Origin of the sequence: Acinetobacter sp. GFQ9D191M, from assembly GCF_011174875.1 — a bacterium.
Taxonomy (GTDB): Bacteria; Pseudomonadota; Gammaproteobacteria; order Pseudomonadales; family Moraxellaceae; genus Acinetobacter.
On sequence record NZ_JAALGV010000022.1, the window covers coordinates 57,672 to 145,701 of the forward strand.

Here is an 88,030-nt window from a genome sequence, read left to right on the forward strand (position 1 = left end):
TGCGCAGCCAGTCGTCCGGTCAGATCTACACCGCTGAGATTAATAATTTGCTGATTCGGGCGTGCATAACCACTGGCTTTTACCCGACCATTCAAGCGGTCAATTGGTGAAGCTGCAGCCAGAGTTTGAGTATTCAGGTTCTGGGCATTTAATACTGCGGACCATTTGAGCTGACGTTTTTCTTCTGGCAGTTCAATTCGTGCATTACCTGTTAGACTGCCGGCCTGTCCATTTCCACTATATTTAAAACTTGGAACATTCAGGATGTTATTTTTCAGGTTCAATTGTGCCTGATACATTCCTGTCGGCAACAGCCCTTCTTCATGCTGAGCAACCTGGGTAGCGACATGAATATTTTGCTGGCCTTCGACCAGTACCAGATCAACATCGCCTGATTCACTTTTTAACCAGCCGATATAAGGCACAGCACGGTCAATATTTTTCCAGGCTACATCCAGTAACATCGGTTGAGCTTTATTGTCTTTAACCGGCTTCTGATCCAGCTTGATATTCCAGGTTTCATAGCGGTCAAAATCCACCAGTCCTGTTAGATGCAGGCCATTTTCCAGATTACCAGTAGAGGCAATATTGCCATCTAGACTCGGTGGCAGAAAGTCCTGCACTACTTGAGGAATTCGCCGATGTTTCGGATCTATCCCATTCATGCGACCTGTCAGATCCCAATCCACCCGATCAGCCCAGCCTACAGTACCTGCCAGACTTACCGAACCTTTCATTAGCTGACCATTTAAATCAGTAATATTGAGCTGATTGACCAGATCGGTATACATCACTGCGGTATATTGCCCATCCGGGATATTTTCACCTTCAATATCAGTGCGAACATTCAAATCCAGGCGCTTGGTATTCCCATTAAACTCAGCCACACCATCTTTCGTAAACAGTTTCTGCTCTGTCAGGATTGGCCAGTGATATTGCTTGAACTGGAGTTCACCACGCATGGGTACATTAGGACGCATCGGGTGCAGGACCGCCCAGCCTGTCAGCAAATCTGGAGTGTTGGTCGCGACCCCGGCCTGAATAGTATCCAGTGTACCTCTAGCACGTACTTGAATATCATGAATATTCAGGCTTTCTCTGAGTGAAGGCAGATTTAAAATCCCGCGTGCATCTAGTGGATATTTACCTTCAAACTGCATTTTCCCAGTAGCTTCACGTACCGACAGATAGCCCATATCCATGCGGGAATCTTCGAAATTCAGCTCGGTACCTGACCATAATGCTTCATTCAGTTCGATATTATAAAAATCGACTGCATTGGTCTGGGTTTTAATTACTAGGTGATCGAGAAGTAAATGATCAACCCGCAATACAAACGGTAAACGAATAGCATTGAACTTGAATGGCTCATCACTTGGCGGATTTTTATTAATAATCTGTAAATTCAGTACATCTGCTTCAGTCAGATGAATTTCTTTTTTGATAATCGCCCGCCAACCCAGCTTGACATCAGCACGGTCAATTTTGACATCGACCGGTTTCAGGGTAACCAGAACATTTTTCAGGATAATCCCGCGCCACAGGTTCCCACCTTCATATTCATAATGAATGATTTCCTGGCGCTGCATCACCTGATCGAGCAGGAATTTACTGCCTTTATCGGTAGAAAACAGGATCGCCAATACAGACAGCAGAAAAATAAGAGAAAAAAGGACCGACAATAGAATACTTCTAAATATACGGCGCTTTTTCGGCACAACTTCAGGTTGTTGCTCTTGTTCTGGCTGTGGTTGGTTTTCGACCATGATCTACCCAAATAACTATTTTTTAATTAATAAATGTTTTATAACTGCGAGCCAATAAAGAAATGCAAACGAATCGGATAATTGTCATCCGACAGTCCGGTCGCCACATCTAAACGAATTGGGCCAATCGGTGAAGCCCAACGAATCCCCAGCCCCGCACCATATTCTGTCGGATTACTAAAATCCTCATTATAGGCATTTCCGGCATCCGCAAATACTGCAGCGCGCCAGCCCTCCCTGAACTGATAATTATACTCCAGTGAAGCCACACCCAAAGCCTGTCCGCCCACTTTAAAGCCTTCAATTTCCGGAGAAAGACTCTTATAGTCGAAACCACGGATACTTTGATCACCGCCACTAAAATAGCGCAGGTTATAAGGTACTTTGGCAAAATCTTCAGTAAAGATATAACCCAGATCCGCACGTCCAACAAACTGGTGATCGGCATTTTCACCCAGTGAATAGATAAAACGCCAGCCTGCATTCACAATCGCCATATCGGCATCAGACAATAGAGCTTCACTGCCCAATTCGACTTTATAGGTTTGCTTAAAGCCCTTGGTCGGGTTCACGCGGCGATCACTATCAGTACGGGAAACTTCATACCCCACCAGTAAAGACTGCTGTTCATCTTCAGTATTGAATCTGAATGCTTCCGGAATCTGGCTAAAATCAACCGAACCATCCTGCGTCAGACGATCCAGACGGTAACGTAGACCGTAGGTTTGTTGCCAATTAGCACGCGGATTTTTAATAATCCGGTCAGCACCAAGTACCGCGGATTCAATTAACAGGCCATCACCTTGGGCCACACCATCACGTTCTTCACGCTCATAACCACCCACGATACTGATATAGTCATTAAGTGGATGGTTGTATGGAATATTATAACGGCCATCAATTGACTGACGGATTTGTGACAATTCAAGGTTGGCATCAAATGAGTGACCACGCTTGTTTACGATCGCGCGGCGATATTGTCCACGTAAGCGTGTTCCGGTATCCGTACCATAACCCAGACCAACTTCGGCACTGTTAAGACGGTCTGCATTCAGTGTCACGATCACCGGAATTTTTTTCTCTTCACGAGCCTGAGCCTTTAAACGTTCTTCTTCGTCTTCTTTGGTCTGCTGCTGAACCCGCAAAGTTCTTAAATTTGGATTCTCTGCATCACGACTACCAGCAAACTGATCTTCATCCACCACATCCTGTGTAACTTCCTGATCGGATGCCGGTGCAGCTTTCTTGGCTACACCTATTTCATCTTCTGAAAACTTCTGTTCTTCTATCAGACTCTGAATATCCGGTGCCAGTTCCAGCTCTCGATCAATAGGATCAGGACGAATTGTATCCACCAGCGTATAGTTAAAATAACGTGAGTTCGTCAGGTTGTTGGCCAAGCTATTCACACGCCAGAAGGTGTAGTCAGCACCATCTTCCCAGGTGACCAGACTTTCCAGTACATCACGATTCAGTGGAAATTCTTTTTCAGGATCACTCATCCTGAACTCTACATTACCCAGTTTATAACGCTCACCTGTTTCAAAGCGCAGATTCACATCGGCTGTATTTTCGGGTTGAGCGATGCGCACATCATGCAAGCGCCAGTAAGCATCAAAATAACCATTGTCGCTGGCTGCGGTATTAATCCGGTCCTTGGTTTTTTCATAATCCCCATGGTTAAAGATATCACCTTCTTCCTGTTCAGGTAGAAGACTAATAACCTGGAACTGCGGCTGTTCACCACCTGGCCCACTAAACTCAATATTATGGGTATTGATAATGACCGGCTCATTCGGGGTTACATAAACTCTGACCCGGCTATCTGATAATTTTTCAAATCTGAACTGGGCATTGTAATAACCTACAGCTTGGGCAGCCTGATTGGACAGATTACGGAGTTGCGGTAATGCAGATGAAAAATCTTCAAAGGATTCCTGGGTAAAGCTAGAAAGTTTAGCTTTTACATTATTTCTAAGATTCGTATAACCTTCTGACTGGGCTTTACGATTCAATCCGCCATTGCTTTGTGCAGTGCCATTTCCATTCACAATGACCACATCTGCACTGATCCGAGGCAAACTGGCGGTCATAATCTGGCGAGGTGGACGTATTTTATAAAACAGTCGCTTGAAAATATTAGGGCGTTTATCATTTTCAGGCGTCGTTGGTGCAGGCAACTCGGATAAGGTCGCACCCGACTCATTTCTTTGGACAATAATCTGGCTATCGGCCTGAATGGACTGCATAAGCTGATCAACATTCACAGGTGCCTGATTGATTTCAACCAGTTCCTGCTGACTCATATCATTGACTACCGTTTCAGTTTGCGCTGATTGGCGATAGGCTTGCGCCTCGCGTTTCGCTTCTTCTGCAACCTGATAAATCTCATTGGCCATACTCTGGTCAATCGTTTGCACCGGCAGGCGTTCTAAATCATCAAACTCAATTGGCTGAAATTCACCCAGAGACGTTCCCATAGTCTGCTGTTCTTGCAGCATTTGCATACTATCTACAGTGGAAGTTTCAGGTTCTAAAGCTTCTTCAACTTTTTCTGTTGCTTCAGCTTCGGTCGTAGCTACCCCTTGTCGAACGGCTTCTTGGGATAACTCTTCGATCATTTCTGCCCGAGATAGTGCTACCGGAGTTTCGGTCTGCTCGGTTTGTGCCATGCCCTGATGCGATAACATCATGAAAAATATACTCATACATAGCCTGGCTCGGCCATGATACGGTACGAGAGACCCCATACTACGATTCAGCATCGTTTGTTTAAATTTTCTCTTTGCGGGCATAGCAAACTCTAAACGAATACATTCTTTAATTGATTATTTGACCGAAAAAGATAAGCTAAAGAACTTAAATTATTGGGTTTTGCCTTTACATGGACGAAAGTATCTTACATGATTTTTCTCAATGTTTACGTATATCTCACATTTCTTAATAAATCTTAATGTAGCACGTCTTATATGAACAACAATGAACATTTGTTAGCGAGCCGCCGCTTTTTACCCATGTTCCTGACCCAGTTTTTTGGTGCACTGAATGATAATGTTTTTAAACAGGCATTATTACTGGTGATTACCTATGGTTGGATTCAGCAACAATCAGCCAGTATTAGCACACTAAATAACCTTGCCGCACTATTGTTCATTTTGCCTTATTTTATTTTCTCTGCGACGGCAGGCCAGATTGCAGACAAATATGAACGTTCCCAGCTGATTCGCTATCTAAAGATTTTTGAAATTGTGATCATGATTCTGGGGACTGTTGGTTTCCTACTCGGTCATTTATGGATGCTATTGTTCGCCCTGTTTTTAATGGGCACTCAATCCACTTTTTTCGGCCCGATTAAATATGCCATTTTGCCTGAAGTATTAAAACCGGATGAATTGATGTCAGGTAACGCACTATTTCAGTCAGGCACTTCATTAGCGATTTTATTCGGTATGATTCTGGGTGGTGCAGTCATTGCTGCTTCTACAGGCAATCTGATCTGGATCAGCCTGACGGTGTTAAGTATTGCCGTGGTTGGCTATCTCTCCAGTCGTTATATTCTGAAGCAGAGCATTCCAGCGCCTGAAATCAACATTGACTGGAACTTTTTCCGGACCAGCTTTCAGACCATTAAATATGCCAAAAGCTTACCGCTGGTTTTTTTAATTCTGCTGGGTAACTCCTGGTACTGGTTTTATGGTGCAACTTATTTGACCCAGATTCCACAGCTTACCTTACAAAACCTGCATGCTTCTGAAAATGTTGCCAGTCTGCTTTTAACCTTTTTCTCTGTCGGGATCGGTTTAGGTTCTTATCTATGCCGTAGATTAGGTGGTACTGAGGTCAATATTAAAATGGTTCCTATTGGCGCTATTGGTCTTGTAGTTTTTGCATTGTATCTGGCAGCAAGTCTTGCCTTTGTCCCGGAACGTACTGGTGCTCTACTTGGCTTGGCAGATGTATTCCAGCAAGGCTGGAGCTATTATCATGTGATGCTGGCGGTAACTTTACTGGGCATTAGTGGCGGTTTTTATATCGTGCCGCTGTATGCAATGATGCAAGCGCATTCTCCCCGCTCACATCGTGCACGTGTGGTTGCAGCAAATAACATCCTGAATGCCGTTTTCATGGTATCTTCTGCTATATTCTCAATTATTATTTTAAGCATTTTAGAGTTTGATCTTAAAATACTTTTCTGTATTACTGCTGTGTTGAGTGGTCTATTTACCTTATGGCTGCTCTATAGATTGAAACCGATGATCAAAACCGCAAAAGCCCCTTTGGAGGATTAATTCATGCGTCAATATACAGGTGTCGATAAGCTTATTCATTCTTTTGACCAGGCATTACGCAGTCTTGTTCCAGGAACAACTTCCTCACAACGGGAAAATCCAGCAAAACCGGTTGAAACCCAGCTTACTGTAAGTGATGCCCGTCATGTAGCTGGTTTAATGCGCGTAAATCATAGTGGTGAGGTCTGTGCTCAAGCGCTTTATCATGGACAGGCATTAACCGCGAAATTACCAAATGTACGTCGGGAAATGGAACAGGCGGCAATTGAGGAACAGGATCATCTGGCCTGGTGTGAAGACCGCTTACAAGAACTAGATAGCCATACCAGTTTACTCAATCCGGTCTGGTACGGCCTTTCCTTTGGGATGGGTGCAATTGCCGGCATTGCGGGGGACAAATACAGTCTGGGTTTTGTTGCAGAAACCGAACGCCAAGTGAGTATGCATTTACAGCATCATATTAATCAACTGCCCGCACAGGATGAACGCTCACGTCGCATTCTGGAACAAATGAATGAAGATGAACTGCATCACCGTGATACAGCTTTGGCTGCAGGCGGTGTAGATTTACCCCTTCCAGTCAAGATTGCTATGACCGGTATTTCCAAGTTAATGACCAAAACCAGTTATTATATTTAAGTATCAAATGAAGCCCTCTTTTTTGAGGGCTTTTTTTATTCTCATGAATTCTTAAACAAGATGACTCATTGATTTTTTTGAGTGCAGATCAATCAATTTAACCATCTATCCAACAGAATATCGGTTCACATTTTAATCAAACTCTATTCTTTTATTCAGCTGTTATAATCGAACCGGTTTCATCTCGTATTTATTAAAATTCTAGAACGATTGAGACAGGTATAACTATTAAATAGCTATGACCTATTTATCAAAAAAATAATGCTTTAAAGGTGACGTATGGAAACAGGTATTATTCTTGGCATTCTATTCGCAATTATTGTGTTGTTAGTTATTTTTTATAAAAAGAAAAAGTAAATAATAGTTTTTTGGCAAATACAGATCCCCTACTTAGATAAAACTGAAAAATTCATTAGATTAATTTCAGATACAGATTAAATTTTGACTTGTGGATATTGAAGACGGCGATCATATCCAAATGCAGGATGAGACCAGATGTCATGCATCGGGATTTTTACGTCTAGTGCAAGCGGTAATTTTTTGGGATTAAATTCCATCTGGCTTAAATCATTTCCCCATGCAATCAGGTCGACATCCAGGCTGATCTGATGCGATGGTCGAACCCGCCCTGAATCCGTTTCCATTTGCTTTAATAAATCTGTCATATCTTGAACAGAAACTTCACTGTATAGGAGGCAGGCCGCATTCCAGTAATCTGCTCCGATACTATCCCGACATGGAATGAGGTAAATTGGAGAAAACCGGACTTCCCCCAACTCACTGATCCGTTGCTGGGCAGCCTGAAAATGTTGCTGTGGATGACAATTACTCGCCAGTGCTAGGGCGAATATCGTTGCGGTGGCGTTCAAGACGTATCCCTACAGAATTGGCTTGCGCGATAATGGCAGGCTTACGGATCGTAATCATAATCGATTCTACACTTTCAAAGGTAGCAAAAAGCGCGTCTAGTACCAGTTTTGCTGCATGTTCGATCAATTTTGGCTGAGCTTCCTGAATCACCCGCGCTGAAATCTCGCAGATTTCGGCATAATTCAAAGTATCTTCCAGTTCATCTGACTGTGCCGCTTGTTCTAAGTTGGTACGAATGTTTAGATCCAGCATTAAAGGCTGAATGATTTGACGCTCCCAATTAAAGCAGCCGACTACTGTATCGACCTTTAAGCCTTCAATAATAATTGCGTCCATTTTAAAACTCGGAATTTAATATTTACCAATAATCTCCCTAAATCCCTCTTTAATACAGAGGGACTTTCATCACTTCTATTTATTTTGTAATGAAAGCCTCCCTTTCTTAAAGGGAGGACGGGAGGGATTAAATTAGTGCTTTAACAGCAAATTTGGATCCATAGTCTGAACCATCTGCAAACGCTGATCTGCATAGATATCTGTATACGGCGCCAGAATTCTCATGAAACGGTCGAAATACAGCATTTGCTTGAACAATAAAGCAAAGTCACGTGGGAAACGAATGCCATGACGTTCACCGACTGCTACCATATCCATCATGATATCGTTGAGATCGGCTGGGCTTGAAGTTAATAGATCCTGAGGATCAGCTAACATCACACCACTAAATAAACGTTCAAGATCAGCCGCAAGCACTTTGGTATCAATCTCAACTGCAGTCATACCCATTTTCAGCATATTCTCTGCCATCAGGGTATAATTGGTATGCTGCAAGGCATCCATAAAGGCCATACAGGCTGTCCAGACTTCTGGTTTAAGCTGGCCGACAATACCAAAATCAATAAAGCCCACACGACCATCTTCAAGCAGCATCAGATTACCCGCGTGTAAATCAGCATGGAAACTGTTACACATCATCAGGCTGCCAAACCAGGTGTTCATTGCAGTGATGAGAACCTGTGACGGGTCTTTAGCGACCTTTTTCACCACTTCAAAATCAGTCAGTGGCACGCCATATAAACGTTGCATGGTCAGCACACGACGTGTTGAATATTGATGATAAACCTTAGGAGCAGTTGCTGCCTTATTATTGGTGATATTCAGATAATTGACGAAATCATCCAGATTTTGTGCTTCTTCAATAAAATCAACTTCACGCACCATCCGGGTTTTGATTTCTTCGACAATATCTGCCAATGACGCAAATTTTACTTTCGGCACTGCTTTTTCCAGCAGTTTGGTCGCCCAATGCAATACATTTAAATCGGTATATAGAATTGTTTCCACACCCGGCTTTTGTACTTTAATAACTACATCTTCACCAGAAACCAGCTTGGCCGCATGTACCTGTGCAATAGAAGCAGAAGCCAGTGGTGTTTCTTCAATTGAGGCAAAGATTTCATCCAAGTTTCGGCTAGAAAACTCTGATGCTAGCACTTCCTGGATATAGCTGAATGGCAAGGTCGGTGTTTGATCCAGACAGCCCTGAAACTCTTCCACATATTCACGCGGAAACAGCGACGGCGTACTGGCAATAAACTGACCGAGCTTGATATAGGTTGAGCCTAAAGACTCAAATGTTTCACGCATGAGTTTGGCATTACTTGGCTTTTCAGTGGCATATTTAATGCCGGCCTTCGCCGCAACTACTGCGGTTTCACCCATACGGGCAACCGAACGTATTCCATCTAACCAGATATTTTTTTTCATAATGTCTTAGGAAAAATTAATTACATGCAGTGTAGCAAAAAAATTAAATTTTGCAGGCCTATCTTGCCTGACAGACCGGGCAATCTGTATCTTTTTCGAAACTTAAAATGCGCTGTTTGAAACTCAGACCATCCCAGAGTAGAAGTTTCTGTCTAAGTGGCATTTTACCCAGGCCTAAATAAAGCAATGCATGATGAGCTTGCAAACTCGCCATCACATTTGGCGTAGTCGCCAAGACGCCTGAGTCTGCACAACGCAAACTGGTATCAGCCTGATGTTCAGGTGGAAACAGGCAGGCATAGCAAGCTGAATCCCCTTCCATCATGAACAGTTGCCCTTGCAAACCAATCGCAGAAGCACTGATTAAAGGTACATTCAGTTTTACACAGCTTTGATTGATCAGATAACGTGTCTCGAACTGATCACATCCATCCAGCACCAGATCTTGATGTTCAATGATACTTTCTGCATTTTCAGTTGTTAAAGCCTGATTAATATATTCAACCTGAACATTCGGATTAATCTGAGCCAGCCTTTTCGCGAGTATTTCTGCCTTATAAAAGCCTAAATCATTTGGCGTAAATGCCAGTTGTCGTTGTAGATTACTCATCTCGATGGTATCAGGATCAATCAGAGTAATTTTGCCTACACCCGCTCGTGCCAGAAGTTCTGCCAAGGCACAACCAATCCCGCCACACCCCACGATACAGATATTAGAAAATTTCAGCTTTTCCTGTGCTTCAATATCCCAACCATCCAGAAGAATCTGACGACTATATAAGTGCAATTCAGCATCGGTGAGTTCAAACTCTGGGGATATGGCATCCATAGTCGATATAGACAACGTCGTTCCTTGTTTCGAAGATTTTTAAGAAGCATGTGCCACAAAAAGTGCATTTACCGAAATTTCAATATGCGGATAAATCTCGAGCAAATTAACTTCTCTGCGCATAAACAGCAAATCAATAAATGGCTTGGCAATACTAGCGCCAAATAGCATATCAGTTAAATGCTCCGTATCAAGCTGATAGTGTCCTAATAAATATGTAATAGTCATATTATGAATGCACTTAACTTGATCTATATGCCACTTAATTTATTCACGTATTACATCTTCCTGGAACCTCGTTCTTCTATTCTTTTATCACCCTGTAACTGAATTTCGATTGTTTAGCACTTCTGTAGCTGCTACCTGCAATTCAGTAGGAAAATGTATCAGTTCAGTGAGACTCTCTGTATCCATTCCCAAATATGATTAAGCTGCTTAAGGAATAGCAATTATCCTCGCTTTCAATAAATAGTATGGAGCATATAGATGAACGAACAAAATCAGCATAATAATCGTGAAAAATTATGGGAACTAATTAAAGATGTGCGTTACACCATGATCAGCCATGTGACCGAAAGTCAGGAAATTCATTCTCAGCCGATGACCATGCTCAATTCTGAGCAAATGAATGAGGATCAGAATTTGTATTTCATCATGCGTGATACTAATGATCTGGTGAAAGCTGCCAATACTGGTCGTACTCAGATCGGCCTGTCTTTCGCTAAACCTTCTGATGGTATTTATGTATCAATCAGCGCAAATGCACAGATCAGTACTGACCGTATTCTGATTGAAAAATTATGGAATCCATGGGCAGAAAACTGGTTTGAAGGTAAAGATGATCCTAGCGTGCGTGTACTGATTGCTGAAGCTGAAAGTGCAGAATACTGGAATGTCACCGATAACAAAGTAACGCAGCTATTTAAGGCATTAAAAGGTGGTGTGATTGGCGAAGCTGGGGAACCAGATGCTGAGCACAAAAAAGTTGATCTATAAGTAAATAAGAATTCCACCTTCAATTTAGCCTCTTAATAAGAGGCTAAATTTTTGATTTATTTTATTTAAAAGATGAAATGTATTATATTGTAATGACAATTATTTTCTCTGATAAATTCGAACATAAACAAATTAATCGTATAAAAAAGGCCGCAATTGCGACCTTTTCACTATATTTAAATGAATATATTAACTGACCTGTTTGATACCCTGAATCTTGGCAATTTCCTGTTGTTTAAGCAGATTACGCTGAATTTTTCCACTAGAGGTTTTAGGCAAATCACTTACAAACTCAATCTCTTTCGGATAGGCATGTTTAGATAAACGGGAACGCACATAGTTTTGCAATTTCAGCATCAGTTCTTCACTAGCGGCATATTGTGATTTAAGCACTACAAAGGCTTTCACAATTTCGGTACGTTCCGGATCTGGTTTTCCAACCACAGCGGACTCGAGCACCTCTTCACACTCCAGCAAGGTACTCTCTACATCAAAAGGTCCAACTCGATAACCCGAAGTCGTAATGACATCATCCGCACGACCAATGAAATCTATTCCACCATGTTCATTCAGTTTTACGGTATCTCCTGTTAAATAGTACTGTCCCACAAAGGCTTTCCGATTATTACCGCCATAGCCTTCAAACCACATCAAAGGTGAGGCTGAGCAGTCCATGGCCAAAGTACCAATACCGCCTTTTTCGACTTCTTGATGCTCTTTATTTAAAACTGCAAAACGATGTCCTGGAATAGCAAAGCCAGCAGAACCGATTTTCTTGTGATGCTCTAATGCATGATGATTGGCAATCACCATTCCCAGTTCCGTCTGTCCATACTGGTCATAGATATTGACGTCCATTTCATGATTAAACCATTGAATGACTTCAGGTGTTAATGGCTCACCTGCACTACTAACCACACGTAAACATGAGCTAATCTCAGCATCAAATTTTTCCTTAAAGCCATAGAACATCCGGAACGCGGTTGGAGAACCGGTCAGGTTATTTACCCGATATTTTTTAATGACTTCAACAGCATTGTCTACGCTAAAGGCACGTTCATCCAGAATGATGCTATGCCCCAAACTTAATGGACCTGCAATTCCATAATACAGACCATAAGCCCAACCCGGATCTGCCAGATTCCAGAAAGTATCTTCGTCACGTAAATCTACGGCGTGCAGCATATAGCCTTTAAATGCCAGTAAAGCTTTAAGGGGAACAGGCACTGATTTTGCCAGCCCCGTTGTACCCGAAGTAAACATCATCAGGAAAATGTCACTAAAATGACCTTGAACCGGCTCAAGCTCAGTTGGATATTGCTTCAGTTCAGTCCAGAAATCTGCATCCTGATTGATACTTTCAGGCGTTTGATGGACGGTTAAAATATGTGGAATATCCAGATCATTCAGTTTCGCACGCTGTTCCTGATTGGTAATAATGAGTCGGGTATGTGCGGTATTAATACGATGCTCGATTGCCTTGCTTTCAAAAGCGGTAAATAAAGGCTGATAAATCGCACCAATACGCCAGGTGGCTAGAATGGTAATTAATAATTCTGGGGTTCGTGGGAGCAGTCCGGCAATACAGTCTCCTGCTTGTAAACCCAGTGAGGTCATATAATGAGCCAATTGTCCTGAAGCCTCAGCCAATTGTTCAAAAGTCCAATATTGGGTCTTGCCATTTTTACCTTCCCAGATTAACGCGATCCGGTTTTGTCCCAGAAAACGTCCACAGCATTCTGTATAGGCATTGAGTGAATCTGGCGTTCCTGCCAGATGTTGTTGAACCATAGTGTCAAAATCAAATTCACGATACGCTTGTTCTAGTGTCTTCATCACGACAACCTCTATTCCGTTTATAAACAGACTTTATGTCTGTGTCCGTTGTATTTGTTGTTCTGTCTACCGTCTGCGAATTCCATTGCAATGCCGGTTTTATATAACATGCCCTAATGCTAGGACATGTTAGGTGTCACTCTACTGAGTCACTTTTCGCTTTATCAATAATTGACCATGTTTTATAGACCATCACAATTTCCATCTCCCTCAAATGAGCTGCAGGATTTGAACAGTCGGCTATTTCATGACTTTTAAACTTTGCTCACTTCCCGAGCAATGACCAGACGCTGAATATCTGATGCACCTTCATAAATCTGGCTCACTCTGACATCACGGTAAATACGTTCAACCGGGAAATCTGAGACATAGCCATAACCGCCATGAATCTGAATCGCATCCGAGCAGACTCGCTCTGCTATAGTCGAAGCAAACAGTTTAGCCATGGACGCTTCTTTTAAGCATGGTAATCCTGCATCTTTAAGCGTTGCTGCATGTAAGACGAGTTGTCTTGCTGCCTCAATCTGGGTGGCCATATCTGCGAGACGGAATGCTACTGCCTGATGCTGCACCAGCTCTACACCAAAAGATTTACGTTCATTGGCATATTCAACAGCAGCATCCAGTGCAGCTCGTGCCATACCTACAGATTGTGCTGCGATCCCGATCCGGCCAGATTCCAGATTAGACAAGGCAATCTTGTAGCCGTCACCTTCTTGACCTAACAGGTTCTCAGCCGGAATCCGGCATTGATCAAAAATAATGGTCGCGGTATCGGAACAATGCTGCCCCATTTTTTCTTCCAGATTCGAGACGATATATCCTGGACTATCGGTAGGTACCAAGAAACATGAGATTCCTTTCTTGCCCGCAGATTTATCTGTCACTGCAAATACCAGTGCAATCTGGGCATGCTTACCGGTAGTAATAAACTGCTTGGTGCCATTTAATACCCATTCATCGCCATCACGTTCTGCCTTACATTCTAGTGCGCTGGCATCGGAACCGGCTTGAGGTTCCGTCAGGCAGAAACACCCCAACCATTCACCGGTCGCCAGTTTGGTCAGGTATTTCTGCTTTTGTTCCTCGGTACCATAACGCTGGGTAATCCCGCAAGGCAGTGAATTCTGCACACTGACAATGGTCGAGATGGCTCCATCTCCAGCAGCGATTTCCTCAAGAGCCAGTACCAGCGACACATAGTCCAGGCCTGCTCCACCCCATTGTTCAGACACGGTCATACCGAGTGCACCGAGTTCACCGAGTTCTTTCAATTCTTGTGCTGGAAATTGAGCCGTTTTATCCCTTAGACCAGCGGTAGGTTTCAGTTTTTGCTGCGAATAGTTTCGCATCATCTCCTGAATCATTTTCTGTTCGTCATTTAAAAGCACTGCGTATATCCCTTACTTATCTTTTAATTTTCCATATAGAGTGAATAAACCTATCTACTCTGACTTTTGTATTTTGCTTCGTTGGCTCGAACTTATTTTGGAGCCATACGGATGGCGCCATCCAGACGAATCACTTCACCGTTCAGATAGCTATTTTCGAAGATATGACCTACTAACTGGGCAAACTCCTGAGGTTTGGCCAGACGTGGTGGAAATGGAACCATCTGCCCCAGAGCATCCTGTACATTTTGCGGCATGCCTTTCAGCATTGGGGTTTCCATAATGCCGGGTGCAATGGTCATGACACGAATCGCTTCACGTGCCAGCTCACGCGCGAGTGGCAGCGTCATCGCAACGACTGCACCTTTAGACGCAGAATAAGCTGTCTGACCAATCTGACCATCAAAGGCTGCAACTGAAGCCGTATTCACGATTACACCGCGCTCCTCTTCATCGGTTTGCAGCTCATACTTCGCGATTAAAGCCGCTGCAAAACGAAGCATATTGAATGTGCCACTTACATTGATATTCAACACTTTCTGGAACATCGCCAGTTCATGGATTCCATTGCGGCCCAGTACCTTGGCAGAAGGTGCAATACCAGCACAGTTCACCAAGCCATTGAGTTGGCCATACTGATTTTCAACATGATTAAAGAAAGCTTCAACCGCCTGCTCATCCGTTACATCCAGTTGTACAAATTCAGCCTGCTCACCCAGTTGCTGTTGTAAGGCATTGCCCTGCTCCTGGTTCATATCCACCAGAATCACTTTTGCATCCTGTTCCACCAGATGAGTCGCTGTGGCTGCACCCAGACCTGATGCACCACCAGTTACCACAATCACTTTTCCCTGAATTTTCATGTTAATGTCCTGTTCCTATTTTTATGACAAGCTACGACTTAATAGGCAGAGTAAACAGAGATTTTATTCTGTACAATTTCCAAATGTTGCATCTTCACTGATGGATTTGGACAATAAAGAAGGGATATCTGACTGGCTATGCATTTACCAGCCTTGGAATATAGTAAGGGAACCATTTCGATTGATCTGGTTCATGAAGCACTGCTGAATGCCAAAGCACAGCATTATGATATTGCTGCGATTTTAACTAAGGCTGCCATTCCATTAGAGATTCTTCATTCCGCTAAAGCACGGGTGTCAGTGGCGCAGTATGCCGCGCTATGGACTGCACTTGCCGATAGCATGAATGACGAATTTTTTGGCATGGACAGCCATCCAATGCGCCGTGGCAGTTTCAAACTCTTGTCAAAAATGCTGTTACAGACCGATACGCTGGAAAAAGCTCTGCAGCAAATCCTGCAATTTTTTAATCTGATTCTGGATGATCTGCACAGCACACTGATGGTCGAAGAAAACTTTGCCTATATCGTGATCTATGACCAGAACCAGACCAAGCGCATGTTTAGTTATGCAACCTATCTAATGCTGATTCATACCCTGCTATGCTGGTTAAGCGGACAGCGGGTTTTACTTAATCAGATTCAACTGAAATGTGCCGCACCACTCGATGATTTTGATTATAAAGTCCGTTTTTGTGAGCAGATTGAATATCAGGCCAGTGAAAACTATATCCAGTTTGATGCAGCCTATTTGCAGCTCCCAGTAAAACAGGATCAAACCTCCTGGTATCAGTTTATTCAACAGACTCCGCATAACCTGCTAGTTCGCTTTAAAAATCCTTATGCGCTAAGTGCACAGATCCGCAAACAGCTTTTAAAAGTACCTCCGGCTGAATGGCTTGAACTGAATGAGCTTGCTTTGAAAATGAATATGTCTGAAGCCACCATGCAACGGCGTCTTAAAAATGAAGGTGTGACTTATCAACAGCTCAAAAATGAAATTCGTCGTGATACAGCCATTGAACTATTAACCCGTACGGATCAAAGTTTGCAGGACATCAGTGATCAGCTTAACTTCCAGGAAGTCAGTGCTTTTCATCGTGCCTTTAAAAAATGGACAGGGGTTAGTCCAGGTGCCTATAGACAAAATATTACTAGATAATTTATATTTAATAAGACTTAAAAACGATTAAAATTTAGCATATAAATTTAAATTTATATTTTCTCAACAGTTATATTTTTCAAGGCTTACAGCCCAAAAATAGAGGACTGAACGGTCATCCATAATGCTTTGCATTCCCTATTAATATAATTTATTTTTCAATCAATTTTTAGTGCTTCACTTTTGGCTGTACTCCCTTTCCCTCTTTCCTTGTTGAAGGTATTTTCCATGTTAAAGATGACTGATGTTCTTGGACAAAATCTTGTTCAAAACTTCGCCCAGGCTTTAGTTTCTTCGACCGATCTTAATGCAGAGCAATTGAATCAAGGCATCTTGAATGCGTCTGATTCTGCCCTCAAAGATGCTATTGTGCACTTCTTTAACCAGATTGATGCCACTGAAGCTGCGAAATCGCTTGAAATTCCGGCTGAGCGCATCGTTGCATTACAACAAGGTATTGCACTGAAAGATGAACAATATCTTGCTGATACTGCCAAAGTCGTGGCTCTTTGCCTGGCAATGGAAACTGGTAGCCTAGATCAAGTCGAGGTTTATGACTGTCTGCAAGACTACCCAATGTAAGCTATCCAGATTGATAAAATAGTGACTCAAAAAGCGATGCTAATGCATCGCTTTTTTTATGGCACTCGTTATTTATAAAACTTCCTACTGCAAAGACGAATGATTAAAAAAACAGCTTATCAATTTACGCCATACCATTTTTAAAATTTTATCTAAGCAAAACCTTTCTATTCTTTATTTAATAAATTTAAATAAAAACAAATACCTATATTTAAAACTGTTAATTATTTCATTTTTTGATTTGATTATCTTTTTTTCTTTTTTGTGTGCTTATCAATTTACCGCTATGAATGTCAAAAATTTAATTCAAGATTGAGATATTCATGAAAAAAACATTAAGAACTTCGGGTCTGACTTTACTCGGTCTTTCTATTTCTCTCTTTACCGGCTTGGCTAACGCAGCGATTCCATCTGAATTAAAATTGGATTATGCCTATTACGCACCGACCAGTCTGGTGGTTAAAGAACAGAAACTGCTAGAAAAAGCTTTGCCAAAAACCAAGATTAAATGGGTATTTAGCCAAGGCAGTAACCGCTCACTCGAATATCTAAATAGCGGTAGCACAGATTTTGCTTCTACTGCAGGTTTAGCGGCAGTGCTTAGCCGCGCCAATGGTAGCCCGATTAAAACAGTTTATATCCAGAGCCAGCCTGAATGGACAGCACTGGTCGTTAATAAAGATTCAAATATCAAATCTCTGAAAGATTTGAAAGGTAAAAAGATTGCTGCCACTAAAGGTACAGATCCTTTCTTATTTACTTTACAAGCCTTAGATACGATTGGTTTGGGCAAACGCGATGTAGAGCTCGTTCATTTACAGCATCCGGATGGTAAGACTGCGTTAGAGCGTAAAAAGGTCGATGCCTGGGCAGGCCTTGATCCTTTAATGGCATCTGCGCAGGCACAGTCAGGTGCCAAATTACTGTATCGCAATGTCAGTTTTAATTCTTATAGCGTACTGAGCGTAAAAGACCAGTTTGCCAAATCCAGTCCGGAAGCGATTGAAGCAGTGATTAAAGCTTATGAACAGGCACGTCAATGGGCGAAAGCCAATCCCGACAAATTGGCTGAATTACTGGCACGTGAAGCCAAGCTTCCGATTGAAGTCGCCAAGCTTCAACTCAGCCGTACTAATCTGGATCAGAATATTCCAACCACCAAACATACCGGGGCATTACAAAAAGCTGGTCGTATCCTGACGGAAGAAGAACTGGTTCGTAAAGGAACCAATGTCAATCAGGTCGTGACTCAATTATTTGATGCCCGCTATGCTAAAAAGGTTGCAACTAAGTAATGGCTATACCGAAAAGCATCTCGGAACAGTTGAGCGTGGAAGAACAGTCAAAATCCGCTGTGTTACCACGCAGCATTTCGCTGATCAAAGCCCTCACCCTGCCTGTTATTTTTATCGTATTGGTAGAAATACTGGTCCGTAATGGCGTAATCGAACCTTATCTGTTGCCTGCACCGAGTAGCCTGTTTCAGTCCTTTACTGAACTGGCTGAGGGCGATTTATGGCAACACATCTGGACCAGTAGCTGGCGGGTTTTTCTTGGCTTTGGGATTGGTAGTGGATTGGGACTGATCTTTGCGATCCTGGTTGGGCTAAACAGACATGCAGAAGATTTTCTGGAACCAACGTTTTCTGCAATTAAATCCATTCCGAGTCTGGCTTGGATTCCGTTACTTTTACTTTGGTTAGGGATTGATGAATCTTCTAAAATCACCTTGATCGCAATTGGTGCCTTCTTCCCAACCTATACCAATACTGTGGCAGCGATTCAGGGTGTGGATCGTAAGCTGCTTGAAGTCGCGAAAGTCTATCGCCTGAAATACTGGCAACAGGTTCAGCAGATTGTATTGCCTGCTGCCTCACCGGGAATATTGACTGGCTTAAGGAATAGCCTGAGTTTATCCTGGATGTTTATGATTGCAGCTGAATTGATTGCTGCCACTCAAGGGATTGGTTATCTGCTCAGTGATGGTCGTGAAACTTCACGTCCGGATATTGTGATTATTGCGATTATCCTGTTAGCAGTCCTAGGCAAAATCACCGACAGTATTATGAAATTGTTTGAAACCCGCTTACTGCGCTGGCGAGATGTGATTAAAAAGTCATAATTTATTGAATAAAAGAATTAAAAAAGCGACCTATCCAGGTCGCTTTTTTATTATATCAAGCTTTAAAAATTAATGTGGCCACTGACCTAAAGTTACCCGGTCATTTCCGCCATAATCTTTCACTGTACGGACCTGTTTATAGCCAGCTTGAGTAAACAGATGGCGGACCGCATCGCCCTGATCATAGCCGTGCTCAAGCACAACCCAGCCATTTACGGTTAGATGCTTTTTAGCTTGCTGAATAATCATCTCAATATCAGCCAGACCATTTTTGTCTGAAACCAGCGCACGTTCCGGCTCAGTCGCCAGATCAGGCATATGCTCATCGTCTGCATCAATATACGGTGGATTAGATACAATCGCATCAAAGAACTGCCGACCAAATGGTTTTAGCCAGGAACCAAGCACAAACTGCACCTGATCTAAATCATGCTGTTCCGCATTATATTTCGCAACTTCCAGTGTGGGTTCATAAATATCCGAAGCGGTAACAGACCAGTTAGGGCGCTCAGACGCCAGTGACAAGGCAATGGCACCGGTACCAGTTCCCAAGTCAACAATTCGTGCATCTTCCGGCAGGTCTAATTTCAGGACTGTTTCGACCAGCACTTCGGTATCCGGGCGTGGTACTAGCGTATCTTTAGTGACTTTTAGATCCAAAGTCCAGAACGGTTGTGAACCTGTCACATAGGCCAATGGCTCACCTGCAGCAATCCTCGCCAGGCTTTCGACATAGGCCTGTTCCTGTTCAGGCGTTAACTGCTGGTCTTTTTTCATTACCAGATCAAAAGCATCAATCTTGGTAATGTGTTCCAACAGCCAGGCATTTTCCTGACGTTCATAACTTTCAGGTTCACCACGTAAAGCCAGTGCTTCTTGAATGTTCATTAGCCACCATTCTGCTGTGCAAGCATGGCCAACTGATCGGCCTGATATTCACGATGCAGACTGTCTAATAGCTCAGTCAGATCACCTTCCATCACGGCATCCAGCTTATATAAAGTCAGGTTAATACGGTGATCGGTCATACGACCTTGTGGATAGTTATAGGTGCGAATACGTTCTGAACGGTCACCCGAACCGACCAGGTCACGGCGCATTTCAGAAGTCGCTGCATCTGCTGCGGCACGTTTGGCATTTTCCAGACGTGAAACCAATAAAGCCATCGCTTTGGCTTTGTTTTTATGCTGTGAACGTTCATCCTGACATTCCACCACAGTACCGGTTGGAATGTGCGTAATACGCACCGCAGAGTCAGTTTTGTTAATGTGCTGACCACCAGCACCTGATGCGCGGTAAGTGTCGATACGTAGGTCAGCCGGGTTAATGTCGACTGAAGTATCTACATCCACTTCTGGAAGAATAGCTACCGTACACGCTGAAGTATGTACACGACCTTGCGATTCTGTCGCAGGCACACGTTGTACACGGTGTGCTCCACTTTCAAATTTCAGGCGACCATATACCCCTTCACCATTCACCAGGCAGATGACTTCTTTATAACCACCATGCTCACCTTCATTTTCAGACAGGATTTCAATACGCCAACCTTGAGATTCCGCATATTTGCTATACATACGGAATAAATCACCCGAGAAGATTGCCGCTTCATCACCACCGGTTCCGGCACGGATTTCCAAATAAGCAGAGTTGGCATCATTCGGATCTTTTGGAATCATCAGGATATTCAAATCAGCCTCAAGCTGTTCGATCAGGGCTTTATTTTCCTTGATCTCTTCCTGCGCCATTTCCTTAAAGTCAGGATCAGACAGCATGGCTTGCGCAGTTTCAATATCTTCTTCAGCCTGTTTGTACTTGGTCCAAACGCTGGTAATCTCGGTTAAATCATTATGCTCACGTGATAACTGGCGAAAACGCTTGTTGTCCGAAATCACTTCAACATCTGCCAATAACGCAGTCAGTTCTTCATGACGGTCAGAGAGTTGGTCTAATCGTAAACGTAACGATTCTTTCATTTTCTAAAAAATCTCAAACATAAGGCTGTGACTAAACAGTGATTTAGCACAGCGAAATCAAAAAATTGCGCCTAGTTTAACGATTCTCTGGGTTAATGAACATCATTATTCAGTAAGTCATTGCTTAGATGCAGCGATGTCACCGCCATTTGTGAACAAATATAAATAAAATCTTCAGTTTTGGATTTTTTCTGCTCAATTCGATCCTTATTTATTTCTCATTTTACAAATTGGCAAATAAACACATTAAATATGGAGGTAGATCTTCACATTCTTTTGGGCATGATTTGTTACATTTTCTGCGTCGAAACACACTAACATATGAAAGTCCTATCAGGGACACGGAGTTACAACATGAAACTCAATGCAATTTTACTGAGTGCTGCAATGGCTGCTGGCTCAATGATGACAGTGAGTGCGCATGCAGACAGTACTGCACGTGTGGCAGCAGCAAGTGCTTTAGGTAGCGTTGCTGGTACTGCACTGGGCAAAAACATGGGGGGCAACACTGGCGCAACAATTGGTGCTGCATTAGGTGGTGCAGGTGGTGCTGCTGTTGCAAGTAACAAGAAAAACCGTACCTCATCTGCAATTGGTGGTGCTTTAGGTGGTGGTGCTGGTTATACCGTAGGTAAAAACATGGGTGGTTCTAATGGCGGTTACATCGGTTCAGCACTCGGTGCTGCGGGTGGTGCAGCCTTAGGTAATAAAATTTCTAAAGATAAAGCAGCCGATCGTGCCAAAGCGAATCGTGCTAAACACTGGAAAAAACGTCACCGTTAATTTCCTGCCCTTAGGCTCTTTAAATTCGACGCTACATTTAACATTAAAAGCACCTGTTTGGGTGCTTTTTTTATTATGCGTTCAACGTATTCAAATTCATGTAATACATCAACTTATTCGAACAAGATCATGAATAAATTAAGGAGATAAAAATCACAATTCGCCAACACTGCCTCCATGCTATTTGACGGTTGCTAGATTAAATTTATCTCATCAACAAATACAGCTAGATATATAAAAGGTGTACTCATGAATTACAAATCTCTAATGATCGCTGTCGTAGCAACCTCAGCCATGGGTATGACAGCCGCCAATGCCGGAAATACAACGAATACGGCTTTAGCTTCTGCTTTGGGTGGTGTCGTTGGTGCCGCAGTGGGCAATAAAATGGGTGGTACAACTGGTGCAACAATCGGTTCTGCGATTGGCGGTGGTGCTGGTGCCGCAGTAGCAGCGAATAAACGTGACCGTAATGGTGCGATTATCGGCGGTGCTTTAGGTGGTGGTGCTGGTTATGCCGTAGGTAAAAACATGGCGGGTTCTAATGGCGGCTTAATTGGTGCTGCATTAGGTTCTGCTGGTGGTTCTGCCCTTGGTAAAAAAGTCAGCGAAGACCGTCGTTATGATGACCGTTATGACCGTCGCTATAGTTCAAAAAACTATCGTACTAGCAACTACCGTTATAACCACCGTCGCTAAGATTTCCTCTAATCACTTTTCCTCCTTGAATAAGCATCTTCGGATGCTTATTTTTTTTGTCTGTTATTTTGGTTTACATATATATCGATTTTTTTCGATATACAAATACAATGCAAAGTCGTATGCTCTTAGTCATGTTTATTCAAGAGTAATATTATGCGTACGCTTACCGATATCCAGTTCTCTATTCTCGAACTGGTTCCAGTTCGTGACGATAAGACCATTCAATTCTCCCTGCAACATGCGTTGGAATTGGCCCAGACCGCAGAACATCTAGGTTATAGCCGGATGTGGCTGGCAGAGCATCATAATATGGATGGTATTGCCAGCTCAGCGACTGCCGTTCTCTTAGGCTATTTACTGGCAAATACCAATAGCATCAAACTTGGCTCTGGCGGCATTATGTTGCCAAACCATGCACCCTTGGTAGTAGCAGAACAGTTCGGTACATTAGCGACTTTATATCCAGATCGTATTGAGCTGGGTCTAGGCCGTGCTCCTGGTACCGATCAAATGACCATGCGTGCTTTACGTCGTGGCCGTCAGGAAACTGAAGATCAGTTCCCGCAGGATGTTTTAGAAATTCTGCAATACTTTAAAGATCCGATTCCAGGCCAACGCATTGTGGCAACTCCAGGCCAAAGCACACACGTACCTGTGTGGTTATTAGGTTCGAGCCTGTTTAGCGCACAACTGGCAGCAAAACTTGGTCTACCCTATTCTTTTGCATCTCACTTTGCTCCGCGTATGCTTGGTCAAGCGATTCAATTGTATCGGGACAATTTCGAACCGTCTGAATATCTGGATCGTCCTTATGTTTCTATGGGCGTACCGACTTGTGTCGCAGATACAGATGAAGAAGCTGAATATCTGGCAACAAGTGCTTACCAGCGTGTCCTTGCCCTGATTCGCGGTCAAAGCCTGAAATTGAAAGCGCCGATTGATTCTATGGAAGGACTCTGGTCACCACCTGAAAAAATGTCTGTCGACAATTTCTTTGCCATGGCGCAAGTGGGTTCCAAAGAAACTGTTAAAGCCGGTCTGGAAGCACTCCTAGCAAAATATGATGTAGATGAGTTTATCTTCACCTGTGACATTTATGACACAGAGAAACGTCTGCATAATTTTGAATTGCTGATGCAGATCAAAAACGGGCAATAATGCTATCTTGCTTTGCCTAATTTATTCTCATCTATATACCCATTCTTAGGAATGGGTATATTTTTTTAAAACTGTGTTTGAAGATTTTAAGTTTTTAAATGGATAAATTCATTTCTAAGATGGATCTCCTGCGCTTTAATACATCTATGTCTCATTAAAAATACAATAGAAAAAAGAATGACTGTCTAAGTTAAATTTTGATCTTTACCGCTCTAGGGCTTTTGCTAATATCTATAACAAAGCAAATAAGACCAATTATTAAATAATTTCAAGGAAAAACAATGTACACCAAGCAGGATGCACACGCGGGTATATTTGAGAATCGCCCCGAAAATTTTCAGCATTTTACTGGCATTAAAGTGCCCTCTTCCCAGCTCGCTGAACTTGACTGTGCCGGAAAAGATATTGCGATTATCGGTACGGATCAATTTACCGTAAGCCAGCTCAACAAGATTAGCCAGCAAGCTCGCTCAGTAAAAGTTTTTCAGATTAATCCGCAATTTGTATTGCCAGGTACTGAACGTGGTTTGCAGCGCCTTCTGAATCATCCCTTGATCATTAAAAATCGACGCCTATTTAATAACCGCATTAAAAGCATTTTATCATTACGTTATCTAGAAAATCAGGTACAAAATTTATGGCTCAGACGCCAGCTCATGCCAAATCTTGCAGCCGCATCCAAAGTTTATCTTAAATCAGATCACTATTATGCTGCTCTGCAACGTGAAAATTGCCAGCTGATTACCTGGCCTATTGCAAAAATTTCCGAAAATAGTATTCATTGTATTAATGGAGATGAACATCAGGTTGAGCTAATTGTGCATACTTTTCAATCAGCAAGTTAATCTGTTTTTAGCACATAAGATTAAAAATTCGGAGTGTATTTGGAAAAATTTAGCTCTGCAAAATTGAATTTTTGATTTCATTGAATAGCAAAAAAGTTTAAAAAATAATCACTACATTTTTTATTAAAATATTGAATATTTCAACAACTTATAATATTCATATTTTATTTCTATGAAAGCAGTATTTTTATTAATTTTTATCTATAAATCAGAGCCAAACTGAAGTCTGGCTCTGAATTCTTTTTAGCCAATTCGACGTTTTAGTCCTGTCATCTGTAAGACACGCGTTGAGATTTCTTCAATCGACATTTCCGAAACATTCAGGTACTTTATCCCTTCCGAAATATAGATGCCTTCAATTGCACGCAGTTCCATCTGACACTGGCTAAAGCTGGCATAACGGCTGTTGGCCTTACGTTCTGTACGAATTGCAACCAGACGTTCTGCATCAATCATCAAGCCAAAAAGCTTGTTTTTATGCGGTCTTAGCACTGCTGGCAGGCGGTTATCGTCCAGATCTTCTTCAGTTAGCGGATAGTTCGCTACACGAATTCCAAATTGCAGAGACAAATAAATTGAGGTTGGAGTCTTACCGGAACGCGATACGCCAATCAGGATCAGATCAGCCTTATCATAGTGACGCGTACGCGCACCATCATCATTGTCGAGCGCAAAATGTACGGCATCAATACGTGCCTTATAAGACTCAGAATCGGTCACCGCATGGGTCTGACCGACTAAAGTCGTAGGTTCAGTACCAAGCTCTTCTGATAATTTACTGATAAGCCCTTCAAAAACATCAAGATTTACTGCATTTGCAGTATTAATAATTTCACGCACATAGGGATCCACCAACGTATCGAAAACCAAAGGTTTTTGACCGTCTTTTTGGGCACGTTCATTGATCTCTGTGACCACATTCATGGCCGCTTCTTCAGAGCTAATATAAGGGATAATATGAATGTCAAAATCCACATGCGGAAACTGCGCTAACAGTGAGTGGCCAAGGGTTTCAGCAGTAATGGCAGTACCATCGGAAATAAAAAACACACTCCGCTGAATTTGTTTACCTTCTGACATTAAAATTCTCCTCAAACATTTGTCTTAGTACTATATAATCTTTATAGTAAACCGATCTTACATGACTGTCGCTTAGTAAAATCAAAAACCTAGAAGATTTGCTATACTCTCATGCCAAGATAGTGATTAATACTGCAAAAGTGGAGTAACAACTTTGGAAGCGCGCGTAATTGGTCTAGAAAAATTAGGGAAGCACGATGTTGAGCTTGTAGGTGGGAAAAACTCATCTCTGGGCGAAATGATCAGCCACTTATCTAATGCTGGTGTATCAGTACCAGGTGGCTTCGCAACAACAGCTGCTGCTTATCGTGAATTTCTCGAGCAAAGTGGCCTAAACGCTAAAATCAATGCAGAGCTTGCTGCACTTAACGTTGATGACGTCAATGCACTTGCTGAAACTGGTGCAAAGATTCGTCAATGGATTGTGGAAACTCCACTTACTGCTGAACTGGAAAAGGAAATTCGTGCAGCTTTTGCAGAACTTTCAAACGGCAACCCTGACATCGCGGTTGCCGTTCGTTCATCTGCGACTGCAGAAGACTTACCTGATGCTTCTTTCGCAGGTCAGCAAGAAACCTTCCTGAACATTCGTGGTATCGATAACGTTCTGATCGCGATCAAAGAAGTGTTTGCATCTTTGTACAATGACCGCGCGATCTCTTACCGTGTACACCAAAACTTTGCGCATGACGTGGTTGCTCTTTCTGCAGGCGTACAACGTATGGTTCGCTCAGAAACTGGTGCTGCTGGTGTAATGTTCACTCTAGATACTGAATCAGGCTTCCGTGATGCAGTATTCATTACAGCTTCTTATGGCTTGGGTGAAATGGTAGTTCAGGGTGCAGTAAACCCGGATGAATTCTATATTTCAAAACCGCTTCTAAATGCAGGCAAACACGCTGTACTGCGCCGTAACTTAGGTTCTAAACACCAGAAAATGATTTATGGTGAAGAAGCCGCTGCGGGTAAATCAGTTGTTGTAGTTGATGTAGAAAAAGCGGATCGTCAACAATTTGCATTGAACGATCATGAACTGCAAGAATTGGCTAAGCAAGCACTGATCATTGAAAACCACTACGGTTCTCCAATGGACATCGAGTGGGCGAAAGACGGTGATGACGGCAAAATCTACATCGTTCAGGCGCGTCCTGAAACTGTGAAGAGCCGTGAAAATGTCGGCACGATGGAACGCTACCTGTTAAAACAACGTGGTACTGTAATCTGTGAAGGCCGTTCAATTGGTCAACGTATCGGTTCTGGTAAAGTCCGCATCGTAACTTCAATTAAAGAAATGGACAAAGTACAAGACGGTGATGTACTTGTATCTGATATGACTGACCCGGATTGGGAACCAGTAATGAAACGTGCTGCTGCGATTGTAACTAACCGTGGTGGTCGTACTTGTCACGCTGCGATCATCGCACGTGAACTTGGGGTTCCAGCTATCGTAGGTTGTGGTAATGCAACCGAAGTCCTGGTTGACGGTCAGGAAGTGACTGTATCTTGTGCTGAAGGTGATACTGGTTTCATCTACGAAGGTGCGCTTGATTTCGAAATCCAAACCAACTCTATCGAATCTATGCCAAAACTTCCGTTCAAAATCATGATGAACGTAGGTAACCCGGATCGTGCATTTGACTTCGCGCAAATTCCGAACGAAGGTATTGGTCTTGCTCGGCTAGAGTTCATCATCAACCGTATGATCGGTGTGCATCCTAAAGCATTATTGAACATCGATAGTCTGCCACGTGAAACTCGTGCTGCTGTACTTGCTCGTACTGCAGGTTATGCATCTCCAATCGAATTCTATGTAGAAAAACTGGTTGAAGGTATCTCTACTCTTGCTGCTGCGTTCGCTGACAAACCAGTGATCGTACGTATGTCTGACTTCAAGTCAAACGAATACGCTAACCTGATCGGCGGTAAACTGTACGAACCTGAAGAAGAAAACCCAATGTTGGGCTTCCGTGGTGCAAGTCGTTATGTATCTGACAACTTCCGTGACTGCTTCGAACTTGAATGCCGTGCACTGAAAAAAGTTCGTGACGAAATGGGTCTGACTAACGTTCAAATCATGATCCCGTTCGTACGTACTGTTGCTGAAGCTAAACGTGTTATTGAGCTATTAGGTCAAAACGGTCTGAAACGTGGTGAAAATGGTCTTAAAGTGATCATGATGTGTGAATTGCCAACTAACGCTTTGTTAGCTGAACAGTTCCTTGAACACTTCGATGGTTTCTCTATCGGTTCAAATGACTTGACTCAGTTAACGCTTGGTCTTGACCGTGACTCTGGTATCGTTTCTCACCTATTTGATGAACGTGATCCAGCAGTAAAAGCGCTTCTTTCTATGGCCATCCATGCTTGCCGTAAAGCCGGTAAATATGTAGGTATCTGTGGCCAAGGTCCTTCTGACCACCCAGATCTTGCACAATGGCTGATGGAACAAGGTATTGAATCTGTATCTCTTAACCCAGACTCAGTATTGGATACCTGGTTCTTCCTATCTGAAGAGAAAGCTCAAAAAGCTTAATTAACTCTTTAAAAAAAGACCCTTTCATAGGGTCTTTTTTTATGTTCTCAATATTACCTAGATATTGTCTTAATCACATTTATAGTTAAGTGATCAATCATATATTTTTGATTTAACTGAAATCCAATCATCTACATAAGCATAAGCTTATTAGTGTAATGACAAACAAATACCAACAAACAGCATGAGAAAAAATTGCATAATTAAATTTAAGTGAATTTTCACATCTTGATAGCAAAATCATCAATCCTTGCTACACTGTCTCAATTATGGAGGAATTTGGTGATGAACATTCTTGAAAATCCTAAACTTATCCATATATTACACTTATATTCTTTTATTTGTTTTCAGCCTGAAAATACTTAAACTCCTAGTTCAATTTTTGTCTAAATTTATATTTTTGAGATTCAGTTTATATGCAGATTTACTTGGCACGAAATAATCAACAAGCTGGCCCATATACGCTCGAGCAATTAAATCAGATGCTTGCCAACCAACAGGTACTTCTGACTGATTTGGCTTGGCATCAAGGTATGACCGAATGGAAAGCTTTAGGTGAACTCACCCAAGGGAAACTGATCTATCAGCCTGAAGGCTATGTAGCACCAGAAACGCCAGCGACACCAGTCTATCAGGCTCCACAGAACACAAATGAGTCAAGTACAGACCATCTTCGTGCCCGCAGTTCTCAAAATGTTGCAGCAAAAAAAGAACTGGCGAGTATTCCAAGCCGTATTTTAGCCAAGATTGTGGATCTGCTTTTATGGCTGCCTGCGACGTTTATTTTGACCGCATTTTTTACTCCTGAACAGGAAACCCAGTTTGCACAACTGAACCAGGAGTTTATGAATGTGATGTTAAGTAGTGACGCTGACCCTGCTCTGGCACAGCAACTACAAACTCAGATGTTTGACATGTTTTCACAACAGGCATGGATTGCGACTGCAATTTACCTGGTGATCATGCTCGCTATTCAGGCCTTTCTGATTGCCAAATCGGGTCAAAGTATCGGTAAAAAACTGACTAAAATTAAGATCGTAGATGCCGAGACTGGTGAAAAAACCAGCTTGATGCGCGCCTTCACTATTCGCAGTGTATTCTTTATTTTCCTGAATATTATCTTCATGCCACTCAGCACAATCATTGACTGGGCGTTCGGTTTAGGGCAAAAACGTCAAACCGTGCACGATAAACTGGCAAAAACCCAAGTCGTTAAACAATAATTAGTTCTGCCATAAAATGGGATGTTTTGGTATCCCATTTTCCTACATAACTTTGAAATTACAATAAAATTCCTATAAATATTCTTGAAACCTGACCAACAAAATCGGTTTTTATTACAGTCATTTAAAGCACCTTTATATATAGCTTAGTTTGGCAATATCAGGCATAATGCCCTACAACGTAGCGGTGTATTATGATTAGAAGGGTGTTTTGTAAAAAAACGGCCTCTTTTATCATGCGACACTTTAATCGCTATCCCATATTAAATTAGGGAATGGGACTCTTCACCGAGGTTGTAAAATGAGACAAACGATTTTAGCTGTATTGTCTTTATCAACGATGGCTGCACTTTTAACAGGGTGTGGTGGTGATCTAGTACTTCTGAACTCTAAGGGTCCAGTTGCTGAAGGCCAAAGTAGCCTGATGATGACTGCGATTTACTTAATGCTATTGGTGGTAATTCCATCAATTATCATGGCATTATGGTTCGGTTGGAAATATCGCGCATCGAATAAAGACGCAGACTATAAACCTACATGGGCACACTCTACTGCGATTGAAATTGTAGTTTGGGGTATCCCTGTCATTATTATTGGTATTTTAGCTTGGTTAACTTGGTGGGGTTCCCACAAGTACGACCCATACCGCCCACTTGAGGCAGATAAAGCACCATTAACAGTTCAGGTTATTGCTGAACAGTTCAAATGGATCTTCATCTACCCAGAACAAAACATTGCGACTGTAAACGAAATTCGCTTCCCAGAGAAAACTCCGGTAAGTCTTCGTTTGACTTCTAACTTCACGATGAACTCATTCTTCATCCCTGCGTTAAGTGGTCAGATCTATGCAATGGCGGGTATGCAAACTCACCTGAACTTAATGGCAGACGAAACTAGCCCAGCTGAAGGCTACCGCGGTTTCTCTTCTAACTATTCAGGCTATGGCTTCTCACAAATGCGCTTCCGTGCACATGCTGTGACTGATGCTCAGTTTGCTGAATGGGTAGCTGCAGTTAAAGCAGGTAACGGTACTTCAGTAAATCCAGAAGCAGTTCAAAAAACTGTTTTAGACCAAGCTGAATTTGCAAGCTTGCGTGACGGTAACCGTGGTAAACACCAAATCGAAGCGATTATTGCAAAAGCTACGACTCCTGAAGAGAAGGCTGCTGCTGAAGCAATGAAGCCTTACCCAACTAAGCCACATCCAGTGACTTACTACTCTTCTGTTGAGCAAGGTTTGTTTGAATCTGTGATCAATAACTACATGAGTAACTATCACGGTGCTGATCACTCAGCGTCTTCTGTTGCTCACCAGGAAGCAGCTGCTTCTGAAGCACATGTAGATGTTGAACATGCGACTGCTTCTCAAGGAGAATAATTCATGAGCTTCTTAGGTAAGTTAGGTCCAGATGCAATTCCGTACGATCCAATCGTACTGGTAACTGTTGCAATGATGATCTTAGGTGGTATCGCAGTTGTTGCAGGTATTACCTACTTCAAAAAATGGGGCTACCTGTGGAACGAATGGTTCACATCTGTAGACCATAAAAAAATTGGTATCATGTATATCTTTGTATCAGTGATCATGCTGGTACGTGGTTTCGCCGATGCGATTATGATGCGTCTTCAGCAGTTCCTTGCAAAAGGTGGCGGCGAAGGCTACTTGCACCCAGAACACTATGACCAGATCTTCACCGCACACGGTGTGATCATGATCTTCTTCGTGGCAATGGGTCTTGTTGTTGGCTTAATGAACATCTCTGTACCGCTTCAAATCGGTGCACGTGACGTTGCATTCCCATTATTGAACTCTTTAAGCTTCTGGCTGTTCGCTGGTGCTGCGGGTCTGATGATGGCTTCACTTGCGATTGGTGAATTCGCTGCGACTGGTTGGATGGCTTATCCTCCACTATCAGGCATTGAATACTCTCCTGGCGTCGGTGTGGATTACTACATCTGGGCACTGCAGATTTCAGGTCTGGGTACGCTATTAACGGGTGTTAACTTCTTCGTTACCATCATCAAAATGCGTGCGCCTGGCATGAAACTGATGGAAATGCCAATCTTTACCTGGACATCTTTATGTACAGCAGTATTGATTATCGCAGCATTCCCAGTGTTGACTGCTACTATTGCAATGCTGTCTCTTGACCGTTACTTCGGCTTCCACTTCTTCACAAACGAGCTAGGCGGTAGCCCAATGCTTTATGTGAACTTGATTTGGACTTGGGGTCACCCAGAAGTATACATTCTGGTATTGCCAGCATTTGGTATTTACTCTGAAGTTGTATCGACTTTCGCTCGTAAAGCGTTGTTCGGTTACAAATCAATGGTGTATGCAACAGTTGCAATTACAGTATTGTCATTCGTTGTATGGGTTCACCACTTCTTTACCATGGGTGCAGGTGCCAACGTTAACGCGTTCTTCGGTATCATGACCATGATTATTGCGATTCCTACTGGTGTGAAAATCTTCTCTTGGTTGTTCACCATGTACAAGGGTCGTATCGTTTACACTACCCCAATGCTATGGACACTTGGCTTCCTTGTGACTTTTGGTATCGGTGGTTTAACAGGTGTATTGATGGCAGTTCCACCAGCGGACTTCCTGGTACACAACTCTTTATTCCTGATCGCTCACTTCCATAACGTAATTATTGGTGGTGTAGTATTCGCGATGTTCGCGGGTATCATCTTCTACTGGCCGAAAATGTTCGGTTGGAGATTGAATGAGACTTGGGGTAAAGCAGCATTCTGGTTCTGGTTCTTTGGTTTCTACTTTGCATTCATGCCACTTTATATCCTTGGTTTCATGGGTATGACTCGTCGTCTGAATACATTTGATAACCCAGACTGGGATCCGTATGTAAACATCGCAATGTTCGGTGCTGTTCTAGTTGCACTTGGTATTGTATGTTTCATCATGCAAATCGTTGTTGGTTTCCTACAACGCGATCAACGTCTAGATTTGACTGGCGATCCATGGGATGGTCGTACGCTTGAATGGGCTACATCTTCTCCTGCTCCGTTCTATAACTTTGCTCATCTTCCAAAGATCAATGGTATTGATACTTTCTGGATCGAGAAAGAAAACGGTGTTGCTTATGCAAAACCTACGAAGTACGAAGATATCCATATGCCGACTAACCGTGCTGCTGGTTTCATTATCGCAATGTTCATTACTGTTATGGGCTTCGCGTTAATCTGGCACATCTGGTGGTTAGTAGCGGTTACTTTCGTAGCAGCTATCATCAGCTTCATCGTGTCTTCTTTCACCAAGAAAGTGGATTACTATGTTCCTGCTGCTGAAGTTGAGCGTATTGAAGGTGAACGTTATGCGATCCTTGAAAAACACTTGAAGAAGGACTAAGACCATGGCTGAAGTACTTCATCACGATAACCACGGACACGATGAGCATCATCATCACGATGATACTGACATCACTGTCTTTGGTTTCTGGACTTACTTGATGAGTGACCTTATCCTTTTCGGTACACTCTTCATTGCATTCGCTGTTTTAAGTAGCCACGTTCCATTAGGCACTCCAAGCGCGCGTGATCTGTTTGGTGATTCATTAGGCTTCGTTTTAACTGAAACGTTTGCCCTCTTGATCTCTTCCGTAACTTTTGGTTTTGCCGTTCTAGCTGCCTACAAGAAAAACGTTAGTCAGGTTCTTACCTGGTTAGCGATCACTTGGTTATTTGGTGCTGCCTTCATCGGTATGGAACTTTATGAGTTCAATCATTTAGTTCATGCTGGTCATGGCCCTAGCACTTCTGCGTTCCTGTCTTCGTTCTTTACGCTGGTAGGTACGCACGGTATCCACGTGACTTCAGGTTTGGTATGGATGATCGTGTTAATGATTCAAATCAAGAAATATGGTTTGACTCTGCCTAACACTCGTCGTCTTGCGTGCCTAAGCTTGTTCTGGCACTTCCTTGACATCGTATGGATCTGTGTATTCAGCGTAGTTTACTTGATGGGAGTTCTATAATGAGTCATGATCATAACGCTGCTGGCGAATCACACGGTAACATGAAGCAATATACTGTTGGCTTCATCCTGTCTGTTGTCCTTACTGTAATTCCATTCGGTATGGTCATGGCAGGTGGTTTTAGCCGCGGTATCTTGATTACTGCTATTGCAATTACTGCAGTCGCTCAGATTCTTGTGCAATTAATTTACTTCTTGCACATGAACTCTTCTTCAGAGCAACGCTGGAACGTAATTGCATTTGTGTATACCATCTTAACCATCGCTATTCTTTTAGTGGGTTCTGTATGGATCATGAACTACCTACACTACAACATGATGATCTAAACTGGTTGTCATGCTGAAAAAGTATTTATTCCTGACTAAGCCAGGAATTCTCTTCGGTAACTTTGTTACCACTTTGGGTGGCTACTTCGTAGCCACTCAAGGTTCTGTAGATTTCCTTCTCCTGCTTCTTACTCTTATTGGTACTACTCTCGTAGTGGCATCAGGATGCGTGGTCAATAACGTTATTGATCAGGACATCGACCAAAAAATGCAGCGCACGCAAAATCGCGCACTTGTCAAAAAAACTATTTCTGTACCTGTTGCTCTCACCTTTGCTTTTGTACTGGGTGTGATCGGTTTTGGCATTTTATGGTTCTGGGTAAATGCATACGCTTTCCTATTCGCAGTTATTGGTTTTGTCGTATACGTTGGTTTTTACAGCTTATGGACAAAACGAACAACTATTCACCAAACACTGGTAGGCAGTATTTCTGGTGCAGCACCGCCTGTGATCGGTTATACCGCAGTTGCAAGCCAGTTTGACCTGGGTGCCCTTTTAATTTTTCTAGGGTATGCACTCTGGCAAATGCCCCATTCATGGGGAATTGCAGTCTATCGTTTTGAAGATTACAAAAATGCAGGCATTCCAATTCTGCCTGTCGCCCGTTCAATTCGACGTACCAAGATCGAATCTTTGATCTACGTGATATTGTTCGGAATTACCATGAATGCTTTATTTGTTTATGGTTATGCAAACTGGATCTATCTGGTGGTATTAAATCTGATGACGCTTTACTGGATCTATCTCAGTATTCAGGGCTTTAAAGCTGAAGATGATCAGGCATGGGCAAAACAGTATTTCATGTTCTCGGTCAAACTAATTACCGTGATCAGTATTATTTTCAGTTTTACTTCTACCGCCCCGCAGAATCCAATCATATTTTTTTAAGAAGATAGAGTTTTACTCTATCTTTTTTATTTCTTCTACTAAATACATAATCCCTTCCGAGCTTACTTAAAGTAACTTTGTTTCCTTTAGAAACTTAACTCTTGTAAATTTTTTATTTGTTTCCATACGTGCTCAAACATTCATCATCTGGCAAGATTTGCTTGTATTTCAGCCCCAAAACCACTAAACTTCACGCTTCGCATATTATGCGACACAACCAAGGTTGTGACTCCTTGCTTCAATTTCACTTAAATTGGGGCTGTTTAAACCGTAAGGAGCTGACAATGCGTCACTACGAAATCGTACTATTGGTACATCCAGACCAAAGCGATCAAGTTGTGGGTATGGTAGAACGTTACCTGACTCACATCAAAGAAGCTGAAGGTCAAATCCACCGTCTTGAAGACTGGGGCCGTCGTCAATTGGCTTACCCAATCAACAAGATCCACAAAGCTCACTACATTCTGATGAATGTTGAGTGTGGTCAAACTACTCTTGATGAGCTAGAAGAATTGTTCCGTTATAACGATGCAATCATTCGTAGCCTTATCATCCGTCGTGAAAACGCTATCACTGAAGAGTCATTATTGGCTAAGAGTGCTGAAGAAAAACGTGCGCGTAAAGCTCAACGTGAAGAAGCACAACAAGCTCAAGACTCTGCTGAAGCATAAGGAGAACCTAACATGGCACGTTTTTACCGTCGTCGCAAGTTCTGCCGCTTTACAGCTGAGAACGTTACGTACATCGACTACAAAGATATCGACACTTTAAAACAGTACATCACTGAAAACGGCAAGATTGTTCCTAGCCGTATTACAGGTACTAAAGCTCGTTACCAACGTCAGCTAGCACTTGCTATCAAACAAGCTCGCTACTTGTCTTTGATCCCTTACACTGACAATCATAAGTGAGGTTGAGCTGTGGATATTATCTTATTACAACGCATTAAAAACCTTGGTAAACTTGGTGATAAAGTTTCAGTTAAAGCTGGTTACGGCCGTAACTACTTGATCCCTCAAGGTAAAGCAGTTGCAGCTACTGAAGCTAACACTGCTGCTTTTGAAGCTCGTCGTGCTGAACTTGAGAAACAAGAAGCTGAAGTATTAGCTGCTGCTCAAGCACGTGCTGACCAATTGAACGAAGTTAACATCGTAATCACTGCGAAAGCTGGTGATGAAGGTAAACTGTTCGGTTCAATCGGTACTCGTGACATCGCTGACGCGTTGACAAATGCTGGTCTTACAGTTGACCGTGCTGAAGTTCGTCTTCCAAATGGCGCACTTCGCAACACTGGTGAATTCAACATCGCAATCCAATTGCACCATGATGTTGCTGCAGAAGTTCTGGTTACTATCGTAGCTGAGTAATTTCTCACCGAAAAAAGGGCATGCTTTGGCATGCTCTTTTTTTATCTCTAAAAAATATAATCTGCTCAACAGTAGAAAATTCAATTTATTCTTCGCGTTCACAAAAAATTGCACTTCGCATTTTGGATCAGACCGCGTATCATTTCATCTCGTAGTGAATAAACCTTATTCATCTCCGACAATATTTAACCATTGTATTTAAAATCAGGGATTTATATGTCACAGGCGAATGCCAGCAAAAAGGCACCTACCGCTAAACCAGAAATTGTTGCTGATACCCAACTTAAGGAGTTCCGTACTCCCCCGCACAATTTAGCGATTGAACAGGCTGTACTTGCTGCCCTTATGACTGTGGCTGAATCTTTTGAACAAGTCGGCGATGTACTTACCGAAAATGATTTTTATGCGACCCGGCATAAATATATCTTCCGTGCCATTGAACAGCTTTCTAAAGAAAACTCGCCTTATGATGCAGTACTGGTTCATGACTGGCTGATCAAGCAGAACTTACTCGATGCGGTCGGTGGTGAAGAATATTTGATGCAGCTAATGGCTGACTCGCCTTCAAGTTTCTATAACCTGGAAACCTATGCCGGAAAAATTAAAGAGTTCTCTACTTTACGTAGCATGATCAAGGTCAGCTCTGAAATTTTACAGAATGCCTATGACACTAAAGGCCGTCCGGTGAGTGAAATTCTGGATCTGGCTGAAACTAATATTTTCTCGATTGCCGAACAACATAATAACAATGCCAAGGCTCAAGGTCCAAAAGCGATTAATACCGTTGTAGCTGACGTGTTCGACAAGTTGAATGAACTGTCCCAATTAGAAGGTTCAATTACCGGTCTGACCACCGGTTTCGTGGAACTAGACAACAAAACTTCCGGTATGCAGGCTGGCGACCTGATTATTGTCGCAGCCCGTCCTTCTATGGGTAAAACCACCTTTGCCATGAACCTGGTCGAAAGCGTGCTGTTTAACAACAACCTCCCTGCACTGGTCTATTCGATGGAAATGCCAGCGGATTCGATTGCGATGCGTTTGATTTCCTCTTTCGGCCGGGTGCATCAAGGTCACTTACGTGCTGGTAAAATGGACAGCGATGAATGGTCAAAAGTGACTAGTACCATTGTGCATTTACAGGAAAAGCATCTTTATATCGATGATTCCTCTGCACTACCACCGACTGAGGTTCGTGCGCGTGCGCGTCGTATTGCCAAAATGCATGGCGGTAAGCTCGGTTGTATCATGGTCGATTATCTTCAATTGATGAAAGTACCGGGTATGGGTGATAACCGTGTAGGCGAGATCTCGGAAATTTCTCGAAGCTTAAAAGCCTTGGCCAAAGAGATGCAATGTCCAGTCATTGCCTTATCACAGTTGAACCGTTCTCTAGAAAACCGTCCCAACAAACGCCCGGTGATGTCTGACCTTCGTGAATCTGGTGCGATCGAACAGGATGCCGACTTGATCATGTTTATTTACCGTGACGAGGTTTATAACAAGGAATCTAAAGAAGCCGGCACTGCCGAGATTATTATCGGTAAACAGCGTAATGGTCCAATTGGTACCGTACGTCTGGCATTTGAAGGTCAATATACCCGTTTCAGTAACCTCTCTCCTGAGTTCTATGCCCAGTATGATGATGAAGAGTAAGTATTCAAGTTTGATCTGAGTGTAGAAAAGAGGCCGAAATGGTCTCTTTTTTATTTAGAATGCTTGCTGTGCATGAAATTATATAAATGAGCATGTCCATTTATAGTAGATAGGTCTACAATATTCACAATTTTGAAATGACCGCTTTTGTTTTCACAATCCTGTTATTTCTCTCCCTGTTTTGTGTGTTCCACACGATATTATTTTTGTCATCCCGCAGGAGTATCTAGGGTGCGCCAAGCTACAGTTTATATTGACAGTGAAGCACTGCAATATAATTTAAACCGTGTCAAACAACTTGCCCCAACCGCTAAAATCGTCAGCATGGTCAAAGCCAATGCTTACGGACATGGAATTAAAGACTGCTTAGCAGCCTTAAAAGATAGTGATGCCTTTGGTGTCGCCTGTCTGGAAGAAGCCCTGGAAATTCGTGAACTCGGCTACCAGCAACCCATTACCCTAATCGAAGGCATTTTCTCTGCAGATGAAATGCAGGTTGTGATCGATCAGAATATTGAAGTCATTGTGCATCATCAGCCACAACTGGACTGGTTACTGGCAAATAAAGAAGCCTATATTGCGAAAGGCCTAAAAGTTTGGGTAAAACTCAACAGCGGTATGAACCGTCTTGGTTTTAAAATTGATGTGATTAAAGATGTGATCAATCAATTAAAAGCAGAAGGTTTTACCTGCGTGCTGGCGATGCACTTTGCCAATGCTGATGCGGAACATCCTCTCAATGAACAGCAAATCCAGCAGTTCCTTGAAGTGAAAAATGACTGCGCACCTTTAATGGGTTCTTGCTGTAACTCAGCTGCGATCTATAAATATCCAGAATTGCATTTTGACTTTGTCCGCCCGGGCATCATGCTCTATGGCGCAACCCCATTTGCCGACAAAACCGTGCATGATCTGGACTTGAAACCAGTAATGACCTTCACTGCTGAAGTGATTGCACTGAACAATATCAAAGCTGGCGAACAGGTTGGCTATGGCTCTACTTTCACTGCTGACCAAGACATGACCTTGGCCATTGTTTCTATCGGTTATGGTGACGGTTATCCACGTGCTTTCCCAAAACAGAACCATGTAGCGATTAATGGTCAGCAAACCCGTGTGATTGGCCGTGTGGCAATGGACATGATTGCCATTGATGCAACTGGTCTCAATCTGGAATTAGGTACTGAAGTCGAACTATGGGGCAAATCCCGTCTGGTTGATGATGTAGCTGAAGCCAATGGCACCATTGGTTATGAATTACTTTGCCGTATGTCTGCCCGCCCGGTACGCAAACTGGTTTAAAGAAAAACTAGCCAAAAATAATGAAGCCCAATATAAATTGGGCTTTTTTATACGGTCAGTATTTAAGCTAATTTTTGCTCTTCATTTTCGATTAATGACAGTTCAAGTAATAAAGCATCTACTTGTTCCTGGTTAAAATCATTAGGCGTAAAAAATTCAAACCCCATCTCTTGGCAGAATTGTTGAATGGAACTGCGTTTAGAAATATATTTCATCGACCAGTCGCCAAAAGTACGCTGCTCAATCTCTTTGGTTTCAAATAGTTTAATATTTTTATGGCGTGGATCTTTAAACAGTCTCTCTGTCAGTAAAGCTTTTAAAACTAGACATTCCCCTTCCAGGCACTGGAAAAAATGTCCATCAGCAAAATGAAGCACCCCTGTTATTTGATTAGGATGATTAAAATCACGTGCTTCTTTAAGGATATCCGTTAAATCTTGAAGTAAGTCGGCTTTGGACGAGGTACTTTCACTGGCGTAACAAAATTGGTACATGCGGCTAACCTCTATTCTTATCTATGCAATATCGTATAGAAGTTAGCACTGTACACTAAGCAGTCAATTTTTACTAATTTTTATAAGAAATACTTATTTTTATTTCTATAAATCTTATAAGAAATAGTCATTCGATGGTGTGGGTAATTCCGCCAGGCCTTTCTTTAAAGTTTCTGACCATTGCCGGCTAATATCCGTAAAATACTCATCGTCTTCAGCAATACGTTTCCCTTTCGGCATCATCAAGCTGTCTTTTTTATAGACGAGTACATCTAGCGGCATACCGACAGATACATTTGAACGTAAGGTAGAAGCAAAAGAAATCAGAGAACAACGTAATGCCTCATCGAGTGGCATATCATAGGTCAGGGCACGATCCAGAATCGGCTTACCGTATTTACTTTCACCAATCTGGAAATATGGCGTATCTCGTGTCGCGCAAATAAAATTGCCTTGCGGGTAGATATGATAGAGCTGCATTTCCTGATTTTTAATCTGGCCGCCGACCAGGAAATTACAATAGTAAGTACTTTGTTCTAAACTATCATCAGTCACATTGGCAATTACTTTTTTAAGCGTATTGCCTACCAGTTCTGCAACATCAAACATGGTTGGCAAACTCAGGATATTCGGTTCCTGCTTGAGTTCTAACTGATTTCTGATATGTCCAATCACTGCCTGTGTTGTTGCCAGGTTTCCGGAGGCCTGGAGTACGATAACGCGTTCCCCATCTACCCCAAAGGTATATAATTTTCGAAATACCGAAATGTGATCCACACCAGCATTGGTACGTGTATCACTGATAAATAGCATACCTTGCTCTAAACGAAGGGCACAACAATACGTCATTTTTTGTCCTTATTAATGAATTAACATCCTAGTACCTGGACGATGGAATACATGGATTCCACACCGCCTTCTTCTCTTACACCACGTACTGGTGCAACATCCCAATAGTCGCGCCCCACCGCAACATAGACATGCGCACTAGGCGTAAATAACAGATTACTCACATCAAAACAGTACCATGCCTGTTCAATAAATACCTCAGCCCAAGCATGACTCGCCAGATGTGAGGCATTCTGTGCATAAAGATAACCTGATATATAACGTGATGGTAAACCTAAATGTTTACACATGGCGATAAAAATATGACTGTGATCCTGACAGACGCCCTGACGTGCTTCAAAAGCATCAATCGCAGAACCCTGTACCGTAGTACTATTTGATATATAAGGAACGTGTTCGAGTACGGCTTGGGCCAAGCTGATTAAATGTTTACGAGTTAGTGCTGGAACATGCTGCTCTGCAAAATCCTTCATCTCTGCATTGCATTTTGTTGCTTCAGTCGGCTGTAAAAATAGATATGGATTTAAGGAATCATTTAAGCCCTGCTCATGCGCGAGATTTAGCTCAACGATGCCTTGTGCCATGATCATCAGGCTATGATAGGATTCACGCTGTGTACTGGTCATCCAGAGATTCTGAAAGGCATCATGCCGAATCACTTTCTGACCCGGTACACTGACATCCCAATAATGCACTTTCTGATGTTCATTGGTGGAAGGCATCATTTTGATGTACTGAATACTGTTCCTCACCTCGGCTGTGTACGTGTATTGCGTTTGGTGATTCACCATCAATTTCATACATCAGCCTCGAACAAGCGATGAATATGATCACTAAACTGATAAAACTGCTTCAGATCAGGTGCAGCACGTAACTGTGTCCAGTATTGCTTTACACTGCCCCAGCCAATCTCACAGAGCGTATCCACAATATAATCAATTTTACATAAGGTACGGGTCGTATCCTCACCGAGACGTAACTGCTGATCAAGCTGTTCCAGACATTGGCCCAGACTGAAAAACAGAAATACATCTGATGATTCTGCTTCCAGAATTTCAGCACAATCTGTCACGACATCGCAGATATAACCGGCATTCTGATCCGCAGTTTTAATCAGTTTCAGCAATTCGGAATAGGCTTTGCCAGACAATACACCACGCAATTCCTGAATATTGTCTTTTGCCACCTGAAACTGCTGGGTAAATGAAGTCGGCTGGGTACTATCCAGAACCAGCTCATTTAATGAACTGGCATCAAACGCAGGCAAACAGAAAGCATGTGCATAAGCCACAGCGGCTTCATCATCTAAAAATGGAAAATGCGAACATAAAAACTGGGTACGAGATAAATAACGGCCTAACCAAAAAATATGTTGCGCATTGGTATTTAACAAAACCATGACGTTATCCTTCTTTGGAATGTTATGAATGTAAGTTGTCGACTACCCAGGTATCTTTGATCCCGCCACCTTGCGATGAGTTGACCACCAGTGAGCCTGCCTGCATGGCTACCCGGGTCAGACCACCTGGCACAATTTCAGTGCGGTAAGGTGAGCTCAAGACAAAAGGACGCAGATCAATATGTCGTTCAGCAATACCAAAATTGCTTAAAGTCGGACTGACCGACAAATCCAAAGTTGGCTGCGCAATGTATAAATGCGGCGCAGCTAAAATCTTATCTCTAAAAATATCAATATGCTGTTGAGAGGCTTGGGGTCCAATCAGCATGCCGTAACCGCCAGAACCTTGTGCTTCCTTGACGACCAGCTGATGCAAATTTGTCAACACATAGTCCAGATCTTCCGGATTACGGCATTGGTAGGTTGGAACATTATTTAAAATCGGTTTTTCACCCAAATAAAAATGAATCATTTTATCGACATAAGGATAAATCGATTTATCATCTGCCACACCTGTACCCGGGGCATTTGCAATTACAACATTGTGCTGTAAATATGCGGACATTAAGCCCGGAACACCCAAAGTACTGTCTGGTTTAAAGCACAGTGGATCAAGATAGGCGTCGTCGACCCTTCTATAAATAACATCAACCTGTTGACGCCCACGTATCGTTTTTACATAAACCTTCGAGTTTTCAACAAAAAGATCACGTGATGTCACTAAAGGCACATCCATCTCCCTTGCAAGACAAGCGTGTTCATAGTAAGCGTTATTGAAACGACCCGGGGTCAAAACCACAATGAATGGATTATCGGTATAAGCATTTTCCGCCAGAATTTCTCTTAAGAGTTTTGGATATTGCTCAATACCGGCAATATTGGATTGCTCAAAGACTTTTGGCATTAACTTCTGGCTGATCTTGCGGCATTCCAGCATATAGGACACACCAGACGGCGTTCTCAGGTTATCTTCCAGTACATAAAATTCGCCTTTGGAATCCCGGATAATATCAATCCCGCTAATCTGGCTATAGATACTGCCTTTCAAATGATGCTGATACATATGCGGCTGATACGCTTCATGGGTCAGTACCTGAAGTTCAGGAACAATATTGGCTTTGAGAATATCCTGCTGATGATAAATATCATGCAGAAACAGGTTTAAGGCACGAACACGCTGTGCTGAACCGAGTGCCACCATATTCCACTGTTTACGGGCAATCACCCGTGGAATTACATCAAACGGAATAGTCCTCTCAGTGCCCTGCTCATCGCCGTATACGGTAAACGTAATACCGTCATAAAGAAAATGTTCTTTTGCTACTTCATTTAGCTGATTCAATTCATCTAGTGTATGCTGTGACAGCCATTCTTCAATTCGTTGACCTGCCTGACTGTTTATTACCTGATGATCACGCATTTCATTGAAAAATTTCGAGGAAATCTCTTGGTATAAAAAATGCGGACTATGCTTAATTGAAATATTGAGTGCTGTAGTATCTGTAAAATTTTTGCTTAAATCTGCTGCAGTATGATTTTCTACTGTTGTAATAGTATTTGTATCCTGGCTTTCTTTTAGCATACAAACCTCGTCATTGTAATCTATTATAATAAAATCAGAGCAATATCCATGCCATGACATCCGTTTCGAAGTCTGTATTAACCCAGCAAAGTGCCTATTCACTCAATATCATTTTTCACCAAGATGTTTACGGATTGTAGGACAATTGTTGCGCAGAATAACTTGCGAAAAAAATCCAGATTTCTTATTGTGGTAAGCTCATATTTAATTTGTTTCCACTGATTGCCAGTAAAAATACATTATGTCAGCACAAGAAAAAGAAACCTCCAATAGCCTTTACCGCCAATGGCAAATCTTGTCGCGTCTTTCTACCGGCAAATGGATGGGAACCCGTGAACTCCAGGAAATCCTGAATCGCGAAGGGATCGAGATCAGTTTACGCACCATTCAGCGTGACCTGAATCAGATTGCCCAGCGTTTTCCGATTGAGAGCAGTAAAACCACGCCCCAGGGCTGGCGCTGGCGTTCAGATGCCCCTATTCAAAGCTTGCCGCATATGACCAGTTCACAGGCGGTGACTTTTATGATGGTGGAAGAACATCTCAAACACCTACTGCCACCTAGTCTGATTGAAGAAATGAATCCCTGGTTTGATCTGGCTCGACGCAGCCTGTCTTCACAAAATAACGTACGACAATGGATTAACCGGGTCAGAATCGTGCCAGCTACCCAACCGCTTATTCCGCCTGTCGTTGATAAAACGGCCCAACAGGCGATTTACGAAGGCCTGTTACAGGACAAACAGCTGGAATGTGTTTATCAGGGTCGTGGTCATAATGGCGAAGAGAAAACCTATATTTTAAATCCGCTGGCATTAGTGCAAAAAGGTTCAATTATCTATCTGGTCTGTACCCGTCATGATAAATCGGATATTCAGACCTTTGCCCTGCACCGTTTTAAATCAGCAGAGGTGCTGAATTCTCGTGCCCTACACCCGGTAAATTTTGATATTGATGAATATATTGAATCTGGCGCTTTAGGATTCCGGGTCGATTTTAACCAGCCAACGGAAAATGTATTGCTTCAACTGAGCATGCCTGAATCTGATGCGCACTATTTTGAAGAAAGTCAGCTCAGCAAAGATCAAAAAATTGAAAAAATTGAAAATGGCATAGCCCTGATTAGCGCAACTGTGCCTTTTACCTCACAACTGGTTTGGTGGTTACGAAGTTTTGGCAATAAAATCAAAAATATCGAACCAAAAATAGTGGCAGATGCTGTTTACCAAGTGAATGAAACTGATTCAGTCTCTTCCAAAGAATAAAAAAGTCCCCATTTTGGGGACCTGATCAATTTATCATTTTATTTTTATTATTGCTCTGGTGATCTGTTACTGAGCCGGTCTGCTTTCCTCTTGCCCCAGAAAACAGACCGGATGTGTCACATTAGAAATTAAAGAGTCTGATAACATGAGCAAGCCAGCTCTGCATTATTAAAACGGATCGATTTTTTTGTCATAATTTACACTCCTGCTGTGGGGATAAAAATCACTATAGAGCGCTTAAGCCTGTTTTTGAAATAAAAAGAATGTATGCCTTTTGCACAATTTTTCCATAGAAGATTATTTGGAAAATTTATTATCTATCTTAAAGTCAGGTATAACCACCATCATTCCATTTTCAGCAAGCTTATAAAATTAAAAAACAATTCTATGCTTGTATAAGCCAGGCAGCTCTGCACATTATTAAACGCTATCGTAGTGGAAATAGGGATTTAATTTCATAATGGCTAACCCTGCGCAATTAGTACGACACAAATTACTTAATACTTTCTTTTCACGGCATTCGGTCTGGTTTGCCTGCATCACCATCGCCGTTATTTTTACGATTTTTCATATCGGTTATGAACCGCGCTATATTTATTATTTTATGCCAGCAACTTTGGTGAATACCTTATGGATTGTCAGTATTCTGCTGAGCCTGCTAGGCCTATATGATGTCTTGCAAAACAGACATTCAATCTTAAAAAATTACCCGATTATGGGTCATTTCCGCTTTATCTTTGAAGAATTCCGTCCTGAAATTCGTCAGTATTTTATTGAAGCGGATCGGGATGCTTTGCCATTTTCACGTATGCAGCGCAGTCTGGTGTATCAACGGGCCAAAAATGAAAATTCAGATAAGCCTTTCGGCTCAATCATGAATGTCTATGAAGAAAATTATAAGTTTATTAGCCACTCTCTCACTCCTTGCCGACCTGCTGATCCAGAAACCTTCCGCATTCTGATCGGCAATGAGCAGTGTACGCAGCCTTATTCTTCTTCAATTTTGAATATCTCGGCTATGAGTTTCGGGAGTTTAAGTGCCAATGCGGTTCGGGCTTTGAATCTTGGTGCGCAAAAAGGCAAATTCTTTCATGATACAGGTGAAGGTAGTATCAGCCCTTATCATCTGGAACATGGCGGTGACATTGTCTGGGAAATTGGTAGCGGCTATTTTGGTTGTCGGACCTTAGAGGGTCAGTTTGATCCGGTGAAATTTGCTGAAAAAGCCAAACTTCCTCAGGTAAAGATGATTGAAATCAAGCTTTCACAAGGTGCCAAGCCTGGACATGGGGGGATTTTACCTAAAGCCAAGATTTCAGAAGAAATTGCTCAGATTCGCGGGATTAGCCGTGAACATGACTGTGTCTCACCTTCTGGACATCCGGCGTTTAAAACCCCGATTGAAATGATGAATTTCATTCAACAACTACGTGAGCTTTCTGAAGGTAAGCCAGTCGGATTCAAGCTTTGTCTGGGTCAACCTTGGCAATTTATGAGTATGGTGAAAGCCATGCTACATACCAAAATTTATCCTGATTTTATTGTGGTAGATGGATCTGAGGGCGGTACCGGTGCTGCACCAATTGAATTGATTGACTATATGGGTACTCCTTTAAGAGAAGGTCTTTTGTTTGTGCACAATACCTTGGTCGGTGCAGGATTGAGAGACAAGATTAAAATTGGTGCAAGCGGGAAAATTATCAGTGCCTTTGATATTGCTAGTACCATGGCACTTGGAGCTGACTGGGTTAATTCAGCGCGCGGATTCATGTTTGCAGTCGGATGTATTCAGGCTCAAAGTTGTCATACCAATCAATGCCCTGTGGGAGTCACTACTCAGGATAAAGAGCGTCAAAAAGCCCTGCATGTCCCGACTAAGGCCGAGCGAGTATTTTATTTCCATAAAAATACAATGCATGCCCTGTCTGAGCTAATCGCTTCAGCAGGTTTAAAACATCCTTCTGCTATTAAACCGCATCATCTGGCACAGCGAATCAGCAATCATGAAATCAAGAACTTTGCCCAGATTCATTTCTGGCTTAAAGAAGGTGAATTATTACATTGCGAAAATAAAGATGAGGAAAATTTCTATTTCCGTATGTGGAATATGGCCAAATTGGAAAGTTTTTAGACTTAGAATAAGTGAAATTTAATCGAGTTAGAAAAGAAAAAGGCGTTTACTAAAACGCCTTTTTTTAATTGAGAGTGTCACAGTCTAATAATAGGTCTTACTGCCATGCGCATGTAAAAAGGCTGGAATTAAACCTGTGAGTGCTGCACGGATATCCGCGCGTTCATTAATCAATTGATGTGAACCTTCTTCCAGCATTAACAAAGTTTGCAGGCGGAACTTGCGACGGATAAATTCAATATTATAACGCCAGTCCACTGTCTGATCCTGAGCACCTTGAGCTAACCAGACAGGGATTCGGCAAGCTGGACGTGCTTCCATTTCCAGCATCCAGCGTGACATCGCCAGAATCCAGTCCATGCCCATCATGCGGGGTTGCAAAGGATCTTTGAGGCGGATAAAACGCAGAAATTCAGGATTATGGTTATTACGACGGAAATGACGTGGTACTTCACGCTTGATCCGGCTGATAATGCCGAGTCCGAGCGGATTATGCCACCAGGCAGTTTTAGCCGGACGAATCAACGGTGACAATAACAGCACGCGATCTACAAACGGATTTTCACGTCGTTCTGCAAATTCGAGCAAATGATGCATCCAGATCGCACCACCAGTACTTTGTCCAATACCAACCCATGGTTTCGGTAACTGCTCTGCATGCTTCACATAACGATATACCGCATGCAAAACCTGCTGGTAATGGTCAAAATTCTGTATACTGGCAGATGAACCATCGCTGAGACCATGCCCCGGCAGGTCATAAGTCAGGACGCTAAAGCCCTGTTCCAGCAACTCACGTACGATCGGCTGATAAATTCCGCTATGTTCCAGATATCCATGTAACAGAAAGGCCGTTCCCTGAATCTTGTCAAAACGGGTATTTTCTAGATTAGGTGTAAATACTTGCACATGCAGTTTAAACAGCGGCATCTGTACATAGCCCTGCCAATGCTTGCAATCCAGCAAATCGAAACCATATAGTCTGCGATAAGACAGCAGATCAATAGTCGGCTGGTCATCCCTATTCAAGTTTAAGGGCTGTAAAAGCTGTGGCGTTGTTTCCCTGCTTGGCACAGGTAAATCCAGCTGTTTCAGGATGGTCGGATTTAAAAACGGAATATCAGACATTAAGGCACCTCCCGACAGTCACTGGAGCCAAACCACATATCGCGGATAGTGGCCAGCATTTCATAATTGGCACGGCGACTATGATCATAATTTTGTCGACTTGGACGCCAACGGGTCAAGGACTTCGGCATCGGTGCTTCCACTGGAATCGTTTGAATACCATTCAGTGCAAACAGACGACGGGTACGCGGCATATGATAACGGTCGGTAATCAGAATCACAGTCGGTGCCCCACCTTTTTTTTGCAATAATAACGAGCTGAAACGGGTATTTTCACAGGTATTCATGCTGCGGTCTTCAAGCAATTTGGCATCGACATTGTAATTTTGTAACCAGCGCTGCATATACGGCGCTTCCACACCACTCAATACGATCGGTAACTGATACTGTTTTTCAACTGCGAGTGTGGTTTCCAGACGCAAACGCGTATAGTCATTGACCACAATATCCTTACCATTTTCATGTAAAGTTAAACCACCACCTAAGACCACAATGGCATAAGGTTTAGACTGATTGACCGGTTTCTGTTGCTGCTGTTCCTGCAGTAAAGCCAGATCTTCCTTGATTTCCTCTTTCGCTGTGACCTGTACGGCACTCGCTTCTTCATCTTCCAGAGGATGAGTCGTTAAGAATTCAACATATTGTTCAATCCGTTCCTTGTTTTCATTACTGTCCCATTCCAGCAGTTCGCGGACCTTCTGAGTCGGGTCAACGGCTTCCACAGGTTCTTGCTGGGACAATAAAGGCACTTGTGCAGGCTGGTTCTGTTCTGCTTTTTCTTCCTGCTGTTCACGCTGATGTTCTTCAATCATCTGTTGCAGTACCTTGTAGCGTGCCTGAATCAGCATCAGATTGGCAGAATGATTTTGCTGGATATCCTGCTCCATCACACGCAAATAAGCCTGACGGGCAATCCACTGATCAGAACCTGGTTCGAGCGTATCATCTTCACTCAAGGAAGCCATTTTCTGGCTTTGTGCTGCAACTTCGTTAATTTCAAAGGACACAAATCGATTGAGTCCCTTAACCACAAGCTGCGAATAAAATGGCGAATAGATCAACATCACCAGACAGCCGAAAAATACAAACAGTCCTGCGACGATTTGTACTAAACGGACCATCCAATGGGTGTTTTTCATATACGTTATTTATCCTGATGAGATCGAATTAAGCCTTTACAATCAAATAATACCGGTTCAGGTTCGAGCATAATCTTGAATTTGTCCCAGACAGCCTGCTGTACTGCGCCATAGGCTTGACGGACATCCGTCAGAGAAGCATGACCATAGTTCACCAGAACCAGTGCCTGTTTATGGAACATGCCAACTGGTCCAAGCTGTTTCCCCTTCCAGCCTGCCTGATCAATCAGCCAGCCTGCCGCCATTTTAACCTGATCATTGGCCTGTGGATAATGGGGCAAATTAGAAAAATGCACAGCAATTCGGTCAAAAACCTGTTGATTTACGATAGGATTTTTAAAGAAACTTCCCACGTTTGGAAATTCTTTAGGATCAGGCAGTTTGCTCTGACGAATCCGGATCACCTGCTGCTGCAAGTTTTCTGCTGTGAGATTATCACCCACCGCTGCTTTAAGATCACCATAATTCAGTTTCAGATTTGCCTGTTTTAGTAATTTAAAAGTAACGTGTGTAATCACATAACGTGTTGGATCATCTTTAAAAATACTATGACGATAGGAAAAATGACAGTCTGAAGCAGGAATGGAATCAAATTTTTTCAGCTTACGGTCATAGACCTCTACCGCATGAATAAATTCGCCGACTTCGACACCATATGCCCCAATATTCTGCACTGGAGATGCGCCGACCAGTCCGGGAATCAGGGCCAGATTCTGTAGACCATAGAGTTTCTGTTCTGTCGTCCAGAGTACGAAGTCATGCCAAACTTGGCCCCCACCTACCCGCAGACATTGATGCTGCTCATTTCCTTCTAGCATTTCAATGCCCTGGATATCCATATGCAGGACGAGAGCATCAATCTGTTCCGGCAATAACATATTGCTACCGCCAGAAAGAATCAGCACATTCAGTTGTTGCTGCTCAGCAAACTCCAGTGCAGCAATCAGATCATCAGTTGATTGGATCCGGCTGTAGTAAGCGGCAATCACTTCGAGATTTAGCGTATTAAAAGGTTTAAGTTGAACCTGAGTCTGAATCTGCATGACTTAAACCTTTTCTGTTTGATGTTGTTTAAAAATTTCTACCCAGGCCCGACTGCTGGACTCACATTGGTTCAGGACACGCTCAAAACCATCTGCCCCGCCATAATATGGATCTGGCAAAGCCTGTTTTGGATAGTGCTGATCATGTTCACTCATTAAAGCAACCTGGGCACGCAGGCGTCCGAATTCTGCCTCTGCCTGATGCTGGAGCGCCTGAATATCTGCCAGATTTTCCAGATCCATCGCTAGAATCAGATCATAATCAATAAAATCATGGGTTTTGAGTTGACGCGCACGCAGGCCAGAAAGATCATAACCCCGTTTTAAGGCATGTTGCTGGCTACGCAAATCAGGTGCTTTCCCCGGATGGTAATTACTGGTTCCTGCTGAGTCGACCACAATATCGAGTTTCTGTTCATCACAATAATGTCTGAGTACCACTTCTGCCGTGGGAGAACGACAAATATTTCCCAAACAAACACATAACACCTTATATGGCGTTCTGGATGACATAAACAACCTCAGAGTTAATCATTTTCAAGATACTTATGTTAAGTTATTTACCTGATGAATCCTATATCACCGCCCCATAATAATTTTGTATTTGCGATAAAAATTAAAGGATAAAGACATGAATCGATTTCAGTTTCAAACCGTTCCCAACATCATCGCCGGCCTCGGCACGATTCAGGAATTATCCTCTATTCTCAAACAGGGCCGTTATCAGCGTGTTTTACTAGTCACTGATCCAGGCATGCTACAGCATCAATTACACCTGCCTATTCTGGAAATTATTGAAGATGCGGGACTGGATTATGCAATTTATTCCGATGTACAGGCCGATCCACCTGAGCATGTAGTGCTTGAAGCAGCAGATTTTGCCAAACAGGAAAATGTCGATATCGTGATTGGCTTTGGTGGTGGCAGCTCTATGGATGTCGCCAAGCTGATCGCAATCTTGAGTCATCCGGCACAGCACCAATCTTTGTCTGATCTGTATGGCGTAAATCAGGCTACTGGCCCCCGTTTGCCCTTGATTTTGGTTCCTACCACTGCAGGTACAGGATCTGAAGTTACTCCGATTTCAATTGTCACTACAGGTGAAACTACCAAAACCGGAATTGTGGCACCGATCCTGTTTGCAGATACTGCCATTCTGGATGCAACCTTTACCCAAAATCTGCCGCCCTTAATTACTGCTGCGACCGGCATTGATGCCATGGTCCATGCCATTGAAGCTTATACTTCTAAAATCAAAAAAAATCCCTATTCCGATATGCTGGCCAAGCATGCCTTAAAACTGTTAAATGCCAATCTTCAACGTGTGCTAGATGATGGTCAGGATCTGGACGCACGTCAAAACATGCTGGTCGGCTCGATGCTAGCAGGTCAAGCTTTTGCCAATGCACCAGTAGGTGCAGTGCATGCTTTGGCTTATCCATTAGGTGGACATTTCCATATTTCGCATGGACATAGTAATGCACTGGTATTAACTGAGGTGATGAAATTTAATACGCCGGATGCCAAATCGCTCTATGCCGAACTGATGTGCTGGTTAGATCCACAAAGCAAAGGCTGTCACGATGGCCTGACTGACCTGTTTATCGATCATTTTAATAATCATCTGGTGAAAAGTGGCTTAACCCTGAAACTTAAACAGTTAGGAATTCCTGAACATATGCTAATGATCATGGCCGAAGATGCCATGAAACAGAGCCGCCTGTTACAGAACAATCCACGTGAACTTACTCTGGAAGATGCTTACAACATTTATCAGGCGATTTATTAGATTTAGGATTATTTTCGACTCAGCAGATCTAGCCACTACAAGTTATTTAAAAATATGAAAGCAGCTCTTAAACAACGCGAACATTATTCATTTTTTCTGCCGATACAGACTCGTTGGGCGGACAATGACCTGTATGGCCATGTCAATAATGTCACTTATTACAGCTATTTTGATACGGCCGCGAATGCCCTTTTGATTCAGGAAGCCGCATTTGATCCCAAATATTCTCCAATGATTGGACTGGTGGTCAGCTCGCAATGCCAGTTCAATCAGGAACTGTCTTATCCGGAAATTATTGAGGTAGGTGTCGCCATAGAAAAAATGGGGAATAGTTCTCTCAGCTATGATCTGGCAATCTTCAAAATGAATTCTGATACGGCAGCCGCTCAAGGCAGTTTTGTACATGTGTTTGTCGATCGCTACACACGAAAAAGCACCCCGATTCCAACTGAAATGCGGGATGCTTTAGCACGTTTTGTCTCAGTCTAAAATATTTTATTTCAGCTGAATATTGTGCAATTCACCATCAAACTGTTCCAGCAAGTCACGTACAGCCGGTTCAGCATGCAGCAGCTCTTCTGCGCGTTTAAAAGCGCGTACTTTACGTTCTTGCTGCATGGTATATGGCGTTAACTGCTCTACATCTTCAAACTTCACCTGGAAAATGGTCTGTGGCCATTGTTCCCGCAAAGCTGCTTCCAGATGATGTTGTAGCTGCGACAAAAGCGGCTGATAACGCTCTGGAATATGAAAGACCGATGCTGCATTAATCTGACCAGTCATGATGCCATACTGAGCCAGTTCCTGAACTGCCGGGGATAACTGGCTGTTACGGAACCAGAATTCCCATTTTTCTACCGTCCATTCACCCTGCATATCCTGTACCGGAATTTGCAGAATATCCTGAGGCATCAGATTACGGTCTGTAGAAACATTCGTATTTGCGATCTGAGTAGATGCAACCTCAGTCTGAGTAGAAATTTCTGGCTGGCTTTCATCTGCTTTATGAATCACTTGTTCTGATTCAGGAGCTAAAGCATCCAGACTAAACTCGGATTCTTGTTCTACTGGTGCAGCAGTATCATTTTCAGGAATGAATTCTTCTAAGAGAAAATCATCACTGCTGGCTTCAGGGCTGGATGGAACAGGTTCTGCAGGAACATCGTCAAAACCAAACAGGCCATCTTCCAGGTTTGGATCAAATACAATCTGATCAGACTCAGATTGTTCTACTCTAGTTGATTCAGCTTGTATGACTTGAGGCTCAGAATTGGTTTCTGGCTCGTCTTCATCCAGAAAATCATTCGAAGATGGTTCAGACTGTGCAGTGACTGGATGATCATCCTGATCGTCTTCATAGCCAGCATCTAATGAAAAATCTTCTACAGCAGCTTGAGCAACCGGAGCACTTTCCTGCTGCTTTATCTGATTTTGTTGTGGAGCTGAAGCAGCAGGTACAGCTTGTTGTATCTGAGCTGTATTAGTTGGAATTTCATTGGGCTGTAGCGGACGGAAGGCTAGCAAACGCAGCACCGTCATCTCAAAGCCTTGCTCCTGCGTAACCGCAAGCTGTAGGTCAGCACGACCTTTACAGGCGATCTGATAATACAGCTGCAAATCTTGTGCTGAAATCAAAGCCGATAACTGCATGATCTTTTGATTGATCTCGGCACTGTATTTCAGGCTTAAATCCGGCAGATATTGTAATAAAGCCAGTTCATGCAGGGTAGAAATCAGCTGATCTAATACCAGTGATACATCCAGCGCCTGCTGACGGAATTGCAATAATAATTCGCTAACACGTGCTTTCTGGTTCTGATGAATAGCCAGAATCAGATCATAGATGATGGTTCGGTCGATCAAGCCCAGCATGTCTTTGACATCCTGATGCTGGATAGCCCCCTGACCATAAGCAATCGCCTGATCCGTTAAAGACAAAGCATCACGAAGCGAGCCCTGTGCTGATTCTGCAATCTGCCAGATCGCATCCTGATCAGCCTGAATGCTTTCTTTCGTCAGGATATTGCCCAGATGTTCGGTAATTTCATCAACAGCCAATGGACGCAAAGTAAATTGCAGGCAGCGAGAAATAACAGTAATCGGCAGCTTTTGCGGATCTGTGGTTGCGAACAGGAATTTGACATGCTCCGGTGGTTCTTCCAGTGTCTTTAATAGAGCATTGAAAGAATGCGTGGACAGCATATGTACTTCATCGATCAGATAGACCTTGAAACGACCCTGAGTTGGCGCATAAGGGACATTGTCCAGCAGCTCACGGGTATCTTCAACTTTGGTACGTGATGCCGCATCGATCTCAATCAGGTCAATAAAACGGCCTTCATTGACGGCGGTACAGGTCGGACATACCTCACAAGGAGTCGAAGTAATACCGGTTTCACAGTTCAAGCACTTCGCCAAAATACGTGCAATCGTGGTTTTACCAACACCACGCGTTCCCGTAAACAAATAGGCATGGTGCAAACGGCCACGCTCCAGTGCGCTGGTTAAGGCACGTGAAACATGGTTTTGACCGACCAATTCGTTGAAATTGCGGGGACGGTATTTTCGCGCAAGTACTTGATACATGTATGCTCCTTTTTACAGGTCTAAGCATACTGTTTTTTTATAAAATAGTGAATGAATTAATCAGTTATGATCTGGAGAGATAGACCTATCAATCTGATTTAAATCAACTATCTCGAAGCTGTTTGCTCCATTTTTATGCCTGACTGAAATATCAGGATATTTTTAGTATATTTGGAAAATAAAATATCTATTGATTTTCGCTCTATTTGAGCGGATTAATACAATCTTAGAAATAAAAATTTCTGATCAAAGATAAATGAAAAATCTTCTACAGCAGCTTGAGCAACCGGAGCACTTTCCTGCTGCGTTATCTGATTTTGTTGTGGAGCTGAAGCAGCAGGTACAGCTTGTTGTATCTGAGCTGTATTAGTTGGAATTTCATTGGGCTGTAAAGGATTGGGTTGAATCTGTTTAAGCGAATCGCCCTAAAATAAAATCACTCTGCATCTGGTAGCGTTTACCGCTTTTGTCTTCACGGATTTCCAGCACATGCTCTTCCAAATCAACATACAGTAAATTACGAGTCGCTACATTCACCAGCTCAATTTTCTGATGAGAATCATCTTGGAAACGAATCGGGCCACTAAAGGTTTCCACCTCATTATGACCACTCAGGCTTTCACGTTCTAAAGTATAAGTTTGATCTTCGTGCAGAGTTAGCATGACAGCCATGCCCGGACAATCATCACAACGGGACAAGCAGCCCATGCAAGGAGTTGTACCCTGATACTCTCCCGCCCATGCTGGAATCTGTGCCTTGGCTTCAACAATAGTATTTTTAGCTGATTGGGTTTGATCCTCACAACCGAATAAAGCACCGGTTGCCACTAAGGGAATCAGTATTACTTTTTTCATGGTTTCATTTCGCAGCGCTGGAATTTGCCACAAAATAGCATATTTTAAATGACTGACTAAACTCCCAAATCAAGGATATTCAGTTAGCGCCAGCCTTTTCTTCCCGTCAATACCGCATCAGCACAGCGCAAAGTTTCCTGCGTCAGCCCCCAAAGACGGTAATCTCCAGTTAATGAACCTGTTGGGAAGTTATGGGTATAGGCAAAACTTAAACCGCGTTCCGGATCACACCAGGCACCAGAACCGTTAAAGCCCATATGACCAAAACCTGTAGAGGCTTTACCCAATGTCAAAATACGGTGATAACCCAGACGCCAGTGCATTGGCACAGGCATCACCCGATCACGACGGGTATATTGCACCTGGCTTAGTCGCTGGAATACTGGAGGTGAAATCAACTGCTGGCCTTGCCAAGCACCGTGATTGGCCAACATCGCATAGATTTTTGCCAGACTGTCTGCAGTAAAGACGCCATTAGCTGAAGGAATAATCGCCTGTAATCCCTCATCACTAAAGAAGCTAAAATTCTTCATGCCTTTAGGAATCATGCCATCCTGAAAATCTTGTGGACTCTGACCACTCCAGACCAGAGCACGCTCCATTAAACCGGGTTTGCGTGTAACTACTCTTTTGCCTTTAGAAGATTGAGATGCAGATTTTGCTTTAAAGATCGGTCGCGCAACTCGAGGCAGTTCATCCAGCGGCACACTAAAATAGGCACCATTTAATTGCAGAGGCTGAACTAAATATTCCTGCATTAATTGGCCTAATGATTTAACAGTTGCCTTTTCCAGTACTCCCCCCACCTGCCAGCCAAAAGTCAAAGGTTGATAAGCGGCATCAGTCGTGGTCTGAAAACGTGGTTCAGCTGCCGCGATCCGCTCCAGCATGTGTGACCAGTCAGCCATTTCAGTGGCATCATCAATGATATTACGGATATCAAACAAACCACTTTGATGGCTCAGCATATGTGCCAAAGTAATCGACCGTTTACCTTTCTGGGCAAATTCAGGCCAGTATTCTGCAACTGATCTGTCATAGTCCAGATAACCTTTACTGACCAGAATATGCGCTAGGGTTGCTAGTACACCTTTACCAGTGGAATAGCATAGTGACATGGTATCGGGCTGCCAGTTTTCTGTGGCAGACTTCTTCCCGGTATAGATATCGACAACTTTTTGCCCCTGAAAATATACGACAAGTGCTGCACCACCCTGTTCAGTACGTGCATCCTGTAAGCGGCTAAACTGACGGGCAAGGTCGCGAAAACGCGCATCCACATTGCCCTGATAATTATGCTGATCCGCAAACAGATAATCTTTGATTGGCTGCATCATTCTATCCATAGAATTTTGATCCCTTAAAATAAAAAAGCCTAAATCGAGTTTAGGCTTTTGATTTAGATTTAAATTGCTTTTACATGACCAGTGACATGCGGCTTCTGGTTTTTGCTGTTCCGGATCAGGAAATCTGTATCATTCGCTGCTTGAGCGGTCAGGAACTCAACTTTAGAGGGTAAGTACATCGGCAACTTGAACCAGACATCGGCTTCATATGCATCTGGCAATGACAGATTAGCCAGCGCTTTGGCTTTGCTCCACATACCATGTGCAATTGCCTGTTTAAAACCAAAAGCCTTCGCTGTAACAGCATGAATATGAATCAGGTTAAAATCACCTGAGGTCATGGCATAACGGCGGCCGGTATTTTCTGAAATTTTCCATTCAGTATTCAGCTTATAGTCTGGTGCTTTACTTTCTGCTGATTTTGCAGCAGCTTTAGCATCAGTCTTTTGACGTGAAAGATAAGTCGTTAATGCCTCAACGACGACTTCATTGCCCACTTTGACTGTGGTAATAAAATCAAACTGAACGCCTTTGTCATGTGGCTGTAATTCACCAAATTTGCATGACAGGGTTAAAGTCTCATTTACACCGACTTTACGGTACTGCTTGACCTGATTACGGATATGTACCAGTCCTAAAATCGGGAACGGAAATGCTTCCGAGGTCATCATGTGCATTTGCAGACTTTGAGATAGCACGGTCAAATAAATAGCTGGAATATAACCATTATTTTTAAAGCCACATACTTCATTATAGGCTTTTAAATGTTTCTGATCGACCTTGAATGAATCCACCACATATTCAACTTGCGGCAGAACTTTTTCAGCTTTCGGCTTTTTAAAAATCAAGCCTTGAATCACTTTTGGATAGGCTAAATAAGGTTTTGGAAGTTGACTAAAATGGCGCGTATTCATACTGAACCTTTGGAAATATTATCTTTATAAAGTGACCTCTCCTGAGCATACTTCAATCATTGTATGAAAGTGAAGCACTGGAGAGGTTTTGAGAATTCTTGGAATTTTCTCTTTAGAATTTTAATCTCCCTGAATTCCCCTTTAAAAGGGGGCTTCTCCTCTCTTTAAGAGAGGTCGGGAGAGATTCCATTAAGCCCCTAATAGGCTTTGACCACAGACACGAACCACGTTGCCATTTAAACCTGTTGAAGCCGTAGAAGCAAACATGGCAATTGTTTCTGCAACATCTACAGGTAGACCACCTTGGCTCATTGAGTTCATACGGCGGCCTGCTTCACGGATTGCAAATGGAATCGCAGCCGTCATTTGTGTTTCGATAAAGCCCGGTGCAACAGCATTAATGGTTATACCATTTTTTAAGGTTGGTGCTGTAAATTTCACCACACCAATCACACCCGCTTTAGACGCTGCATAGTTGGTTTGACCCAGGTTACCTGCAATACCTGAAATTGAGGATACACAGATAATGCGACCATTGGCATTTAGACCATCGTTGGAGATTAAATAGTCATTTACACGTTCAATGGCAGACAGGTTGATGTTAATCACCAGATCCCATAGCTCAGGCTTCATATTGGCCAAAGTCTTGTCACGGGTGATACCGGCATTGTGCACAATAATGTCCAGACCGCCTTGCTCAGCTGCTGCCGCTTTGATTTTCTCACCTGCATCTGCAGCAGTAATATCGATGGCTAAAGTTGAACCGCCAATTTCACCGGCTACACGGTCAAGGTCCGCTTGCTGCTGCGGAACATCCAGACAGATAACATGTGCGCCATCACGTGCCAATACATGAGCAATCGCTTCACCAATACCACGGCTCGCACCGGTCACTACAGCAGTTTTACCCGCTAATGGTTTAGTCCAGTCCACATCCACTTTTTCAGCAGGTGAAACACGGATCACCTGACCAGAAACATAGGCAGAACGTGGAGAAACTGCAAAACGTAAAGCAGACTCAAGGTTTGCTTCAGCACCGGCATCTACATAGATCAGGTTCGCTGCAATACCCTTTTTAAACTCTTTACCCACAGATTTTACAAAACCTTCCAGTGCGCGTTGAGCAATTGACTGACTGACTGATTTAGCAGTTTCAGGCGTAGTCCCCACAATCACGACACGGCCAGAACTTTGAATTTGACGCGCAATCGGGTTAAAGAAATCATAAAGTGATTTTAACTGTTCTGAATTTTCGATTCCTGAAGCATCAAAAATGACAACTTTGAATTTTGATTCTTTATCGCCCGGATTAAATGCACCCAGATTCAGTCCAGCCGATGCAGCAGCCTGTTGCAGTTCAGCATTGTTACCTGCATAACTATTGGCATGAATATTTGCCAGAACCTGAGCAATAGCACCAGTCAAGGTACTTGCCGGTGCTGCTCCAAACAATACCGCACCTTTGACAACTGGTGTAGCAGACTCAAAACGGTCTAAAGAAGTTGGGGATGGCAGACCCAAATTTTTAATGACAAATTTACCAATAGGAGATTTTGCAAAAGTTTGGTACTGATCAGTCATGTTTATTATCTCTCATACAAATTAATTTTTGGTTGATCTAAAGTTATCCTTAAACTTCAGTATGATGCCAGACACTTATATTTCAATAGATCTACCAGATTCTGCCCAATCATACTTGAGATAATAGGCAGATGACTTGACCTAAGCGCAGTCTGTAATGTCATTGTAGTCAATACAGCCTATCTTCTTCTATGCTAATGTAACCGCCAAGAAGACGATCTATTTGCCTGGTAAAGCCTTATGAGCAAAACAACTCAAGATAATCCAGCAGTCGAGAACTCTGCGACAGAAACTGTGTCAAAACCATCAACGCGTAGCAAGCGTAGCACTAAAAATCCTGATACAGCCAATGCCGCAGAAAAAAGTCCGGCTAAAACCACACGTACACGCAGTACATCTGCACGTACCAAAAAAACGACTTCAAGCCAACAAGATTCAGCATCTATAACACAGACTTCTGTTCAACAGGAACCAAACATGAGCCAAAATACAGTTCGCCGCGTTGCTATTATCGGTGGTAACCGCATTCCATTTGCACGTTCTAACGGTGCTTACTTTACGGCATCCAATACTGATATGTTCACAGCAGCCCTGAATGGTCTGGTTGAACGTTTTAACCTTCAAGGTCAACGCTTAGGTGAAGTGGTTGCAGGTGCTGTACTGAAACACAGCCGCGACTTCAACATGACGCGTGAATGTGTACTGGATACTGCTCTTGCACCGGAAACCCCTGCTTATGACATCCAGCAAGCATGTGGTACTGGCCTTCAAGCGGCCTTCCTGGTCGCGAACAAGATTGCTCTAGGTCAAATCGAAGTGGGGATCGCAGGCGGTGTAGATACGACTTCTGATGCACCCATCGCTTTCGGTGATGGCTTACGTAAAGCATTACTTGAGCTGAACATTGCGAAAACGGCGAAAGACCGTTTAAAAGCCCTGACTAAAATCAATGTGAAAGACCTGATGGACGCACCAAAAAATGGTGAGCCACGTACTGGTCTGTCTATGGGCGACCATCAGGCGATTACTACACTGGAATGGGGTATTTCCCGTGAAGCGCAAGATGAGTTAGCTGCTTCTTCACACCAGAAAATGGCAGCAGCCTATGAAGAAGGTTTCTTTGATGACCTGGTGACTCCATTCTTGGGTCTTGAACGTGACAACAACTTACGTCCAGATTCTTCAGTTGAAAAACTGGCGAAACTAAAGCCTGCTTTTGGTAAAGGCGATGCACGTACCATGACAGCGGGTAACTCTACTCCACTGACTGATGGTGCGTCTTGTGTGCTATTGGCTTCTGAAGAATGGGCTAAAGCAAATGGTCATGAAGTACTGGCTTACCTGACTTTCCAGGAAACTGCTGCAGTTGATTTCGTAGAGAAGAAAGAAGGCTTGTTGATGGCACCTGCTTATGCAGTTCCTCGTATGCTGGAACGTGCTGGTCTAAAACTTCAAGATTTTGACTACTATGAAATTCACGAAGCATTTGCATCGCAAGTACTTTCAACGCTGAAAGCTTGGGAAGATCCAAAATTCTGTAAAGAACGTTTAGGTCTGGATGCTCCTCTAGGTTCAATTGATCGTGCCAAGCTGAACGTAAAAGGTTCTTCTCTTGCTGCAGGTCACCCGTTTGCAGCAACTGGCGGTCGTATTATCGCAACTGCAGCAAAACTGATTAACCAGAAAGGTTCAGGTCGTGTACTGGTTTCGATCTGTGCAGCTGGTGGTCAAGGCGTAACAGCAATTATTGAAAAATAATCCAAACCTCATATAAAAAAGCCGCTCTTTATGAGCGGTTTTTTATTGCAATATTATTAGCGAAGCATTTGAGGATTACTCTAGTAAAGACTCAAGTTAAGCTTTTCGGTAGTCTGGTTCCAGCCCCATTTTGGCCTCAAGGTGATCATAGCACCACTGGAAGATAAAGGTATACACCAGAATACATAGTGTCATCGCCAAATCCAGAAGAAAAGCCTGCGCCAGACCGATCTGTAATGCATAAGCTACCATCGGAATCGTCGCCAGCATCAAACCACCCTCAAATCCAATCGCATGAGCAATCCGCACTTTGATGGTTCTTTTCAGACAATGTTTGGCTTCAAACTTTTCAAAATAATGATTAAACAGCATATTCCAGAACATTGAAGTGACAGCCATCGCAATTCCGAGAGCGCCTGTGACCTCAAGCGGCATATGCATGAGCGTACTCAGTAATATGGCAATCACCACCAATAAAATGCCTTCATATAAGGTGGCATGAATCAGTCTTCTTTTCGAAATTAACATTTCCGTTCAACAAGTCAGGAGATAAAAGAATTTTATTTTTTTAAATTTGATTATTCGAGTTAGAATCTATCAATAAAAATGAAAGATAGAATTCATGAATATTAATCAAGAACAGCTGCTAATGTTTAAACTGGTCATGGAAACCGGCTCCTTCTCTGCTGCTGCACGTAAACTTGGTAAAGTTCCTTCTGCAGTGAGCATGTCCATTGCCAATCTGGAAATTGATCTTAATCTGGTGTTATTTGAACGCATTGGCCGTGAACCGAAACCCACCGCACAGGCGCAAGTGCTATATGAAAAAACTGAACAGCTTTTGGTTGAAATGAATCAATGGAAGCAACATGCGCTTGCGCTCAGTTCTGGTCTGGAATCTGAATTAAATATTGTGGTGGTGTCTGAGCTCCTCCATACCCGCTGGACCGATTATATCGTTTTGCTGGAACGGGAATTTCCAGCCCTGCAAGTTAATGTCTTTAGCGCACCTCAGGAAGATGCTCATCACATGCTATTTGAAGGTTCAGCGCAGTTAGCGCTGATGTTTGAACGAGAACAGCTGGAAACCCGTGAACAGTTTATAGAATTAAAGCGTGAGGTACTGGTTGCTGTGGCGGCCAAACAGCATCCATTAAGTCAATTTCACCAGGTCAGCTATGAACAGATTTTACAAAACCGACAGATTGTTGTTGCCAGTCGTGATCGTAGCATTAAGCCAGAACTGCTCTTTTCCCGGAATTACTGGCGCACTGACAATCATCATTCAGCCTGTAACATGATCCAGCAAGGTTTGGGCTGGGGTGTACTCCCTCTGGAAATGATCAATGAACAGCTACATTTGCAGGAGCAGCTACAGATCTTGCAGCTGCTCGATTTCACCCCAAAATTTGAATATTTTGTCGATCTGGTCTGGAGCCGGGAAACTCGACTGGGTACAGCTGCTCATTTTTTGATTAATCACTTGCGTCAGCAGCGAAAAACCGACCATTAATCACAGAAATTCAACGACAGTCTACTTGGTAAGAGGATGATTTATGATATATAAGAATGCATAAGCAATAACCATAGAACTAGATCGTAATGACATTAACTGCATTAAACCAATTAAAAAACTTGACGACTATTGTGGCAGATAGCAGTGATTTAAGCGCAATTGAGAAATTTCGCCCTCTGGATGCAACCACAAATCCATCTCTGATTACTGCAGCAGCGAAACAACCTGAAAATCAGGCATTGATTGAAGCTGCTTTTCAACAAGCCCAGCAAGAAAGCTATGTGAATAATGCCCTGATTGAACGCACGATTGATATTTTGACCGTCAAATTCGGTGTTGAAATTTTAAAACTGATTGAAGGTCGTGTTTCGACTGAAGTGGATGCTTCCCTGTCTTTTGATACTGAAGCGACCATCGCCAAGGCTAAAGAATTACTCGCGCTGTATGATCAATATGGAATTGATTCTGACCGCATCCTGATTAAGATCGCATCGACTTGGGAAGGCATTCAGGCAGCGAAAGCACTGGAAGAAGAAGGTATCCATACCAACCTGACCTTATTATTTGGTCAGCATCAGGCCCATGCCTGCGCTGATGCCAAAGTGACTTTAATCTCACCTTTTGTCGGCCGCATTCTAGACTGGTACAAGAAAGCGGAAGGTGTTGAGTCGTATCCGATCGAAAAAGATCCAGGCGTACTCTCAGTGAAACGCATTTATGAATTCTATAAAGCGCATGGGATTAAAACTGAAATCATGGGTGCAAGCTTCCGTAGTATTGAGCAGGTGTTGGGCCTCAGCGGTTGTGATCTGCTCACTGTCGCACCAAACTTGCTGGAACAACTGGAAAATGATCAGCGTGAAGTTCAGGCTCAACTTTCAGCCAAAGATATTCAATCTCAAGGTGAACTGAATCCAATCAGTCATGCCGATTTTGATGCGCAACTGAAACAGGACCAGATGGCCAGTGAATTACTGCAAGGTGGTATCGATGGCTTTATCAAGGCACGTGAACAACTGGCGGCTTTATTAAAGGAAAGTTTTTTGAGCACCACCTAAATTCACAGCGAATTTATAGAATTTCTCCAAGCCGATGTTGCTATAATGCCGCATCGGCTTTTTTCATTTTTGCGAGTTCTTCGTGTTTGGTATCACAGATCTAACGACCTTTATCATTGGGACAACGTTAATTGTGTTACTGCCGGGGCCGAATTCCCTCTATGTCATGTCAATTGCCTCCCGCTTTGGCATCAAGACCGGTTATATGGGCGCCTTAGGGGTTTATACCGGTGACCTGATTCTGATCCTGTGTACGGCGTTAGGCGCAGCCTCTCTACTTCATGCGTTTCCCGTGCTATTTATTGCCCTGAAAATTATTGGTGCTGTCTATCTCAGTTATCTTGGGATCAAACTGATCATTGCCGCCTATCAGACTTTTTTTCCGAAACAGTCGTCACAACGTGTTCAGATTAAAAAGGCTACTTCTGAAACTGTCGAGTCGATTCAGCCCTTTCGCACAGCATTGACGATCAGTGTTTTAAATCCTAAGGCGATTCTGTTTTATTTATCGTTTTTTGTGCAGTTTGTCGATCCTGTTTACCCTTATCCGGCACTGACTTTTGCACTCTTGGCTTTAATCCTGCAACTGATCAGCATGACCTATCTTTCAATCCTGATCTTTTCCGGGGTCAAACTCGCGAGTTATTTCAACCAGAATTATAAATTGACCGCTGGCGGGGTTGCTTCAGTAGGAATTCTGTTCTGCGGGTTCGGAATCAAACTGGCAACTTCAACCTTCTAAAAATTAGCAGCTTTCTGGCAAGAGCAGCTCTTTCAAAAATTGTTAAAAACATTGTGTTGATATATGAAAAGCGTATGATTTAAACGCATTTAAAAATAGTGTCATGGATGATGCCTAAACTTTTACAAGATCTCTCCTTTCCTGCCATCATGGCAGGTTTTATTACCTGCATGATTGGGATCAGCGTATCCGCGGTACTGGTCATTGAAGCAGCCCAAAGCCTGGGTGCAAATGCAGCGCAAATCAGTTCCTGGTTATGGGCCCTCGGTATAGGTATTGGGGTTTCCGGCTTGCTGCTTTCCTGGAAATATCGTTATCCGATTTCCACCGCCTGGTCGACAGCCGGTCTGGCGTTAATTATTGCCTCCGCAGGTCATTACAGTCTGGCCGAAGCGATTGGCGCTTTTCTGATTTGCGGTATCCTGATTGCCTGTCTGGGATTTTTCGGAATATTTGACCGGATTTTTCAGTTTATTCCGCAAAGCCTGACCAGTGCAATGCTGGCTGGTGTCTTGCTTAAATTTGGTATTTCGGTATTTGGCAGCCTGCAACAATCCTGGAGCTTTGTGCTTACCGTACTGGCCATTTATTTCATTTCCAAAAAGCTCAGTACCCGTTATAGCATTGTCATTACCGTGCTGCTTGCAATTGCACTCTGTCCGTTCTTTATCGATTTTATGCTTCCCCATTTGAACTGGAGTATCGCTCAGCCTGTATGGACCACACCAGAATTTAGCCTGCAAGCTATTTTAGGACTGGCTCTTCCGCTGATGGTGATTAATCTGGCATCGCAATATTTACCAGGCCTGGCTGTAATTAAAAGTTATGGCTATCCACCCAAGGTAAATTCGATTTTAGGTTGGACGGGCCTCACTCAAGCACTACTCGCTCCCTTTGGCTGTTTCAGTGTTAATCTTGCCGCGATTAGCGCAGCAGTCAGTCTGGATGCACAGGCACATCCTGATCCGGCTAAACGTTATATCGCGGGTATGAGCTGTGGTCTGTTTTATATCCTGATGGGTTTCTTCGCTGCGACCCTGACCAGCTTATTGATGGCTTTTCCAGGTATTCTGATTACGGTTCTGGCTGGCATTGCCCTGTTTGGCACCATTGGCCATAACATCGCACTGGCTTTTCAGGACAGTCATGACCGGGAAGCCGCACTGATGACTTTTCTGTTCAGTGCATCCAATATCCAGTTTTTTGGAATAGGTTCCGCTTTCTGGGGCCTACTGCTTGGTTTGATGGTTTATTTACTATTTAGGCTTAAACCTCAGCTGGCTTAGACTTATATCTATCTCTTTTAATGTCCTGCCGTTTGAGAAAACAGATTAATGACCACTACACCGGAAATAATCAGGGCAATACCAATAAAAGCAGGAAGATCCAGCGCCTGCTTAAATACAATATAACCGACAATGGCCGTGAGAATGATCCCGACACCGGCCCAGATCGCATAAGCAATGCCTAAAGGAATCACCTTAATCACCTGAGACAGCAAATAAAACGCGATACAGAATAAAACAACCACCGCTAAAGAAGGCCACAAACGGGTAAAGCCTTCAGATTTCACTAGAAGGCCACAAACGGGTAAAGCCTTCAGATTTCACTAGAAATGTAGATCCAGTGACTTCAGCAATTATAGCCAAACCCAATAAGAGATGTGCCCAAGTTGCAGGATTCATTTTTTCACTCTCCAAATTTATCTTTCCTAGACCAAAACTTAGTTATGGTCTTAAGAAATAAATTTTTTATAAGTTTATGTTGAGGGGCGAAAGCTGATGCAAAAAATCCAGCGTCTTGATAAAAGTCTGCTGACTTTCTTTCTTGCCCATAAAGAACTGATATTCATGAATCAGCCAAGCTTTAGATTCGGGATAAAAAACTTCTGTTACTGGAACCTGCTGCGCTTTTAAAGCTTTGATAAAAGGCAAGGATTGGGTGTCGGTCAGAAAATCCTTGTTGCCCCCGCTAATGAATACTGGCGGATAAGATGGCGTAATATACTGGATTGGAGAAATACGTTTGAGAAACTCGGTATCATTTTTACGATCCCCTGTATAGGCCTGAATCAGGCTATATACTCCCCACTCTACGATCTTCATTTCATCAGGTGCGGTACTGGCAAATGACTCCAGGTCATAAATACCGCAGTGCAGAATCAGACCTTTAAGCTGGGATGGTTGCAGATAAGGCTGAAAATTAGATTGTTTGGCGAAGTCTGGATTTGTTAGAAGCGCAGCATAATGGCTGGCCATATTCGCTCCGGCAGAATCTCCGGCCAGATATAAATTTTCGGCATCAATCTGGTATTCGGCTGCATGTTGAGTAATGAACTCCAAGGCCTGATCAATCTGATGTAACTGGCTTGGATAAATGGCTTGAGGTGCAAACTGATATTGGACCGATACCACGTTATAACCTTGCGCAGCCAGAAGTTTAAAATAACCTCGGGCATGTTCTTTTGAACCAGAAATCCAGCCACCACCATGAATCCACACAATAGTTGGTTGAGGGCCAATACTTTCGATATTTTGTGGTTGATACAGATCCAGAGATAGTTTTTGCTGCGGTTCATAGACAATATTCTGATGCACGATGACCGAACCTGGTGCATAGCGATCCATCACCTTTTGCTGCATCCCTGTGGTCAAATTAAAAGCACTGGCAATGACCCGGCTGTTCTGTACAGTATTTTGACAGCCTGCCAGAATAATTGAACAGAACAACAATAAATGAATAGCAAAAAACCTCAAAACCTTCCCCCTCGATCAGCCCAAAAATAAGCTCAGGCAGTTTAAACCATCCCCAGAAAAACAGCGTCATTTATCCTGTTATTTTTGATCAATAAAACCTGAATCCCTAGTTTTTTGCTCTGTTTTTTCTTTCATCAAATCTCTGCATTTATGTGAAAATACCTGTAATTTAAAGATTTTTTGCCATTTTTCAGCTTTTTGCAATTGCACCCATGGGTACATTGTGCTATCAATAAATCAGAGCGTAAAAAACACACAACATACGGAGAAAAATCATGGCTTACCAACATATTTTAGTCCCAGTAGACGGTTCAGATATTTCCTTTTCTGCAGTTCGACATGCAGCCAAAATTGCCAAGGCATTTGGCAGTAAACTTTCCCTGATTAGCCTGATTGCAGAAGACCCTTTTACTGAAGCTGACTTCTACTACAGTTCAACGATTATGAAAGAGTATTTTGCTCAGGCTCATGCCAATGCAAAAAATGCCCTAAAAGAAGCCACTGCAATTGCAGGCAGTGAAGGTATAGAAGCAGATTCCCGCATTGTGACTGGCCTGGTGAATGCCGAACATATTGCTGAGACTGCAGAGGAAACCCAGGCTGATCTAATCGTCATGGGTTCACACGGCCGTAAAGGCTTCCAGAAAATGATTCTGGGCAGCTTTGCACAGGATGTTCTTGGCGCCAGTCAAATTCCGGTGTTAATCGTTAAAAAATAATCTGATTTGCGCATCTTCAAGGTGCGCAATTTTTTCAGGCAGTGTTTCTGTCTGAACCCTTCTACAGTAAACCTCCATTTTCTAAATGATCATTTCACTGCATATTCTAAAAATGAGGAAGCACCATGCAAAACTATGAACATATTCTTGTCGCACTCGATGAATCCTCGATGTCCTATGCTGCAGCTGAACATGCCCGTGAGCTGGCCAAAGCTTTTAATAGTAAGGTGACATTGGTCAGTATTATTGCTGTAGACCCATTTAAAGGCGTGGACTTTTATAAGGTTGCTCCCGCAGTCACTGACTATTTCATGCAGGCAGAACAACATGCACTGGATCTTTTAAATGAGATTAAGGCAAATTTTGTGCATGATGGTACACAAGTCACGACCAAGATCATTCATGGTATGGCACCTTCTGAAGGAATTCTTCAGGCAGCGCAGGAAGTTCCGACCGATCTGATTATCATGGGATCACATGGCCGTAAAGGTCTGCAAAAACTGATGCTGGGCAGCGTGGCACAGAATGTCCTTTCCCAGTCCGAGATTCCGGTATTGATTGTGAGACCTTAACGTAACCCAGACAACAAAAAAGCCTGCGATGCAGGCTTTTTTTAGCGAACTTTTTGATTCAGTTCGTTCAGGAAGAGTTCAGCATCCAGCTGGCTATTAAATACTTTTTTGTATTCTCCAGCTTGCTGAATAGAATGCGGTGTATATTGAAGGGAGATTTCAAACAGACCAGTCGCAGCATTTCTGCTGACATGAACCGCAATAATATGCCGAGTATTTAAATAAAAACCATCTTCGATTTTCACTAACATCTTGAATAAGACCTCTAGTATATCAATTTGAAGATTTCTTCATGTTTAATAGAAAAGTATAGTTTTACTTTCCTGTCTAGCCTCTTACTGTAAACCTTTTATGTGACTGATTTCACATTATAGTATTTTAAATGCGCTTAAATTCACCATTTAAAATAAGTCAATAATAAAAAGCCGGATCAGTTGATCCGGCTTTTTACATAACGATCTTATACGCTTAACATACTGTTCAATGTCTCTGAGACATTTTTCGATTTCACCTGTGGTTTTAAAGCTTCAAGTTGTGCTTTGACTTCACTGCGTTGTGGTTCAATCAGGGTATACCAGCGTGAAAGCACCTGAAGTAGACGTGAACCGACAATCGGGTTTTTCTGATCCAGATATTTCGCCAGCTCGATATAATGCTGCACACCAAAGCTCCAGGTATTGACCGGATTGGCATTCAAACCGCCACTCACCGCACGGATACGGTTTGGCACTTTCAAGTCATAATCCGCATGCTCAGTGAGTGCTTTAATTGTTTCTGCAGTCGCTTTTGGATGAGCTGCTTGCAGCATGAACCATTGATCCAGTGCCAGTGCTTCATCTTTAAAGCGGTTATAGAAATCATCCAGGAATGCTTTGGCTTGAGGCGCATCATTCCATACCAGCACACGCAAGGCACCCAAACGTTCAGACATATTGCCTGTATTTTGGTATTGCTGCTCTGCCAGTTCAAATGCACTTTCATCACCTTGACGTGCAATCAGCATCAACATGATATTTTTCAGTGCACGCACACCCATCGCCTGAGAGAAATCTGACTGCAGCTCAGGATCCAGACTCAGATAGATTTCTTTAGCTGTTGCTCCAAAGGCACGTGCCAATTTATGCAGCAAGGCATCACGTTTTTCCTTGATCATGGCTGGATTATAGTCTGTATCAATACGGCTACCCAGGTAACCTTCAGCCGGTACATCAAACAGACGGGAAGCCAATAACGGATCTTTTTGAATCAGATCAGGCAAGGTATTTAGCATTGCCTCGATATAGATTTCAGAAGGTTGATCATCCAACAAAATGCGTTCTAATAAAGTCTGGGTCGCCTGCCACTGGTTAAAACCATTGGTTTCATATTGCAACAGGAACGCCAGTTCTTGTTCAGAGTAATCAAAATGCAGATCAACGGGTGCAGAGAAGTTACGTAGTAAAGAAACCACCGGCTTGCTGGTTAGACCGCTAAACTCGATGGTCGCTTCATCCTGATCAAACAGATACACCCCATCTTTGACGCCATTTTCAAATAAGGCATCAGTGTGCAGGCTCAGCTGCTCGCCTGTAGCCGCATCAAACAAAGCCAAAGCCACTGGAATCGGAACAGCTTTCAGATTCGGATATTTCGGATGAGCTTTCAGACTTTGCTTAAAGCGAAGACGATAAGTTTGTGTATCTGCATCATACTCACCTTTAGCGACCAGTTTCGGTGTACCTGGCTGGTTATACCAAGTCAGGAAGTTTGATAGATCTACCCCTGAACCGGCAGTCAAGGCAGCTACCCAGTCTTCAACCGTTACGGCCTGACCATCATGACGGCGGAAATATTCATCTGTACCTTGACGGAATTTTTCTTTACCGAGCAAAGTCGCCATCATACGGTTAATTTCCGCACCTTTTTCATACACGGTCGCCGTATAGAAGTTATTAATTTCTACAAAATGATCCGGTCGCGGTGGATGCGATAAAGGACCAGAATCTTCCGGGAACTGATGCGCTTTTAGTACTGCCACATCATCAATACGCTGTACGGCAGCAGACTGTAGATCTTCCGAGAAAGACTGATCACGGAATACAGTCAAACCTTCTTTCAGACATAGCTGGAACCAGTCACGGCAAGTAATCCGGTTACCTGTCCAGTTATGCAAATATTCATGGGCAATCACTGATTGCACACGCATGATGGCAGCATCAGTTGTATATTCTTCATCAGCCAATACGCATGAGGTATTGAAGATATTCAAGCCTTTATTTTCCATCGCACCCATGTTAAATGCGCTGGTTGCTACGATCATGTAATTGTCGAGATCATATGGCAGACCATAATGCTCTTCATCCCAACGCATGGAATGCTTTAAAGCTTCCATCGCGATTTTGCATTTTGGAATGTCTTTTTCTTCAGCATAGATTTCCAGTGCCACATCACGACCCTCTGATGTGGTATAGCGATCTTTCATCACTGCCAGATCACCGATTACGCAGGCAAATAAATAGCTCGGTTTCTTGGTCGGATCCTGCCAAAGCGCATAGTGACGGTTTTTATCCACTTCGCCGGTTTCGATTAGGTTACCGTTAGCCAGTAGAACCGGATACTTTTTGTCAGCTTCAACACGAGTGGTAAATACAGACAATACATCTGGGCGGTCTGGATAGAACGTAATTTTACGGAAACCTTCCGGCTCATTTTGAGTCACGAACAGATCTGAACTGGCCTGATACAGACCTTCCAGCATGGTATTGCTTTCTGGATGAATCTTGACCACTGTTTCAATAGTCGCCTGATCTGGAGCATTGCTAATCACCAGTTGCTCAGCATCTAGAATATAATCTGATGCATTTAGTGGCTGACCATTTAACTGGATTGATTGCAGTTCCAGGTCACGACCAAGCAATACCAGATCACCTGCTGTTTGACGCTGCATCTCCAGTTTGCTGCTGACCAGCGTATGATCGTCATAGACTTGAATATTCAGGTCGATTGAATCTACAACAAAAGAAGGTTTTTGATAGTCTTTTAAATAAATGGTTTGATCTGCTTCGATCACCGGATTCGCCGCGATATTCATATAATGTCCTGATCCTTTTTGCACAGCTTCTAAGGCAAAAGATTGTCAATGCATTGATCATACGCCTTGATCTTGAACCTGTCTGTGCGTTTCATTTGTATTGTATATGGGAATAATTACTGATCTTTTCAATTGAGCTACATCAAAATATACGATAATCGCCTTATATTTGCCCGATATCTAAAATCCCCATCTCTAAAACAACTTAAAGATAAAATAAAAAAAGCTTTCATCTGCACTGTATGATTCCTCTATGCATGATTCCTGCACATGCAAAGTATTATTCCAATATGAAAAATTACTGCCTGGGTTCAGGACAACCTTATATCTAATTTAGATGCTGGGCGCTGCAAAACCTGACTTCTAAAAGATTAAGTTCTGGTTAATCTGCGTTCCAAATTTCATTTTAAATGCACAAATGACATGCACCAGTTTGAATGCATTTTGCATCACCCAACAGCAATGGCAGGATTCAAAGAAAGATATATGCCAAGTTTTCGGCTAATATCATATTTTTTTACATTTTCTTATGTGCTTGATTTAAAAATATATAATTTATGATTAATAGCAATTCCGAAATATTGATTAAAAAATGAGCATAGTTTTTGCTACAGTTTAAGTGTGTTTTCTCCAAGCGCAAAGACTCCAAAAATAACGACAACAAAGAAATTGAGGTGAGCTATGTATTTAAAACAGCATGTGGTACGGATTGAAAATCTTAAAATACTTCAGGTTCTGGATCAGGCCAATATTGATCATAAAGTCATTGCCCTGTTTATGAGTTCTGAGGGCGTTCAGCTACAAGCGCATGAGGTCAGTGCGATTCTGAATACTTATGATGCACTTGGTGCCAAAAAGGTTCCATCCAAAAAAGTGCAGGCGTTGATTCAAGCGAAACATCAGGGAGAGGAAGACGAAACATTACCATGCCCTGTTTAAAAACGATGATCCAGTTTTCTTGAATACAGGGCTACTTCGGTAGCTCTGTTCGTTTAAAGGCTCTCTTCTCCTGAAAATCTGCTGCATTAAAAATATTCTCAAATGACGCGTGACTTTGATGAGCTGTGTATAATCGCAGTTTCTCTTTATTCTGGAGTTGTGCGCAATCATGGTATTCAACGTTCTGCAAAAACAGCTTGATGAAAGTACGCAGTGCCCGTTATGTAAGGCCTCCATGTACTGGATCGAGGCAGAACAGTATGATCAGGACATTACTTATCATGAATGCAGCCACTGCCAGCATCAGCTCTATACCGACCAGAAACATAACTGTTATTGCGATCAGTGTCTGGCTCAGCGTAAACGTATGCTGAAAGAAGTCCGTTTACAGGAAAACCGGAAATTTCATAAAAAACAGGATCGGCATGAATATGAGCTCAATCAGCTCAGCTTTATTAATAAACTGTTTCTGCTCTCGATTCTGGATGAACAGGTTCAGGAACATAGCCAGCATCAGGAATATATTGACTGGCATGCCATTAAATATTATTCCATCAGCCCGAATTACCTGTATCAGCATGGTCTGGTCAAAAATCTGCTGAAAGACCAGATTCTAGTTCCTAGAGATATTCAACAAGAGAATCAGCAGTACTATATTAATGTACGTCTGGATGGCTATTCTGAGCCAAGCCTGTTTAGTATTACCCAGCAATTGCGTTACTGGTTCTATGAAAATCTGAGCAAAGGCGTACCTTTTAAAAGTGCGGATGAAGTCAAAGATGCACTGTATTGTCTGCTGTATCAGGAAGTCATTCAATTCGCACAGTTCTATTGCCGTAGCTGGGGTATCCAGATTGCGGGCAATCAAAGTTTTCAGACCTTTTGCTATCGCCTGCTCGATGTTTTGGCTGTGGGACAGATTTATTATCTCGTGCAATCGGCCCTCGAATATCTGTATCAGCAGAAAGCTTTAAAACCACGAAATGAAAATTTCATTAATACCAATTTACTGAAAAAGACTCTACAGCAATATCGGGAACGTTCAGTGAATGAAAAATGGGAAACCTCTATTCTGCCTCGTCCACCACAATTGCCTTTGAGCAAAATGAGCAGCATCCTGTTTTTTCGTTTCCTGGGTTATGATGAAAATATTTTCTTCCAACCGGTCTGGCGTTCATGGCAAAAGATTGAACCACGCCTGAAATTTTATTCACAAAAACGCTGTATGCATTGCGGCTCACAAGAGCTTACTGTTGAATATGATGCCAGCGATTATGTCAGCCTGTTATGCCGTAACTGCAAACATCAAGACCATTATTTTACCCGCTAAGCATTTAGCAGCTCTATTCATATTTGAAAGATCAGGATGATGAATACTTCCGTGCAACAATTACAAAATACTCTTTTCGATCAGATCTGTGAAGCCTGGTCATTGCTTCAAGAGCAGCAACCCTTGGTGCATGTGATGACCAATGCGGTGGCCAGCAATTATGTGGCCAATATCTTGCTGGCTGCGAATGCTTCGCCCGCTATGATTGATAATCCTTTTGAAGCAGAGAGCTTTGTCAAAATTGCCGGGGCACTCAGTTTAAATTTGGGAACACCGACTACTGAACAGGTCGAGGCAATGCAGATTGCTGCGAAAACAGCACACAGCATTCAAAAGTCATGGGTACTAGATCCTGTTGGTTATGGAAATGTACTGCATTGGCGTTCAGGTGTTGTGGATCAGCTCATGACCTATCAACCCACAATTTTACGGGGGAATGCTTCAGAAATTGGTGCTTTGGCAGGGAAAAATATTGAGTCCAAAGGCGTCAATAGCACTGTCGATAGCTCAGAAGTCTATCTACAGGCGCAGGCCTTACTGGAACAATGTGAATGTATCGCTATTTCAGGTGAGTCTGATTACATCATTTCCAGAGATTATCCGGTGATTCAGGTTTTAGGCGGTTCATATTTACAGCCGCGCGTCACAGCAACTGGATGTGCCCTAGGGGCCCTGATTGCAGCGTATAGTGCAGTAAGTTCTCCTGCGATCGCAGCGCTCTCTGCTCATGTTCATTTTGCAATCGCCGGTCAATTGGCTTTTGCCAAAGCACCGACCTTAGGCCAGTTTAATGCTGCATTTACCGATGAGATCCATCAATTGAATATAGAAACGATCCGTCAATATGCAGACTTTCGGATTTTGGCGGATTAAGCATCAGTCGGGTGTTTTATAATGAACACATGGAACACCCTATTACACTATTCAACTTATTTTTTAGATAATTAAATTCAGCCCTAATCTGGCAAAAATAATTTTTCAAGCGCTCAAGCTGAGTATTGTGTAAGCTTTGGATGAGCTTTTGTATCTCGAATTTGACTAATATCTTTCAAAATTACGTGAAATATATATTTTACCACTTAGTCAAATTCACACTTATTTTTAAACTTTATTTAAATTTGTTTAATAATTCTAAATAAAGTATGTCTGGATTTTGATACTTCAGTAAGATTTATTACTTCTAAACCTGTAAAACCTATTACGCATTCTTGGCTTCCGAAATATTCAATACTCCATTTAGCCTGAAGAATAAGCTTAGGTGAGCATTAATATCTAAGTCATAAATAATATTCAATAAAAGAGTCAGTTGCCCTTAAGCAACTGACTCAAAAAATAATCAAGACAGGCGATTAACCCTGATAATGGATACTCACCGACTTAATCCGGTTATTTTCGATTTCCATTACCTTGAATTGAATACCTTGGTAGTTCAGTTCAGTGCCTACCTCGACCACACTATTGGTTTTATCCAGAATCAGACCGGCAACACTGATATAGCCTGCATCTTCATCAATCAGATCCAGCATACCGAGCTCAAGTTCTAATTGGTACAAATCCAGCATACCAGATGCAATCCAGTGTGTATCATCAACTTTGACCAGATCCAGCTGCTCATCGGCATCCGGGAATTCACCGGCAATTGCCTCAAACACATCTAGCGGTGAAATCAGACCTTGTACATGACCAAATTCATCGCTCACCAGCACCAGAGAGCCTTTTGAGGTACGTAAGGTATTAATCGCGTCAATCACCTTCATTCTTTCAAAGATATAGATAGGGCGATGACGCTTGATCAAAGCTTTTAACTCTTCCGGTTCATCCAGTACATCTAACAGCTCTTTGGCACGAACGATGGTAATCACCTTATCCAGACTGCCCCGACAAACCGGAAACAGGCTGTGGGGTACAGACAGGATTTTTTCACGGATTTGTTCCGGACTATCCTCCAGATCGACCCAGGAAATCTGACTTCGTGGGGTCATGATCGATGCTACAGAACGCTCTGCCAAGGTCAATACCCCGCCAATCATATAGCGTTCTTCATCCGCAAAGGTTTCCTGTGCTTCATGCTGAGTAGTACTGGTGGTTTCAAGCTTAGCGCCCATCAGTTGGAGAATACTGTTAGCAGTGCGATGACGCAACGGAATCTTGGCTTCATGTTTCGCAGCATTGCGCTGACTAAACTGGTTAAAGGCTTCAACTGCAATTGCAACGCCAATACCAGAATAGATGTAGCCTTTCGGAATATGGAAACCAAAACCTTCTGCCATCAGGCTGATCCCGATCAGTAACAGGAAGCTCAAACATAGAATCACGACCGTAGGATGACGATTCACAAAGTTAGTCAATGGTTTAGACGCCAATAACATCACGGCCATCGCGATAATCATGGCCGCCATCATGACATAGATATTATCAACCATACCTACGGCGGTAATCACCGAGTCCAGTGAAAATACGGCATCCAAAATGACAATCTGGGCCACAACTGCTGTAAAGCCCGCATATGCCACCTTGGTCGTGACCTGTATTTCAGGCTTACCTTCAATTTTTTCATGAAGTTCGGTAACGGCTTTATAGAGCAGGAATAAACCACCAAAGAGCAGAATCAAATCCCGTCCAGAGAAAGTCCAGTTAAATAATTGAATAAGCGGTTGAGTCAAGGTGACTAACCAAGAGATCGCGAACAACAGACCTAAACGCATCAGCAAGGCTAAGGATAGACCGATCACACGGGCCTTATCACGCTGTTCAGGGGGAAGTTTCTCAGCCAGAATGGCAATAAAGACTAGGTTATCAATACCTAAAACGATTTCGAGAATAATAAGAGTAATTAAACCAACCCAAATTCCGGGATCTAATAAAAATTCCATTAGAACACCATCCCATTTGAGTATGTAAGCAACGAATATGGAAGATCAACGCACGGCGAGGGATCCATTTAATTTAACCTTTTCGACTTAAGATGTATCTATTATGCATAAACTTATGATTTTTGAACAATAAAATTTATGAAAAACTGTTGCACCGCTTTGCCTCTCCTCATTCTAAAATCTTTTAATTTTCAAATCATTGGCCTGAATCTGTTATGTTCTACATAACTCATTACAAATTAAAGAAAATTTAGGCTTCTTTTTGACCCTAAGCGCATTAAATCTAACTGATAGAAGCCTGAGATATAAATTACTGTTTCTCTTAATATTCATATCGCAGATTCAAATCTCAAGTGCGACACATTTGTAGTTAGTTGAAAAAGTTAGGTGTATTCATAGAATCATTGGACTTTTTCAACTCGCAATTGGAAAGCACACAATGAAGAAATACACCCAACTTTCTCAAGATGAAAGATACGAAATTTATGCTACTTTGAAAAGTAAAAGTTCAATCGCTAGCCTTGCTCGGGAGTTAGGGCGTTCACGATCAACCATCTACCGTGAATTAAAAAGAAATACTGGGCAACGTGGATATAGAGCTCAACAGGCAGCGAAATTTGCAAGTCAAAGACGGTACCGTCCTTCATCACCCATGACAGCATTTGCCTTCGCTTATATTGATTACTTGATTGGCTTGGACTGGTCACCAGAACAAATTTTAGGCGCTTTAACACAACGCGGTTGGCTGGATGTACCTTCACATGAGTGGATTTACCAGTACATTTATGAAGATAAATCAAAAGGCGGTAAACTCCACCTACATTTAAGGCATCAGAAGAAATATCGAAAACGAGGTTACAAAAACACGGATCGTAGGGGGCAAATCATTGATAAAACAAGTATTCATTGCCGAGACCAGGTCATTGATCAACGACAACGTTTAGGAGATTTCGAAGGTGACACTGTAATTGGTAAACATCATAAAGGTGCTTTATTAACTCTCGTTGATCGAAAGAGCTTGTACGTACATATTGTTCATTTAGGGCCAACGAGAGCATCCTCTCAAACGATTACTTGTGCATTAGATCGTTTACGGATGAGCCATGCTTATAGTGTTACTTTTGATAATGGTAAGGAATTTGCCGAACACAAAAGAATCACTGATGCCGGCATAGATACGTATTTTGCTGATCCTTACAAGTCTATTCAACGAGCAAGGAATGAAAATACGAATGGTTTAATCCGGCAATATCTGCCAAAATCATCATCGTTTGATGACGTGTCAAACGAACAAATAGAGCAGATAGAATTTGCACTCAACCATCGTCCTAGAAAAACACTAGGTTGGTATACGCCTAGTGAAGTTATGGCTGGTTTTTATACTGTTGCACTTGCCGCTTGAATCCGCCTATCTAATCATGCATCATAAAATATTGAATCATCCACTATCCGACTAAGTCCATTAAATCCACTTATCTAAAGACATATTTTAAATATGGATTTTTTTATTAAAATAGTTCATACACGTTATAAATAGTTAGTCGTGGGATCAAAAAGATGCATAAGTTTCTCATCCAAAACGGTTTTATTCGATGGGTGACCAACTTAAATGTACTCGCTCTAGCTTTCGATCAGATTTGAGAAATCCGAATCTGCGTCGTGCTACAGATTAAAAAATGTATCAGAGCATTCATTTAAACAGCATCGATTTTGAATTGTATTTCCGCATACTCACCAAAAGTAATATATGCGCAGGTCGGCCATTTATCCATATGGTTTGCCAATCTAGTTCTTATTCAGACTCTAAATTTAATCTGGAGTCTTAAGATTTGCATGTCATATCAATGCCATTCATCTGGATAAAGACAGTTACAATTTGCCCCGATTGATCTACAACACGTAAATCACCTGATTTTTTTGGTGTTAAGAAGATCTAACAAATGCAATCTCGTTAACATTTTAAAAATAAAGGTTGAAACATGTATAAACTTTTACATAAAATGTCAGTGCCCTAGAAAAATAAATAAAAGGAACATTTCATGACTAAAAAATATGCAAAATTTTTACCTTGTGCAGAAGACTTTAATTTAGAAAACTTTCCATACTACTGGGTGACTCAAGTTCATGCCCAATATGTCCTAAATGTAGATCATGCACTTAAAAAGTATGGTGTCGATAATTCACGTCGCCGTATCTTGCTTGCTCTTAAAGCCAAACCACATGCCAGCGTTTCTGACCTGTCAGAAATGGTCGTATCTAAAATGTCGACAACCACCAAGATCGTTTATCGCTTAAAAGATGAAGGTCTGGTTGAAACCTATTCCTGTGAAGACGATGCTCGTATTACCCGTGTCGCGCTGACTGAAAAAGGAATGGAAATGACACATAAAATTAATGACCTGACCAATGTTGTACTGGAACAGTCATTTGAAGGGCTAACCCCATTACAAATTGAAAAAACCATGGAAAGCTTACGCCATATCTTTAAAAATTTGGCTCGTTAAGTATTTTTCAATTTTGAATTTAGCTGGCGAGATCAATAACACCTTTTATAATAATTAACGATCCGCCATTGCTTTCTAGGTTTTAGGAATCAAAAAAGTTCAGCTGTGGACTGGCTTTTTTGATTCTTTCTTTTGGTACATGTGAACATTCGAACTCCTCTACTGGAAATCCCTGTACAAAGCTGCGAATATCCGGTTGCGTGAGATTCAGCCATTCATGTAAACGTTCGTGCGGAATCACAATAACTGAACGTTTAATATTCCCCGGCTCATGAAACTCTTTCATCATGGGATGGTCTATTGCATCCATCGTAATCATACTAGCCGAACGTACGATTTCATCCTGCACCCGAGCAATTTCATACAGTGCCGCAATAAAGGTCGCTTTTCCATCTTTACGCCTGACGCCCCAGCGCTGTGGTTTATTATCAAAATACTTTGACTCATAAAATTCCGAGACGGGAATCACCCCAAACTTGCATTTGGCTGTCGCTTCTGCAAAGGTTGGTTTTTGCAGCAAAGTTTCATTTCTGGCATTGTAGGTTTTTGTCCCAATCGTTTTATCCTCTGCCCATTTGGGAATAAAGCCAAAGTTAACCGAGCGCCATTCCAGACCTTGATCAGATTGAAATAACAAGGGGGTAGCATAATTCGGATAGACTTCTTCCGGATATTCAAAGGGAATTTCCGGCAAGCCCAGATCATGTATTTGCTGTGAAGTTAAAGGCTTAAAGTTGGCACACATGCTTAATCAGACAGATCACTTGATGTTCTGATTATAGCTTGATGCCAAGCTTAAACCTGTATGGATTATGGATAAGTTTCTATCATTTAATATTATTCACTGGGTACAGTCAGCCAGTGAGTACGGGTGAATTCCTCAAAAATCCAGCGTCCATTAAAACGCCCAAGCCCAGAGTTTTTCTCTCCCCCAAACGGAGCATTAGCCTGATCTGCCACACTAATACCATTGATATGAGTCATACCGATATCCAGCTGTTCTGTAAAACTAATACCACGTTCAATATTCGAGGTACAAACCGCACTAGATAAGCCAAAACGGGTATCATTGGCCAGCTTTAAGGCATGTGCTTCATCACGAGCTTTCAGTACTGGCAGAATCGGTCCAAAACTTTCTTCCTGAGCCAGTGGAGATTCAGGTGCTACCCCAGTAAAGATATGTGGATAGACCAGATTACCTTCTATCCCCCCTTCGTATACCAGCTCTGCACCCTGCTCTTTTGCACTTTGAATAATCTGCTGATGTTTTTTGATCTGACTCTGATTGATGATCGGCCCAATGATGGTCTCTTCTAGATTTGGATCACCCACAGCAACAGTTTTCACTCGCTCTAAAAGTTTTTCCACATAGGCATCATGAATAGACGCATCGACAATGACCCGATTGGTGCTCATACAGATTTGCCCCTGATGCATAAAGCGTCCCATGATTGTCAGTTCTACTGCCAGCTCAAGATCAGCATCATCCAGAATCACCAGTGGCGCATTTCCGCCCAGTTCCAGCGCCAGACGTTTAATTCGAGGGCTGGCTAAGGCTTTACTTCCTACATTCTGTCCGACTTCAGTAGAGCCCGTGAATGAGATCATTTTTGGAATCGGATGTTCGACAAAATAATCACCGATTTCACTGCCTGCACCTGAAATCACATTGAGCACACCTGCGGGTAAACCAGCTTCTTCAAACAATTTGCCTAATAAGGTTCCACCTGTCACTGGTGTATCACTTGCTGGCTTGAGTACCACACTATTTCCACAGGCAATCGCTGTTGCTACCGAACGCATGGATAAATGAAATGGAAAATTCCATGGGCTAATGACACCAATCACACCCAAGGGTTTACGCAGTACCAGACTTTTACGTTGGGGATCTTTGCTCTCCAGCTGTTCAGTCTTGATCTGCTCCGGAAATTTCTGACTTTCCTGAATAATGGATAAAGCAGCGCCAACTTCCAGACCCGCTTTAAAACGGGTACTTCCAGACTCAAGAATTAACCAGTCAATAATTTCATCTTGGCGTGCCTGAATCACCTGTTGTAGTTTTTGCAGGATTTGCTGTCTTAACTCAACTGATTTAATAGCACCCTGCTGAAAGGCTTTATCAGCTGCAGCATAAGCCGCATCCACATCTGCAGTACTGGCCGCCTGCAAAGTAAAGATCGTATCCTGGGTGTAGGGATTCAAATTCTGAATCATTTTCTGGGAACGGCCGGGTTGCCACTGACCCGCAATAAACTGCTGATCCAAATTTTGATATGCCATGCTGTTCTTCCCTGCAATTTATTGATTTGCTTTTACTTTAGCAGAGCCATTTCAGGATGGAAGTGACAGCGACGAATTGTTACGCTTTTATCTTTAGCTTTATAAGTAAGTGGAACTTACTGATGCATGATTCTCTTTTATCGCAGTTTAAATCTTCCAGTACATCAGCCAAAATACGATTCTTAGAAATTAAAAATTGCGAATTAAACTGAGTCTTAAATACACTATCCAAAGCTCTACAGCTACCCAGCATGAGGAACTGTAAACGCTCATACGAATAGCGACTGGCAGATATAAAGCTACTGTTTAACAGATAATTATTATTAAAATTTTCTTCTGTGACATTGTTCTGTTTTAGGTGTTCAGTCAGTTAGTTTACCTTCCAAAAGAACATTTTTATCCTTAGATCTTTTTTAAGAGCAATAAAAAAGCCTCCGAAGAGGCTTTTTTTCAAGTTACAGGATTAGTCACCTGTATAACCTTTAAGTTTTAAACGAGCTGCATGTAGAAGCGGCTCTGTATAGCCTGATGGCTGTTCACCACCTTTGAAGATCAGATCAGAAGCAGCCTGGAATGCAATACTATTGTCAAAATCAGCAGCCATTGGCTTGTACAGTGGATCATTCGCATTTTGCTCATCCACAATTTTCGCCATGCGTTGCATTACTTCTTCAACCTGTTCACGCGTTACAATTCCATGACGTAACCAGTTGGCAACATGCTGAGAAGAAATACGTAAAGTTGCACGGTCTTCCATCAAGCCCACATCATTGATGTCTGGAACTTTAGAACAACCTACACCCAGATCAACCCAACGAACGACATAACCCAAGATACCTTGACAGTTATTTTCCAGTTCTTTTAGTTTCTCTTCTTCAGACCAATTGGTATCAGTTGCAAGAGGTGGAGTCAACAAATCATCTAAAGGCAACGCTTCAGTTGCAAGCAATTCTTGCTGACGGTTTGCCACGTTAATTTGGTGGTAGTGAATCGCGTGAATCACTGCACCTGTTGGAGATGGAACCCATGCACAGCTTGCACCTGCTTCAGGATGTTCAGTCTTGGTTTTGTACATGTCTAACAGCATGTCTGGTTTTGGCCACATGCCTTTACCAATCTGTGCTTTACCACGTAGACCTGTTTGTAGACCTACCATGACGTTACGGTTTTCGTAAGCTGGGAACCATTTTTGGCCTTTGATTTCGCCTTTACGCACGAACGGACCTGCTTCCATGAAGGTATGGATTTCATCACCTGTACGATCCATGAAACCGGTGTTAATGAAGATGGTACGGTCTTTTGCCTGAGCAATACAGTTTTTCAGGTTAACCGAAGTACGACGCTCTTCATCCATGATACCAATTTTCAGCGTTTTCGCAGGTAAACCAAGCGCCTGTTCAGCACGTTCAAACAGTTCAACCGCAAATGCAACTTCTTCCGGACCGTGCATTTTTGGCTTAACGATGTACATAGAACCGGTACGTGAGTTCTTGATCGTGTTCTCACCACGGATATCAGCCACAGAAAGCAATGGAGTTACCAATGCATCCATAATGCCTTCATAAATTTCTTCGCCATCTACAAGGATCGCCGGGTTTGTCATCAAGTGACCCACGTTACGAAGCAGCATCAATGAACGGCCATGAACCTTGGTCTCACCGCCTTCAACATTTTTGAAAGTACGGTCAGCATTTAGTTTACGGGTAATGGTCTTGCCATTTTTCTCGATAGACTCTTCAAGCGTACCTTTCATCAAGCCTAACCAGTTACGGTAGCCTTCTACTTTTTCTTCAGCATCAACTGCTGCAACAGAGTCTTCCAAGTCCTGAATCGTCGTTACAGCTGCTTCAAGCACAACGTCTTTTACGCCTGCAGCATCTGTTTGGCCAATTGGGCTGTTTGCATCAATCTGGATGATCGCATGCAGGCCGTTATTTTTCAATACAATTTCAGTCGGTGCAGAAGCTTCGCCATTGTAACCAACGAATTTAGAGCTATCCGCAACAGTTGTGGTAGAGCCGTCTTTCAGCGTTACAACCAGTGCATTACCTTCAACTGCATATTTGGTTGCATCAGCATGTGAACCTTGTGCCAGCGGGAATGTTTCATTTAAGAAGTTTTTCGCGAATGCGATAACTTTCTCACCACGTTTCGGGTTATAGCCTTTACCTTTTTCAGCACCATCTTCTTCAGAGATCACGTCGAAGCCGTATAAAGCGTCGTATAAAGAACCCCAGCGTGCATTCGCTGCGTTCAGGCAGTAACGTGCATTACGTACTGGAACTACCAGCTGTGGGCCAGCCAATAGTGCAATCTCTTCGTCTACATTTTCAGTGCTGATCTGGAAATCTTCTACTTCTGGTAATAAGTAGCCAATTTCAGTCAAGAAAGCTTTGTAAGCTTGTAATTCAAATGTGTTATTGCGATGCCATTCATCAATTTTAGCTTGAATATCATCACGCTTAGCCAAAAGTGCTTTGTTTTTAGGGCTAAGATCAACAACGACTTGTTCAAAGTTCTTCCAGTATGTTTCGCTGTCCAAACCAGAACCTGGTAGTGCTTCATTTTCGATAAAATCGTAAAGTTCTTTAGCAATCGCTAACTTGCCTTTTTGAATACGTGCAGTCATTGTCTTTCCTGATATTGCTACTTTTTATACAAGAGATTCTAGTATACCGATTAAAATCTAGCTGAATAGTACTATCACACCGCAAAATAATGAGCATTTTTCTAATAAGAATACCCTCATATTCTTATTAAATGATGTCACACACGATGCAATATCATCCTGCTAAATACCCTCATGACAGTGTATAAAGTTTTTGAAATGTAGAAATTAGACTTAAGTTCAGATTTTTGAATAAAAGTTGTCCGTTCTTTTTATACAAGGTCATATTTAGATCAAGATTAAGCCATGTTTGGCTGAGCTTGTCGATCTTTGACGCAATGGAATGCATAAAAAAGCGCCGGTCATGACCAGCGCTTGTTGTATTTATTCAGGCTCACTTGAAGCTATTTTCTCGATCTGGCGATGTTCAGAATGCAGGTATTCATCTGACTGCATTTCCAATAAGCGTGAACGAGTCCGTTCAATTTCGAAAGCCAGTCGCTCACCTTTATAAAGATCAACGATATTATCTTCTGAGGTCAATAGTAATTTGACTCCACGGTCATAAAATTCATCGACCAGATAAATGAAACGGCGTGTGGCATCATTCAGGAAATCGGTTAAATGCGGCACATTGCTGACTAATACCGTATTGTAAATATTCGCAATTTCAATGAAGTCAGCTGGACTACGCGGTTTTAGACATAGTTCAGAGAACTCACACCACAAGACATCTTCAGTATGGGCCACAGTTTCCACAATGCGGTTATTGATGATGATTGGCTCTTGAGAAGAGGTTTGGGTTTGAGTCAGTGCGGTATAGCGATGTGCCAACCAATTTTTATTATCATGCGTTAGTGGATATTTGAATAATTGCGCCTGCTTTAAGACACGTAAACGGTAATCCACACCGGCATCTACATTCAGAATGACACAGTTTTTCTTGACCATTTCAATGGTTGGCAGAAAACGGTCACGGTGAATCCCATTTTTATATAAACCATCTGGTGCAATGTTCGAAGTTGCCACCAGCGTAATGCCACGCTCAAACAGCTTCTGGAACAGATCACTCAGGATCATGGCATCTGTCACGTTAGATACAAAGAATTCATCAAAACAGATCACCACAGCATCTTTATAAATCTGATCCGCTACCAGATCCAGAGGATTGCGCTGACCCGAAAGCTTGTTTAATTCACGATGCACATGTTGCATGAAATGGTGAAAGTGCATACGGGTTTTACGGCGAAATGGAATCGATTCATAAAACTGATCCATGAGCCAGGTCTTGCCACGACCTACTCCGCCCCACATATATACGCCTTTTGGCGAAGTCTGACGACGAAAACGGCGAAAGGCTTTTTTAGACGCTTTGAAGCGCTGAATTAATTCCAGCCAGGTACGATTCAGCTCATGTACTGCCATGGCCTGTGCATCATCAGGCATAAACTGTCCTGAAGACAAAGCCTGTGCATAACGTTCTGCAGGAGAGATCGGACTAAAAGCGGTGCTGTGCTGTGAATTAAAATCGGACATAGGTTTCGTACTATTCAGGATCTGTTTAATTATAGCGGAGTTTAGAACGCACACTATAACACTTTGGCATTAACTAACTTAGGCTATTTTATATATTGCCGAGGACTTTGCCCAAACCAACGCTTAAAGGCATGGTTAAAAGCAGCCGGTTCGGAATAACCCAACAACTCTGCAATCATTTCAATCGAATACTGTTTATATTCAATGAGTCGCAAAGCTTTATCTTTAATAATCTCTTCGCGAATCTGTTTATAACTGGTATCGAACTGCTGTAATTGATGGCGTAAAGTACGTTCTGGAATATTCAGAGCCTGAGCCGTTTCAGCCATACTTGGCATCAAACCGGTTTGCAGCTCCAGATAATCCTGTACTCGCTGTACCACAGTCGGGACATCAGCATCTTCCGCCAGACGTTCCAGTTCAGTCAGACACTTTGCTTCATAGACTGCAAAGGTCTCCGCATCTGCTGAAGGAATTCGGATATCCAAAATGGCCTCATCAAACCAGAATGCAGCTCTTGCAGCACCAAACTGTACCTGTGTTCCATAATAATCATGATAGATTTTCTGGGTAGCAGGTTGTTCCGGTGCGGCGAAAGGCAGTTCAATCTGCAAGTCAGGCTTGGACAAACCCATCATCTTGTAAATATCGCGAATGAACTTGAAAGTACCTGAAATCTCAGCTTGCGCGACCAGCATTCCCAGATGATCTTCCGTTTTCTTGGGATAATAGCAAAGCGCACTGCGGTACTCACTTTGCTCCACTCCCAACTGACCGGTAAGATGCGTCAATTGCTGAAAACGAATCACCTGATGCATCGCATCACGTACGGTTGGACTGGTCACCAGCAACATCAGCAAAGGCCCATAACCTGCCAAAGCATAATGCTGGCCGATCAATAAACCCTGTTCTGGCTGGATATCCTGACCCACCACCTTGAGCACATCATATTCCACGCTTGGGTGAATAATTGAAGTCGGATCAAGCGCATCAACACGCAAGCCGATATTTTGCAGTTTTTGATCGACCTCTATGCCAGCCTTGCGCATGCCCTGGATCAGATACATCAGACTGAGAACAGAACGTTTCATAACCATACAAATACAATGTGATAGCTCTAGTTGTACTATAAAAATAAACCGTCGGCTATTGCCGTTTAGATCAATTTTATATCTAATAGCCAGTTAATAAATCAAGATAATTATCCATTATTAAAATAAGCAAGGAATGCGAAGATACTGGACAATACAAGCCCTACCCACACCCATCCTTATACCAAAGTGGCCATTATCGGTGCCGGTTTTGGCGGGATAGCGATGGCAATACGTTTACAGCAGCAAGGCATCCATAATTTTATTATTTTAGAAAAAGATAGCGATTTTGGTGGAACCTGGCGCGATAATCAGTATCCGGGAGCAGCCTGTGATGTGCAATCACATATGTATTCCCTTTCCTTTGCTCCCAAAACTGACTGGTCAAAACGCTATGCCGAAGCACCGGAAATTTTTAGCTATATTCAGGATTTAGTCAGTCATTATAATCTTCGGGCTTTTGCTCGGCTGAATACCGAAGTACTTGGGGTTCATTACCAGCAAGACCGATGCTTATGGCAGATCCATCTGCAGGATCAAAGCATTCTGGAAGCCCAGTTTGTAGTATTTGCCTCTGGTCCTTTACATGTTCCTCAAATTCCTCATATTACGGGCATTGAAAAATTTAAGGGTAAAATCTTTCACTCTTCTCACTGGGATCATCATTATGATCTCAAGGGAAAAAATGTTGCATCGATTGGGACTGGTGGCAGTGCAATTCAATATATCCCTGAAATTGCACCCGAATGCAAACAGCTCTATGTCTTGCAACGTACTGCGGCTTGGGTTATTCCACGGGATGAGCGCCTATATCATGACCTGGAAAAAAAGCTATTTTCCAAATATGAATGGTTCCGCAAGTTACACCGGATTCGCCTGTACTGGTCCAATGAATCACGCGTGGTGCCTATCGTTAAACCAACTGTCATGAAATATGCTCAGAAACTGGCTGAAGCTTATATTCGCTATCAGGTCAAGGACAAGGAAACTGCCAAGAAGTTAACTCCAGGCTACATCATGGGCTGTAAACGGATTCTGGTGTCTAATCAATATTTCCCTACCTTTAACCGTAAAAATGTGGAACTGGTTACTGAAGGCATTTGTGAAGTGACTGAAAACAGTATTATTACAGTAGATGGTAAAGAACGTCCGATTGACTGCCTGATCTACGGTACCGGATTTATTACTGATCCAAGAATTTATCTGAAAAATTTTGACTGCACTGGCCTGAATGGCATTCACTTAAATGATGTCTGGAAAGATGGTGCCGAAAGCTATTATGGAATCTGTGTGAAAGGTTTTCCGAACCTGTTCCAGTTATTAGGGCCAAATACTGTGCTGGCACATAATTCAGTCCTTTTCATGATTGAAGCGCAAGTAAGTTATATCCTGCAAATGATCGCCCTAGTGGATCAATCACATAGTGATGCAATTGTGGTCAAAGATCAGGTACAGGAAAAATTCAACCAGGATGTCCAACATATGCTGGACAATACGGTCTGGCAATCTGGCTGTGTCAGCTGGTATCAACAGGAAGGTGGGAAAAATTTTGCCTTGTGGCCCACTTATACCTGGAAATACTGGCTCAAAATCAAAACCCTTAATGCGGCAGATTAGGGTCTGTTGACACTT

At 42.6% G+C, this 88,030-nt stretch carries 78 protein-coding genes and 1 pseudogene (1 of these 79 running past the window's edge); 40 read left to right on the plus strand and 39 right to left on the minus strand.

All coding sequences use genetic code 11. The features are described 5' to 3' along the window. Positions 1–1,766, minus strand: the 5' portion of a protein-coding gene (locus G5T77_RS04335) for a translocation/assembly module TamB domain-containing protein (protein ID WP_166134920.1). It extends 2,758 nt beyond the left edge of the window; only the first 1,766 of its 4,524 coding nucleotides appear in the window; the start codon lies at positions 1,764–1,766; the stop codon falls past the left edge of the window. Positions 1,767–1,804: 38 nt separating this feature from the next. Next, complete coding sequence (locus G5T77_RS04340) at positions 1,805–4,561, minus strand: autotransporter assembly complex family protein (RefSeq protein WP_166134923.1); 2,757 nt, start codon at positions 4,559–4,561, stop codon at positions 1,805–1,807. Positions 4,562–4,735: 174 nt separating this feature from the next. Between G5T77_RS04340 and G5T77_RS04345 the strand changes: the two genes are divergently transcribed. Both G5T77_RS04345 and coq7 read left to right on the plus strand, forming a co-directional pair. After that, on the plus strand, positions 4,736–6,055 hold the full coding sequence (locus tag G5T77_RS04345) for an MFS transporter (RefSeq protein ID WP_166134926.1): 1,320 nt from the start codon (positions 4,736–4,738) through the stop codon (positions 6,053–6,055). A gap of 3 nt (positions 6,056–6,058) precedes the next feature. Then, a complete protein-coding gene (gene coq7 / locus G5T77_RS04350; RefSeq protein ID WP_004783823.1) occupies positions 6,059–6,694 on the plus strand; it encodes a 2-polyprenyl-3-methyl-6-methoxy-1,4-benzoquinone monooxygenase in 636 nt (211 codons plus the stop codon). A 434-nt stretch (positions 6,695–7,128) separates the two neighbouring features. On the opposite strand, the gene G5T77_RS04355 is transcribed toward coq7, so the two are convergent. The 5 genes from G5T77_RS04355 to G5T77_RS04375 all read right to left on the minus strand — a co-directional run bounded on the left by G5T77_RS04355 (position 7,129) and on the right by G5T77_RS04375 (position 10,388). After that, complete coding sequence (locus G5T77_RS04355; protein WP_125279517.1) at positions 7,129–7,563, minus strand: 2-amino-4-hydroxy-6-hydroxymethyldihydropteridine diphosphokinase; 435 nt, start codon at positions 7,561–7,563, stop codon at positions 7,129–7,131. Beyond that, complete coding sequence (gene folB / locus G5T77_RS04360) at positions 7,520–7,900, minus strand: dihydroneopterin aldolase (RefSeq protein ID WP_004783828.1); 381 nt, start codon at positions 7,898–7,900, stop codon at positions 7,520–7,522. Before folB ends, G5T77_RS04355 begins: the two co-directional genes overlap by 44 nt. A gap of 132 nt (positions 7,901–8,032) precedes the next feature. Further along, the gene (locus tag G5T77_RS04365; RefSeq protein WP_166134929.1) at positions 8,033–9,331 is read right to left on the minus strand and encodes an AarF/UbiB family protein; all 1,299 of its coding nucleotides are present in this window, start codon (positions 9,329–9,331) and stop codon (positions 8,033–8,035) included. 58 nt (positions 9,332–9,389) lie between these two features. Then, positions 9,390–10,160: a HesA/MoeB/ThiF family protein gene (locus tag G5T77_RS04370; RefSeq protein WP_166135057.1), complete on the minus strand. Its 771-nt coding sequence runs from the start codon at positions 10,158–10,160 to the stop codon at positions 9,390–9,392. A gap of 39 nt (positions 10,161–10,199) precedes the next feature. Further along, positions 10,200–10,388, minus strand: a complete 189-nt coding sequence (locus tag G5T77_RS04375; RefSeq protein WP_166134932.1) for a hypothetical protein — start codon at positions 10,386–10,388, stop codon at positions 10,200–10,202. 258 nt (positions 10,389–10,646) lie between these two features. Here G5T77_RS04375 and G5T77_RS04380 point away from each other — a divergent pair, with 258 nt between their 5' ends. Beyond that, positions 10,647–11,156: a pyridoxamine 5'-phosphate oxidase family protein gene (locus G5T77_RS04380; RefSeq protein WP_166134935.1), complete on the plus strand. Its 510-nt coding sequence runs from the start codon at positions 10,647–10,649 to the stop codon at positions 11,154–11,156. Positions 11,157–11,345: 189 nt separating this feature from the next. On the opposite strand, the gene G5T77_RS04385 is transcribed toward G5T77_RS04380, so the two are convergent. The 3 genes from G5T77_RS04385 to G5T77_RS04395 form a co-directional block, all read right to left on the minus strand. Then, complete coding sequence (locus G5T77_RS04385; RefSeq protein WP_166134938.1) at positions 11,346–12,992, minus strand: AMP-binding protein; 1,647 nt, start codon at positions 12,990–12,992, stop codon at positions 11,346–11,348. A 254-nt stretch (positions 12,993–13,246) separates the two neighbouring features. Then, entirely contained in the window at positions 13,247–14,383 is a 1,137-nt protein-coding gene (locus tag G5T77_RS04390; RefSeq protein ID WP_166134941.1) for an acyl-CoA dehydrogenase family protein, read from the minus strand. Between the two features lie 92 nt (positions 14,384–14,475). Continuing rightward, positions 14,476–15,246, minus strand: a complete 771-nt coding sequence (locus G5T77_RS04395; RefSeq protein ID WP_166134944.1) for a 3-hydroxyacyl-CoA dehydrogenase — start codon at positions 15,244–15,246, stop codon at positions 14,476–14,478. Between the two features lie 138 nt (positions 15,247–15,384). Between G5T77_RS04395 and G5T77_RS04400 the strand changes: the two genes are divergently transcribed. The 4 genes from G5T77_RS04400 to G5T77_RS04415 all read left to right on the plus strand — a co-directional run bounded on the left by G5T77_RS04400 (position 15,385) and on the right by G5T77_RS04415 (position 19,111). Continuing rightward, a complete protein-coding gene (locus G5T77_RS04400) occupies positions 15,385–16,407 on the plus strand; it encodes an AraC family transcriptional regulator (RefSeq protein WP_166134947.1) in 1,023 nt (340 codons plus the stop codon). 228 nt (positions 16,408–16,635) lie between these two features. After that, a complete protein-coding gene (locus G5T77_RS04405) occupies positions 16,636–16,989 on the plus strand; it encodes a hypothetical protein (RefSeq protein WP_004783846.1) in 354 nt (117 codons plus the stop codon). Positions 16,990–17,312: 323 nt separating this feature from the next. Further along, complete coding sequence (locus G5T77_RS04410) at positions 17,313–18,284, plus strand: aliphatic sulfonate ABC transporter substrate-binding protein (protein WP_166134950.1); 972 nt, start codon at positions 17,313–17,315, stop codon at positions 18,282–18,284. Further along, positions 18,284–19,111, plus strand: a complete 828-nt coding sequence (locus tag G5T77_RS04415; RefSeq protein ID WP_159123179.1) for an ABC transporter permease — start codon at positions 18,284–18,286, stop codon at positions 19,109–19,111. Before G5T77_RS04410 ends, G5T77_RS04415 begins: the two co-directional genes overlap by 1 nt. A gap of 69 nt (positions 19,112–19,180) precedes the next feature. Here the strand turns inward: G5T77_RS04415 and prmC are convergent, their stop codons facing one another. Together prmC and prfA are read right to left on the minus strand one after the other, a co-directional pair. Beyond that, positions 19,181–19,999, minus strand: a complete 819-nt coding sequence (prmC, locus tag G5T77_RS04420) for a peptide chain release factor N(5)-glutamine methyltransferase (RefSeq protein WP_159123180.1) — start codon at positions 19,997–19,999, stop codon at positions 19,181–19,183. Continuing rightward, positions 19,999–21,087 (minus strand): peptide chain release factor 1, encoded by a 1,089-nt coding sequence (gene prfA / locus G5T77_RS04425; protein WP_004783856.1) that lies wholly within the window; start codon positions 21,085–21,087, stop codon positions 19,999–20,001. Before prfA ends, prmC begins: the two co-directional genes overlap by 1 nt. Positions 21,088–21,441: 354 nt before the next feature. Here prfA and G5T77_RS04430 point away from each other — a divergent pair, with 354 nt between their 5' ends. From G5T77_RS04430 to G5T77_RS04445, 4 genes are all read left to right on the plus strand, one after another. After that, positions 21,442–21,870, plus strand: coding sequence for a glycine zipper domain-containing protein (locus tag G5T77_RS04430; RefSeq protein ID WP_034171622.1), 429 nt, complete (start codon positions 21,442–21,444; stop codon positions 21,868–21,870). A 249-nt stretch (positions 21,871–22,119) separates the two neighbouring features. Beyond that, a complete protein-coding gene (locus G5T77_RS04435; protein WP_004783858.1) occupies positions 22,120–22,569 on the plus strand; it encodes a hypothetical protein in 450 nt (149 codons plus the stop codon). A gap of 156 nt (positions 22,570–22,725) precedes the next feature. Then, entirely contained in the window at positions 22,726–23,730 is a 1,005-nt protein-coding gene (locus tag G5T77_RS04440) for an LLM class flavin-dependent oxidoreductase (RefSeq protein ID WP_166134953.1), read from the plus strand. Positions 23,731–24,011: 281 nt separating this feature from the next. Next, complete coding sequence (locus G5T77_RS04445; protein ID WP_166134956.1) at positions 24,012–24,575, plus strand: flavoprotein; 564 nt, start codon at positions 24,012–24,014, stop codon at positions 24,573–24,575. 243 nt (positions 24,576–24,818) lie between these two features. Here the strand turns inward: G5T77_RS04445 and G5T77_RS04450 are convergent, their stop codons facing one another. Beyond that, positions 24,819–25,655: a pyruvate, water dikinase regulatory protein gene (locus G5T77_RS04450; RefSeq protein WP_166134959.1), complete on the minus strand. Its 837-nt coding sequence runs from the start codon at positions 25,653–25,655 to the stop codon at positions 24,819–24,821. Positions 25,656–25,809: 154 nt separating this feature from the next. Between G5T77_RS04450 and ppsA the strand changes: the two genes are divergently transcribed. From ppsA to alr, 12 genes are all read left to right on the plus strand, one after another. Continuing rightward, complete coding sequence (gene ppsA, locus G5T77_RS04455; RefSeq protein WP_004783865.1) at positions 25,810–28,188, plus strand: phosphoenolpyruvate synthase; 2,379 nt, start codon at positions 25,810–25,812, stop codon at positions 28,186–28,188. A gap of 416 nt (positions 28,189–28,604) precedes the next feature. Then, complete coding sequence (locus G5T77_RS04460; RefSeq protein ID WP_004783867.1) at positions 28,605–29,411, plus strand: RDD family protein; 807 nt, start codon at positions 28,605–28,607, stop codon at positions 29,409–29,411. Positions 29,412–29,712: 301 nt separating this feature from the next. After that, on the plus strand, positions 29,713–30,789 hold the full coding sequence (gene cyoA, locus G5T77_RS04465) for a ubiquinol oxidase subunit II (RefSeq protein ID WP_005236020.1): 1,077 nt from the start codon (positions 29,713–29,715) through the stop codon (positions 30,787–30,789). Positions 30,790–30,792: 3 nt separating this feature from the next. Then, positions 30,793–32,781, plus strand: coding sequence for a cytochrome o ubiquinol oxidase subunit I (cyoB, locus tag G5T77_RS04470; protein WP_166134966.1), 1,989 nt, complete (start codon positions 30,793–30,795; stop codon positions 32,779–32,781). A 4-nt stretch (positions 32,782–32,785) separates the two neighbouring features. Continuing rightward, positions 32,786–33,406 carry a cytochrome o ubiquinol oxidase subunit III gene (gene cyoC, locus G5T77_RS04475; RefSeq protein ID WP_166134969.1) on the plus strand — a complete coding sequence of 207 codons (621 nt, stop codon included), beginning with the start codon at positions 32,786–32,788 and terminating at the stop codon, positions 33,404–33,406. After that, a complete protein-coding gene (locus G5T77_RS04480) occupies positions 33,403–33,732 on the plus strand; it encodes a cytochrome o ubiquinol oxidase subunit IV (protein ID WP_171064814.1) in 330 nt (109 codons plus the stop codon). The genes cyoC and G5T77_RS04480 overlap by 4 nt, the downstream gene beginning before the upstream one ends. Positions 33,733–33,742: 10 nt before the next feature. Continuing rightward, on the plus strand, positions 33,743–34,621 hold the full coding sequence (gene cyoE / locus G5T77_RS04485) for a heme o synthase (RefSeq protein ID WP_166134971.1): 879 nt from the start codon (positions 33,743–33,745) through the stop codon (positions 34,619–34,621). A gap of 284 nt (positions 34,622–34,905) precedes the next feature. After that, entirely contained in the window at positions 34,906–35,292 is a 387-nt protein-coding gene (rpsF, locus tag G5T77_RS04490) for a 30S ribosomal protein S6 (protein ID WP_004696436.1), read from the plus strand. 12 nt (positions 35,293–35,304) lie between these two features. Beyond that, the gene (rpsR, locus tag G5T77_RS04495; RefSeq protein ID WP_004278792.1) at positions 35,305–35,532 is read left to right on the plus strand and encodes a 30S ribosomal protein S18; all 228 of its coding nucleotides are present in this window, start codon (positions 35,305–35,307) and stop codon (positions 35,530–35,532) included. Between the two features lie 9 nt (positions 35,533–35,541). Next, positions 35,542–35,988 carry a 50S ribosomal protein L9 gene (rplI, locus tag G5T77_RS04500; protein WP_004783880.1) on the plus strand — a complete coding sequence of 149 codons (447 nt, stop codon included), beginning with the start codon at positions 35,542–35,544 and terminating at the stop codon, positions 35,986–35,988. Between the two features lie 216 nt (positions 35,989–36,204). Next, the gene (dnaB, locus tag G5T77_RS04505; RefSeq protein WP_004783882.1) at positions 36,205–37,644 is read left to right on the plus strand and encodes a replicative DNA helicase; all 1,440 of its coding nucleotides are present in this window, start codon (positions 36,205–36,207) and stop codon (positions 37,642–37,644) included. Between the two features lie 231 nt (positions 37,645–37,875). Then, positions 37,876–38,946, plus strand: coding sequence for an alanine racemase (gene alr, locus G5T77_RS04510; RefSeq protein WP_166134973.1), 1,071 nt, complete (start codon positions 37,876–37,878; stop codon positions 38,944–38,946). A gap of 62 nt (positions 38,947–39,008) precedes the next feature. On the opposite strand, the gene G5T77_RS04515 is transcribed toward alr, so the two are convergent. The 5 genes from G5T77_RS04515 to G5T77_RS04535 form a co-directional block, all read right to left on the minus strand. Beyond that, positions 39,009–39,440, minus strand: a complete 432-nt coding sequence (locus tag G5T77_RS04515) for a BLUF domain-containing protein (protein WP_166134975.1) — start codon at positions 39,438–39,440, stop codon at positions 39,009–39,011. Between the two features lie 114 nt (positions 39,441–39,554). Further along, positions 39,555–40,289 carry a proteasome-type protease gene (locus G5T77_RS04520; protein WP_166134978.1) on the minus strand — a complete coding sequence of 245 codons (735 nt, stop codon included), beginning with the start codon at positions 40,287–40,289 and terminating at the stop codon, positions 39,555–39,557. A gap of 20 nt (positions 40,290–40,309) precedes the next feature. After that, positions 40,310–41,089: a transglutaminase family protein gene (locus G5T77_RS04525; RefSeq protein ID WP_166134981.1), complete on the minus strand. Its 780-nt coding sequence runs from the start codon at positions 41,087–41,089 to the stop codon at positions 40,310–40,312. Next, the gene (locus G5T77_RS04530) at positions 41,086–41,688 is read right to left on the minus strand and encodes an alpha-E domain-containing protein (protein ID WP_004783892.1); all 603 of its coding nucleotides are present in this window, start codon (positions 41,686–41,688) and stop codon (positions 41,086–41,088) included. Before G5T77_RS04530 ends, G5T77_RS04525 begins: the two co-directional genes overlap by 4 nt. Before the next feature lie 22 nt (positions 41,689–41,710). Beyond that, positions 41,711–43,270 carry a circularly permuted type 2 ATP-grasp protein gene (locus G5T77_RS04535; RefSeq protein ID WP_166134985.1) on the minus strand — a complete coding sequence of 520 codons (1,560 nt, stop codon included), beginning with the start codon at positions 43,268–43,270 and terminating at the stop codon, positions 41,711–41,713. 241 nt (positions 43,271–43,511) lie between these two features. Between G5T77_RS04535 and G5T77_RS04540 the strand changes: the two genes are divergently transcribed. Continuing rightward, positions 43,512–44,534: a WYL domain-containing protein gene (locus G5T77_RS04540; protein ID WP_166134987.1), complete on the plus strand. Its 1,023-nt coding sequence runs from the start codon at positions 43,512–43,514 to the stop codon at positions 44,532–44,534. 460 nt (positions 44,535–44,994) lie between these two features. Then, entirely contained in the window at positions 44,995–46,665 is a 1,671-nt protein-coding gene (locus G5T77_RS04545; RefSeq protein ID WP_125278993.1) for an FMN-binding glutamate synthase family protein, read from the plus strand. Positions 46,666–46,749: 84 nt separating this feature from the next. On the opposite strand, the gene G5T77_RS04550 is transcribed toward G5T77_RS04545, so the two are convergent. The 4 genes from G5T77_RS04550 to G5T77_RS04565 are packed head-to-tail and all read right to left on the minus strand — an operon-like array spanning position 46,750 to position 50,488. Then, positions 46,750–47,793, minus strand: coding sequence for an alpha/beta hydrolase (locus G5T77_RS04550; RefSeq protein WP_005236036.1), 1,044 nt, complete (start codon positions 47,791–47,793; stop codon positions 46,750–46,752). After that, positions 47,793–48,932: a YdcF family protein gene (locus G5T77_RS04555; protein ID WP_166134989.1), complete on the minus strand. Its 1,140-nt coding sequence runs from the start codon at positions 48,930–48,932 to the stop codon at positions 47,793–47,795. Before G5T77_RS04555 ends, G5T77_RS04550 begins: the two co-directional genes overlap by 1 nt. A 5-nt stretch (positions 48,933–48,937) precedes the next feature. Then, positions 48,938–49,975 carry a UDP-N-acetylmuramate dehydrogenase gene (gene murB / locus G5T77_RS04560; protein WP_166134992.1) on the minus strand — a complete coding sequence of 346 codons (1,038 nt, stop codon included), beginning with the start codon at positions 49,973–49,975 and terminating at the stop codon, positions 48,938–48,940. Positions 49,976–49,978: 3 nt separating this feature from the next. Further along, positions 49,979–50,488: a low molecular weight protein-tyrosine-phosphatase gene (locus G5T77_RS04565; protein WP_004783908.1), complete on the minus strand. Its 510-nt coding sequence runs from the start codon at positions 50,486–50,488 to the stop codon at positions 49,979–49,981. Positions 50,489–50,606: 118 nt separating this feature from the next. Here G5T77_RS04565 and G5T77_RS04570 point away from each other — a divergent pair, with 118 nt between their 5' ends. Further along, on the plus strand, positions 50,607–51,764 hold the full coding sequence (locus G5T77_RS04570; RefSeq protein ID WP_166134994.1) for an iron-containing alcohol dehydrogenase: 1,158 nt from the start codon (positions 50,607–50,609) through the stop codon (positions 51,762–51,764). Between the two features lie 54 nt (positions 51,765–51,818). Next, on the plus strand, positions 51,819–52,253 hold the full coding sequence (locus tag G5T77_RS04575) for a thioesterase family protein (RefSeq protein WP_159123193.1): 435 nt from the start codon (positions 51,819–51,821) through the stop codon (positions 52,251–52,253). Positions 52,254–52,259: 6 nt separating this feature from the next. On the opposite strand, the gene dnaX is transcribed toward G5T77_RS04575, so the two are convergent. From dnaX to G5T77_RS04600, 5 genes are all read right to left on the minus strand, one after another. After that, on the minus strand, positions 52,260–54,350 hold the full coding sequence (gene dnaX / locus G5T77_RS04580) for a DNA polymerase III subunit gamma/tau (protein WP_166134998.1): 2,091 nt from the start codon (positions 54,348–54,350) through the stop codon (positions 52,260–52,262). Positions 54,351–54,761: 411 nt separating this feature from the next. Then, a complete protein-coding gene (locus G5T77_RS04585) occupies positions 54,762–55,205 on the minus strand; it encodes a copper resistance protein NlpE N-terminal domain-containing protein (RefSeq protein ID WP_166135001.1) in 444 nt (147 codons plus the stop codon). Positions 55,206–55,288: 83 nt separating this feature from the next. Then, positions 55,289–56,551: a serine hydrolase domain-containing protein gene (locus tag G5T77_RS04590; RefSeq protein ID WP_171521871.1), complete on the minus strand. Its 1,263-nt coding sequence runs from the start codon at positions 56,549–56,551 to the stop codon at positions 55,289–55,291. A gap of 59 nt (positions 56,552–56,610) precedes the next feature. Further along, on the minus strand, positions 56,611–57,465 hold the full coding sequence (locus G5T77_RS04595) for a MaoC/PaaZ C-terminal domain-containing protein (RefSeq protein WP_159123195.1): 855 nt from the start codon (positions 57,463–57,465) through the stop codon (positions 56,611–56,613). 189 nt (positions 57,466–57,654) lie between these two features. Next, a complete protein-coding gene (locus tag G5T77_RS04600) occupies positions 57,655–59,046 on the minus strand; it encodes a 3-oxoacyl-ACP reductase (RefSeq protein WP_004783922.1) in 1,392 nt (463 codons plus the stop codon). A 240-nt stretch (positions 59,047–59,286) separates the two neighbouring features. Here G5T77_RS04600 and G5T77_RS04605 point away from each other — a divergent pair, with 240 nt between their 5' ends. Further along, on the plus strand, positions 59,287–60,804 hold the full coding sequence (locus G5T77_RS04605; protein ID WP_166135004.1) for an acetyl-CoA C-acetyltransferase: 1,518 nt from the start codon (positions 59,287–59,289) through the stop codon (positions 60,802–60,804). Between the two features lie 96 nt (positions 60,805–60,900). Here G5T77_RS04605 and aceI read toward each other — a convergent pair whose 3' ends face one another. Then, complete coding sequence (gene aceI / locus G5T77_RS04610; RefSeq protein WP_166135007.1) at positions 60,901–61,332, minus strand: chlorhexidine efflux PACE transporter AceI; 432 nt, start codon at positions 61,330–61,332, stop codon at positions 60,901–60,903. A gap of 94 nt (positions 61,333–61,426) precedes the next feature. On the opposite strand from aceI, the gene G5T77_RS04615 reads away from it, so the two are divergent. The 4 genes from G5T77_RS04615 to G5T77_RS04630 all read left to right on the plus strand — a co-directional run bounded on the left by G5T77_RS04615 (position 61,427) and on the right by G5T77_RS04630 (position 65,406). Next, positions 61,427–62,317: a LysR family transcriptional regulator gene (locus tag G5T77_RS04615; RefSeq protein ID WP_166135010.1), complete on the plus strand. Its 891-nt coding sequence runs from the start codon at positions 61,427–61,429 to the stop codon at positions 62,315–62,317. A gap of 89 nt (positions 62,318–62,406) precedes the next feature. After that, positions 62,407–63,378: a transaldolase gene (tal, locus tag G5T77_RS04620; protein WP_166135013.1), complete on the plus strand. Its 972-nt coding sequence runs from the start codon at positions 62,407–62,409 to the stop codon at positions 63,376–63,378. A gap of 82 nt (positions 63,379–63,460) precedes the next feature. After that, positions 63,461–64,120, plus strand: coding sequence for a leucine efflux protein LeuE (gene leuE, locus G5T77_RS04625; RefSeq protein ID WP_159124305.1), 660 nt, complete (start codon positions 63,461–63,463; stop codon positions 64,118–64,120). 110 nt (positions 64,121–64,230) lie between these two features. Further along, positions 64,231–65,406, plus strand: a complete 1,176-nt coding sequence (locus G5T77_RS04630) for a benzoate/H(+) symporter BenE family transporter (RefSeq protein ID WP_166135063.1) — start codon at positions 64,231–64,233, stop codon at positions 65,404–65,406. A gap of 17 nt (positions 65,407–65,423) precedes the next feature. On the opposite strand, the pseudogene G5T77_RS04635 reads toward G5T77_RS04630, so the two are convergent. From G5T77_RS04635 to G5T77_RS04645, 3 genes and pseudogenes are all read right to left on the minus strand, one after another. Further along, a pseudogene (locus G5T77_RS04635) lies at positions 65,424–65,805 on the minus strand (SMR family transporter). A gap of 66 nt (positions 65,806–65,871) precedes the next feature. Then, positions 65,872–66,876: an alpha/beta hydrolase gene (locus G5T77_RS04640; protein ID WP_166135016.1), complete on the minus strand. Its 1,005-nt coding sequence runs from the start codon at positions 66,874–66,876 to the stop codon at positions 65,872–65,874. Between the two features lie 78 nt (positions 66,877–66,954). Further along, positions 66,955–67,098, minus strand: a complete 144-nt coding sequence (locus G5T77_RS04645) for a hypothetical protein (protein ID WP_166135019.1) — start codon at positions 67,096–67,098, stop codon at positions 66,955–66,957. 53 nt (positions 67,099–67,151) lie between these two features. Here G5T77_RS04645 and G5T77_RS04650 point away from each other — a divergent pair, with 53 nt between their 5' ends. Both G5T77_RS04650 and G5T77_RS04655 read left to right on the plus strand, forming a co-directional pair. Continuing rightward, positions 67,152–67,595 carry a universal stress protein gene (locus G5T77_RS04650; RefSeq protein WP_125279008.1) on the plus strand — a complete coding sequence of 148 codons (444 nt, stop codon included), beginning with the start codon at positions 67,152–67,154 and terminating at the stop codon, positions 67,593–67,595. Positions 67,596–67,720: 125 nt separating this feature from the next. Continuing rightward, positions 67,721–68,167 (plus strand): universal stress protein, encoded by a 447-nt coding sequence (locus tag G5T77_RS04655; RefSeq protein ID WP_104425970.1) that lies wholly within the window; start codon positions 67,721–67,723, stop codon positions 68,165–68,167. 41 nt (positions 68,168–68,208) lie between these two features. Here G5T77_RS04655 and G5T77_RS04660 read toward each other — a convergent pair whose 3' ends face one another. Next, on the minus strand, positions 68,209–68,418 hold the full coding sequence (locus tag G5T77_RS04660; protein WP_004783945.1) for a hypothetical protein: 210 nt from the start codon (positions 68,416–68,418) through the stop codon (positions 68,209–68,211). 209 nt (positions 68,419–68,627) lie between these two features. Beyond that, positions 68,628–71,237, minus strand: a complete 2,610-nt coding sequence (pepN, locus tag G5T77_RS04665) for an aminopeptidase N (protein ID WP_166135022.1) — start codon at positions 71,235–71,237, stop codon at positions 68,628–68,630. 681 nt (positions 71,238–71,918) lie between these two features. Between pepN and G5T77_RS04670 the strand changes: the two genes are divergently transcribed. From G5T77_RS04670 to thiM, 3 genes are all read left to right on the plus strand, one after another. Next, positions 71,919–72,176: a hypothetical protein gene (locus G5T77_RS04670; RefSeq protein WP_166135025.1), complete on the plus strand. Its 258-nt coding sequence runs from the start codon at positions 71,919–71,921 to the stop codon at positions 72,174–72,176. A 169-nt stretch (positions 72,177–72,345) separates the two neighbouring features. After that, positions 72,346–73,506 (plus strand): hypothetical protein, encoded by a 1,161-nt coding sequence (locus tag G5T77_RS04675; RefSeq protein WP_166135028.1) that lies wholly within the window; start codon positions 72,346–72,348, stop codon positions 73,504–73,506. A gap of 39 nt (positions 73,507–73,545) precedes the next feature. Next, the gene (thiM, locus tag G5T77_RS04680; RefSeq protein ID WP_166135031.1) at positions 73,546–74,379 is read left to right on the plus strand and encodes a hydroxyethylthiazole kinase; all 834 of its coding nucleotides are present in this window, start codon (positions 73,546–73,548) and stop codon (positions 74,377–74,379) included. A 476-nt stretch (positions 74,380–74,855) separates the two neighbouring features. On the opposite strand, the gene G5T77_RS04685 is transcribed toward thiM, so the two are convergent. After that, the gene (locus G5T77_RS04685; RefSeq protein WP_004783960.1) at positions 74,856–76,379 is read right to left on the minus strand and encodes a TerC family protein; all 1,524 of its coding nucleotides are present in this window, start codon (positions 76,377–76,379) and stop codon (positions 74,856–74,858) included. A 439-nt stretch (positions 76,380–76,818) separates the two neighbouring features. On the opposite strand from G5T77_RS04685, the gene G5T77_RS04690 reads away from it, so the two are divergent. After that, the gene (locus tag G5T77_RS04690) at positions 76,819–77,781 is read left to right on the plus strand and encodes an IS30 family transposase (protein ID WP_005095842.1); all 963 of its coding nucleotides are present in this window, start codon (positions 76,819–76,821) and stop codon (positions 77,779–77,781) included. A 637-nt stretch (positions 77,782–78,418) separates the two neighbouring features. Further along, the gene (locus tag G5T77_RS04695; protein ID WP_004783963.1) at positions 78,419–78,883 is read left to right on the plus strand and encodes a MarR family winged helix-turn-helix transcriptional regulator; all 465 of its coding nucleotides are present in this window, start codon (positions 78,419–78,421) and stop codon (positions 78,881–78,883) included. Positions 78,884–78,965: 82 nt separating this feature from the next. Here G5T77_RS04695 and G5T77_RS04700 read toward each other — a convergent pair whose 3' ends face one another. The 5 genes from G5T77_RS04700 to G5T77_RS04720 all read right to left on the minus strand — a co-directional run bounded on the left by G5T77_RS04700 (position 78,966) and on the right by G5T77_RS04720 (position 86,398). Beyond that, entirely contained in the window at positions 78,966–79,628 is a 663-nt protein-coding gene (locus G5T77_RS04700) for an SOS response-associated peptidase family protein (protein ID WP_004783965.1), read from the minus strand. Positions 79,629–79,720: 92 nt separating this feature from the next. After that, positions 79,721–81,163 carry an aldehyde dehydrogenase family protein gene (locus G5T77_RS04705; protein ID WP_166135045.1) on the minus strand — a complete coding sequence of 481 codons (1,443 nt, stop codon included), beginning with the start codon at positions 81,161–81,163 and terminating at the stop codon, positions 79,721–79,723. A gap of 463 nt (positions 81,164–81,626) precedes the next feature. Then, positions 81,627–83,792, minus strand: coding sequence for a malate synthase G (locus tag G5T77_RS04710; RefSeq protein ID WP_034702314.1), 2,166 nt, complete (start codon positions 83,790–83,792; stop codon positions 81,627–81,629). 363 nt (positions 83,793–84,155) lie between these two features. Next, positions 84,156–85,307 (minus strand): cell division protein ZapE, encoded by a 1,152-nt coding sequence (gene zapE / locus G5T77_RS04715; protein WP_166135048.1) that lies wholly within the window; start codon positions 85,305–85,307, stop codon positions 84,156–84,158. Positions 85,308–85,390: 83 nt separating this feature from the next. Beyond that, positions 85,391–86,398 (minus strand): AraC family transcriptional regulator, encoded by a 1,008-nt coding sequence (locus G5T77_RS04720; RefSeq protein WP_166135051.1) that lies wholly within the window; start codon positions 86,396–86,398, stop codon positions 85,391–85,393. Positions 86,399–86,542: 144 nt separating this feature from the next. Here G5T77_RS04720 and G5T77_RS04725 point away from each other — a divergent pair, with 144 nt between their 5' ends. Beyond that, positions 86,543–88,015, plus strand: coding sequence for an NAD(P)/FAD-dependent oxidoreductase (locus tag G5T77_RS04725; RefSeq protein ID WP_166135066.1), 1,473 nt, complete (start codon positions 86,543–86,545; stop codon positions 88,013–88,015). Positions 88,016–88,030 lie beyond the last annotated feature (15 nt).

Coding starts and splice junctions, on each gene's coding strand:
- G5T77_RS04340 (WP_166134923.1), bottom strand. CDS start 4,561: ATGCCCGCAAAGAGAAAATTTAAACAAACGATGCTGAATCGTAGTATG.
- G5T77_RS04345 (WP_166134926.1), top strand. CDS start 4,736: ATGAACAACAATGAACATTTGTTAGCGAGCCGCCGCTTTTTACCCATG.
- coq7 (WP_004783823.1), top strand. CDS start 6,059: ATGCGTCAATATACAGGTGTCGATAAGCTTATTCATTCTTTTGACCAG.
- folB (WP_004783828.1), bottom strand. CDS start 7,900: ATGGACGCAATTATTATTGAAGGCTTAAAGGTCGATACAGTAGTCGGC.
- G5T77_RS04365 (WP_166134929.1), bottom strand. CDS start 9,331: ATGAAAAAAAATATCTGGTTAGATGGAATACGTTCGGTTGCCCGTATG.
- G5T77_RS04370 (WP_166135057.1), bottom strand. CDS start 10,160: ATGGATGCCATATCCCCAGAGTTTGAACTCACCGATGCTGAATTGCAC.
- G5T77_RS04375 (WP_166134932.1), bottom strand. CDS start 10,388: ATGACTATTACATATTTATTAGGACACTATCAGCTTGATACGGAGCAT.
- G5T77_RS04380 (WP_166134935.1), top strand. CDS start 10,647: ATGAACGAACAAAATCAGCATAATAATCGTGAAAAATTATGGGAACTA.
- G5T77_RS04385 (WP_166134938.1), bottom strand. CDS start 12,992: ATGAAGACACTAGAACAAGCGTATCGTGAATTTGATTTTGACACTATG.
- G5T77_RS04395 (WP_166134944.1), bottom strand. CDS start 15,246: ATGAAAATTCAGGGAAAAGTGATTGTGGTAACTGGTGGTGCATCAGGT.
- G5T77_RS04400 (WP_166134947.1), top strand. CDS start 15,385: ATGCATTTACCAGCCTTGGAATATAGTAAGGGAACCATTTCGATTGAT.
- G5T77_RS04405 (WP_004783846.1), top strand. CDS start 16,636: ATGTTAAAGATGACTGATGTTCTTGGACAAAATCTTGTTCAAAACTTC.
- G5T77_RS04410 (WP_166134950.1), top strand. CDS start 17,313: ATGAAAAAAACATTAAGAACTTCGGGTCTGACTTTACTCGGTCTTTCT.
- G5T77_RS04415 (WP_159123179.1), top strand. CDS start 18,284: ATGGCTATACCGAAAAGCATCTCGGAACAGTTGAGCGTGGAAGAACAG.
- prmC (WP_159123180.1), bottom strand. CDS start 19,999: ATGAACATTCAAGAAGCACTGGCTTTACGTGGTGAACCTGAAAGTTAT.
- prfA (WP_004783856.1), bottom strand. CDS start 21,087: ATGAAAGAATCGTTACGTTTACGATTAGACCAACTCTCTGACCGTCAT.
- G5T77_RS04430 (WP_034171622.1), top strand. CDS start 21,442: ATGAAACTCAATGCAATTTTACTGAGTGCTGCAATGGCTGCTGGCTCA.
- G5T77_RS04435 (WP_004783858.1), top strand. CDS start 22,120: ATGAATTACAAATCTCTAATGATCGCTGTCGTAGCAACCTCAGCCATG.
- G5T77_RS04440 (WP_166134953.1), top strand. CDS start 22,726: ATGCGTACGCTTACCGATATCCAGTTCTCTATTCTCGAACTGGTTCCA.
- G5T77_RS04445 (WP_166134956.1), top strand. CDS start 24,012: ATGTACACCAAGCAGGATGCACACGCGGGTATATTTGAGAATCGCCCC.
- G5T77_RS04450 (WP_166134959.1), bottom strand. CDS start 25,655: ATGTCAGAAGGTAAACAAATTCAGCGGAGTGTGTTTTTTATTTCCGAT.
- G5T77_RS04460 (WP_004783867.1), top strand. CDS start 28,605: ATGCAGATTTACTTGGCACGAAATAATCAACAAGCTGGCCCATATACG.
- cyoA (WP_005236020.1), top strand. CDS start 29,713: ATGAGACAAACGATTTTAGCTGTATTGTCTTTATCAACGATGGCTGCA.
- cyoB (WP_166134966.1), top strand. CDS start 30,793: ATGAGCTTCTTAGGTAAGTTAGGTCCAGATGCAATTCCGTACGATCCA.
- cyoC (WP_166134969.1), top strand. CDS start 32,786: ATGGCTGAAGTACTTCATCACGATAACCACGGACACGATGAGCATCAT.
- cyoE (WP_166134971.1), top strand. CDS start 33,743: ATGCTGAAAAAGTATTTATTCCTGACTAAGCCAGGAATTCTCTTCGGT.
- rpsF (WP_004696436.1), top strand. CDS start 34,906: ATGCGTCACTACGAAATCGTACTATTGGTACATCCAGACCAAAGCGAT.
- rpsR (WP_004278792.1), top strand. CDS start 35,305: ATGGCACGTTTTTACCGTCGTCGCAAGTTCTGCCGCTTTACAGCTGAG.
- dnaB (WP_004783882.1), top strand. CDS start 36,205: ATGTCACAGGCGAATGCCAGCAAAAAGGCACCTACCGCTAAACCAGAA.
- G5T77_RS04515 (WP_166134975.1), bottom strand. CDS start 39,440: ATGTACCAATTTTGTTACGCCAGTGAAAGTACCTCGTCCAAAGCCGAC.
- G5T77_RS04520 (WP_166134978.1), bottom strand. CDS start 40,289: ATGACGTATTGTTGTGCCCTTCGTTTAGAGCAAGGTATGCTATTTATC.
- G5T77_RS04525 (WP_166134981.1), bottom strand. CDS start 41,089: ATGAAATTGATGGTGAATCACCAAACGCAATACACGTACACAGCCGAG.
- G5T77_RS04530 (WP_004783892.1), bottom strand. CDS start 41,688: ATGGTTTTGTTAAATACCAATGCGCAACATATTTTTTGGTTAGGCCGT.
- G5T77_RS04535 (WP_166134985.1), bottom strand. CDS start 43,270: ATGCTAAAAGAAAGCCAGGATACAAATACTATTACAACAGTAGAAAAT.
- G5T77_RS04540 (WP_166134987.1), top strand. CDS start 43,512: ATGTCAGCACAAGAAAAAGAAACCTCCAATAGCCTTTACCGCCAATGG.
- G5T77_RS04545 (WP_125278993.1), top strand. CDS start 44,995: ATGGCTAACCCTGCGCAATTAGTACGACACAAATTACTTAATACTTTC.
- G5T77_RS04550 (WP_005236036.1), bottom strand. CDS start 47,793: ATGTCTGATATTCCGTTTTTAAATCCGACCATCCTGAAACAGCTGGAT.
- G5T77_RS04555 (WP_166134989.1), bottom strand. CDS start 48,932: ATGAAAAACACCCATTGGATGGTCCGTTTAGTACAAATCGTCGCAGGA.
- murB (WP_166134992.1), bottom strand. CDS start 49,975: ATGCAGATTCAGACTCAGGTTCAACTTAAACCTTTTAATACGCTAAAT.
- G5T77_RS04565 (WP_004783908.1), bottom strand. CDS start 50,488: ATGTCATCCAGAACGCCATATAAGGTGTTATGTGTTTGTTTGGGAAAT.
- G5T77_RS04570 (WP_166134994.1), top strand. CDS start 50,607: ATGAATCGATTTCAGTTTCAAACCGTTCCCAACATCATCGCCGGCCTC.
- G5T77_RS04575 (WP_159123193.1), top strand. CDS start 51,819: ATGAAAGCAGCTCTTAAACAACGCGAACATTATTCATTTTTTCTGCCG.
- dnaX (WP_166134998.1), bottom strand. CDS start 54,350: ATGTATCAAGTACTTGCGCGAAAATACCGTCCCCGCAATTTCAACGAA.
- G5T77_RS04585 (WP_166135001.1), bottom strand. CDS start 55,205: ATGAAAAAAGTAATACTGATTCCCTTAGTGGCAACCGGTGCTTTATTC.
- G5T77_RS04590 (WP_171521871.1), bottom strand. CDS start 56,551: ATGGATAGAATGATGCAGCCAATCAAAGATTATCTGTTTGCGGATCAG.
- G5T77_RS04595 (WP_159123195.1), bottom strand. CDS start 57,465: ATGAATACGCGCCATTTTAGTCAACTTCCAAAACCTTATTTAGCCTAT.
- G5T77_RS04600 (WP_004783922.1), bottom strand. CDS start 59,046: ATGACTGATCAGTACCAAACTTTTGCAAAATCTCCTATTGGTAAATTT.
- G5T77_RS04605 (WP_166135004.1), top strand. CDS start 59,287: ATGAGCAAAACAACTCAAGATAATCCAGCAGTCGAGAACTCTGCGACA.
- aceI (WP_166135007.1), bottom strand. CDS start 61,332: ATGTTAATTTCGAAAAGAAGACTGATTCATGCCACCTTATATGAAGGC.
- G5T77_RS04615 (WP_166135010.1), top strand. CDS start 61,427: ATGAATATTAATCAAGAACAGCTGCTAATGTTTAAACTGGTCATGGAA.
- tal (WP_166135013.1), top strand. CDS start 62,407: ATGACATTAACTGCATTAAACCAATTAAAAAACTTGACGACTATTGTG.
- G5T77_RS04630 (WP_166135063.1), top strand. CDS start 64,231: ATGCCTAAACTTTTACAAGATCTCTCCTTTCCTGCCATCATGGCAGGT.
- G5T77_RS04645 (WP_166135019.1), bottom strand. CDS start 67,098: ATGTACCCATGGGTGCAATTGCAAAAAGCTGAAAAATGGCAAAAAATC.
- G5T77_RS04650 (WP_125279008.1), top strand. CDS start 67,152: ATGGCTTACCAACATATTTTAGTCCCAGTAGACGGTTCAGATATTTCC.
- G5T77_RS04655 (WP_104425970.1), top strand. CDS start 67,721: ATGCAAAACTATGAACATATTCTTGTCGCACTCGATGAATCCTCGATG.
- G5T77_RS04660 (WP_004783945.1), bottom strand. CDS start 68,418: ATGTTAGTGAAAATCGAAGATGGTTTTTATTTAAATACTCGGCATATT.
- pepN (WP_166135022.1), bottom strand. CDS start 71,237: ATGAATATCGCGGCGAATCCGGTGATCGAAGCAGATCAAACCATTTAT.
- G5T77_RS04670 (WP_166135025.1), top strand. CDS start 71,919: ATGTATTTAAAACAGCATGTGGTACGGATTGAAAATCTTAAAATACTT.
- G5T77_RS04675 (WP_166135028.1), top strand. CDS start 72,346: ATGGTATTCAACGTTCTGCAAAAACAGCTTGATGAAAGTACGCAGTGC.
- thiM (WP_166135031.1), top strand. CDS start 73,546: ATGAATACTTCCGTGCAACAATTACAAAATACTCTTTTCGATCAGATC.
- G5T77_RS04685 (WP_004783960.1), bottom strand. CDS start 76,379: ATGGAATTTTTATTAGATCCCGGAATTTGGGTTGGTTTAATTACTCTT.
- G5T77_RS04690 (WP_005095842.1), top strand. CDS start 76,819: ATGAAGAAATACACCCAACTTTCTCAAGATGAAAGATACGAAATTTAT.
- G5T77_RS04695 (WP_004783963.1), top strand. CDS start 78,419: ATGACTAAAAAATATGCAAAATTTTTACCTTGTGCAGAAGACTTTAAT.
- G5T77_RS04700 (WP_004783965.1), bottom strand. CDS start 79,628: ATGTGTGCCAACTTTAAGCCTTTAACTTCACAGCAAATACATGATCTG.
- G5T77_RS04705 (WP_166135045.1), bottom strand. CDS start 81,163: ATGGCATATCAAAATTTGGATCAGCAGTTTATTGCGGGTCAGTGGCAA.
- G5T77_RS04710 (WP_034702314.1), bottom strand. CDS start 83,792: ATGACTGCACGTATTCAAAAAGGCAAGTTAGCGATTGCTAAAGAACTT.
- zapE (WP_166135048.1), bottom strand. CDS start 85,307: ATGTCCGATTTTAATTCACAGCACAGCACCGCTTTTAGTCCGATCTCT.
- G5T77_RS04720 (WP_166135051.1), bottom strand. CDS start 86,398: ATGAAACGTTCTGTTCTCAGTCTGATGTATCTGATCCAGGGCATGCGC.